A 112,475-nucleotide genomic window follows, 5' to 3' on the forward strand; every position below is an offset into this window, starting at 1 on the left:
TCTGGCTGGAGAAAGGCACTGACCTGTCCGTGCACACCGCCGAGGACCTCCAGCGGATCGCCGACACCCTGAACCAGAGGCCACGCCCTACCCTGGACCTGCAAACCCCAGCCCAACGGCTGAACCAACTGCTGACCCAGGCAGCCTGACCACCCGTTGCTTAGACCGCTGGACCTTGAGCCATTGGGGAGTGCAGGTTCGGCTGCATACCTTGGGAAACCTGCACGCCGACCATCCTCAGCGCACCGACGACGGCGATCGTCGTACGAAAGCCAGCAGCTGGAGCTACAGCGCGTGGGCCATCCCGGCGCAGGCACTGAGCCAGGCCCGCTTGTAGGCCTCGGAGAGCTGGGCGTAGGGCACGACGGAGCCGGAGACGAGGGCGTCGTCGTACGGGACGCGGTGGACGCCTCGGGTGCGCTGCTCGTAGACCGAGGTGAGGTCGGCGGCGAGGCGCTCGTCGACCTTGCTGCTCGGGTCGGAGAGCACGGTGATGGTCTTGTGCTTCAGGTCCTGGTAGCCGGCGTCCTGGAGGGCGTCGAGCATCCACAGGCCGCTGTAGCCGGTGTCCTCGCGGACCGTGCTGGTGACGACGAGCAGGTCGGCGGCCTCAGCGGCGGCGAGCCAGTTCTCGGCACGCATGTTGTTGCCGGTGTCGACCAGGATCACGCGGTAGAACCGCTGCAGCAGGTGGTGGACCTCGGTGAAGTCCGACGCGTGGATCTGGCCGGTCACGTTCGCCCGCTCGTCCGAGGCCAGCACGTCGAAGTGCGCGTCGCCCTGGCTGCGGACGAACGACCCGAGGTCGCCGATGCGCGACTGGTAGACGTCCTTGAACCGCTCGAGGTCGTCGAGCAGCTCGCGGGTGGTGTTGCGGTGGTTGCTGCGCGTGCCGCGGATGCCGAGCGTCCCGCGGGTCTCGTTGTTGTCCCACGCCACAACTCCCCCACCGCGCACGGTGCCGAAGGTGTAGCCCGCCGCCAGCACACCGGTGGTCTTGGCGGCACCGCCCTTGGGGTTGATGAACGCGATCGTGCGCGGGCCCTCGAAGTCCTTCTGGATCGCTGCGCGATCGGTGTTGTACGCCGACTCGGCCGGACCCATCTGCGGCCTGATCGCACCGCCGCTCCAGCGCGCCACCTTGCCGCGCCAGCCCCAGGTGGCCGGGCCCTGCTCGGTGGCTCCGTCGCGGCGGTCGAGGAAGTCGGTCGCCGACATGAACCGGCGCGGCTCCTCGGGCCGCGGCGTGGTCACGACCGGAGCAGCCGGAGCAGCCGGAGCAGCCGGAGCCGGTGCCGGCGCCGCGGACGGAGCGGGAGCCGCTGGCACGGCCGGCGGACCCGCGGGCGCCGGAGGAGCCATCGGCGGGGCGCTCGGCGGCGGGGAGGTGGGCGGCGGACCGAGCCGCGCCGGCGGGGTCGAGGCGATCGGGTCCGTCAGCGGATCGACGTCGGCCCCGTGGCGCGAAGCGTCGATCTGGCGCTGGGTGAACTCGTCGAGCTCACGCGGCGTGTAGAGACGGTCCGACGTGTGGTCGTGACCCATGGGGTCGACGGGGTGACTCACTGAGCGCTACCTCCGAGCAGGTTGTAAGGCCCACCCAACCTACCCGCGCGGACACAGCCGAAACCGGGTCGTCAGCCGAGATCGGCGAGCGCCGTCTCGATCGCCCGGTGGAAGGTCGGATAGGCGAAGTGCATCGCCTTCAGCGTCGCGATCGGGACCTCGGCGTGGACCGCCGTCGCCACCCAACCGAGCATCTCGCCACCCGAGGGGCCGACCGTCGTACCCCCGACCAGGACGCCCCGGGAGGCGTCGGCGACGAGCTTGACGAGGCCGGCTCCCGCGGAGCCGTGCAGCCAGCCGCGGCTGGAGGAGGCGAGGTCGGCGTGCCCGACCCGGACGTCCAGGCCGGCCTGGCGCGCCTGCGCCTCGGTCATGCCGACCGAGCCGACCTCCGGGTCGGTGAAGGTCACCCGGCCGACGGCTCGGTAGTCGGCGCGGGGTCCGGGCCGCTGCAGGATGTCGCGGATCGCGACGTCGGCCTGGTACATCGACACGTGCGTGAACGCACCCTTGCCGGTGATGTCGCCGATCGCCCAGACCCGCTCGGCGACCTGCATGCCGTCGTCGGGATCGAGCGAGCGGGCCGACGGGTCGAGACCGAGGTTCTCCAGGCCGATGTCGCGCAGGTTCGTCGTACGCCCCACGGCGACGAGCAGCCGCTCGGCCACGGCCGTGCGACCGCCGTCGAGGTGCACGCCGAACTCGGCGTCGTGGCTGACCGACCGGGCCGCCGCTCCCACCAGGACGGTGACACCGTCGGCCTCGAGGGCAGCGGTCACCGCCTCGGCGGCCTCCGGCTCCTCAGGACCGAGGATCCGCTCCCCCGCCTCCACGATCGTCACCTGTACGCCGAACCGCGCGAAGCTCTGCGCCAGCTCGCACCCGATCGCCCCTCCGCCCAGGACCACCAGGCTCCGCGGCAGCTCGGTGACCTGCACCGCATCGCGGTTCGTCCAGTACGGCGTACCGGCCAGGCCTGCGATCGACGGGACCGCCGGCTCGGTGCCGGTGTTGAGCACGATGCCGACGCGGGCACTGAGGTAGCGATCACCGCGCTCGGTCGCGACGCACACCTCGTGCGGGCCGATGAGCCGGCCCTCGCCGCGCAGGAAGGTGACGCCGGCGTCGACCAGCCGGTCGACCGCCACCTTGTCGTCCCAGTCGTCGGTGGCCTCGTCGCGGATCCGCTTGGCCAGCACCGACCAGTCCGGGCGTACGTCGGCACTGCCGGCGAGCTCGCCGACGCGACGGGCCTCGGCCAGCACGCCGGCGGCCCGGATCATCATCTTCGAGGGGATGCAGCCGTAGTACGGGCACTCGCCACCCACCAGCCGCCGGTCGACCCCGACCACGTCCAGGCCGGCCTTGGCCAGCTCGGTGGCGCAGTGCTCACCGCCGGGGCCGAGCCCGATGACAATGACATCAACCTCCGCGGAGTCGGTCATGGGACCGACCCTACGGAGGTTGATGGAACGCCGCTAGGGACCCGGGCGAATCAGGCCGAGGCGGAGCGGCTGCGCACGATCGCGCCGAGCACCCCGTTGACGAACGACGGCGACTCGTCGGTGGACAGCTCGGTCACCAGCGCCAGCGCCTCGGAGATCGCGACCGGGTCGGGCACGTCCTCGGCGAAGAGGATCTCGTAGGCGCCGATGCGCAGGACGTTGCGATCGACCGCCGGCATCCGGTCGAGGGTCCAGCCCTCGGCGTACTGCGAGAGCACCGCGTCGATGGCGGTGAGGTGCTCGCTGACGCCGCGGACGACGACCTCGGTGTAGGGGTTGCTCGGCGCCTCGCCCTCGGCGACGACGCGGGCGAACGCCTCGACGCCGGTCTCGCCGCGCATGTCGGCGGAGTAGAGGACGTCCAGCGCGCGCTTGCGGGCCTTGGAACGAGCCGACATCAGCCCTTGACTCGGCTCAGGTAGGAGCCGCCCTCACGGGTGTCGACCTTGATCTTCTCGCCGTTCTCGATGAACAGCGGGACCTGGATCTCGGCGCCGGTCTCGAGGGTGGCCGGCTTGGTGCGGCCGGTGGCGGAGTCACCCATGACACCGGGCTCGGTGTAGGTGATGGTGAACTCGGCCGAGGCGGGGAGCTCGACGAAGAGCACGCGGCCCTCGTTCATGGCGATGTTGACGTCCATGTTCTCGAGCAGGAAGTTCTTGGCGTCGCCGACGATCTCCGGGGAGACCTCGATCTGGTCGAACGTCGTGGTGTCCATGAACACGTAGTTCATGCCGTCGTTGTAGAGGTACTGCCAGCTGCGGCGGTCGACCGTTGCGGTCTCGACCTTGGTGCCGGCGTTGAAGGTCTTGTCGACGTTCTTGCCCGACTCGACGTTCTTGAGCTTGGTGCGCACGAAGGCGGGGCCCTTGCCCGGCTTCACGTGCTGGAACTCCACCACTGCCCAGAGCTGGCCCTCGAGGTTGAGAACCATGCCGTTCTTCAGGTCGTTCGTGGTTGCCATGCGCGTGTCCGCCTCACCGATTCGTTCAGGTTCATTCAGGATGTTCAAGATCGAGCGCCCGGCTGCGTAGAAGAGCATGCCGAGCGGCGGCTGAGTCTAGTCGGCGGCGGACCCAGTTCCGAAACCGGTGAGCGCCCCGTCAGACTTGTCCCCGTGACTCCCCTCCGGATCGCTCTCGGGCTCTGTGCCGGCGTGCTCGGTCTCGCGCTCGGCGTCGGTGTCGTCGCGCTGGCCACCTCGGACGACGGCGGGGCCGACACGCCCCCGGCTCCGCTGCCGACCAGCAGCGCTCCGGTGACGCCTCCGTCGACCATCGCGTCACCCACGCCGACCACGAGGTCGACGCCCGTGCCGCCGCCTGCGCCCCCGAAGCACCACGACAAGCCCGAGAAGCAGGACAAGCCGAAGCCGGGCAAGGACAAGCACCACAAGGACCACTGACGGGTCTCAGGAGCGGGCGAGGTGCTCCAGCGCCTGGCGGTAGCCGTCGATGCCCTGGCCGCTGATCGTGGCGACCGCGTGCGGCTCGACGTACGACGTGTGCCGGAACTCCTCCGGACGCTGCTTGGGCTCGGAGATGTGCACCTCGACGAGCGGCGCGGTGAGCTGGGCGCAGGCGTCGTAGAGCGCCAGCGAGTAGTGCGTCCAGGCGGCGGCGTTGAGCACGACCGGGTGGGAGTCGTCGGCGGCCTGGTTGAGCCAGTCGAGGAGCTCGCCCTCGTGGTTGGTCTGGCGCACCTCGACCTCGAGCCCGAGCTCCTCGCCCCAGGTGACACACAGGTGGGCGAGCTCGGCGTACGTCGTCGCGCCGTAGATCTCCGGCTGCCGGCGGCCGAGGCGGCCGAGGTTGGGTCCGTTGAGGACCAGCACCTTGCTCATGCGAGCACCTCGAACGCCTTGCGCAGGTCGTCCTCGCTCGGCCCGGCGAGGATCGAGGGCTTCGCCAGCCCGTCGAGCACCAGGAACCGCAGCTGGGAGCCGCGCGCCTTCTTGTCGACACGCATGGCGCCGATCAGGTCGTCGTACCCGGCTCCGGCGTACGTCGTCGGCAGGCCGACGCGTCCGAAGGCCGTGCGGTGGCGGGCCGCGGTCTCCTCGTCCAGCCGGCCGGCCAGGCGGGCCAGCTCGGCGGCGTACACACACCCGATGGCGACGGCCTCGCCGTGCCGGATGGCGTACTGCTCGTGCTTCTCGATCGCGTGCGCGAGGGTGTGGCCGTAGTTGAGGACCTCGCGGCCCGGATGCCCATCGGCACCGCCGGTCTCCTTGAGGTCGGCGACGACCACCTCGGTCTTGACCCGGATCGCGCGCTCGACAAGCTCGGCCAGGACCGGGGAGTCGTGGGTCAGCTCGGCGGGGTCGGTTGCCTCGACCAGGGTGAGGATCTCGGGGTCGGCGATGAAGCCGCACTTGACGACCTCGCCGAGGCCGGCGACGAGCTCCGCGCGCGGCAGCGTGGCCAGCAGGTCCAGGTCGACCAGGACGCCGGCCGGCTCGTGGAAGGCGCCGACCAGGTTCTTGCCCGCGCCGGTGTTGATGCCGGTCTTGCCGCCCACCGCGGCGTCGACCATGGCCAGCAGCGTCGTGGGGATGTGGACGACGCGGACGCCGCGCAGCCAGGAGGCGGCCACGAAGCCGCCGAGGTCGGTGGTCGCGCCGCCGCCGAAGGTGACCACGGCGTCGGACCGGGTGAAGCCCTTCTCCCCCAGCGCCTCCCAGCAGTCGTTGAGGACCGCGGCGGTCTTGGCGGACTCGCCGTCGGGCAGGCCCAGCGCCAGCACCTCGTAGTGGTCGACCAGCTCGTCGACGACCGACTCGGCGATCGAGCCCAGCTGGCCGGCGTACAGGAAGGCGACACGCTCGACCTTGTCGCCGAGGATCACCGGCAGCCGCGAGGCCAGACCACGGCCGATGACGACGTCGTACGGCGACGCGCCGCCGACGTGCAGGACGGTCGGATCCACCGCAGAGCTCATGGGCCGAGCCTAGTTGGCCGGTCGTGCAACCCCGGCCCGGGTCCCGCCCGTTGTAGGGGTGTGAGACGCGACCACGAGGCGGAGTACGAGACGTTCGTCCGGGACCACCGGGGCGAGCTGCTCGCCACCGCCCGGCACCTGACCGGCGATCCCCACCTGGCCGAGGACCTCGTCCAGAGCGCCCTCGTCCGGCTGTACGTGGCCTGGGGCCGCGCCCGGCGTACGAACGTCGGCGGGTACGCCCGCCGGACGCTGGTCAACTGCTTCATCGACCACCGCCGCCGGCCCTGGGTGCGCCGCGAGCGCAACACCGAGGTGCTGCCCGACCGACCTGCGGCCACTGCGTCTGACGCTGTCGATGGCGACCTGTTCGCCGCGCTGCTCGCCCTGCCACCTCGGATGCGGGCCGCCGTCGTCCTGCGGCACGTCGAGGACCGCTCCGTCGAGGAGGTCGCCGAGGCGCTCGGGTGCTCGGTCGGCAACGTCAAGAGCCAGACCTCCCGCGGCCTGGACAAGCTCCGCGCCCACCTGACCCCACAGCTCGAGAGGAACCACTCATGAACGACCTGATCGACCAGCTCGGTGCCCTGCGCACCGCTCCCGCTCCCATCGACGACTCCGTGGTCACGGCCGACCTGCGTCGCGGCCGCCGGGCCGCCGGCCGCCGCCGCGCGGTCCGCGGCGCCGGCGTCGCCGCTTGCGCCCTCGCCCTCGGCGGCGTGACGACCGCGATCGTCGACTCGTCGCCCGGCGTCCACAGCACCGGTGTCCAGCTCGTCGACTACACCGGCGACCAGCTGCCCGGCTTCACCGTGGACAAGGTGCCGGACGGGTTCGTGCTGCAGGGCGCGACGGCGTACTCGCTCGACATCGCTCGACCGGGCGTGACCAGCAGCCTGGACGACTTCGAGGGCAAGATCGTGGTGAGCGTCGAGGCGAACGCCCCGGCGACCGCGGCACCGCACCACGTCATCCGGGCGCGGCACGGCGACACGCTGGTCAAGGACGGGTCACGCACCTGGCTGGTGCATCCGGACGGCTCACGGGTGCTGCTCGCGCAAGCTCCCGCCACCACGCCGCCCAGCCCCACCGGTCCGATCGACGTGGACGGCTCCGCCGGCACGATCACGACCAACAGCGAGGGCACCAAGACGTTCCGCTACTCCGCGGACGGCAGGACCGTCACGATCCAGGTCTGGCCGACGATCAAGCTGTCCGACGGCCAGCTGCGCGAGCTCGCCGACGGGGTGAGCGTGACCGCCGCCGCGAGGAACAGCGTCGGCTGACCACTCCGGGAACGACGTAGGGACTATGGGCCAATTGGCCCATAGTCCCTACGTCTGTCGTGGTCAGTCCTCGAGCCGGGCGACGATCTCGTCGGCGACCTCGGCCGGCGAGCGCCCGTCGGTGTCGACCTCGACGGTCGCGACGGCGCGATAGATCGGGGTGCGCTCATCGAGGAGCGACTTGATCCGGGTGCGGACACCGCCGACCGCCTGGTTGAGCACGGGACGACTCTCGCCGAGGCCGATGCGGCGTACCGCATCGGCCAGGCCGACCTTGAGGAAGACGACCCGGTGGCCCGCGAGCGCCTCGCGGGTGGCCGGATCGAGGACGGCACCGCCGCCGAGGCTCAGCACGCCGGCGTGATCACCGAGCGCGAGCGCGACCGCGTCCCGCTCGAGCGACCGGAACGCCGCCTCGCCGTCGGTCACGAAGATCTCCTGGATCTCACGGCCGGTCGACGCGACGACGTCGTCGTCGGTGTCACGGACCGGCAGGTCCCAGCGCTTGCCGAGCAGCCGGGCGACCGTGGTCTTGCCCGCTCCCATCGGTCCGACCAGGACGACCCGCGGACCGGTCACCGGTAGCGGAGGTTCTCGAGGTAGCTGTCGACGTTGCGCTTGGTCTCGCCGATCGAGTCGCCGCCGAACTTCTCGGTGACGGCGTCGGCCAGGACCAGCGCGACCATCGCCTCGGCGACGATGCCGGCGGCCGGGACCGCGCACACGTCGGAGCGCTGGTGGTGCGCGACCGTGGCTTCCCCGGTCGCGACGTCGATGGTGCGCAGCGCCTTGGGCACGGTGGCGATCGGCTTCATCGCCGCACGCACCCGCAGGATCTCGCCCGTGGACATGCCGCCCTCGGTGCCGCCGGAGCGCCCGGAGGTACGCCGGATGGCGCCGTCCTCGTTGACGATCTCGTCGTGCGCCTGGGTGCCGGGGGTCGCGGCGAGTTCGAAGCCGTCACCGACCTCGACGCCCTTGATCGCCTGGATGCCCATCAGCGCGCCGGCCAGGCGCGCGTCGAGGCGACGGTCCCAGTGCACGTGCGAGCCCAGACCCGGCGGCAGGCCCTCGACGACCACCTCGACGACACCGCCCAGGGTGTCGCCCTCCTTGTGGGCCTGGTCGATGCGCTCGACCATCTGCCGCGACCCCTCAGGGTCCAGGCAGCGCACCGGGTCGGCGTCGAGAGCGGCCAGGTCGGCGTACGACGGGAGCGTGGTGCCGGGCGTGCGGATGCCGCCGAGCTCGATCACGTGGGACACGATGCGCGCGCCGGTGGCCTGCTCCAGGAAGTTCGACGCCACCCGGCCGAGCGCGACACGGGCCGCGGTCTCGCGGGCACTGGCGCGCTCGAGGAGCGGGCGGGCGTCCTCGAAGTCGTACTTCTGCATGCCGGTGAGGTCCGCGTGACCGGGGCGCGGGCGGGTCAGCGGGGCGTTGCGGGCCATCGACGCGAGCTCGTCGGGGTCGACCGGGTCGGCCGACATGACCTTCTCCCAGCGCGGCCACTCGGTGTTGCCGATCTGGATGGCGACCGGGCCGCCCTGCGTCTTGCCGTGGCGGACGCCGCCGGTGATGGTGACCTCGTCCTGCTCGAACTTCATCCGGGCACCGCGGCCGTAGCCGAGACGGCGGCGGGCGAGCGAGTCGGAGATGTCATCGGTCGTGACCTCGACGTGGGCCGGCAGGCCCTCGAGGATCGCGACCAGGGAGGGGCCGTGCGACTCCCCCGCGGTCAGCCAGCGCAACATGGCAGCAATCCTCCCATGCGGCGTGTCGGGTCAGATCAGCTGTCCGACGACCAGCGCGAGGACCGCGCCGATCAGCAGGAACGGCCCGAACGGCACCCGCCGCTTGATGCTGTTGCCCTTGCGCTTGAGCGGGATCAGGGCGAGCACGCCCACCACCGCGGCGAGCAGCACCGAGAAGAACAGCGTCGGTACGCCGAACGGCCCGATCGCGAGCCCGATCAACGCACCGAGGCGTACGTCGCCGAAGGCCATGATCCGCGGGCTGATGAACCACATCAGGCCGTAGTAGCCGCCCAGGCCGACGTACCCGACGCCGGCGAGCACGCCGATCTTGGCGTCACCGACGGCGAGCGCGCCGACGGCGACCAGCACCGCGGTCAGGATGTACGCCGGCGCGATGATCGCCGTGGGCAGGTACCAGGTCGCGTAGTCGATGATCGCGAGCGCGAGGCCGATCGAGATCAGCGGCACCAGCCACAGCAGGCCCCAGGACCAGCCGACGGCCAGGCCGATCACCGCACCGATCACGAGCCCGGCCACCACGCAGCGCATCCAGAGCTTCGGGCGGGCCGCCAGGTCGGCGTACGGGATCTTGTCGGGGAAGTCGCCCTTGACCTCGTCGGGGTCCGGCTCCGGCTCCGGAACCCACCCGATGAGGCGCGGCACGAGCAGACCCGAGAGTCCCCCGAGCGCCGCGACGACAAGTCCCGCTGCCCACTCCATGCGCGGGAACCTACCGCGCGATCAGAGACGGCGCAGGGGCCGACTCGAGATGGACGCGTGATCGGCGTACAGCGGGAGCTCCTCCATGGTCCGCTCGAGCGCCTCGGCGCCGCCGAACAGCTGCCCCGGATCGAGGTAGACGCCCTCGTCGAAGAACTCGCTGACGATGGCACGCACGGGCGGACTGCCGGCTGTCAGCGTCCGCGCGACGGCGTCGCGCAGGTAGCCCTGGCGCAGCGGGTGCAGCGCCGCGGACGACGGCGTGTGGACGACGTGCCAGCCGTGGAGGAACTCCTCGTCGGTCAGGCGCTCGGACTTGGGGAACCAGGTGAAGTCTCCACCGGCCTGCCCTTCAGCAACCCCCCCAGGCGACTAGAACGTGTTCTACTCTAGCCGCATGACCTCCCTCCCGACAGCCCGCTTCACCGATCGCCGCATCGTCGTCACCGGAGCAGCCGGCGGCCTCGGCAGGGTCGTCGCCGAGATGTTCCGTGCTGAGGGAGCGACGGTCGTCGCCACCGACGTCGCACCCGGCGACGGCATCGTCGGCTGCGACCTGGCCGACGACACCCAACGCGCCGGGTTCGTCACCCGGGCACTCGACGAGCTCGGCGGGCTCGACGTGCTGTGCAACGTGGCCGGCATCCAGAGGTTCGCGCCGCTCGGCTCGATCACGGCCACCGACCTGCGCCGTCACTTCGACATCAACGCCCTGGCTCCTCTGCTGCTGGCCCAGGACTTCGCGGAGGCGCTGATCGCCGCCCGCGGCAACGTGGTCTCGGTCGCCTCGATCTCAGGCGTGATGGCGCAGCCGTACAACGTGCAGTACTGCGCGTCGAAGGCCGCCCTCGTGGTCGGCATGCGAGCCCTGTCGCTCGAGCTCGGCAAGCAGGGCGTGCGGGTCAACTGCGTCTCCCCCGGCGGTATCGACACCCCGCTCATCACGGCGGCCGCCGAGGGCCTCCCGGAAGACGCGGACTGGAGCCTGATCGGGCGGAGCTTCCCGGTCATGCCGGGCTTCATGCCGCCCTCGGAGGTCGCCGAGAGCCTGCTGTTCCTCGCCTCCGACGCCGCGGCATCGATCACAGGAGCCAACCTGGTCGTCGACCGCGGCGTGCTGACGAGCTGAGGAGCTACCGCTGGGCGATCGCTGCCTCGCCGGCCGCACGCATCTCGGCCAGCGGCCCCGGTCGCCCGGTGAACATCTCGAACTGCAGCACCGCTTGGTGGACCAGCAGGTCCAGGCCGGACACGACCGCGGCACCCCAGCCCTCGGCCGCGGTGACCAGCGGCGTCGGCCACGTGTTGTAGGTGACCTCGAAGACGCAGCCGCTGCCCCGCATCCGCGCCACCAGCTCGGGCGACTGCGCCGCCACCGGGATGGTCGAGACGACGACGTCGGCGGCACGCGCGTCGGTCAGGTGGACCACGGTCACCTCCGGCGCGGAGGGGTGCGCGAGCAGCGAGGCGATGGTGTCGGCGGCCCGGGCCGGATCACGTACGCCGAGCCGGAGCCGCTCCACGCCGAGCTCGATCAGCGCCAGGCCGGTGGACGCGGCCGTCGCGCCCCCGCCCAGCACGACGGCCTCCTTCACCTCGCCGGTGAAGCGCTCGCGGATCGCGGCGATCGCACCCGGAAGATCGGTGTTGTCGGCGTACCAACCGCCGTCGACCGGCAGCAGCGTGTTCGCACCGCCTGCCAGCCGCGCGCGCTCCGAGGAGGTCCCGGCCAGCGAGAGCGCCTCGCGCTTGAGCGGCGCGGTGACCGAGATCCCCTGCAGCTCGGAGCCGACCACGAACGTGGCGAGCCCGCCTGCCGGCACCTGGACGGCGTCGTAGGACCACTCGCTCAACCCGAGGGCGACGTACCCGGCGTTGTGCAGGACCGGGGACAGCGAGTGGGCGACCGGGTCGCCGATGACCGCGGCGCGCATCAGCAGGCGTCGGAGGTCTGGCAGTACTTGTGGAACTCGGCGACCTGCTGGTTGTGCTGGCTCAGCGAGGTGGCGTACTTGGTCTCGCCGGTGCGCAGGTTCACCACGACCCAGTAGGTCCACGGCCCGGCGGCCGGGTTCAGCGCGGCCTTCAAGGTCTCCAGGCCGGGGTTGCCGATCGGGCCCGGCGGCAGGCCGGTGTGCTTGTAGGTGTTGTACGGCGAGTCGCTGTTGCGCTGCTCGGCGGTCGTCCAGATCTCACCGGTCGAGGCGTTGGCGTAGGAGACGGTCGCATCCGACTGGATCGCCATCCCGATCTTGAGCCGGTTGTAGATCGCCCGCGCGACCTTGGGGTAGTCCACGCTCCTGCTCGCCTCGAACTCCAGGATCGAGGCGACGGTGACGACCTGGTCGGGATCGAGGTTGACCTTCTTGGCCGCCGCCACGAGGTCGATGGAGTCGCGCTCCTGGTTGCCCTTGGCGATCATCGCCTTGATCAGCGTGGTCGGGGTGTCGCCCGGCTGGACCGGGTAGGTCGCCGGGAACAGGTAGCCCTCCGGGTTGCCGTGGGCGTACGCCGGCAGCCCGAGGCCGGCCGGGTGCGCGAGGACCTTCTCGATCGCGGCGCGCTTGAAGTGGGTGCTCCGGACGATGATCTTGACGACGTCGGCCGTGCGGGTGCCCTCGGGCACGGTCACGAGGTCCTGCACCATGTGGTGCGGGTCGACGAGGTAGGAGACGACGTCGGACGCCTTCATCTCCTTCTTCATCGTGTAGCTGCCCGGCTGGATGCCGGTGGCCTTGGAGTTGCCGTTCGCGGCGTTGAGGAACGCGTCGACGGACGCCACCACGCCGGCGTCCTTGAGCGCACGGCCCATGTCGGTGACGGTCGCGCCGGCGGGGATGGTCACCGTGACCGAGCCCGAGCCGGGGCCGGGGAAGTCCTTGGTTCCGCAGGCGGCCAGCGTCATCGCCAGCACGGCGACGACGAGGGCGGTCAGGATGCGCTTCATTCGGGGTCCTCTCCCATGGACGCGACCGGGGGCTCGACGAGCTCACCCGGTGCAGCTCCGCTGGCGCGCTCGGTGTCGAGCGCCTGCTGCAGGATGATCATGGCCGCCGCCTGGTCGATGACCTGGCGCCGGCTCGCGCCCTTGCGCTGGTCGCGCAGCTGGGCCTCGGCCGTGACGGTGGTGAGCCGCTCGTCGACCAGCCGCACCGGGACCGGTGCGATCTTGGCCGCCAGCGCCTCGGCGAGGCCACGGGCCTTCTCGGTCGAGGCGGTCTCACGCCCCGCGAGCGAGCGCGGCAGCCCGACGATCACCTCGATCGCCTCGGCGTCGCGGACCAGCCGGGCCAGGCGACGCAGGTCGCCGCCGCCGCGGCGTACGGTCTCGACGGGGGTCGCGAGCATGCCGCTCGGGTCGCTGCGCGCGACCCCGATCCGGGCCTCGCCCGGATCGATCCCCAGCCGTACGCCGAACCTCACTACGCCCCGGCCACCGTCGCGGTGATCGCCGCGAGCGCCTCGTCGATGCGGGTGACGTCGGTGCCGCCGCCCTGCGCCATGTCGGCCTTGCCGCCGCCCTTGCCGTCCAGGAACGGGGCCGCGACGCGGACCAGCTCACCGGCCGCGAGACCGCGGGCCTGGGCCGCGTCGTTGAGCGCCGCGACGATGGCGGCCTTGCCGTCGGCCGCGCCGATCAGCACGACCACGGCCGGGGCGTCGCCCTGCAGGCGAGCGCGGACGTCGGTCGCAAGGGTGCGTACGTCGCCACCGCCGGCCCCGTCGAGCCGCTGCGCGACGAGTCGTACGCCGGAGACGTCGACCGCTCCCTCGGCCAGCGCCGCTCCGCCGGAGAGCAGCTGGGCGAGACGGATCTTCTCCATCTCCTTCTCGGTCGCCTTGAGCCGCTCGAGGACGTCCTCGACGCGGCCGACGAGGTCACCGGGCTGGGTCTTGAGCAGGGTGGTGAGCTGGCCGACCACGTCGCGCTCACGCGCGAGGTAGCGGAAGCCCTCGACACCCGTGAGGGCCTCGATGCGGCGGTTGCCGGAGCCGACCGACGCCTCGCCCTGGATGACGATGGTGCCGATCTGCGAGGAGTGGTCGACGTGCGTGCCACCGCAGAGCTCGCGCGACCAGGGGCCGCCGATCTCGACGACCCGGACCTTGGAGTCGTCGTAGGTCTCGCCGAAGAGCGCGATCGCGCCCCAGTCCTTGGCCTCCGAGAGCGTCATGTAGTCCCACGAGACCGGCAGGTCGGCGCGCAGCGCGTTGTTCGAGACCTCCTCGAGCTCCTGGACCTGGCCGGGCGTGAGCGCCTGGGTCCAGCCGAAGTCGAGGCGGAGGTAGCCCGGGCGGTTGTAGGAGCCGGACTGCAGCGCGGTGGGGCCGAGCACCTGCCGCAGCGCGGCGTGCACGACGTGGGTGCCGGAGTGCGCCTGGCGGGCGCCGATGCGCCAGTCGACGTCGACCTTCGCGTGGACCTCGGAGGTCGAGACCGGGAGCTCACCCTCGACCACGCGGACCTGGTGGACGACCAGACCGCGGACCGGGCGCTGGACGTCGAGCACCTCGAGCTTGACGCCGTCGTGCTCGATGATGCCGGCGTCGGCGACCTGGCCGCCGGACTCGGCGTAGAACGGGGTGCGGTCGAGGACGATCTCGCCGACCTCGCCCTGGTGGAGCACGGAGACGGGCGCGCCCTCCTTGAGCGCGGCGAGCACCTTCGACTCGGTCTCGAGCGTGGTGTAGGCCAACCACTCGGTCGGGCCGTTGGCGTCGAGGATCCCGCGGTAGACCGAGGTGTCGGCGTGCTGGCCCTTCTTGGCCTTGGCGTCGGCCTTGGCACGGTTGCGCTGCTCGGACATCAGCTCGCGGAAACCGGTCTCGTCGACGCTCAGGCCGGCCTCGGAGGCCATCTCGAGGGTCAGGTCGATCGGGAAGCCGAAGGTGTCGTGCAGCTGGAAGGCCTTGTCGCCCGAGAGGCTCGTGCCACCCGACTGCTTCACGGAGTCGGCGGCCAGGTCGAAGATCTGGGTGCCGGCCTGGAGCGTCTTGCGGAACGCGTCCTCCTCGGCGTTGGCGACGCGCAGGATGCGGTCCCACTCCGTGTGGAGGTCGGTGTAGGTCTCGCCCATCTTGTCGCGGGAGACCGGCAGCAGCTCGCGCATCGCGGGGTCCTCGTAGCCGAGGAGGCGCACGTTGCGGATGACGCGGCGTACGAGACGACGCAGGACGTAGCCACGGCCGTCGTTGCCCGGGGTGACACCGTCGTTGATGAGCATCATCGAGGAGCGGATGTGGTCGGCGATGACGCGGAAGCGCACGTCGTCCTCGGCGGAGGCGCCGTACTTCTTGCCGGTCAGCTCCATCGCGCGCTCGATCACGGGGAAGACGGCGTCGATCTCGTACATGTTGTTCTTGCCCTGGAGCAGGTACGCGACCCGCTCGAGGCCCAGACCGGTGTCGATGCCGGTCTGCGCCAGCTTGCCGGCGATGTCGACGTCGTACTTGGAGCGAGCGGCGGAGATGTCGTCCTGCATGAAGACGAGGTTCCAGAACTCCAGGTAGCGGTCGCCGGCATCCCAGTCGCGGTCGGCGCCGTACGCCGGACCGCGGTCGATGAGGATCTCGGAGCAGGGTCCGCCGGGGCCCGGCGTACCCATCGACCAGTAGTTCTCGCTCGGGGGCAGCCGGACGATCCGGTCGTCGGGGACGCCGATCTTGCGCCAGAGCTCGACGGCCTCGTCGTCGCCGTTGAGCACGCTCGGGTAGAGGACGGACTCGTCGAAGCCGAAGCCGCCGTCCGCCTGGGACTTGGTCACCAGGTCCCAGGCGAGCTCGATCGCGCCCTCCTTGAAGTAGTCGCCGAAGGAGAAGTTGCCGCACATCTCGAAGAACGTGCCGTGGCGCGTGGTCTTGCCGACCTCTTCGATGTCGGGCGTGCGGATGCACTTCTGGACGCTGGTGGCGCGCTGGTAGGGGGCGGTCTCCTGGCCGAGGAAGTACGGCTTGAACGGCACCATGCCGGCGTTGACGAACAGCAGGTTCGGGTCGTCGAGCAGCAGGCTCGCGGAGGGTACGACGGTGTGGCCGGCCTTCTCGAAGTGCGCGAGGAAGCGGCGGCGGATCTCCGCGCTGCTCAGGTAGCCGCTCATCAGTTGTCCTTCTGCTCGATCATCGGTGGTACGTCGTCGGTGGCCGGGAGGCCGTAGCGCTCGCGGAGGCCGGCCTCGGCGTCGGCCTGGCCCTGGACCATCTCCTCGCGCATCAACCGGGCGCCCATGCCGAGGGCGCCGAGCCGGTCGCGGATGCCGTCGGGGCTGAACGCCTCGGCGATGCGCTGGACCTTGACCACGCCGTAGACGCCGGCGGCCACGCCGGCGCCGAACCAGACCCCGCGCTTCACGGGGTGACCCGCTGACGGGACTGGAGCTCGCGGCGCGCCATCCGGTCGTCGGCCTTGCGCTGCTTGCGCGAGCGCTTGACCTCACGCTTCATCTCGAACCGGATCCGGTTGCGGACCTCCGGGGCGAGCGCGTGGCGCAGGCCGGCCGCCAGCGACGCCGTACGGACCAGGCTCTCGCGCAGCACGGTGTCGATGAACACGGGCGCGGGCAGGCCGGGGACGGCCGGCAGCAGCGGCTTCTCGCGGCCCATGTCGGTGATCTTGAACTCCCGGTCGACGACGACCGGGGCGCGATTGCCCAGCCGCGTGACCTCGGACTCGACGCGCAGCTGCTCCTCGATCTGGGTCAGCTGCTGGCGCAGGAGCTCGGCGCTGCCCGCGGCGTCGGCCAGGCGCGCATCGGCCTCGTCACGCTCTGCGCGGACCTCCTCGAGCACGCTCGTCAGCCACACGACGTACGCACCGAGGCCGACGAGTGCCAGCACGGCTAGGACGGCGAGCCAGGACGGGACGGCAAGCGCGGGGATCACGGTGCGCAAGCCTATCGGCCGGTCATCGTCCGCGGATGATCGCCCGGACGCGCTCCCAGCGTGATTTCACCGACGCCTCCTCGCCGCGATCGGTGGGGCGGTAGTAGTCCGCCTCGGCGAGCACGTCGGGGAGGTACTGCTGCTGGGCGATGCCGTAGGGCTCGTCGTGGCTGTACTTGTAGTCGGCGCCGTGGCCGAGCTTCTTCGCCCCGGCGTAGTGGGCGTCGCGCAGGTGGGGCGGGACGGCCCCGATCTTGCCGGCCCGTACGTCGGCGAGCGCCTCGCCGATGCCGACGTACGCCGCGTTCGACTTGGGCGCCGCCGCCAGCGCGACCGTGGCGTGGCCGAGCGTGATCCGGGCCTCGGGCATGCCGATCAGCTGTACCGCCTGAGCAGCGGCGACCGCGGTCTGGAGCGCGGTCGGGTCGGCCAGGCCGATGTCCTCGCTGGCGCTGATGATCAGCCGGCGCGCGATGAACCGCGGGTCCTCGCCCGCCTCGAGCATCCGGGCGAGGTAGTGCAGCGAAGCATCGACGTCGCTGCCGCGGATCGACTTGATGAAGGCACTGATCACGTCGTAGTGCTGGTCGCCGTCGCGGTCGTAGCGCACGGCCGCCTGGTCGGCCGCCGCCTCGGCGATCTCGACCGTGATGACGTTGCCGTTGGTTGAGTAGCCCGAGCCGCTAGGCGAGGGCCTATCGAAACCAACCGCGCCGGCCGCGGCCTCGAGGTAGGTCAACGAGCGCCGCGCGTCTCCCCCGGCCAGCCGCACGATGTGGTCGCGGGCCTCCTCGCTGAGCGTGACCGAGCCGGCCAGCCCGCGCTCGTCGGCGACGGCACGATCCAGGACCTCGCCGACGTCGGCGTCGGTCAGGGACTCCAGGCGCAGCAGCAGGCTGCGCGACATCAGCGGCGAGATGACGGAGAACGACGGGTTCTCGGTGGTGGCGGCGACCAGGGTGACCCAGCGGTTCTCCACGCCCGGCAGCAGCGCGTCCTGCTGGGCCTTGCTGAACCGGTGGACCTCGTCGACGAACAGCACGGTCTGCCGGCCTCCGCCGACCAGCTCGGCACGGGCCGCGTCGATCGCCGCCCGGACCTCCTTCACACCCGCGGACACCGCGGAGACCTCCACGAACCGGCGCCCGGTCTGACCGCTGATGATGCTCGCGATGGTGGTCTTGCCCGTGCCCGGAGGACCCCACAGCAGGAGCGAGAGCGCCTTGTCGTCCTCGACCAGCTGGCGCAGCGGGCTGCCTGCCGCGCGCAGCTGCGGCTGGCCGACCAGCTCATCGAGGGTGCGCGGCCGCATCCGCACCGCCAGCGGCGCGGCAGCGTGGGCCGCATCGCTGAGCGAGCCGCCGGTCGGCGTACCGCCGATGTCGAAGAGCCCGTCCACCACTGCAGCCTATGCAGTGGCACCGACCACGATCGTCGCGACCAGCCCGATGAGCGGCAGGGTCAGCACCGCGATCGGGAGCGGGTCCCACGACCGGGTGACCGGCGGCACCGGCTTCCGGGGCCGGCGCTTGGCCGCGGCAGCGGCCTGCTCGACCAGCTCGCGCACCCGCTCCGCCTGGCTCTCGACCCGGGCCCGGCCGTCCTCGACCACCAGGCCGCGCAGCGGCACCCGCGGCGCCGCCGCGATCCCGCGCATCGGTGTCTGGCCCGCCCGCCCGAGCTCACGGCGCGAGTGGCCGATCGCCGCGCAGCTGTAGCGGCGATCGCCGGTGTCGATCAGGAGGTACTGACCGGCGGAGACCAGCTCGATCTGCTCGCACGGGATCTGCACGGTGCTGAGTGAGCCGACCACGTGGACGTCGCGCTCCCCGAGGCGCACGCACGGGCGCAGCAGCACCGCCCACACCACGCCGGCGAAGAGCAGCAGCCCGCAGCAGACCTCGGCGCTCGTGCCGCTCGGCGAGCCGATGACGAAGGCGACACCGAGCACCACCGCAGCGGCCGCGCCGAGCGCGCCGACGACCAGGCCCCGGGTGGGGCGATAGGTACGCACCCCTCAGTAGAGCCGAACGCGCGGGTCGAGCACCGAGTAGAGGATGTCGACGAAGAAGTTCATCACGACGACGAGCGCGCTGACCACCAGGACGGTGCCGATGATGATCGGCAGGTCCTGGTCACGGATCGCGGTGACCGCCTGCCGGCCGAGACCGTCGAGCTGGAAGACCTGCTCGGTCACGACCGTGCCGCCGGCCAGCGTGGCCAGGTCGATGCCGAACTGGGTGACGACCGGCGTCAGCGCGCTGCGCAGACCGTGCCGCAGGACCACCCTGCGCTCCGAGAGTCCCTTGGCGCGCGCCGTACGGATGTAGTCCTCACTGAGCACCTCGAGCATCGAGCCACGGGTGAACCGGGTGTACGCCGCAGCGGTGAGCAGCGCGAGGGTGATCCACGGCAGGATCAGGTGACGGAACCACTGCCAAGGCCCGTGTTGGGAGTCGGCCAGCGTGCCGTGCCCGAAGAACGGGACGTACCCGCCCGATGGCAGCCAGTTGTTGCCATGCTTGATCAGGGCGTAGACGCCGAGGAGGAACAGCGAGCCCAGCACGAACGACGGCATCGAGTAGAAGAACAGCGCCAGGACGTTGAGCACCCGGTCGAGCAGGCTGCGCGGGCGAACCGCTGAGATCACGCCGCTGCTGATGCCGAGGATGAGCCAGATGACCGCCGCACCGATCGCCACCGAGAAGCTCACCGGGGCGGCGTCACGGATCAGGGAGGTGACCGACTGGTTGTGGTAGTAGTCGTGGCCCAGGTCGCCGTGCATGGCACGCCAGACGAAGTGCCCGAACTGCCACCACAGCGGCTTGTCCAGCCCGAGGCGGTGGTTGATCGAGTCCACGACGGCCTGGGAGGCACCCTTGCCGGCGAGCGTCCGCGCGACGTTGTTCGGCGTCGCGAAGAACAGCGTGAACGTCACGAGCGTGACCAGGAAGATCACCACGAGGCTGGTGATCAGACGGTTGATCAGATAACGGATCACTTCTTCAGCAACCTGTCCGCGTTGGGGTCGAAGGCATCACGGATGCCGTCGCCGAGGAGGTTGAACGCCAGGGTCGTGATGATCAGCGCGATGCCGGGGAACACGACCATCCACCACGCGTGCTCGTAGAGGTTGCCGTTCGCGGCGGCGTTGAGGGTGTCGCCCCAGTCGGCCGTCGGCGCCGGTACGCCGAGTCCGAGGAACGCGAGCGTCGCCTCGCTGACCACGGCGATCGGGATCGTCAGGGAGGCGTAGATGATGACCGGCATCAGCAGGTTCGGCAGCACATCGACGAGCATGATCCTGATGTTCCCGGCCCCGAGGGAGCGCGCGGCTTCGACGAACTCGCGCTCGCGCAGCGAGAGCACCTGGCCGCGCACGATGCGGGCCATGCTCGCCCAGCTGAAGAACGCGATGACGAAGACCGTGATGGCGACCTTCTGGCCGAAGATCGCGACCATGCCGAGACCGACGAGCAGGAACGGCATCGAGAGGACGACGTCCATGAAGCGTGCGAGCACGATGTCGACGACGCCGCCGAGGTAGCCCGCGACCAGGCCGATCCCGACGCCGATGATCACCGCGAGCGCGGTGGACAGCAGGCCGATGCCGAGCGACACGCGGGCGCCGTACACGATCCGGATCAGCAGGTCGCGGCCTCCCTGGTCGGTGCCGAGGAGGTGGCCACCCTGACCCGGCCCGATCGGCAGGCTCTGACCGTTGAGGCCGTTCATGATGTCCTCGTAGTTGGGGTCCTGGCCGACCATGCTGCTGATCAGCGGCGCGAGGATCGCCATCAGGCACAGCAGGATCAGGACCACACCGGAGACCATCGCGACCCGGTCGCGGCGCAGCCGGCGCCAGGCCAGGGCCCACGGACCGCGTGCGACGATCGCGCGCTTCTCGACGGAGGGCGCCGCCGTGGGCGTCGTCACAGGTGTCAGGTCAGACATCGTCGCCTCCCGCGTTCTTCTCGGTCGAGGCCGAGGCCTGGGTCTCGAGGTCGACGTTCACGAAGTCGGCGTCGTCGATGCCGACGTCGGTCTCGTCGATCATCGGCGTGTACGCCGTGAGGTCCTCGCCCGGCTCCAGCGGGTGCCAGCACTCCAGCACCTGGGCCTCGAAGCCGGCACCGGCCAGCACGCGCGGCTCAGGCAGGTCGGTCACGCAGTCGGGGCGTGCCTTGAGGCAGCGGGGGTGGAACCGGCAGCCCGACGGCGGGGCGATCGGCGACGGCGGGTCGCCCGGCAGCACGATCCGCTCACGCTGCTCGGCCTCGTCGGGGTCGGCCGGCGGCAGCGCGGAGAGCAACGAGCGCGTGTAGGGGTGCCGGCTCTCGTCGAACAGCGTGCGCGCGGGCGCGGTCTCCACGATCCGACCGAGGTACATCACCGCGATCCGATCGCTGATGTGGCGCACCACGGACAGGTCGTGGGAGATGAACAGGTAGGTCAGGCCGAACTCGTCCTGCAGTCTCTTGAGCAGGTTGAGCACCTGCGCCTGCACCGACACGTCCAGGGCCGAGACCGGCTCGTCGCAGACGATCAGCTTGGGCCGCAGCGCAACGGCACGCGCTACGCCGATGCGCTGGCGCTGGCCGCCGGAGAAGTCCGCCGGGTAGCGGTTGTAGTGCTCGGGGTTGAGGCCGACCAGCTCCATCAGCTCCTGGACCTGGCGCTTGCGGTCGGCACCCTTGGCCATGCCGTGGATCGCGAACGCGTCGCCGATGATCGAGCCGACGCGGCGGCGCGGGTTCAGCGAGCCGTACGGGTCCTGGAAGATCATCTGCATCTCACGGCGGACCGGACGCATCTGACCGCGCTTGAGCTTGGTGACGTCGCGGCCGTCGAACTCGAGGGTGCCGTCGGTGACGTCGTAGAGCTTGGTGATGCACCGCGCCAGCGTCGACTTGCCACAGCCGGTCTCACCGACCAGGCCGAGGGTCTCGCCCTTGCGGATCTCCAGGCTCACGCCGTCGACGGCGTGGAGGTACTCGCGGTGGCCCAGCAGGCTGGAGGAACGTACGGCGAAGTGCTTGCGTACGTCGCTCGCGCGCAGCAGCACGTCGGAGGGCGAGCCGCCCGTCTCGGCGACGGTCGTCTCGGAGGTGGCACTCATCAGGCACCTTCTCCTTCCAGCTTGAGGGTGCGCAGCGCCTGACGCTCGTCGCGGTACGCCGGCAGCCAGCACGCGGACTCATGGTTCGGCGTGCCGAAGACCGGCATCGGCAGCGGACGCTCCGTGGAGCACCGGGAGAACGCGTAGCGGCACCGCGGCTCGAACGGACAGCCGGGCGGCAGCGAGATCAAGCTCGGTGGGGAGCCCTTGATCGGGCGCAGCTCCTCGCCGGCGGCGACCCGGCCGGGGATCGAGTCGAGCAGCCCCTCGGTGTAGGGGTGGTGGAAGTCGTAGAAGGTGTCACGTCGCGAGGCGCGCTCCATGATGGCGCCGGCGTACATGACCACGACCTCGTCGGCCATCTCGGCGATGACGCCGAGGTCGTGGGTGATCAGGATGATCGCGGTGCCGAACTCCTCCTGGACCTTCTGCATGAGGCCGAGGACCTGGGCCTGCACCGTGACGTCGAGCGCGGTGGTCGGCTCGTCGGCGATCAGCAGGTCGGGGTTGAGCGCCATCGCCATCGCGATCATCACGCGCTGGCGCATGCCGCCGGAGAACTGGTGGGGGTAGTCGTCGACCCGCTTGGTGGGGTGCGGGATGCCGACCATCCCGAGCAGGTCGACCGCGCGGGCCTTGGCCTGCTTGCGGCTGACCGACTTCTCGTGGTTGCGGATCAGCTCGGAGATCTGCCAGCCGACCTTGTACGCCGGGTGCAGCGAGGTGAGCGGGTCCTGGAAGATCATGCCGATCCGCTTGCCGCGCACGGCGCGCAGCTGAGCAGGCTTGGCATGCACCAGGTCGAGCCCGTCGAAGACGGCCGATCCGGTGATGCGGGCACCGCGGGCGAGCCCGGTCAGGGCTTGCGTCGAGACGCTCTTCCCTGAACCGGACTCACCCACGATGCCGAGGGTCCGACCGCGGTCGATCTCGAAGGAGACTCCTCTGACTGCTTGGACGACGCCGTCATCGGTGTCGAAGTTGACCTGGAGGTCGTTGACTTCGAGAAGGGCCACGGTCGGACTACCCCTGCTTTCTTACTTCTTGAAGAAGTCGGCGAGTGCCGACTCGGCCTTGGCCTGGGAGAACGGGTACAGGTCGAAGTCCTTCGACCCGTCGATCTCCTTGGGCAGGACGTGCGTCAGCGGCGGGTAGAGCATGCTCGGTCCCATCGCCTTGAGCATCTCGGCCCGGTTGATCGCGTACGACAGCGCCCGCCGGAACGCCGGGTCCTTCATGGCCCCGTCGTTGTTCGGCGAGATCGTGTTGAACACGATGTACGGGTTCGACGACGACGTCGGGGTCAGGTCGAGGTTCTTGTCGCCCTTCGCCTGCAGGCCGGGCACCTCGGTGCCGAGCGGGAAGGTGTCCCAGAAGGAGTCGTAGTCCGGGCTACCGGTCTGCAGCTTCTTCAGGATGTCGCCCTGGTCACCGGTCTCGTTCGCAACGATCTTCTTGAAGTTCTGCTTGCGGATCGGGTCGGTGCTCTGCTTCCAGACCGGGTTCTGCTCGTAGACGATCGACTTGGCCGGCTTGTACTCGGCGACCTGGTAAGGACCGTTCGAGAGGGTGTGCTGGTTGACGCCCGTGCCGGGGAGGTAGTTGTTGTACTCCTCGGGCACCGGGGTCGACAGTGCCGGCAGCGTCAGCATGTCGGTGAAGTACGGCGAGGCGTGGGTCAGGTGGTAGACCACGGTCGAGTCGTTCGGGGCGGTGACGGCCTTGAACGGCGTGGACTCCATCGCCTTGGTCAGCGACGCCGGGGTGGGCTTGTCGCCGGCCGCCTTGGCGAACGCTGCGCAGTAGTCGTTGTAGCCGTCGAGCAGGTCGGCGTAGTCCGCCGAGCCGCCGAAGGGCTGGACCGGGTTGCAGCTGCGCTCGACGTCGCGGACGACGTCACCGGCGACGACCGGGCGGGCCGGCTTGCTGTTCCACATCACGCCGCTGCGCATGTGGACGGTGACGGTCTTGCCGTCCTTGCTGATCTGCGGCATGCCGGTGGCGATGTCGGGGGCGACCGTGGTGGTCTTCCCCGCGATCGCCGGGTAGCTGTACAGCTGTCGGTTGATCATGCGGAGGTTGACGTAGTCCTGGCTGTAGTAGGACGCCGTCGGGTCCATCCACTCGATGTCGCTGATGCCCAGGAGGTTCAGCGTGTCCGAGTTGGCGCCGGTCTTGACCAGGTTCGTCGGGTCGTACTGCTGGAAGGCCGGGATGGTGATCGCGTTCGAGATGTTCTTGGAGTGGTAGTTCGGGTTGACCGGGTCGGTCAGCGGGACGAACGGGGCGTCCTCCATGACCTGGCGGTCGGCCTGGGCCCACAGCTTGAGCGCCTCAGCGTTGCTGTCGGTGCCGTTCGCCTTCGCGATCAGCGCGTTGGTCTTCGGGCTGTCGTAGAAGCCGAAGTTGCTGCCGGCCGGCGGGAAGGCCTTCTTGCCGTAGAAGAGCGGCAGGAAGAACGACGCCGCGCCGTTGCCGTACCAGTCAGGGCCCCAACCGGCCAGGGTGATGTCCCAGTCGCCGGCCTTGGCCGAGTCGCCCTGGGTCAGGTACTTGGCGTAGAAGTCGCTCTGCGAGGCGGGAAGCCCCTTGACCTTGAGCCCGACCTGCGACAGCTGCTGCTGGAGGTTCTCGAAGCCCTTCTTGCTGGCGGCGGAGTCGGGGCGATACAGGATCGTCAGAGTGACCTGTTGGCCGTTGGACAGCTTGACCGGTCCAGCCGCCTCGTGGTTGTTGTTGCTGCCACAGCCGGCAAGGCCCGCCGTGGCCGCGGTGGCAACGACTATCGCCGGCACCATCCGCTTCATGAACTTGCGCATTCGTCCTCCTCATTGGAGCAAGAGGAGGCCCGAATGAGCACCCCTCGACTGGTGGCCCCGAGCAGGGCACCGAGGGCGACGCTATGCCGTCCGGGTCGCCCGGGGAATCACCGACGAATAACGATCTGGCCACGACGCACGCCGCAGGCGCTCGTCGTGGCCAGATCAGAGGATCACGGGCGGATCAGTCCGCCTGCGGGACATCCTTCGCCGGCTTGGCGTCGACGCCTGCTTCCTTCCGCTGCCCCGGGGTGATCGGAGCCGGGGCCGCGGTGAGCGGGTCGAAGCCGCCACCGGACTTGGGGAAGGCGATGACCTCACGGATCGAGTCGGCCTTGGCCAGCATCGCGACGATGCGGTCCATGCCCACGGCGATGCCGCCGTGCGGCGGGGCGCCGTACTTGAAGGCGTCGAGGAGGAAGCCGAACTTCTCCTGAGCCTCGTCGTCGCTGATGCCCATCACGTTGAAGACGCGCTTCTGGACGTCCTCGCGGTGGATCCGGATCGATCCGCCGCCCAGCTCGCTGCCGTTGCAGACGATGTCGTAGGCGTAGGCCAGCGCGGAGCCGGGGTCGGTGTCGAAGGTGTCGGCGTACTCGGGCTTGGGGCCGGTGAAGGCGTGGTGGACCGCGGTCCACTCCCCCGCGCCGACGGCCACGTCGCCCGAGGCGACCGCGTCACCCGCGGGCTCGAACATGGGGGCGTCGACGACCCACGTGAAGGCGAAGGCGTCCTCGTCGATCAGGCCGCAGCGCTTGCCGATCTCGAGGCGGGCGGCGCCGAGGAGCGCCCGCATCGGCTTGGTCGCACCGGCACCGAAGAAGATGCAGTCACCTGGCTGCGCCCCGACGTGGGCGGCCAGTCCGGCCTTCTCGTCGTCGGAGAGGTTCTTGGCGACGGGGCCGCCGAGCTCGCCGTCCTCCTGCACCAGGACGTAGGCCAGACCGCGGGCGCCGCGCTGCTTGGCCCACTCCTGCCAGGCGTCGAGCTGCTTGCGGGGCTGGCTCGCGCCGCCCGGCATGACCACGGCGCCGACGTACTCGGCCTGGAACACACGGAAGGGGGTGTCCTTGAAGTAGTCCGTGCACTCGACGAGCTCGAGACCCATGCGCAGGTCGGGCTTGTCGGAGCCGTAGAGACGCATCGCGTCGGCGTACGTCATGCGCGGGATGGGCGTCGGGATGGTCTCGCCGATCTGCGCCCACATCGCGGTGAGGACGTCCTCCATGAGGTCGATGACGTCCTCCTGGTCGACGAAGCTCATCTCGATGTCGAGCTGGGTGAACTCCGGCTGGCGGTCGGCGCGGAAGTCCTCGTCGCGGTAGCAGCGCGCGATCTGGAAGTAGCGCTCGAGGCCGCCGACCATCAGCAGCTGCTTGAACAGCTGCGGGCTCTGCGGCAGGGCGTACCAGCTGCCGGGGTGCAGGCGGGCCGGCACCAGGAAGTCACGGGCGCCCTCGGGCGTCGAGCGGGTCAGCGTCGGGGTCTCGACCTCGACGAAGCCGTGCTGGTCGAGCACGTCGCGGGCGGCCTTGTTGACCTTCGAGCGCAGCCGGATCGCGGCGGCCGGGCCGGAGCGGCGCAGGTCGAGGTAGCGGTGCTTGAGGCGCGCCTCCTCGCCGACCTCGCCCGCGGAGCTGGCGTCGTCGATCGGGAACGGCAGCGGAGCGCTGGCGTTGAGCACCTCGAGCTCGGTGACGACGACCTCGACCTCACCGGTCGCCACGTTGGGGTTGACGTTCTCCGGCGTACGGGCGATGACCTCGCCGACGACCTTGATGCAGAACTCGCTGCGCAGGGCGTGGGCCTGGTCCTCGTCGCGGAAGACCGCCTGCACGACGCCGCTGGCGTCGCGCACGTCGATGAAGGTGACCCCGCCGTGATCGCGCCGACGGGCCACCCAGCCAGCGAGGGTGACGGTCTGGCCGACGTGCTCGGCACGCAGGGTGCCGGCGTCGTGTGTGCGGATCAAGAGAGCTGCTCCTTGGTGATCACCTGCGGGCGCAGGTCGGTGGCGGGCGGGGTCCAGGTGGCCGGGTCGACGCTGACCTGCTCCCCCGTGCGGATGTCCTTGGCCTCAAAGCTCGAAGGACCGTCCTCGGCTCCGTCTGCATTGGGGCGCTCGAAGAGGACGAACGGGATGCCGCGCTTCTCGGCGTACTTGATCTGCTTGCCGAACTTGTCGGCCTTGGCCGCGACCTCGGTGGGTACGCCGTTGCGGCGCAGCTGCTGGGCGACGGCATCGGCCGCCGGGCGCGACTCCTCGTTGGCGAGCGCGACGAGAACGGCGCTCGGGACGCTGCGGCCACCGGTCAGGTAGCCCTTCTGCAGCAGAGGGACGAGCAGCCTGCTCAGGCCCAGCGAGATGCCGACGCCGGGGTAGGTGCTGCGGCCGTCGGTCGCGAGGGCGTCGTAGCGACCGCCGGAGCAGATCGAGCCGAGGCCCTCGAAGCCGGTCAGGCGGGTCTCGAAGACCGTGCCGGTGTAGTAGTCGAGGCCGCGGGCGATCTTGAGGTCGGCGACGACCTTGACGGTCTCGGAGGTCACGGGCGCGCAGCCCTCGACGACGGCGGCGAGCTCGGCGAGACCGTCCTCGAGGAGGTCGCTGGCCACACCGAGGGTGCGGACCTGCTCGACGAAGGACGCGTCCTCGGACTCGATGGTGGCGAGCTGGAGGCAGAGGTCGGCCTGCTTCTCGTCGAGGCCGGCGTCGCTCTGCAGCAGCTCGCGGACCTTCTCGACGGGAAGCTTGTCCAGCTTGTCGATGACCTGCATGACCTTGTCGGTGTCGCTCGCGCCGACGCCCTCGTAGAAGCCTTGGATCAGCTTGCGGTTGTTGACCTGGAGCCGGAACCCCGGGAGGAACTCGAGCTGGCTGAGGGCCTCGACCATGACGCGGGCGACCTCGACGTCGTGGTGGAACGGCAGCACGTCGCGACCGACGATGTCGATGTCGGCCTGGGTGAACTCGCGGAAGCGGCCCTCCTGGGGGCGCTCGCCGCGCCACACCTTCTGGATCTGCCAACGGCGGAACGGGAACTCCAGCTTGCCGGCGTTCTCCAGGACGTAACGGGCGAAGGGCACCGTCAGGTCGAAGTGCAGGCCCATGCCGGCGTCGCCGTCGGTGTCGTGCAGGCGCTTGAGGACGTAGACCTCCTTGGAGGTCTCCCCCTTGCGCAGCAGCTGGTCCATCGGCTCGACGGCGCGGGTCTCGATGTTGCCGAACCCGTGCAGCTCGAAGGTGCGCGCCAGGGTGGCGATCACCTGCTGCTCGACCACGCGGTCGGCAGGCAGCAGCTCGGGGAACCCGCTGAGCGGCGTGGGCTTGGCCATCAGTGGCCCCGCGCGCTGTTGCTGGTCGTGTCGGTCTCGATGAGGTCGCGCAGGAACATGTTGGTCGCGCGCTCCTGGCCGATGCTGGTCTGCGCGCCGTGGCCGGGCAGGACGGCGATGTCGTCGCGCAGCGGCAGGATCTTGGTGCGCAGGCTCTCGAGCATCATGGCGTGGTCGCCGCCCGGCAGGTCGGTGCGGCCGATCGACCCCTGGAAGAGCAGGTCGCCGGAGAACATGACCTCGGAGATGTCATCGAGCGCGTACGGCGTACGGAAGATGATCGAGCCCTGGGTGTGGCCCGGCGTGTGGTCGACGTCGAAGGTCAGGCCCGCGACCTCGAACCGCGCGCCGTCGCCGATCTCCACGACGTTGTCCGGCTCGGCGTAGGAGTAGCCGGCCCCGAGCAGCATCTTGGCCGCCTCCGGGCTGTGCGCGGGCATCGGGTCGATGAGCAGGCTGCGGTCCTTGGGGTGGATGTACGCCGTCGCGTCGTACGTCCCCGCCACGGGGGTGACCGAGAACGTGTGGTCGGCGTGGCCGTGCGTCACCAGGACGGCGACGGGCTTGAGCCGGTGCTCTGCGACGATCTGCGCGATCCCCTCTGCGGCGCCCATTCCCGGGTCGATCACGACGCACTCGCTGCCCGCACCAGTGGCAGCGACGTAGCAGTTGGTCCCGAAGGGACCGGCGGGGAATCCGGCGATCAGCACCGACCCAGCCTATCGGCCGGGCAGGGGGTGATTAGCATTGCCTACCGTGACTACCTCCGACTGGGGACGCGTCGACTCCGACGGCACCGTCTACGTGAAGACGAGCGACGGCGAGCGCGCCGTCGGACAGGTGCCAGACGTCTCGGCCGAAGAGGCCCTGGCCTTCTACACCAAGCGGTACGACGCCCTCGCTCTCGAGGTCGACCTGCTGCACAAGCGCGTCTCCACGGGGCTGCTCGGTCCCGACGAGGCAGCCTCCGCGATCAAGACGGTCCGCGGTCAGCTGGCCGAGGCGAACGCCGTCGGCGACCTCGCCGCGCTCGGGGCCAAGCTCGACGAGCTCGGTCCGGTGCTCGCCTCGCAGCGCGAGGCCCGCCGCGCGGAGAAGGCCGCGCGTGGCGCCGAGTCGCGCGCCGCGAAGGAGAAGCTGGCCGAGGAGGCGGAGAAGATCGCCGCCGGCCGCGACTGGCGCGGAGGCGCCAACCGCCTGCGCGAGCTGCTCGACGAGTGGAAGGCGCTCCCCCGTCTCGACCGTGCGGCCGACGACACGCTGTGGAAGCGCTTCTCGTCGGCGCGGTCGGCGTACACCAAGGCGCGCAAGGCGCACTTCGCCGAGCAGGACTCCAAGCGCGCGGGTGCGCAGGTCGTCAAGCAGCGGCTCGCCGAGGAGGCCGAGAAGCTGGCCGACTCCACCGACTGGGGCCTGACCTCGGGCCGCTACCGCGAGCTGATGCGCCAGTGGAAGGCGGCCGGTCCGGCCCCCAAGGGCATCGACGACGAGCTGTGGGCTCGGTTCCGCGGCGCCCAGGACAAGTTCTTCGGCGCCCGCGACGCCGCCAACTCGGCGATGGACGAGGAGTTCACCGCCAACGCGGTCGTCAAGGAGCAGCTGCTGGTCGAGGCCGAGGCGCTGCTGCCCGTGACCGACCTCGCTGCCGCGAAGGCGGCCTTCCGCGACCTGGCTGACCGCTGGGATGCCGCCGGCAAGGTCCCCCGCGACCGGATGAAGGACCTCGAGGGCCGCATCCGCGCCGTCGAGCAGGCCATCCGCAAGGTCGAGGACGACCAGTGGAAGCGCACCGACCCCGAGAAGTCCGCCCGCGCCGACGACATGGTCTCCAAGCTCGAGGCCGCCATCGCCGAGGCCGAGGCCAAGCTCGAGAAGGCCCGCGCCGCCGGCGATGCCAAGAAGGTCAAGGAGCTCGAGGCCAACCTCGAGGGTCGTCGTTCGTTCCTGGAGATGGCCAAGAAGGCGTCCGCAGAGTTTTCCTAGGGCGACCGCGCACCGGTTGGAATCACCGGTTCACCGGTGATTCCTGCACTTCCACCCCGTTGCATTGGTCTGGAAGTGCAGGAACTGGTGAGAGCCAGTGACTGGTGGGGCCTGTGGGGTCAGCTCGCCGTACGCCGCCGGGCAACGGAAGCGATGAACGCGCGCAGGCGTACGGCGAGACGCGCCGGGTCGGCCAGATCGGCCCACACGATGCGGAAGCACGCCCAACCGGTCAGCTCCCGAACGCGATCCTCCCGTCGCTTCTCCGCAATGACGGCGTCAGCGACGCTCTCGCCGGGGCGGCGGTATTTTTCGTACTTCTGGCGTCCATCGAACTCGATCCAGAAGCCCCGCTCGGGATCGGCGAAGTCGAGCCGCGCGACCAGGTTCCCGTCATCGAAGATCTCCAGCTGGACCTCTGGGATCCGGAAGCCAGCTCGCCACAGGAAGTGAGCGACCCGCGACTCTCCGACCGACTCGATCTTCGGATTGGCGAGCTGGAGAACCAGCCTGGTCTGCAACGATCGGGGCCACCGGTCCATCTCGGCGTCGTACCTCGCGGCAAGCTGCTCGAGCGTGAAGTCGCCTCGATGCAGGTAGAAGTTGGTGACCGCGAGCGCAGGAGCGAGCCCGGCGACCGTTGCCAGCTCGAGGCTGGCGCGCAACGGGGAGCTCAATCGGGTGCCGTGCTCCTCCACGACATCGCCGTCGCGGAGCCGTCCGCTGTGCTGCTGGATCCCGGCCTCCTTGCGGCCGGACCGTTGGTCGTCGCGGGTGACGTGGACGTTCGCGAGCTCGAGCCCCCACATGGGCCCATCGGTCAGGGCGACCGCCGACACATGGCTCAGCCAGAGATTGGTGCGCCGTTGCACGTACAGGAATCACCGGTGAACCGGTGATTCCTGCGCGAGGAGCCGGCTAGGCCGTCACCCGGTACACGTCGAACACCCCGGGCACAGCCCGAACAGCGGCGAGGACGGTGTCGAGGTGCTTGGCGTCGGCCATCTCGAAGGTGAAGCGGAGCTTGGCGACGCGGTCGCGGGAGGTGGTCAGATTGGCCGACTGGAGCGAGAGATGCGCGTCGGAGAGGACCAGGGTGATGTCGGTGAGGAGCCGCGAGCGGTCGAGGGCCTCGACCTGGATGTTGACCAGGAACGAGGAGTTGCCGGTGGGAGCCCACTCGACCTCGAGGACCTTCTCGGGCTGGCCGAGGAGGTTGGCCGCGTTGGTGCAGTCCTTGCGGTGCACCGAGACTCCCCCGCCCTTGGTGACGAAGCCGAGGATGTCGTCGGGCGGGACCGGCGTGCAGCACTTGGCGAGCTTGATCCAGACGTCCGGGGCGCCCTTGACGATCACGCCGCTGTCGCCGCCGCCGGCGAGGCGCGACCTCGAGCGGCGACCGGTGATCGTGACGGCCTCGGCGAGGTCCTCCTGCGCTCCCTCGCCGCCGCCGTGCATCTCCACCACACGGCGTACGACGGTCTGCGCGCTGAGGTTGCTCTCGCCGACCGCGGCGTACAGGGCGGAGACGTCGGCGAGCTTGAACTGCTCGGCGACGTGCGAGAGCGAGTCGTGGGACAGCAGCCGCTTGAGGGGCAGACCCTCCTTGCGCATCAGCTTGGCGATCTCGTCCTTGCCGTGGTCGATCGCCTCCTCGCGCCGTTCCTTGGTGAACCACTGACGGATCTTGGAACGCGCCCGCTGCGACTTCACGAAGCCGAGCCAGTCCTGCGACGGGCCCGCGGTCGGCGACTTGGAGGTGAACACCTCGACGACGTCGCCGTTCTCCAGCGTCGACTCGAGCGGGACGAGCCGGCCGTTCACCCGGGCACCGATCGTCTTGTACCCGACCTCGGTGTGTACGGCGAACGCGAAGTCGACCGGCGTGGCGCCGGTCGGGAGCGCGATCACGTCACCGCGCGGGGTGAAGACGTAGGTCTCGGCCTGGTTGATCTCGAAGCGCAGCGACTCCAGGAACTCGCCCGGGTCCTCGACCTCGGACTGCCAGTCGAGCAGCTGACGCACCCAGGACATGTCGTCCATGTCGCCGCGCTTGTCGGTGTCCTGGCCGGTGCGGCCGTCCTCCTTGTACTTCCAGTGCGCCGCGACGCCGTACTCGGCCCGACGATGCATCGCGAAGGTGCGCACCTGCATCTCGACCGGCTTGCCCTGCGGCCCGATCACGGTCGTGTGCAGCGACTGGTACATGTTGAACTTCGGCATCGCGACGTAGTCCTTGAACCGCCCGAGCACCGGGTTCCAGCGCGAGTGCAGGACACCGAGGACGCCGTAGCAGTCGCGGTCCTGCTCGACCAGGATCCGGATGCCGACCAGGTCGTAGATGTCGGCGAAGTCGCGGCCGCCGACGATCATCTTCTGGTAGATTGAGTAGTAGTGCTTCGGGCGACCGGTCACGGTCGCCTTGATCTTCGCCTCGCGCAGGTCGCCCTCGACCTGGTTGATCACCTCGGCCAGGAAGTTGTCGCGCGAGGGCGCGCGCTCCGCGACCATCCGCACGATCTCGTCGTAGATCTTCGGGTGCAGCGTCGCGAACGAGAGGTCCTCGAGCTCCCACTTGATCGTGTTCATGCCGAGGCGGTGGGCCAGCGGCGCATAGATGTCGAGCGTCTCGCGCGCCTTGCGCTCCTGCGTCGACTGCTTGACGAACCGCAGGGTCCGCATGTTGTGCAGCCGGTCGGCGAGCTTGATGACCAGGACCCGGATGTCGCGCGACATCGCGACGATCATCTTGCGGATCGTCTCGGCGTTGGCGTTCTCGCCGTACACGACCTTGTCGAGCTTGGTGACGCCGTCGACGAGCTGGGCCACCTCGTCACCGAAGTCGCGCCGGCACTGCTCCAGGGTGTACTCGGTGTCCTCCACCGTGTCGTGCAGAAGCGCCGCCACCAGCGTTGCCTCGGTCATGCCGATGCCGGCGAGGATCGTCGTCACCGCGAGCGGGTGGGTGATGTACGGCTCGCCGCTCTTGCGCTTCTGGTCGCCGTGCAGGCGTTCGGCCGTCAGGTACGCGCGCTCCAGGAGCGCCAGGTCGGCCTTCGGGTGATTGGCGCGTACGGCGCGGAACAGCGACTCGAGCACCGGGTTCGGACTCGTCCGCGAGCCCATCCGCGCGAGTCGGGCGCGTACTGCCGAGGGGCGCGGTGTGGTGCGTTCCTCGGTCATTGCACCAGTCTAGTGAGGACGCGCCTGCCGGCGCAGGGACCTCAGATTGTCAGCAGCGAGGTGACTCGGCGCCCGGCGACCGCCGCGCGGCCCGGCAGGAACGACAGATCCATCAGGAACGCCAGGCCGACGACGCTCGCACCGGCCCGCTCGACGAGCTCGCAGGTGGCCTGCGCCGTACCGCCGGTGGCGAGGACGTCGTCGACGACGAGCACCCGCTCCCCCGGCGCCAAGGCATCGGCCTGGATCTCCAACGTCGCGGTGCCGTACTCGAGCGCGTAGTCGACCGAGAGCAGCTCGCCGGGCAGCTTGCCGGGCTTGCGCGCGGGGACGAACCCGACGCCGAGGGCCAACGCGACGGGCGCGCCGAGGAGGAAGCCGCGGGACTCCATCCCGACCACCTTGTCGACGACCACGTCATCGCCGGAGCGTCCGGCGGCCGCCAGCGCATCCACCACCGCCGCGAACCCGGCGGGGTCCGCGAGCAGCGGCATGATGTCCTTGAACAGCACGCCCTCCGACGGGAAGTCCGGGACGTCCCGCACCAGCCGCTGGAGTACGCCGGAAGCCGACTCTCCTGCCAGGTCCACGAGCGTGCTCAGCGCTGCGAGCGCGGCTTGCGCTTGGGCTGCGTGCGCCCCGCAGCACCGCTCTCGCCGGTCGGCCGGTGCTGATCGGGCAGCGTGCGTCCCTTGCCCATCGCCGAGCTCTTCGGCTCGGGGCGGGGCGTCGTGGGCGCCTCGTAGCCATCGACGTCGACCGGCTTGGCGCCGGACTGGTTCGAGGTCTTGCCGACCGCCTCCTCCGTGCCGAGGGGCATGTTCTCGCGGAACGTCGGGATGGCGGCGTACGGGTCGACCGCGGCAGCGGCCTTGGCCCGAGCGGCACGGCGGGCCTGCTCCTGGATCGGCGTCTCGCGGCCCTTGAGGTGCACGATGACGCGCGGGGCGAGCATGACCGAGGAGTAGACGCCGGCGCCCATGCCGACGAACTGCGCGAGCGCGAGGTCCTTCAGCGAGCTGGCGCCGAGGAGCGCCGAGCTGACGAACAGGATCGCGCCGATCGGGATGAGCGCGACGATCGAGGTGTTGATCGAGCGCACCAGGGTCTGGTTGACGGCGAGGTTGGTCGCGTCGGCGTACGACTGCGTCTTCTTGCGGAGCTTGGTGGTGTTCTCCTTGATCTTGTCGAAGACGACCACCGTGTCGTAGAGCGAGAAGCCGAGGATCGCGAGCAGGCCGGTGACCGCGGCAGGCGTCACCTCGAAGCCGGAGAGCGCGTAGATGCCGATCGTGATCGCGCAGTCGTGGATCAGCGCGATGAGCGCGCCGACCGACATCTTCCACTCGCGGAAGTAGGCCCAGATGAAGATCACGACGAGGACCAGGAAGATCGCGACACCGAGCGCTGCCCGGTTGGCGACCTCCTTGCCCCAGCTCGGACCGATGTCGGTCTTGGAGATCGCCTGGTCCTTCGCGGTCTGCGGGAAGGTCTTCTCGATGACCGCCGTGACCTGCTCACGCTCGGACTGGTTGAGGCTCTCGGTCTGCACCGTGAGCGCCTCGTTGCCGGCCGTGGTGACCTGCGGCGTGCCGGCGTTCTTGACGTGCGCGTCGGCGATCGCGGAGGCGAGCTTGTCGGCGTTGGACTGCGTGGCGTTGCCCGAGCCGACGTTCGCGCTGAACGAGGTACCGCCCGTGAACTCGACACCGAAGTTCAGGCCACGGAACACCACGCCGCTGAGCGCGAGCGCGATGATGCAGATGGAGACGGCGTACCAGAACCACGGCCGGCCGACGAAGTCGATGGACTTGCGACCCTGGTAGAGATCGTTGCCCAGACGAGACATCTTGCCCATGTCAGGCCTGCCCTCCCATGGTGCTCGGCACATCCGTGCCGAGGGTCTCCTTGCTGAGTCCGGACCACTTGCCGCCCGAGTTGAACGTCTTGAACTGAGCCAGCCACGACACCATCGGCTTGGTGAACCAGAACAGCACCGCGAGGTCGACGACCGTGGACAGGCCGAGCGCGAAGCCGAAGCCCTTCACGACGCCGCTGGCGAAGATGTACAGCACCAGCGCAGACAGGATCGAGACCGTGTTGGCGGCGAGGCGGGTGACCCGCGCGCGGTGCCAACCGGACTCGACCGCGACGCGCATCGACTTGCCGTCACGCATCTCGTCACGGATGCGTTCGAAGAAGATGACGAACGAGTCGGCGGTGATGCCGACCGCGATGATCAGACCCGCGATGCCGGGCAGCGTCAGCGTGAAGCCCGCGCTCTTGGCCAGCAGCAGCACCAGGGCATAGGTGATCGCGGCCGCGACGAACAGCGACGCGACGACGACCAGGCCGAGGCCGCGGTAGTAGAGCAGGCAGTAGAGCATGACCAGCGCGAGGCCGATGGCGCCCGCGAGCATGCCGGCGTGCAGCTGGTTGCCGGCGAGCGAGGGGCCGATGGTGACGGTGCTGGGCTTGTTGAACGCGATCGGCAGGGCGCCGTACTTGAGGCTGGTGGCCAGCGCCTGCGCGCTGTCCTCGGTGAAGCTGCCGCTGATCATCGACTTGCCGTCGGTGATCACGCCGTCCATGGTCGGAGCCGAGATGACCTTGCTGTCCAGCACGATGGCGAACTTCTTGCCGGTGCCGTGCAGCTTGCTGGTGAGGGTGGCGAAGTCGTCCTCGGCGCCGGTCGAGTTCTTCGGGTAGGCCTTGCTCTTGTCGTTGCCCATGGTCAGGTTGACCTGCCACTGGATCTGGCCGGTCTGCACGCCCGCGCTCGCGTCGGTCAGCTCGGTTCCCTCCACGATCGAGGGCGAGAGGAGGTACTTGACCGGCCGGTCCATCTTCGGGTCGCCGCAGGTGACCATCGGCTTGGCCGGGTCGTCCTCGACCTTGGCCGGCTTGTTGGTGGCCGCATCGAGGAGGACGCCCTGGGGCGAGCAGCTGTACTTCGCGAACTCGGCGATCGAGGCGGCATCGGGCGACGCCGACCAGGCCATCGCGGCCTCGACGGTGTTGGGGTCCTTCGCATCGGTGGTCCCGCTCGGCGCGGCGGTGGTCGACGCCGTGGCGGTCGGCGAGGCGGTCGCGGAGGCACTCGGCCTGGGCTTGGGCTTGGCCGCGACCCGCCCGAAGCCGGGTGCGACGCGGCCGTTGCCGGTGGTCACCGGACCGGGGGCCGGGGCCTGGGCGGACGCGCACGCGTCGGACTGGTCCTGCTCACAGGCCACCAGGCGGAACCGCAGCACGGCCTGCCGCTTGGCGATCTCCTCGAGCTGGTCGGCATGGCTGGTCGACTTGGGGATCGAGACCAGGATGTGGTTGGAACCCTGGGTGTTGACCGCGACCTCCGAGACACCCGAGGAGTTGACCCGCTGGTCGATGATCTTGCGCGCCTCGTCGAGGTTCTCCTTGGTCGGGGACCCCTTCGCCGTCAGCGTGATCTGGGTGCCGCCCTCGAGGTCGAGACCGAGCGCAGGCTTCCAGGTGCCGGTGAAGGCGGCCAGGCCGTACAGGATGGCCATCCCGAGGCAGAAGATCAGCAGGCTCCGGCCGGGCCGGTGGCGTCGCGCCGCCATGGGTCAGTCCTCTCCGTCGACGGCGCTCTCGCCATCGGTGGTGGTGTACGTCGAGTCGTCCGCGTCGGCGTCAGCGGTGTCGTCCGCCTCGGTGTCCCGGTGGATCTTGGAGGCGATCGCCCCGCGCAGCACACGGATCACGACGCCCTCGGCGACCTCGATGCCGAGGTGGTCGTCGGTGATCTCGGCGACCGTGCCGAACACGCCCGACGTGAGCACGACGTCCTCGCCGATCTCCACGCTGCGCTGCATCGTCAGAGCCTCGGCCTGGCGGCGCTGGGCCGGCCGGATCATGAACAGCCACATCAGCACGAGCGTGACGAGGAGGGGCAGGAGCACAAGCACGTGGGGGCTACTTCCAGAGAGACTGCGGACCGTCCGGCAGTGTAGCCAGGGACACGTCAGCCTCCCCGGCCCGGCCTGCACTCAGTCGGCGAAGAGCGTGCCGTCCCCACCGTCGAGAGGTACGACGGGCGGGGTCAGCCCCAGGTGCAGCCAGGCCGCCCGCGTCGCGATGCGCCCGCGAGGGGTGCGGGCGAGGAAGCCGTTGCGGACCAGGAACGGCTCGGCGACCTCCTCGACCGTCTCGCGCTCCTCGCCCACGGCGACGGCAAGCGTCGAGACGCCGACCGGTCCGCCGCCGAAGCGGCTGCAGAGCGCGTGGATGACCGCACGGTCGAGACGGTCCAGGCCGAGCCGGTCGACCTCGTAGAGGTCGAGGGCCGCCTCGGCGACGGGCCGCGTCACGATGCCGTCGGCGCGCACCTGGGCGAAGTCGCGCACCCGGCGGAGCAGACGGTTGGCGATCCGTGGGGTGCCGCGCGAGCGTGAGGCGATCTCCGCGGAGCCCTCCTCGGTGAGCTCGACGCCGAGCAGACCGGCGGAGCGGTGCACGATCAGGTCGAGCTCGTGCGGCTCGTAGAACTCCAGGTGCGCGGTGAAGCCGAACCGGTCGCGCAGCGGCCCCGGCAGCAGGCCGGCCCGCGTGGTCGCTCCGACCAGCGTGAACTGCGGGATGTCGAGCGGGATGGCCGTCGCACCGGGCCCCTTGCCGATGACGACGTCGACCCGGAAGTCCTCCATGGCGAGGTAGAGCATCTCCTCGGCGGGGCGCGACATCCGGTGGATCTCGTCGATGAAGAGGACGTCGCCCTCGTTGAGGCCGGACAGGATCGAGGCCAGGTCGCCGGCATGCGTGATGGCCGGCCCGCTGGTCACCCGGAGCGCGGCGCCCATCTCGGCCGCGATGATCATCGACAGCGTGGTCTTGCCCAGGCCCGGAGGCCCGGAGAGCAGGACGTGGTCCGGCGTACGGCCTCGTTGCTTGGCGGCCTCGAGGACCAGGCCGAGCTGGTCGCGCACGCGCACCTGGCCGACGACCTCGTCGAGGGTCTTGGGACGCAGCGCCGCCTCGACCGCGCGCTCGTCGCCCTCGGCGTCGACCGCGGTCAGCGAGCGGAGGTAGCCCTCCTCGGCCTCGGCGAGCTCGTCCTCGTGGAAAGGCATGCGGACTACCTTGCCAGCGCGCGGAGCGCGGAGCGCAGCAGCGCGCCCACGTCCGGCGTGGAGCCGGTCGAGACCTCGTCGGAGACGACCTCGATCGCCTTCTCGGCGTCCTTGGTGGCGTAGCCCAGACCCATCAGGCCCTGGAGCACCTGGTCGCGCCACGGTTCGGCCGAGCCGACGCGGGCGAGGGCGCCGCCGGCGCCGATCGGCGCACCGATGCGGTCCTTGAGCTCGAGGATGATCCGCTGCGCGCCCTTCTGGCCGATGCCGGGCACCTTGGTCAACGTCTTCACGTCGTCGCTCGCGACGGCGGCACGGAAGCCGTCCGGTGACAGCACGGCCAGGATCGCCTGGGCGAGCTTGGGCCCCACGCCCGAGGCCGTCTGGGCGAGCTCGAAGATCGACTTCTCGTCCTCGTCGACGAAGCCGAACAGGGTCATCGAGTCCTCGCGCACGATCATGCTGGTCGGCAGCGTCGCCTCCTGGCCGTGGCGCAGGGTGGCCAGGGTCGCGGGCGTGCACATGAGCTCGAGCCCGACTCCCCCGACCTCGAGGACGGCGCTGGACAGGCTGAGGTCGGCGACCCGACCCCGGACGAAGGCGATCACGATGTCTTCCTTCCGGCCGCGGCCAGCGCGGCGTCGATGCGGTCCTGGGCGCCACCGCGCCAGATGTGGGTGATAGCCAGTGCCAGCGCGTCGGCGGCGTCGGCCGGCTTGGGCGGGGCGTCCAGCCGCAGGATGCGGGTGACCATCGCGCCGACCTGCGCCTTGTCGGCGCGACCGCTGCCGGAGACGGCGGCCTTGACCTCGGACGGCGTGTGCAGCGCGACGGGCAGCCCGCGGCGGGCGGCGCAGACCATGGCGATCCCCGCGGCCTGGGCCGTGCCCATGATCGTGGAGACGTCGGACCGGGCGAAGATCCGCTCGATGGCGACCCGGTCGGGGCGGTGCTCGTCGAGCCACGCGTCGATGCCGCGCTCGATCGTCACCAGGCGCTCCGGCACCGCGAGGTGCGAGGAGGTGCGGACGACGCCCACGTCGACCATCGTCAGCGGCCGGCCGACGGTGCCCTCGACCACGCCCAGACCGCACCTGGTCAGGCCGGGATCGATCCCGAGCACCCTCATCGCACACACCCCTGTCGAACGTCTGTTCTATCGCCGCAACGTTAGCCCGAGACGGGACGAGGGGCGCCCGCGACACGCGGGCGCCCCTCGGTCTCAGCGGGCTCGGGTCGCGACCGGCGCGACCACCGAGATCGGGTCAGGCGTCGACCTGCTCCAGGACCTCGTCGGGGATGTCGGCGTTGGAGAAGACGTTCTGCACGTCGTCGAGGTCGTCGAGCACGTCGACGAGCCGCATCACCTTCTCGGCCGTGGCGACGTCGGCGACCGGGATGTCCATCGAGGCGACGAACTCCACGTCGGCGGAGTCGTAGTCGAGACCGGCCTCCTGGACCGCCGTACGGACGGCGACCAGGTCGGTGGCCTCGGACTGGACCTGCCAGGACTCACCGAGGTCGTTGACCTCCTCGGCACCGGCGTCGAGCGTCGCCTCGAGGACGTCGTCCTCGCTGACGTCCTTGCCGTCCTGCGACTTGGCGAGCACGACGATGCCCTTGCGGCCGAACAGGCGCGAGACGGAGCCGGGGTCCGCCATGGTGCCGCCGTTGCGGGTGACCGCGGTGCGGACCTCCATCGCGGCGCGGTTCTTGTTGTCGGTCAGGCACTCGACGAGCAGCGCGACACCGGACGGGCCGTAGACCTCGTACATGATCGTGTCGTAGGAGACCGCGTCCCCGGTGAGACCGGCACCGCGCTTGATGGCGCGATCGATGTTGTCGTTGGGGACCGACGACTTCTTGGCCTTCTGCACCGCGTCGACGAGCGCAGGGTTGCCCGACAGGTCGGCGCCGCCTGCCCGCGCAGCGATCTCGACGACCTTGATCAGCTTGGCGAAGCTCTTGGCCCGCTTGGCGTCGATCGCGGCCTTCTTGTGCTTCGTGGTTGCCCACTTGGAGTGGCCCGACATGAGTCCTCTACTTCCCTGCTGCGCTCTTCAAGACCGAACCCGTCGATCCTAACGGCCGCGCAGGATGCCCGTTTCGGGCCCACCCAGCGGGGGTAGGCCGGTCCTGCACGCACTTTCGGAAAGGCACCGCCGTGGCCGCACCAGTCATCGACACGCCCATCGCCGCTCTCTACAAGGCCGGCAAGATCTACGTCCCACAGGCAGCCGCGACGCTGTCGGCCGCCGCGAGCGCGATCGGGGGGCCGGTGGCGACCCTCGACCTCGGTGCCGCCGCTGCGGGCGACCCGGCGGTGATGAGGGACGCCCTCGCGGTGCTGAGCCAGGTGAGCGCGGCCGCCAGCGCCGGCACCAGGTCGCTCAACGACGCGGCGTTGGCGCTCGTCGCGACAGCCGATGACTTCGTCCGCACCGACACCTCGGTCGCACGCCAGGCCCACGACCTCCAGCGCGCGCTGGGCGATCCTCACAGCAAGCTGGGCCTCGACACGGCCGAGCGCCAGGAGCTCGCGCAGGCACGTCCCGACCAGAGCGCGGTGCCGAAGGCGACCGGTGACCGCAGCGGCGCCGGCGGCGACGGCGAGATCGACATCTTCGGGCTGCACCTGCCGATCCACCAGGACTCCACGCCCGCCCCGACGACCGATCCCGGCACGGACCGAGGCACACGGGACGACACGGAGTCGAACAGCCTGACGGAACTCGCGGACGGCATCTCATGACCGACTTCGACCTCAGCACCTTCACGTCGCAGCTGGCGGAGATCGAGACGTACCTGGGCTACGTCCGTGGCAACGAGGCCGTCGAGACCGAGGCCGCGCAGATCAATGCGCGATTCTCCGACGACAACGACTCCAAGGCCGTGATCTTCCTCAGCCACTGTCCCGACGCGTCGTGCCGACGGGGAAACGCCCTCCGGCTCGCCTACCCCGACGACCTCGAGCAACAGGTCTTCGACGCGCTCCACGCAGCCTGGGACACCGGGCCCACGTGGGCGTCCGGCATCGCCGGCTACCTGGGTTCGATCACCAACCAGATCACCGAGCCGTACATCCCCGGCATGACGTCCGCCATCAGCCAGCTACAGACCGGTGTGGTCCAGCAGCTGAAGGCCCTCAAGGACGACGACTGGGCCTACATCGACGGTCTGTACGACGCGTGGGACGGCGACGCGGGACGCAAGTTCCAGACCCTGTACGACAACTACAACGAACGGATGAACATCTGGGGCCAGTACGCCGGCAGCGCGACCCTCGGCTTCGCGCTGGCGACCGCCCTCATCGCGGGCCACCAGACCGCGGTCGGCAAGTACGTCGAGTCCATCCGCAACGGGGTCCGCACCATGGCGCAGACCTGGCCGGACTGCAAGTACGGCTCGATCGACGCGCCCGTGTGGCTGACCACTGCCGAGACCATCGGCAAGGACGTGCTGAACATCTTCAACGGCGTGAAGATCATCAAGGACGTCGGCGAGCTCATCGACAAGATCGGGTCCACGGTCGACATCATCAACACGATCGCTCCGGAGCACCAGGAGGTCGGCTTCTCGGCCAAGACCGCGGAGGATCTGTACACCCAGCTGACCGGCGAGCTGTACGACCACCACCTCTCCCCGCTTCGGCAGTCGCTCGACGACCTCGCCGCCGGCAAGGCCGACTGGTCCATCAACCTCAGCGGCGACCTCGACAGCGAGACGTTCGCCAGCTCGGGTCTGCGCAAGGCCGTGGACGCGATGACGAGGGACCAGTGGTTCCTGCCCGACCCCGGGACGGGCAACCTCAACACGCAGGGCGTGTCGTTGCCGAGCGGCCGCTGATGGCACGTCGGCGCCTCGCGGGCATCACGACCGTCGTGCTCGCGTCGTTCCTGGGTGCGTGCGGCAGCCACCCGGCCGACCCCGTCGAGACGTCGCCCGCACCGGCCACGGCCCCCGACGTGCTCTGGACGTCGCCGGCCTACCGCGACGGCAGCGGCGCGTCCGAGGCCTTCGCCGTCGACGGCGGCACGATCGTCGCCACGCCCGTCGAGACGGTACGGCTCGACGCGCATGGGTCGCCGGTCTGGTCGGTCGCGCAACCCGCACGTCTGCGGCATCGCACAGAGTCCGCTGTCGTCGCCGACCGCGTCCTGGTGATCTCGCACCACGGAGGTTGGCGCCCCCACGACACCGTCGTACGCGCCCTGGATGCTCAGGACGGCAGCCTCGCCTGGACGCGAGCACGACTGAGCCGGGTCGCCGTCGGCCGCGACGAGGTGTTCGCGACCGCATGCCGAGCCGGCTCGGCATGCCGGCCGATCACGCTCGACCCCGAGACCGGCAAGCTGCTCTGCCGAGGGTCGGTTCACCCCTGCCCGCGCTCCCCCGGCAGCCCGCACCCGACCCCGAGCGCCGTGATCGCGAGCAGTGGCGGCGTCGAGGTGACGTACGCCGACGGCGAGCTCGTCGCCCGCGACGCCGGTGGGGCACGCGTCTGGCGTACGCCGGCACCCGGCGAGGTCCATCGCCTGGGCGCGGACTCGATCGTCGTCGGCACGACGGGGCGCGACGGACGCGAGAAGACCGTCGTGCGCTCGATCGCGACGGGCAGGATCAAGCTGAGGCTCGACGGGCGCTACGTGAGCGCTGGCCCATCGTGGATCGCTGTCTTCAGGCGCACCGACGGCTCGTCGGACAGCGGCCGGCTGCTGCTGTTGTCCCGGCCGACCTGATCGCCGTCAGCCGACGAGGTCCAGGAAGAGCCGGTGGATCCGTCCGTCGCCGTCGACCTCGGGGTGGAACGAGGTCGCGAGCAGGTGCCTCTGGCGTACGGCGACGGGGTGACCCGCCGCGGTGGCCAGCACCTCGACCTCGGGGCCGGTCTCCTCGACCCAGGGCGCACGGATGAAGACGGCGTGCACCGGCTGGTCGAGCCCGGTCACGGTCAGGGTGTCCTCGAAGGAGTCGACCTGGCGGCCGAACGCGTTGCGCCGCACGGTGACGTCGAGGCCGCCGATGGTCTCCTGGTCGGCGGTACCGCCGACGATCCGGTCGGCCAGCATGATCATGCCGGCGCAGGTGCCGAACGTCGGGAGGCCGTCCTTGACCGCGGCCCGCAACGGCTCGAGCAGGTCGAAGGCGCGCGCGAGCTTCCACATCGTGGTGGACTCCCCGCCCGGCAGGACGAGTCCCTCGCACCGCGACAGCTCCTCGGGGCGGCGTACGGGGAACGCGTCAGCGCCGAGGGCGGTCAGGGCCGCGAGGTGCTCGCGGAAGTCCCCTTGCAGGGCGAATACTCCGATCGCAGGCACCTACCAAGCCTAATGACCGCCCTCGGGCGCCGGAGGTCAGGCCATCTCCGGAATGCGGAGGTGTGCCATCGCGAGCTCGAACTCACCCCCGTCGACCACGTCCACGCCCGCGTCGCGTACGCCGGCGTCGCGGATCGCCCAGGCCTGGTCGGCGGAGCGCTCCATGTTCTCGGTCGAGTCGAAGCCGACCGTGACGCAGGCACGGCTGCGGGTCCGGTCGAGCATCAGGCTGGCGCTGCAGAAGCCCTGCATCTGCTCGAGGTGGGGCATCACGCCCATGCGGAACACGTCGATGCCGCGGTCGACGTCGGCATGGTCGGTGCGCAGCCAAGTGACGCGGCAGCAGCTGCTCGTCGGCATCGAGGGTGCCCGGTGCATGGCCGCCATCTCCCACTCCTCGACCACGGGCGGGGAGCCGAGGACCTTGCCGAGCCGCTCACGCAGCGGCACCAGGTCCTGGCGGCTCTGCCTCATGTCCTCGGCGAAGCGCCAGGACGTGGTGGCGATGCACATGCCGCTGGTGCGGTCGACCATGAAGGACATCCCGAGGCACTGCGGCAGCTCCGACAGCGCGGGCATGATCCCGTCGCGGACGAAGGCGATCCCGGCATCGAGCGTCATCGGGTCGCCCTGATAGGTGGATGAGCGTGCGTACACGTGGTTCTCCGTCCGGTCGGGGCAGCGCCCCAGCGACGCCGCCGTTGCTTCCACCGTGCGCGTGACCGGCCGGTAACACAAGGGGTCCGCGGCGATTCGCCGCGGACCCCTTGGTCAATTCTCAGGCTGGTGACTACCAGCCACGCTCGGAGAGACGGTGGGGCTGCGGGATGTCGTCGACGTTGATGCCGACCATCGCCTCGCCCAGACCGCGCGAGACCTTGGCGATCACGTCGGGGTCGTCGTGGAACGTGGTGGCCTTGACGATCGCCTCGGCACGCTGGGCCGGGTTGCCCGACTTGAAGATGCCGGAGCCGACGAAGACGCCCTCGGCGCCGAGCTGCATCATCATCGCGGCGTCGGCCGGCGTGGCGATGCCACCGGCGGTGAACAGCACGACGGGCAGCTTGCCGGTCTCGGCGATCTCCTTGACGAGCTCGTACGGCGCCTGCAGCTCCTTGGCGGCGACGTACAGCTCGTCGGCGTCGAGGGTGGCGAGGCGACGGATCTGGGAACGCAGGGTCCGCATGTGGGTGACCGCGTTCGAGGCGTCGCCGGTGCCGGCCTCGCCCTTGGAGCGGATCATCGCGGCGCCCTCGGTGATCCGGCGCAGCGCCTCACCGAGGTTGGTGGCACCGCAGACGAAGGGGACCGTGAAGGCCCACTTGTCGATGTGGTTGGCGTAGTCGACCGGGGTCAGCACCTCGGACTCGTCGATGTAGTCGACGCCGAGCGACTGCAGGACCTGCGCCTCGACGAAGTGACCGATGCGGGCCTTGGCCATGACCGGGATCGAGACGGCCTCGATGATGCCGTCGATCATGTCGGGGTCGGACATGCGGGAGACGCCGCCCTGCGCGCGGATGTCGGCGGGCACGCGCTCGAGCGCCATCACGGCGACCGCGCCGGCGTCCTCGGCGATCTTGGCCTGCTCGGCGTTGACGACGTCCATGATGACGCCGCCCTTGAGCATCTCGGCCATGCCGCGCTTGACTCGGGACGTACCGGTGTTCTGCTGGTCGGTCATGCCGCCGATTCTACGGCGCGACGTACGCCGAACCCGCCTCGGGTCAGGCCTGCGGGCCCACGTCGCCGACACCGTCGGCGACCGCGGCCTCGGTGACCTGCGCGAGCCGGATCTCGGTGTCGCGGGCGACGCACTGGCGGTAGACCTTCATGCACCGGAAGAAGACCGTGTACGTCGAGGCTGCGGCCAGCGCCCACAGCGTGACGTACATCAGGATCGGCAGGTGGAAGATCGCGCCGAGACCGGTCATCACCAGGGTGGAGACCAGTCGGTCGGCACGCTCGGCCAGGCCGCCCTTGGCGTCCATGCCGAGCGACTCGGCCTTCGCCCGGGCGTAGGAGGTGACGTTGCCGGCCGCGAGCAGGTACAGGCACAGGCACAGGTAGACGTACCTGTGGTGCGGCCCGACCGCGGCGAAGTAGAGCGCCAGACCACCGAAGATGGCGGCGTCACCGATCCGGTCGAGCGTGGAGTCCCAGAACGAGCCGAACGTCGAGACCTGGCCGGTCGTCCGGGCCATGTACCCGTCGATCAGGTCGCTGAACACGAAGGCGGTGATGAACAGGACTCCCACCAGCAGGTGACCACGCGGGAAGAACACCAGCGCACCGGTGCACACCCCGAGGGTGCCGACGAAGGTGACCATGTTGGGGGTCACCCCCAGCCGGATCAGCAGATGGGCGACCGGGGCCCAGATGTTCGTCCAGAAGGCGCGGAACCGTTCAAGCACCCCGCGAGGCTACCGGCCCCAGGCGTCCGCGAGGAGATCGCGGGTGTCTCCCAGGAGCTGCGGCAGCGTCTTGGTGCCGCCGACGACCGTCATGAAGTTGGCATCACCGCTCCACCGCGGCACGACGTGCTGGTGGAGGTGGGCGGCGAGCGAGCCGCCCGCTGCTCCTCCGAGGTTGAGCCCGACGTTGAACGCGTCCGGCGCGGAGACGCCCCGGATCGTGCGAAGTGCCTCCTTGGTCAGCTCGGTCAGCTCGTCGGTCTCAGCGGCGTCGAGGTCGGTCAGGTCGGCCACGTGACGGTAGGGCAGCACCATCAGGTGGCCCGGGTTGTACGGGTAGAGGTTGAGCACGACGAAGCAGGTGGTCCCGCGATGGACGACCAGCTCGTCGTCGGTCGAGGTCGCCGGGTCGGCGGTGATCCGGCAGAACGGGCACTCGGGCCGCGGCGGGCCCGCGACCGGCTCCTCGATCCCGCGGACGTAGGCCATCCGGTGCGGCGTCCAGAGCCGCGACAGGCCGTCAGGATCCGTCATCGGCACCGCCCAGCTCGTGGCGCAGGCTCCCCAGCGGCTCATCGGGGATCTCGATCCCTCGCGACCGGGCCATCCCGTCGATCTGCACCCAGACGGCCACCGACAGCACCTTGGCCATGTCCTCCACCACGGGTTCGAGGATCGGGCGCCCGAGCCAACGGCGTACGCCGGCGAACGCACCGCCGACGATGCCGAACACCCACGGCTCCAGGCCGGCGCGGTCCACCTCGCTCAGCTCGAACCCGAGCGCATCGACCACCGCGTTCATGATCGCCTCGATGCCGACCGCGATCTGCTCCATCGCCAGGGCCAGCGGGCTGGTCCCCCAGTCGGAGACGTCCCGCTCGACGAACGCCAGCATCGCGGGGTGCTGCTGGCACCAGCGCACGAACGCGCCGACGACACCGTCGACGAGCTCCTGCGGCCGGCGGTCGACCGCGAGAGCGACGGCGAGCACGGTGCCGAGCTGGTCGCAGATCTCGCTCTGCACCGCGCGGTCGAGGTCGGCGCGGTCCTCGAAGTGGCGGTAGATGACCGTGCGGCTCAGGCCGGCGCGTTCCGCGACGGCCTGGACCGGCACCTCCTCGCCGGGCGCCTGGGACTCCAGGACCGCGACGGCGGCGTCGACGATCACCCGGCGGCGCTGCTGGTTGTGCTCGAGCCAGCGCACCTGGCGACCATCGGGCTTGGGCGTAGCCATCGCTCCCCCGTTCTCAGCTGCCTGGGCGATCAGGATTGATGGAACCACGGGTCTGTACCGGACACGCCGGGACAGATCAGATTGCGGTCGCGACGCGCCTCGATCCACTGGGCCAGAACGGCCGAGCCGCCCTGGATGCTCCACGAGGCCGAGCACCGCCGCTGCGCCTCGGCGGCCGAGGTCTGGCCGGCAGCGCGCCACTCCGGGACGTTCGAACCCAGGCGGAAGCTGCCGACGATCCCGCGCCAGATGCTGGGCGTGCCGTAGACGCCGACCTTGTAGCCCGCGTCGTGGTAGCCCCTCGCCGCGCCCTGCACGATGGCGGCGTTGCGCTGCTGGTTGCCGGACGGCCAGTCGAAGTGCGGGACGTTCTCGACGTCCAGCCACACGATCGGCGTCTGCAGGCCCACGACGCCCATCGCGCCGACGTTGAACGTCGCCTGCGCGTAGCCGACGTTCTTGAGCCGTCCGATCTCGTCGGAGGGGTCGAACGGGCCGTGCGTGGCGTACTTCTGCAGCGTCTTCGCGTCGGGATAGCTCAGCACGGAGTACGTCGCGATCTCCAGGCGGTGCACCTTCGCCCACTGTGCCTGGTCGCGCAGGCACGGGTTGCGCACGAAGCCCGGACCGTTGGTCAGGCCGATGACCACGAAGCTGGCGTCGGGCAGCGGCATGGGCTCGCCGGTCGACCTCTTCTCCGGGATGCCCATGCCGGCGGGGCAGTTGGGCCAACCGATGTCCGCGCCGTAGGTCGCCGTCGGCACCGCCGTGGTGGCGCTCTGGGACGGTACGGCGGCCGTCGACTGCTGACCCGCCAGCGACTGCGCCATCGAGGCGAGGCTGCCTGCGTCGTTGGGCAGCGGCGAGCCGGTGCCCTGGGCCGGGGCGCCCCCGTCGACGCTGACCGTGGGGACGTCCTTGGCGGGGTCCTTGGCCTTGTCGCCGGTCACGCTGTCGGGCAGCGAGCACCCGGCGAGGAGCGCCGTGGTCGCGATCGCGACGAGGACGCGCTTCATCAGACCTGCTCGCGCGACTCGACGGCGGCCACGACGCGAGCGATCGCCTCGGCGATCGGTACGCCGTTGTCCTGGCGACCGTCGCGGTAGCGGAAGCTGACGGCGCCGGCCTCGACGTCCGCGTCACCGGCGATGATCATGAACGGCACCTTCTGCAGCTGTGCGTTGCGGATCTTCTTCTGCATGCGGTCGTCGGAGTCGTCGATCTCCACCCGGATGCCGTGCTTCTTGAGCTGGGCGGCGACGTCGTACAGGTAGTCCTCGTGCCGCTCGGCGATCGGGATGCCCTCGACCTGGACCGGGGCGAGCCAGGGAGGGAACGCGCCGGCGTAGTGCTCGACGAGCACGCCCAGGAACCGCTCGATGGAGCCGAACTTCGCCGAGTGGATCATCACCGGCTGCTGCTTGGAGCCGTCGGGAGCGGTGTACTCCAGCCCGAACCGCGCCGGCTGGTTGAAGTCGTACTGGACCGTGCCCATCTGCCAGGTGCGGCCGATGGCGTCCTTGGCCTGCACGGACACCTTCGGGCCGTAGAACGCGGCACCGCCCGGGTCGGGGACGAGGTCGAGTCCGGTCTCCGCGCACACGTCGGCGAGGACCTGGGTCGCCTTCTCCCACTGGTCGTCGGTGCCGATGAACTTGTCGCTGTCACCGCGGGTCGAGAGCTCGAGGTAGAAGTCGTCGAGACCGAAGTCCTTGAGCACGCCCAGCATGAAGCTCAGCAGGTGCTTGACCTCGGCCGGCGCCTGCTCGGCGGTGCAGTAGGAGTGGCTGTCGTCCTGGGCGAAGCCACGCACGCGGGTCAGGCCGTGGATGACGCCGGACTTCTCGTAGCGGTAGACCGAGCCGAACTCGAACAGCCGCAGCGGCAGCTCGCGGTAGGAGCGCCCGCGCGAGCTGAAGATCAGGTTGTGCATCGGGCAGTTCATCGCCTTGAGCTGGTAGTTCGCGCCCTCGAACTCCATCGGCGGGAACATCGTCTCGGCGTAGTGCGGCAGGTGGCCCGAGGTGTGGAACAGCCCGTCCTTGCTGATGTGCGGGGTGCCGACGTACGAGAAGCCCTCCTCGATGTGCCGCTGGCGGACGTAGTCCTCCATCTGCCGCTTGATCACGCCACCCTTGGGGTGGAACACCGGCAGGCCCGAGCCGATCTCGTCGGGGAAGCTGAACAGGTCCAGCTCGCGGCCGAGCTTGCGGTGGTCGCGCTTCTCGGCCTCCTCGAGCCGGTGGAGGTGGGCGTCGAGCTCGTCCTTGGTCGGCCAGGCCGTGCCGTAGACGCGCTGGAGCTGCTTGTTCTTCTCGTCGCCGCGCCAGTACGCCGCCGCGCTGCGCATCAGCTTGAACGCCGGGATGCGCTTGGTGGTCGGCAGGTGCGGGCCGCGGCAGAGGTCCTTCCAGGCGACCTCGCCCTTGCGGTTGATGTTGTCGTAGATCGTCAGCTCGCCGGCGCCGACCTCGACCTCGGCGCCCTCGGCGCCACCGCCCTTGAGGCCGATCAGCTCGATCTTGTACGGCTCGTCCGCGAGCTCCGCGAGCGCGTCGGCATCGGTGGTGACCCGGCGGTCGAACCGCTGGTTCTCCTTGATGATCTTGCGCATCGCGCTCTCGAGCTTCTCAAGGTCGGCGGGGGTGAACGGGACCTCGACGTCGAAGTCGTAGTAGAAGCCGTCGGTGATCGGCGGGCCGATGCCGAGCTTGGCCTCCGGGAAGACCTGCTGCACGGCCTGCGCCAGCACGTGCGCGGTCGAGTGGCGCAGGATGTTCAGGCCGTCAGGGCTCGCGATGTCGACGCCCTCGACCTCGTCCCCGTCGACCAGCTCGTACGACAGGTCCTTGAGGGCCGCGTCGGCGGTCGCGTCGGTCCAGACCCGTGCGGCGATCACGTCGGGCTCGTCGGCGTACAGCTGCCAGGCCTTGGTGCCGGCCTCGACGGTCCGCTTCTCCTCTCCGGTGCTCGAGCGAAGAAGGATCTGGAGGTCGGCCACAGCGGTCACCTTTGCTGATCTGGGTACGGCGACCCCTACGAATGGGCCGCGCTCGTGGCCCCGACTCTACCGAGAAGCCGTTTGCCCGCATCCGGGTATCGGCCCATGCTGGCCGACGTGGACGACCTGTTGGCGCGCGTGCAGGCTGCCTTCACCGTGACCGGCATCGATCACCCCGGGTGGCCGGACCCGCATCCCGACCTCGCGGCGCCTGCGGACGAGGAGTACTCGCGCTGCCTCGACGCGACCAAGTACCGCATCCTCCGGGCGCGGGTGGACGCCTGGGCGCAGGCGTGCACGGGCCTCGGCATCACGGTGGCGGACCGGCCGCTGGCCGAGGGAAGGCTGAGGCTGGAAGGCCACGGAGAGGTACGCCGGGTCCGTCGCTTCTCCGCGGGCGGAAGTCCGTCGCTGCTGGTGACGGAGTACGTCGTCGGCGACCTTCCGGTCGTCAACGTCCACCGGACCCTTGATGGCGGGGTGGGCGATCTGCTCGCGAGCGTGCCGTACTGCGGCTGCGACGCCTGCGACGACGGCTCGGACGCCCTGCTCGACGACCTGGACCAGGCGATGCTGACGCTGGCCGGAGACGGCTGAGGTTCAGGCGCAGGCGCGGCCGGCGCCGACCGCCTTGAGACCCGCGAGGTCGCCCGCGCTGTAGCGGTGGGCCTGCCGGGTCGTCTGCTTGAACATGATCGCGCTGCGGTCGGTGGTGTGAGCCAGACCCATCACGTGGCCGAGCTCGTGCAGGATGACCTGGCCCCAGTCGATCGCGCCGGAGGCGTGGAAGCCGTGGCGCAGGTGGTGGGTGCGGTCCAGCACGACCGAGCCGTGCTTGTAGTAGCCGTCCCAGCCGGTCTCGGTCGAGGCGTTGCCGACGACGGTGCCGGCGAGGACCGGGACCTGGCGCGGGGTCGCCCAGGAGATCAGCAGCTTCGCGCCGGTGCTGGAGGGAGAGTCGACGAAGGCCACATTGCTGGTGCGGCCGACGTACTTGAACCTGATGCCGGTCGCCGACGAGACGGTCGCGATCGCACGCTTCATCGTGCGCAGCGAGCCGGTGTAGCCGCCCTTGGGGTTGTAGACCCAGCTGATCGTGCGGCAGGGGTTCCAGTAGCGCTCGTCGGCGAACTTCGAGAACGAGCGCGCGCTGCCGGCCGGCGTGTACGACTCATGGACGTCGTAGGAGACGAGCGCGGTGCTGGCGTCGCTGGTCGCGATCCGCAGGCTGCGCTGACCGATCCACCACGTGGGGGCGGTGACGGTGTAGTCACCGGCCGTGTCGGCGTCGACCGCGCCGAGCGGCTGCCACTGGCCGTCACGCATCCAGGAGACCTGGACGTGCGAGCTGGGGGCGGCGGTCCCACTGACCACCATCGCCTTGTCGACGGCGACGGTCGTCGCCGAGACGCGGGCCGACAGTCGCGTCGTTGCCGACGCCTCACCGGTCGTCAGCAGAGCCAACGGGGCCGCGAGGGCGAGGACGACGAGGAGTCGCAGGTAGTTGGTGAACACAAGCGGCGACGCTAACTACGGCTAGCAAAAGAACGCCAATCGCCACGCCTGGAAACACCGCCAATGTGACCTGTTCCACTCCGACGGCGCCATTTCAGGCGTGAATTCCGATGGATCACTCATGTCTCGCAATATCAAGGTATTGCTAACACTTGATAGCAAGCAGACGCTTGGTAGCCGGACGGCTTGCACAGCTTGGTCAGGGCAAGCGGCTTCGTCGTTCCCGCCCGCGCCACCAGATGGCGGTCGTACGCTCCTCGGATGCAGCGACGTGCGCTCGCCGGCATCGCCCTCGCGCTGTTCCCCATCACGGCCGCCAACGCCGACGACACCGAGCCGTCCGGCGACACCCGGACCAGCCACATCGCAGACCTGCTGCGCGCCCGCGAGCGGATCGGCCTCGCCGTCTCCTGGTACGCCCACGCGGAGAAGATACGTATCCCCGCTGGCCACGGTCGATGCTGTGTCGCGATCTTCCATGCGGACCCCGGCCAAGCGTGGCGGGTGGCCCGCGACCTCCGGGGAACTTGGTATGCGAAGAACGGCCGCAGCTTTGTGCAGCCCTATCGCAGCTGGGACTGGACCGCCGGCGGCACGGGCGACACGTATCGACAGACCGCGCAGTGGGCCCGCAAGCGCCTCGGCGTCGGCTGGACCGTGGTCGCTCCCGTGTGAGCGATGGCACTTCCGCGGCATGCCGCAGGAACCAAACAGCCCCTGACTCGCGTTTCCGCAGGTCAGGGGCTGTTTTCTTCTGGTGGACGATACTGGGTTTGAACCAGTGACCTCTTCCGTGTCAAGGAAGCGCGCTACCGCTGCGCCAATCGTCCTAGCTTGTTGAGTTGTTTCGAGGTGGGTACGGGATTTGAACCCGTGTACACGGATTTGCAGTCCGTTGCCTCGCCTCTCGGCCAACCCACCGCGGTGATCACCACCGACTGGGGTCAGCCAGTGGTCTGACCACTCAGAGCGGACGACGAGACTCGAACTCGCGACCCCGACCTTGGCAAGGTCGTGCTCTACCAACTGAGCTACGTCCGCATCGCAGCGATTCGCGGACCGTTTCCGGGCCGTTCCTTGCTGCGTCGAGAACATTAGCCGATCCCCCAGAGCGCGCCAAAACCGGGTCCACTTCGGTGCGTCGTACGCGCTGCTCCGCCCTAGAGTGAGGCCCATGCGCGCGTGGATCAACGGCACCCTGCTCCCCGATCCGGCAGCGGCCGCCGTACCCGTCACGGACCACGGGCTGACCGTCGGCGACGCGGTCTTCGAAGCCGTCAAGGTCGTCGACGGGATGCCGTTCGCGCTCGATCGTCACCTCGCGCGGCTGGAGCGCTCGGCCGCGGGCCTGGGCCTGGTCGGGCTCGACGTCGAGCAGGTACGCCGCGGCATCGCCGAGGTCCTCGAGGGCGACCTGCTGCGCCTCGGCCGCCTGCGGATCACCGTCACCGGTGGCAACGCTCCCCTGGGCTCGGGCAGGGGCGACTCGCCGCTCACCCACGTCGTCGTGGCGGCGTCGATGCCGCCCGCTGCCGAGAGCGTCGCCGTCGTCACCGTCCCGTGGCCGCGCAACGAGCGCTCGCCGCTGGTCGGCCTGAAGACCACGTCGTACGCCGAGAACGTCGTCGCGCTCGCCCACGCAGCCGAGCGTGACGCCAGCGAGGCGATCTTCGCCAACCTGGCCGGCGACCTCTGCGAGGGCACCGGCTCCAACGTCTTCTACGTCGTCGACGGCGAGCTGCGCACGCCCACGTTGGCCAGCGGCTGCCTCGCCGGCGTCACCCGCGACCTCGTCCTGGAGTGGTACGGCGCCCGCGAGGTCGACGAGCCGATCGCGGTCTGCGCGCAGGCCGACGAGATCTTCCTGGTCTCCACGACCCGCGACGTGCAGCCGGTCCACCGCTGGGACGACCGCGAGCTCGCCGTGCCCGGCCCGGTCACCCGCGCCGCTGCCGCGGCCTGGCGGGAGAACGAGCCGTCCCTGTTGCACCCGACCACGATGTGATCCCCGAGGAACCCTGCGTTAGAGTCTTCCCGCACGGGTGATTGGCGCAGCGGTAGCGCACTTCGTTCACACCGAAGGGGTCACTGGTTCGAACCCAGTATCACCCACCGTCACGCGAGGGCCCCGACCGAAGAGGTCGGGGCCTTCGACGTTCCAGCAGTTCGTGGATCCGTTCCCAGCCGCCCGGATCGGTGCCAGAATCACGCGGCACCCCCGAGGAGGTTTCATGACCGAGCGCCGTTCCGTCTTCGACCCGCGTCGTCCGCTCGAGGCACGTCGGCAGTCGGTGGTGAACCTGTGGGACCTCCTCGTACGCCGCGGCATCGCCGACACGTCGCGCACGCCCTCGACGATCATCGACACCGGCCGCACCCGCGAGGTGCACCGCTACGACGCGACCGGGCCGACCTCCGGGCGTCCAGTGCTGCTGGTCCCCCCGCTGGGCGCCCAGGCGTCGTGCTTCGACCTGCGGCAGGGGCTGTCACTCGCGGCCGACCTCGTCGAGCGGGGCAGGCCGACGTACCTCGTCGACTACGGGCCGCTGGCGGGAGCCGACCGCAAGGTCGGCATCGAGCACTTCCTCAACGACGTGCTGCCCGACGCGATCCGGACCGTCTCCGAGGACGCCGGTGGACAGGACGTGCACCTCGTCGGTTGGTGCATGGGCGGGCTGCTCTCGCTGGGCACGACCGCGCTCCACCCGGACCTGCCCGTGCGGACCGTGGCGATGGTGGCCAGCCCGTTCGACCTGTCGAAGAACCCGCTGCTGACGCCGTTCCGCCTCGCCTCGAAGGTCACCGGCGGACGGATCGTCAGCGGCGCGGTCCGGGTCGCCGGCTCGGTGCCCGCGCCGATCGTGGGGCTGGGGTTCAAGGCGACGGCGCTGCCGACGTACCTCAAGAAGCCCAAGACCCTGTGGACCCGCCGCGAGGACCGCGACTTCCTGGGTCAGATCCAGGCCGTCGACGAGATCATGAACAACATGCTCGCCTACCCCGGCAAGGCGACGATGCAGATCTACCTGCAGCTCGCGATCCGCAACGAGCTCGCCAGCGGCAAGGTGCAGGGACCCAACCGCGTGGTCGACCTGGCCGAGGTGACGGTTCCGGTGATGAACGTGGCCGGCATGACCGACGTGCTCGTGCCGCAGGCCGTGGCGCACCACGTGGGCGACCTGCTGCCCGGCTCCCCCGACGTACGCCTGCCGCTCGCGCCGGGTGGCCACCTGGGCGTCCTCACCGGCACCAAGGCGCCGGAGACGACGTGGGCCTACCTCAACGAGTTCATCGACGACCACGACGACTGACGCCGCGCGCGGTCAGAGGTGCGCGAGCACCTCGCGCGCGGCCCGCTCACCGGAGCGGACGGCACCGTCCATGTAGCCGCTCCAGTACGTCGAGGTCTCGGTGCCGGCGAAGTGCACCCGGCCGTGCGGCGTACGGATGGCGGAGCCCCACGTCGTGAGCGCACCGACGGCCGGCAGGGCGGTCGGTGCGCCGGTGGTCCACTCCTCGCGCACCCAGTCGTGCTCGACGTACTCGATCGGGTGCAGCGCCTGGTCGCCGAACATCTGGGCGAAGCCCTCGAGGATCCGCTGGCGGCGCTGCGGGAGGGAGAGGTTCGCGACGGCGGCACGCGTCGAGCCCCCGACGAACGCCAGCAGGACCCCGACGTGGCCGTCGGCCGGGCTGTTGTCGAAGACCGCGCGGGTGTCGCCCATGGCCGCGACGCCGGAGCCGGAGTAGCCGGCGGCGCGCCAGAACGGCGTGGCGTAGACCGCGTCGCACTTCATCAGCCGGCCCATCGGCATGTGCGCCATCAGAGCGTGCCGCCGATCGGAGAGCCGTGGACGCCAGTCGATGTCCAGCACCAGTGGCGGAGGTACCGCGACGATCACCCGCCGCGCGCGGACGCGGCCACGGTCGGTGTGCACGTCCATCCGTCCGTCCGGGGCCCGGGTGATGGCCCGGACCGCCGCATCGAGCGCCACCCGGTCGCCGAGGTGCTTGGCCATCGCCAGCGGCACCGCCTGCGAGCCCAGCACGAAGCGTGAGTCCTGGGCGCCGCCGGACGTGCCCGAGGAGCGCTCGAACGTGCCGACGTGCGACTCGTCGCCCGCGGTGGCGACGTACCAGAGCAGGAAGAGCAGCGAGAAGTTCTTGCCATCGGACCCGAAGGCCGGCTGCAGGTAGCTGAGGATGACCTTGTCGATCGCCGGGACCAGCGACTGCTTGGCGATCCAGTCGCTGGCGCTGATCGCGTCCCACTCGGCAGCCTTGGGATGCTTCCACGGCGCGTTGACGTCGATCTGCTTGGCCATGCCGTCGATGCTCATCTGCAGCAGCGCCGCGTCGGCGAGGATCGCCGGGTCCGTCGGCACGGTCCCGGTGTACGTCGACCGCGCGCCGGACGGGCTGATGTAGACGTTCTTGCCGGAGATGTACTCCTTGAAGGTCTTCACGCCCAGCTCGTCGGCCAGGCGCAGGATGTGGTCCTGGGTCGGCCCGACGAAGGCACCGCCCGACTCGATGACGCCGCCGGCGCGCAGGTGGTGGTTGAGGACGCGACCGCCGACGCGGTCCCGGGCCTCGACGACCAGCACGTCCTTGCCGTGCTTGCGCAGCTGCCGCGCGGCCGTCAGCCCGGCGATGCCGGCACCGACGACGACCACGTCGTGGTGCCCGCGGATGCTGCCCGACCGGGTGGCCGCCTGGGTCGGGTCGGCGAGGGGGCCGAGGCCCGCCAGGCCGACCCCGGCCGCCGTACCTGCCAGCAGGCCGCGCCTGCCGATGCCGTCGACGAGAACACGTTCCATAACTGGTCAACGTACGCCAGCGAGCGGCGTTCCGGCCGGAGACTTATCCACAGGTCGCAGATCGGTCATCGCCATCCGCGCCCACTGAGCGCACGATCGCGTCCATGAAGACGCCGTCTCGGAAGTTCGAAGCCACTCTCGCCAACGATGCAGACCTCAGCCGGATGTGGCGAAGGCTGATCCGCCCACTCGGCTGGCGCGTGCACCAGATGTACCTGATGTTTGTCGACGAGGACCGCCACGTCCTGCCGCACGTCGTCGAGGTCCACGACATGCCGGCGGGCGTCAGTCGGCGCGACGCTCGACAGTTCACCCGGTCCTTCGCCCACCTCGTGGGCGCCGAGGGCCTCGCCAGCCTGGCGATCCTCCTGGCGCGTCCCGGGACGGGCGGGCTGACCGACCTCGACCGCGCCACCTGTCGGCACCTCTACGAGGCCGCCCGGCACGACGGGCTGCAGCTGGAGCTGATCCACGTCGCCACCGGCACGGCGATCACGCCCGCACCGAGGGACGAGGTCCACCCGTTGCGAGCGTCATGAACCATGAGCGAGCGGATGGACGTACCAAACCCGCGAAACGGCGTCTCGCAGGCAGCCCAGAGGGCGAATCCTTCGACTTTGGTACGTCGATCGAACCGGCCTACGACGCACTGACGCATCTCGGCGGCGTAGCCACCCGCCAGCAGCTGCTGTCCCACGTCTCGGCCCGCAAGCTCGGCCATGCCCTTGCGGCTCGCGCGGTCGTGCGGATCGGCCACGGCCGCTATGCCTTGGCGAACGTGGACACCGACACCGCGAACGCACACGCGCTCAGCGCGGTCCTGTGCCTGGCCAGCGCCGCGCTCCACCACGGCTGGGCGGTCAAGACCGTGCCTGATCGGACGCAGGTCAGCGTTCGGCGCAACCGGCGTCTGGCGTCCCGCCAGCTCTCCCGCGCGGAGGTCCATCGACACGACCTGCGCCCCGACGAGATCACCGACGGCGTCGTGACGAACAAGGAGGTCACGCTCATGCAGTGCCTCCGCACGCTTCCCGACGACGAGGCGCTCGCCATCGCGGATTCCGCCGCCCGCACCGAAGGCCCGGCGCTCCTGTTGCGGGTGCGCAACCTGGCGCAGGGTCGCGGCGCGGCCCGCATCCGACGGCTCATCGACGCAGCAGATGCCCGCGCGGCGAACCCGTTCGAGTCGGTGCTGAGGTACATCGCATCCCGCGTGGAGGGAGCCGTGTTCGAGCCGCAACGGGTGATCACCGACGTCGACCCGGTAGCGCGGCCCGACCTGGTCGAGGTCGACCTCCGCATCGTGCTGGAAGCCGACTCGTTCGAGTGGCACGGCGACCGCGCGGCGCTACGGCGCGACGCTCGCCGCTACGACCAGCTCGTCGCCGCCGGCTGGATCGTGCTCAGGTTCGCGTGGGAGGACGTGATGTTCGACCAGGATTTCGTCGAGCGAGTGATCCGTGCGGTCGTCACGCGCGCGAACCGACGTACCAATGTCGCCTGAACGCGCTGTGGCGCCGCCTGAGCAGGCGGCGCCACGGCGGGTGGGGTACGTCGGGCCGATCAGGCCAGGTCGAGACCCGGGTAGAGCGGGTGCTTGTCGAGCATCTCGGCGGACGCGGCGCGGGTCTTGTCCGCGACACCGTCGGCCAGCGTGTACGACGCCTTGGAGGCGCCGCCGTCCTTGGTGACGCCCGGCTTGGTGTTGTTGAGGACGTTGACGACGAGGTCGGCGACGTTGTCGAACTCGTCGTGGCCGAAGCCACGGGTGGTCAGCGCCGGGGTGCCGAAGCGGATGCCGGAGGTGTACCAGGCGCCGTTGGGGTCGGCCGGGACCGAGTTGCGGTTGGTGACGACGCCGGCGTCGAGCAGGGCCTGCTCGGCCTGGCGGCCCGTCAGGCCGAAGCTGGTGACGTCGAGAAGGACGAGGTGGTTGTCGGTGCCGCCGGTGACCAGCTTGGCGCCACGCTTGAGGAAGCCGTCGGCCAGCGACTTGGCGTTGTCGGCCACGTTCTGGGCGTAGGTCTGGAACTCGGCCGTCTTGGCCTCGGCCAGGGCGACGGCCTTGGCAGCCATGACGTGCGACAGCGGGCCACCGAGCACCATCGGGCACCCACGGTCGACGTTGGCGGCGTACTCCTTGGTCGCGAGGATCAGGCCACCGCGCGGGCCGCGCAGCGACTTGTGGGTCGTGGTGGTGACCACGTCGGCGTACGGGACGGGGTTCTCCTCACCGGTGAAGACCTTGCCCGCGACGAGACCGGCGAAGTGCGCCATGTCGACCATGAGGGTCGCGCCGACCTCGTCGGCGATCTCGCGCATCTTGGCGAAGTTCACGCGGCGGGGGTACGCCGAGTAGCCGGCGACCAGGATGAGCGGCTTGAACTCCTTGGCCTTGGCACGCAGGGCGTCGTAGTCGATCAGGCCCGTCTCGGGGTCGGTGCCGTACTGGTTCTGGTGGAACATCTTGCCGGAGATGTTCGGGCGGAAGCCGTGGGTCAGGTGACCGCCGGCGTCCAGGCTCATGCCGAGCAGACGCTGGTTGCCGAGCTCCCCACGGAGCTTCTCCCAGTCGGCCTCGGAGAGGTCGTTCATGTTCTTCACGCCGGCGTTCTCGAGCCACGGGCCCTCGACGCGCTGCGCGAGGATCGCCCAGTAGGCGGTCAGGTTGGCGTCGATGCCGGAGTGGGGCTGTGCGTAGGCGTACTCGGCGCCGAAGAGCTCCTTGGCGTGGTCGGCGGCGAGCGTCTCGACGGTGTCGACGTTCTGGCAGCCGGCGTAGAAGCGGTGACCGACGGTGCCCTCGGCGTACTTGTCGGAGAACCAGGTACCCATCGTCAGCAGGACGGCGGGGCTCGCGTAGTTCTCGGAGGCGATCAGCTTGAGCGAGGCACGCTGGTCGGCCAGCTCCTGGCGGGTGGCCTCGGCGATCCGGGGCTCGACCGAGGCGATGACCTCGAGGGCCTGGCTGTAGGCGCTGCTGACCAGGTTCGCGGAGTTGATGGACGGCGTCTCGCTCATGGGGCACACCCTAATGGCGTACGCCGGCGGGAACATCTTCGGCCCGGACGCTGTTGTGACCTGCATCGCAACGCCACTGGCCGAGCGCCTGCACCACCCGAACTGCGTCTCACATCTTGGATCCGGTGTCCACATCACGAGATCAAGAGTTGTGGGAACCACGTCCGAAACCTGAGACTTCTTGACATGGTCACCGCCGCAACCCACGCCTACCTCGTGGTACGTCGCCACGTGGACCTCGGGCGCACGCGCAGCGCGATCTGTTGGCCTCGCTGACCCGACCGGCCCACCACTTCCTCTTCGCGCCCTTCTGTCCGGGCGCACCCCTGTCAGCGAAGGAACCTCTTCACCATGCCCGATCTGCGCTACAAGCCCTCGAAGGCTCAGTTCACCGAGATCCCCCGGCCGCGTCGTGCCGAGGGCCAGTGGGCGCTGGGCTACACCGAGCCGCTGAACAAGAACGAGCAGTCCAAGAAGGACGACGACCCGCTGAACGTGCGGGACCGCATCCTCTACATCTACTCCCAGCGCGGCTTCGACTCGATCGACCCCGCCGACCTCGGCGGCCGCTTCCGCTGGATGGGCCTCTACACCCAGCGCAAGCCCGGGATCGACGGCGGCAAGACCGGCGCGCTGGAGGAGCACGAGCTCGACGACCGCTACTTCATGATGCGGGTCCGCACCGACGGCGCGCTGCTCTCCCCCACCGCCGTCCGGACCCTCGGCGAGGTGTCGACGGCGTACGCCCGCGACACCGCCGACATCTCCGACCGCCAGAACATCCAGTACCACTGGATCGACATCAAGGACGTCCCCACCATCTGGGAGCGCCTGGGCGCGGTCGGCCTGCAGTCCCTGGAGGCCTGCGGCGACGGCCCGCGCCCGTTCCTCGGCTCGCCGCTCGCCGGCATCGCCAAGGACGAGATCATCGACGGCACCCCGGCGCTGGAGGAGATCAAGCAGCGGTTCCTGAACAACAAGGAGTTCTCGAACCTGCCGCGCAAGTTCAAGACCTCCGTCAGCGGTCACCCCAGCCTGGACGGTGCCCCCGAGATCAACGACGTCTCCTTCGTCGGCGCGGTCCACCCCGAGCACGGCCCCGGCTTCGACCTGTGGGTCGGCGGCGGTCTCTCCACCAACCCGATGTTCGCGCAGAAGCTCGGCGTCTGGATCCCGCTCGAGGAGGTGGCCGACGCGTGGTCCGGCGTCGCCGGCATCTTCCGCGACTACGGCTACCGCCGCCTGCGCTCGCGTGCCCGCCTGAAGTTCCTGGTCGCCGACTGGGGCAAGGACAAGTTCCTCGAGGTGCTCGAGAAGGAGTACCTCGGCCGCGAGCTGATCCGCAACGAGTCCCCGGCCGCCGCCACGCGTCCCGGTGACCACATCGGTGTGCACGAGCAGAAGGACGGCAAGTTCTACATCGGCGCCGCGCCGTACGTCGGCCGCATCAGCGGGACGATGCTGACCCAGCTCGGCGACGTGCTGGAGCAGTACGGCGCCGCCGGCGTACGCCTGACGTCGTACCAGAAGCTCGTCGTCATCGGTGTCGACGGCGACAAGGTCGACGCACTCGTCGACGAGCTGAAGATCATCGGCTTCGACGCCAAGCCCTCGAACTGGCGCCGCAACACGATGTCGTGCACCGGCATCGAGTTCTGCAAGCTCGCCATCGTCGAGACCAAGGCCCGCGCGACCGCGCTGATCAACGAGCTCGAGCGCCGGATCCCCGACCTCGACGTGCCGATCACGGTCAACATGAACGGCTGCCCCAACTCCTGCGCCCGGTCGCAGGTCGCGGACATCGGTCTCAAGGGCCAGCTGGTCCTCGACGACGACGGCAACCAGGTCGAGGGCTTCCAGGTCCACCTGGGCGGCGGCATCGGCGAGATCACCGTGCTCGGCCGCAAGCTGCGCGCCCACAAGGTGACCAGCGCGGGTCTGGACGACTACGTCGAGACGATCGTGCGCAACTACCTGGCCGACCGCAACGACGCCGAGCCGTTCGCGGCGTGGATCGAGCGCGCCGACGAGGCGCTGCTGCGCGGCGACCAGAAGCTGGAGCCGGTGGCATGACCACGTCCGCGACCGAGTCCGCGCGCAACAACCGGGGCACCCTCACCGAGGGGCGCACCCCGGAGGAGCTGCGTGAGCTGGTGTCGCACATGGGCGCGGAGCTCGAGCTCGCGCCGGCCGAGCACATCATCGAGTGGGCCGCCGCGACCTTCGGCGAGCGCTTCTGCGTGACCTCCTCGATGGGCGACGCTGTGCTCTCGCACCTTGCCTCCAAGGTCGTGCCCGGCATCGACGTGGTCTTCCTCGACACCGGCTACCACTTCGCCGAGACGATCGGAACGGCCGACGCGGTCAAGCACACCCTGCCGGTCAACCTGATCACCATCACCCCCGCCCAGACGGTGGCCGAGCAGGATGCCGAGTACGGCCCGGAGCTGTTCAAGCGTGACCCCGACAAGTGCTGCGCGCTGCGCAAGGTCGCGCCGCTGGCGACATCGCTGGACGGGTACGACGCCTGGGCGACCGGCCTGCGCCGCGCCGAGACCCACAACCGGGTGATCGCCCCGGTCATCGGCTGGGACGCGAAGAAGGGCAAGGTCAAGGTCTCCCCCATCGCCCGATGGTCCGACGAGGACGTCGAGCGCTACATCTCGGACAACGGTGTCCTGGTCAACCCGCTCGTCTACGACGGCTACCCGTCGATCGGCTGCTGGCCGTGCACCTCCCGGGTGGCTCCCGGCGAGGACCCGCGCAGCGGCCGCTGGGCAGGCATGAACAAGACCGAGTGCGGCATCCACACCTGATCCGCACCACCACCCACCGATCCACTCCCCGGTTAGGAGGCACTCCCGATGACCGCACCTGCACTGGTTGCCCTGGCTCACGGCAGCCGTGACCCCCGCTCCGCCGCGACCGTGACCGCCCTCGTCGACGAGGTCAAGGCGCTCCGTCCCGATCTGCGCATCGAGAAGGCGTTCCTCGAGCTGTCCCGTCCCGCGTTCCCGGCCGTCATCGACCGCCTGGTCAAGGCCGGCTACGACGAGATCGTCGTCGTACCCCTGCTGCTCACCGAGGCGTTCCACGCCCGGGTCGACGTCCCCGGCCTGATCGCCGAGGCGACCACGCGCCACCCCGGTCTGAAGATCCGCACCACCGAGGTGCTCGGTCTCGAGGCTCGCTTCCTGGAGGTCCTCGACGAGCGTCTGCGCGAGGCACTCAAGGAGGCCCGGGTCCGCGAGCTCGACGCGCTCGTCCTCGCCGCCGCCGGGTCCTCGGACCCGCTGGCCAACCAGGCCGTGGCCCGCCTGGCGCGCGTGTGGGGCGCGCACCACAAGCTGCCCGTGACCGCGGCGTACGCCTCGGCGGCCCCGCCTGCCACGGGTGAGGCCGTCCGCGCCTTCCGCGCCGAGGGCCGGCGCCACGTCGCCGTCGCCTCGCTGTTCCTGGCGCCGGGCGCGCTGGTCGACCGCGCGACCGAGCTCGCCTACGAAGCCGGTGCCGTGGCCGTCTCCGAGCCGCTCGGCGCGCACCCGGAGATCGCCCGGATCGTCCTCGCCCGGTACGCCGTCGGCGCGGTCGAGCTCGTGCCCGTCTGACCCTCGCTTAACTCAGCGGACGAGACGCTCCAGCAGCTGCTGGAGCGTCTCGTCGGCGTTTGCGGTCAGTCCGCCGTGGACCGGGCCGGGCTGGATCACCGTGCTCCGCGGCGCCTTGAGCATGCCGAAGCGCGTGCCCTGGTCGTCCTTGGCCTCCCGGGTGCCGTACGCCGTGGCGCGGACCGCCGCGGCCGCGTCGGAGTGCGCCTCGCCGCTGGCGAGCAGGTCCAGCGCATCGAGGGCGTCCGCGATCGCATCCAGGTCGATGTCGTCGGCGAGCGCCTGCACCTTGGCGACCGGCACCTCCCAGGCGACGTCGAGGAACCGCTCCTCGGGGCAATAGAGGACGACGCCGACATTGACGAACTCCTCGCGCTCGACGCGGGGCACGCAGCGCAGGACGACGTACTGGTAGGGGCTCATCGACCGGCCTCGACGGGCTGGGGCAGCCACCGGCGATCGCCGGCGACGCGCGCCGAGAGGAAGTCGACGTACCTCTGCCGGAGGGCCTCGGGAGTCTCCGCACCGGGCGCCGGCTCGAGCCACTCGTCAGGGACATCGGCGACGATCTCGCCGAGTCGCGCCGGAGTGAGGCGGGCGGCCAGGTCGGCGTCCTGGGCGAGCGCGCGGTCGGCGTACGAGCGCAGGACGTGCTCGCCGGCGTCGTACTGCTGCGCCGCGAACCGTGCGGGGTCACCACCGCCGCCCGGCCAGGAGTGGTGGAAGTAGAGCGCGGCGCCGTGGTCGATGGCGTAGAGCGCGCCGCGCCACAGCAGCATGTTCGGGTTGCGCCAGCTGCGGTCGACGTTGGCCGAGAACGCGTCCAGCCAGAGGATGCGGCCGGCGAGGTCGGGATCGGGCTCGGTGGCGGCGTCGTACCCGAAGGATCCGGGCAGGAAGTCGATGCCGAGGTTGGTGCCGGCGCTGGCGTTGAGCAGGTCCTGGACCTCCTCGTCGGCTTCGTAGCGCGCGAGCTGCGGGTCCAGGTCGAGCACCAGCTGGTCGGGTGTGGCGATGTCGAGCGCGCGGGCGAGGCCCGCGACGATCACCTCGGCGACCAGGACGCGGAGGCCCTGACCGGCGCCCCGGAACTTCAGGACGTAGGTGCCGAGGTCATCGGCCTCGACGATCCCGGGCAGGCTGCCGCCCTCGCGCAGGGGCGTGACGTAGCGGATCACCTTCGCGGTCGGCAGGCTCACGAGATCGTGTCCTCCGCGAGGCGCTGCAGCTCGGCGTCGACGTCGAAGTCCGCGGCGGGCCAGTCGAGGTCCAGGTCCTTGAGCGCGCGGCGCAGGAGGTGCCCGATCGCCAGGTTGCGGTACCACTTCTTGTCGCTGGGGACGACGTGCCAGGGCGCCTGCTCGGTGTTCGTGCGGTCCAGGACGGCCTGGTAGGCCGCGGCGTACTCGCTCCAGAGCTGGCGCTCGTCGACGTCGCCGGGGTTGTACTTCCAGTGCTTGGTCGGGTCCTCGAGGCGCGCCTCGAGGCGCTTCTTCTGCTCGGCCGGCAAGATGTGCAGGAGGCACTTGACCACGACGATCCCGCGCTCCACGAGCCCGTTCTCGAAGTCGTTGATGGCGGCGTAACGGCGCTCGATCTCGGCGTCGTCGGCGAGCTTGCGCACCTTGCCGATCAGCACGTCCTCGTAGTGGGAGCGGTCGAAGACGCCGAGGATCCCGAGGTCGGGCACGGCCTTCTCGATGCGCCAGAGGAAGTCGTGGGACCGCTCTTCCGGGGTCGGCGCCTTGAAGGAGGTGATCTTCAGGCCGACAGGATCGACCAGGCCGACGGTGTGCTTGAGGACGCCCCCCTTGCCGGAGGTGTCCATCCCCTGCAGGACCAGCAGCACGCCGCGCGCCGTGTCGCGGCCGCGGTGGGCGAACATCCGGGTCTGCAGGTCGAGCAGCTCGGGACCGAGCTCGACGAGAGCCTGCTCGCCCTGGTTCTTGTCGCCGTCGTAGCCCGGTTTGGCGTCGGTCGGGAGATCACTGAGCGGCGTGGATCCGTCGTAGCGCAGCGTGTCGGTGAGGCTCACGCGCCGATCATGTCAGGTCGCCGGGCTCCAGGTCGGCGTCCACCTCGGCCCCGATCTTCGCGAGCTCGGACCGGACGATCGCGAAGGCCATGCCGGGGCCGTAGCCCTTGCGGGCGAGCATCCCGACCAGGCGCCTCGTGGCGACCTGAGGGTCCAGACCTGCCATCCTTCGGGCCTTCTTGCGGACCAACGACCGAGCCGTCTCCTCCTCGTCGTCGCGGTCGACCTCGGCGAGGACCGTCTTGGCCGTGTCGTCGGCGATGCCCTTGCGGCGCAGCTCCTGGGCGAGCGCCGTACGGGCAAGGCCGCGGGTGCGCTGACGGCTGTCGACCCACAGGCGCGCGAACGCCTCGTCGTCGATCAGGCCGACCTCCTCGAACCGATCGAGCAGCCGGTTCGCGATCTCCTCGGGAACGTTCTTCTTCGCCAGCCGCTGAGCGAGCTCGTGGCGGCTGCGGGCCTGCCCGGTCAGCTGGTCGAGGAGGATCTTGCGGGCGATCTCCTCGTGGTCGGGCTCGGCGTCGGGGTTCTGCTCGGGCGTCGGCGCGGTGGGCGACTTCCAGGGAAGCGGGGTCACCATCGGGCTTCTCCTTTCGGAATGGGTCGGTTTCGATGCGCCCCGCCTAGCGGCTCGGGCTACTCAACCAACGACTGCCACCGCAGGCCGCCAGACGGTCTTGCACCGAGCGGACCTCGACCGCGCGCGGCAGCGCGGCGCCGAAGGCGCGGGGTCGTCGGGCGCGGTCGGTGAGGCGACGTAGGGAGCGAGGAACGAGCGACCGGAGGAACCGAGACGGCCAAGTCCGGCGAGCGCGCCGCGAGGCGACGCGCTCGCGCCATGATCAGAACGAGTCGACGCCGATCGGCTCGTCGGAGAGGTCGTCCTCGAGCGTGGGGGTGACGCCGAGCTTCTCGAGGATCCGCTTCTCCAGCTCGTTGGCCAGGTCGGGGTTGTCCTTGAGGAAGGTCCGGGCGTTCTCCTTGCCCTGGCCGAGCTGGTCGCCCTCGTAGGTGTACCAAGCACCGGCCTTGCGGACCAGGCCCGCCTCGACGCCGACGTCGATCAGACCGCCCTCGCGGGAGATGCCCTTGCCGTACATGATGTCGAACTCGGCCTGCTTGAACGGCGGCGCGACCTTGTTCTTGACGACCTTGACCCGGGTGCGGTTGCCGACCATGTCGGTGCCGTCCTTGAGGGTCTCGATGCGGCGTACATCCAGACGGACCGAGGAGTAGAACTTCAGCGCCCGACCACCGGTGGTGGTCTCGGGCGAGCCGAACATGACGCCGATCTTCTCGCGCAGCTGGTTGATGAAGATCGCGGTCGTCTTGGACTGGTTGAGGGCACCGGTCATCTTGCGCAGCGCCTGGCTCATCAGGCGGGCCTGGAGGCCGACGTGGCTGTCGCCCATCTCGCCCTCGATCTCGGCGCGGGGAACGAGCGCGGCGACGGAGTCGATGACGATCAGGTCGAGCGCGCCGGAGCGGATGAGCATGTCGGCGATCTCGAGGGCCTGCTCACCGGAGTCGGGCTGGCTGACCAGGAGCGCGTCGGTGTCGACGCCGAGTGCCTTGGCGTAGTCGGGGTCGAGCGCGTGCTCGGCGTCGATGAACGCCACGATGCCGCCGGCGCGCTGGGCGCTGGCCACGGCGTGCAGGGCGACGGTGGTCTTTCCGGAGGACTCCGGACCGTAGATCTCGACCACGCGACCGCGCGGGAGACCTCCGATGCCGAGGGCCACGTCGAGCGCGATCGCACCCGTGGGGATCACGTCCAGCGGGGCGCGGGTCTCGTCACCCAGGCGCATCACCGAACCCTTGCCGTAGTTCTTCTCGATGTTCATCAGCGCTGCATCAAGCGCCTTCATGCGGTCGTCGCCGGCCATGGGGTTCTCCTCAGTCATCGGTGTGTGCCAGGTACATCGGCGACGCTAGAACGAGGCCCCGACACAGCCTGGTCAGCCGGGTCGTGCTTGTGGACAAGCTCGCTTCGCGTCGTACCTGTGGACAGGAACTGGTCCCTGTCGTGACTCGAACGCTAGCCGAACACCTGTTCGACGTGCGGCATGACCCCGGCGTGTCGGGAGATTTCGGGGTTCCCCTCCGATCCGTCGGCACCGGTGGCCATGATGGGCCGCGATGACCCGCCCGACGTACGCCGCTCTTGCCGGCCTCCTCAGCCTCTGCCTCACCGCCTGCGGGGTCGTCGCGAGCGAGTCGCGGCGCCCACCCGGCCAGCCACCGACGCCGACCACGCCATCCGCGACCGCCGCCGCACGCCTGCTCTCCCAGCTGGAGGTCACCCCGCGGCCACGGGAGGACGGGACCTACCTGCGCGCGGCCTACGGCGAGTCATGGCGCGACGTCGACGGCAACGGCTGCAACCAGCGCGACGACGTGCTGCAGCGGGACGCCGTGCCGGGAAGCCTGGAGGTCGGGCAGCAGGGAGGGTGCGACCACGACGTGCTCGCGGGGACCTGGCACGACCCCTACACCGGGCACACGCTGGTCTTCACCGACCTCAAGGACCTGCACCAGGCGATCGCGATCCAGATCGACCACGTGGTGCCGCTCGCGGAGGCCTGGTACTCCGGCGCCCGGGACTGGTCGCCCGACCGGCGCAGCCGCTTCGCCAACTGGCTGCCCGAGCTGCTCGCGGTCGACGGGCCGACCAACGAGAGCAAGGGCGACGGCGACCCGGCGGCCTGGCGGCCGCGCAAGGGCTACCAATGCACGTACGCCGAGCGCTGGATCACCGTGAAGAGCACGTGGGGCCTCACGGTGGACCCGAGCGAGGTCGCCGCGCTCCGGCAGATGCTGGGCTACTGCTGACCCGCCGGCCGAGCGCGGGTGGTCAGCGCTCCGACTCGGGCAGCTCGAGCTGGGCCCAGACCGCGCGCCAGACGTCCTTCGGGCTCTCCCCCGCGGCCAGCGCGGCGGAGGCCGTCCGGCCGCCGAGGGCGCTCATCACCACCGAGTCGGCCCAGACGCGGGAGTAGGCGGAGCCCAGGTGGTGGTCCATCCGCTCCCAGAACTCCGTGTGCCGCACACGGTCATCCTTCCAGGGTCTCGATACGTCGCTCGCCGGCGCTCGCGACTACCCGACCACCGAGCCAACGTCCCACCGGTGGTGGATGACGTCGTGGAGGTGGTACCTGCCGAGTGTCTCGACGGTGAAGACGCTGCCGTTGCTGCGGCGGCCCCGCCGCCCCCACTGGTCCCCACGCACCTCGTCGTACGCCGCGGCGACCGATCGTGCCGCCTCCGCCAGCTCGACCGCGACGACCTCGGCACGCTGGAGGTCGTAGCGCTCGGCGGCGGCGGTCTCGTCCTGGTCCCAGTTGGCGAACTGCGGGTCGTCCTGGTCGAGCATCAGCGCGAGACGCGAGCCGAAGATCCGGTGCACGTCGCGCACGTGGCAGGCGTACTCGGTCGGCGACCACGTGGCCGGGGCCGGCCGCTCCTCGACACCCGCGAGCGTCAGCGCATGCTGCCAGAACGCGGCGTTGTCGCGGATCGCCTGCGCGATGGCGTCGCGGCCGACCGGCGCCGGGTCGAACCCGCACTCGCCGCACGGGCGGTCGAGGACCCAGGTCCAGTCCTTGGTGTCGGGGGTGATCGTCATGGGGCAACCCTTGCGCTGGCAGCATGCGGGCGACAGCAGGAATCCTGCCAACCACGCAGGAGATCAGGTCAGCAGCAGGCGCTCCAGGCGCCGGCGTACGACGCCCAGGCTGATCGCGCCGATGACCAGCAGGTAGACCACCGAGACCAGCGACTCCCAGCCGGGCGTGCCGAGGCAGAGCTCGCGACAGAGCACGACGCCGCGGTAGAGCGGCGTGCACTCCACGACCCAGCGCAGCGCTCCGTGGTAGGTCGTGACGGGGTAGAACGTCGCCGAGAACAGGAACATCGGCAGCTGGACCAGCGTGATCTTGTCGAAGTCCTGGAAGTTGCGCATGTACGTCGTGGCCGCCATCGCGACCGAGCTGCACGCGAACCCGATCAGCAGCACCGCAGGCAGCGCCAGCAGCGCCCACCACGACTCGATCATCCCCATCGCCAGCATCACCAGGAGGAACACCGCGGCGTACACGCCTCCGCGGAGCTGGCCCCAGACGATCTCGCCGCGCGCGACGTCGGCGGGCGTGAGCGGCGTGGCGAGCATCTGGTCGTAGAGCTTGAGGTACTTCAGCTTGAAGAAGACGTTGAACGTCGAGTCGAGCAGGGCGCCGTTGAAGGCCGAGGTCGCCAGCATCGCCGGCGCGACGAACGCGCTGTAGGCCACGTGGTGGCCCTGGAAGGTGAACCCGCCGATCAGTGCGCCGACGCCGACGCCGATCGAGAGGAGGTAGAAGAACGGCTCGAGGAAGCCGGTGATGAACAGCTTCCACGCGCGGCGGTAGGTGAGGTAGTTGCGGTAGACGAGCAGCCTCAGCGCGGCGACCGGGCTGAGGATCCTGGGCTGCTCGGAGGGTACGGCGGTCACGCGATCATCCGCCGGTGCAGTCCGGACACGGCCCACCGCCAGCCCGCCGCGACGAGCACCACGAGGACGAGGGCGTTGACGCCCGCGACCCACCAGATGACGTGGTCGAGGGTCAGCATCCGGGAGAGGTTGACGCCCTGCCACAGCGGCGTGCAGCGCGCGATCGCCGAGCCGACGTGACCGAGGTTGGCGACCGGGAAGAATGCGCCCGAGAACAGGAACATCGGGAAGATGCCGAGCCGGAAGATCAGCCCGAAGCCCTCCTCGTTCTGCAGCCGCGCGGCGAAGCCGTAGACCCAGGTCGCGAACGCCATGCCGACCAGGACCTGCACCAGCCAGGCGAGGAGCGCGCCCCACCACGTGGCGAAGACGCCGAACGGCGCCATCACCAGCGCATAGATCCCGGTCGCCGCGGTGAGGTGCAGCGCGACGGTGGCGAGGTGGGCGCCGACGACATGGCGGGCCTCGAGCGGCGTCGCCAGCATGGCGCGGTAGGTGGGGCGCCACTTGATCATCCCCATGACCGGGTACGTCGTCTCCCCGACCGCGAGCTGCATCGCATGAGCGGCGATCAGGCCGGGCACGACGAACGCGAGGTAGGAGTGGGCGCCCTCCAGCCGAGCCGGTTCGGCGTGGACGAACCCGCCCAGCAGCACGCCCATCGCCAGGACGTAGAGGAACGGGCTGAGGAACGAGGTCGCCAGCACGCCCTTCCAGGTCCGCTTCCACAGCGTGGCCCAGTAGTCGACCTGGCGCAGGACGCCATCGGCGAGGGGCAGGGTCTCGGCAGGCTCGGCCGTCATCAGTCGACCAACGTCCGGCCGGTCAGCCGGAGGAACACGTCCTCGAGGCTGGAGCGACGTACGAGTGAGGCGACCGGCTGGAGGCCGCGGTCGAGGGCGGCGGCGAGCACGGCCTCGCCGTCCTCGGCGTAGACCAGGACACGGTCGGGCAGCACCTCGATCCGCTCGCCGAGGTCGGCGACCTTGTCGGCGACGACCTGGTCGTCCTCGGTGCCCTCGTCGACCGCGAAGCGCAGCTCGGCGACCTCGCGGGTGGAGTACTGGCGGATCAGGTCGAGCGGAGCACCCTCGGCGACGATCAGGCCCTTGTCCATCACGACGAGGCGGTCGCAGAGCTGCTCGGCCTCGTCCATGTAGTGGGTGGTGATCACCAGCGTCACGCCGGCCTGCTTGAGCCGGAACAGCTGGTCCCAGAGCAGGTGGCGGGCCTGTGGGTCCAGGCCCGTGGTCGGCTCGTCGAGCAGCAGCAGGTCGGGGTTGTTGATCAGCGAGCGGGCGATGGTGAGCCGGCGCTTCATGCCGCCGGAGAGCTCCTCGACACGCACCTTCGCCTTGTCGGTGAGCTTGGCGAACTCGAGCAGCTCCTCGGCCCGCTGCTTGACGACCGCCTTGGACAGCCCGAAGTAACGGCCGTAGATGAAGAGGTTCTCGTAGACGTTGAGGTCGACGTCGAGGGTGTCCTCCTGCGGGCAGACACCGATCCGCGCACGGATCCGCGGACCGTCGACCGCCGGGTCCATGCCGAGGATGCGCAGCTCTCCGCCACTGATCGGCGACACCGACGCGACCATCCGCATCGTCGAGGACTTGCCGGCGCCGTTGGGCCCGAGGAAGCCGAACGCCTCACCCTTGGCGACCGTGATGTCGATGCCGCTGACCGCCTCGAACGCGCGCTCGCCCGTTCCGAACGTCTTGCGCAGGTCCCGTGCCTCGATCATCGGCTCCACGCTCGCGACCCTAGCCCGGGGCACGGACAGCGCGTTCCAGCCACCAGGTCGTCAGGGCCGGGTCGTCGATGCCGTACGCCGCGGTCATCACCTCCGCGCTTGCTTGCATGCATGCAAGGAGACCGGGGCCGCTCCTTGCATGCATGCAAGCAACCAGCCGGGCCCCCTCGTCCCAGGCGGCCCGGTCGAGGGGCAACGGAAGCGCGGCGAGCTGCTTGGCACTGACCTTCACCGAGCCGGCGCTGAGGCCGGTGCCGAGGTAGCGCGCGGCGGCGTACGCGACGACAGGGGGCGCGCACAGGACGGCGGCCAGCCGCCAGACGTCGGCGGGATCATGGGGTACGACGGAGACGACCGGCACCGACGGCAACAGCTCGCCCGCGGGGTCGACCAGCGCCTCGATCACCCGCCCCTGACCGGCGACCAGCAGCTTGGGCACCAGCCGCTGCTGCGCCCAGGCCGCGAGCTTCGGCGGGAGGTCGGCAGGGCGGACGGCTGGGGCGGCGTACGTCCGGCGCGCGAAGCGCGTGGGAGCCACACCCCACCGCGACTCCAGCGGCTCGATCAGGCCCGAGGTGACCAGCCGGACCTCGCCGTCGCGCAGGCCGGACACAGCATCGCGGACATGGGGCACCAGGCCGTAGTACTGGTCGCGGAAGTCGGCCGTGCACGCCGCGAGGTCGCCGACGACGCCGCCCGCGCGCGACAACCGGGCGAGCGGCACTCCGAAGGCCGGCGCCGCGAGCGAGCCCCACTCGTCCGGGTCGAGCGCCGAGACAGCTCCGACGCGGACCACGGGCACGCAGGTCAGCACCGTCGTGTCGGCGAACACCGGTTCCGCCGAGCACCAGAAGGACTCCACGTCACCCGCCCTCGCCACCGCCGCCCGCACCGGCCCCGCGTCACGCGCGGCCAGCACCGACAGCGGCTGCACCAGCGCCACCACTCCCCCGTCACGGGCCAGGGAGAGCGAGGCGTGCAGGAAGGCAGCGCTCGTGTCGGTATACGCCGCGATGCCACCGCTCGCGCCCGCGGTCGCGCGCCGCAGCTGGCCGAGGAACGGCGGGTTGCCGACCACCGCGTCGAACGTCTCGCCGGCCCAGGCGGTCAGCCCGTCGGCGTACCGGACCCGGTTGCGGAGCTCAGCCTCGGTCAGCGTCGGGTCGAGCGCCCGCAGCCGCTGCCGCGCGATGGCGACCGCCGACTCGTCGAGGTCGCTCCCCCACACCGCTCGCGCGCCGAGCCGCTCGGCCGCCGCGACGAGGAAGTGCCCGGTCCCGCACGCGGGATCCAGCACTCGGCCGCCGCCCGCGGGGAGCGCGTGGTCGAGGACCCACCCGACCAGGTCGGGAGGCGTGTAGAAGGCACCCTTGCGGCGGCGCTCCGGGTCGGCCCCCAGGCCGCTCTCGTACGCCGCGGCGCGCGCCTCTGCCTTCTCCCGCGCCTCCATGACGGCTGAGGCTAGCGGCCCGCCGTCAGATCACCAGGTTGAGCGCGAGCACCAGCACCAGGCCGCAGACCGACAGCGTCGTCTCCATCAGCGACCAGGACTTGAGGGTCTGGCCGACGGTCATGCCGAAGTACTCCTTGACCAGCCAGAAGCCGGCGTCGTTCACGTGCGAGAAGAACACCGAGCCGGCACCGACCGCGAGGACCATCAACGAGGTCTCGCCGGTGGACAGCGTGGCGGCGAGCGGCGCGAGCAGGCCGGACGCGGTGACCGTGGCGACGGTCGCCGAGCCCGTGGCGAGCCGGATGAGCACGGCCACGAACCAGGCCAGGAGCAGCACCGAGATGTTGCTCGACGACACCCACTCGGCGACGCGGGTGCCGATGCCGGTGTCGACCAGCGACTGCTTGAAGCCACCGCCGGCGGAGACGATGAGCAGGATGCCGGCGACCGCGGGCAGCGAGGACTCGAGCGACTTGGCGACCTCCGCGCGGCCCATGCCGGCACCGCCCCCGAGGGTGAACATGCCGACGACGACGGCGATGAGCAGGGCCACGAGCGGCGTACCGAGGTTGTCCAGCACGACGCGGAGGTGGGACGTCTCGTCGGAGATGGTGATGTCGGCGAGCGCCTTGCCCATCATCAGCACGACGGGCAGCAGCACGGACGCCATGGTGATCGCGAACGACGGACGGCGTACGGCGAGGACGCCGTCCCGGTCCGCCTCGCCGACGATCGCCTCGGCCCGGGCCGGGACGGGTACGTCGACCCAGCGACCGACGAGCCGCGCGAGGACCGGACCGGCGAGGATCACGGTCGGGACCGCCACGGCGACACCGAGGGCGAGGGTCACGCCGAGGTCGGCGTGGAGGTAGTCGATGGCGGTGAGCGGACCCGGGTGCGGCGGCACCAGGCCGTGCATGGCGGAGAGGCCCGCGAGTGCCGGGAGGCCGATGGCGATCAGGGACTGCTGCGAGCGCCGGGCCACGAGGTAGATGACCGGCATCAGCAGGACCAGGCCGATCTCGAAGAACATCGGCAGACCGATGACGGCACCGACGCCGGCCATCGCCCACGGGAGCGCCCGCGGCGAGGCATGGCCGACGATGGTGTCGACGATCTGGTCCGCGCCGCCGCTGTCCGCCAGGAGCTTGCCGAACATCGCGCCCAGCGCGATGAGGATGCCGACGCCGGCGGCGGTCGACCCGAAGCCCGTGGTGAAGCTGGCGATCGCGGTCGCGGTGTCGACACCGGCGACGATGCCGACCGTCAGGCCACCGACCATCAGGGCCAGGAACGGGTGCAGGCGCGCGGCGACGATGAGCACGACGATCGCTGCGATGCCGAGCAGGGCGGCGGTGATCAGCGGCCCGTCGGACGCGACCGGCGCGATCAGGTCGGTGCTCGCGTCGAGCGGCAGGACGGACAGGGACATGCGTATCTCCTCGGGGTGGCGGGGACGACGGTCGGACGGACGACGCGTCAGGTGTGGCAGCGGTCGAGGTACTCCTCGACGATCGCGTCGACGGACTGGTCGACGTCGATGACGATCCCGGGCTCGTCGGGCCCGAGCGGCTCGAGCGTCGCGAACTGCGAGTCGAGCAGTGCCGCGGGCATGAAGTGCCCAGGACGGCCGGCCTGGCGGCGGGCGATGACGTCGCGCGGGCCGTCGAGGTGGACGAACCGGGTGCGCGGCGCGTGGTCGAGCAGGCGGGTGCGGTAGTCGACCTTGAGCGCCGAGCAGCTCATCACGCCGCCCTGCGCGTCGTGCGCGGCCAGCCACTCGCCGAGGGCGTCCAGCCACGGCCGGCGGTCCTCGTCGTCGAGGGGGTGGCCGGCGGACATCTTCGCGATGTTGGCGGGCGGGTGGAAGTCGTCGGCGTCCGCGAACGGCACCCGGAGGCGCTGCGCGAGCGCGGCACCGACGGTCGACTTGCCCGAACCCGACACACCCATCACCACGACGAGGTCAGGCACTGCTGGCTGGTTCATCTGCTCCTCCGGATCCACACACCGCTCCTGGGTGTGTCCGCCGTCACAGTGTGCGACTATTGGTCTGATCTTTGCAAGACCCTCGGCCTGATTAATCTGATTTATTCGAGAAGGGTGACCAGGATGGCCATCGAACGGCACGGCGACGTGCTCGACGCCCTCGGGCGGCGCATCGTGCAGGGCGAGCTCGCCGCCGGCACGGTGCTCACCCTCGACGCGATCGACGGCGCGTACGCCGTGAGCCGGTCGGTCTCCCGCGAGGCGATCCGGGTCCTGTCCTCGATGGGCCTAGTAGCCTCCCGCCGACGCGTCGGCGTGACGGTGCTCCCCCGCACCGACTGGAACGTCTTCGACCCGCGGGTCATCCGCTGGCGCCTGGACTCCGACGACCGCGCGAGCCAGCTGCGCTCGCTCAGCGAGCTGCGCAGCGGGTTCGAGCCCGTCGCCGCCGGCCTCGCCGCCGAGCGCGCGAGCGAGGCCCAGCGCCGCGAGCTGTCCGACGCGGCGGCCGACATGGCCGCGCACGCGCGCACGGGCGACCTCGTGGCGTTCCTCGCCGCCGACGTCCGGTTCCACCGCGTGCTGCTCGAGGCGACCGGGAACGAGATGCTGCGGGCGATGGGCGACGTCGTCGAGGAGGTCCTGTCCGGCCGCACCGAGCACGACCTGATGCCCGCCCACCCGAAGGACGAGGCCGTCGCGGCGCACGAGGCGGTCGCGCGCGGCGTACGTTCGAAGGACCCGGCCGCCGCTCGCGCCGCGATGCAGGCGATCATCGACGAGGTCACCGAGGCGATGGACGAGGAGAGCCGCTGATGTACACCAGCAAGTACCCGATCATCAACGTCACCGTCGACGTCGCCCTCCTCTGCCCGTGCCCGGAGGGGTTGTCGGTGCTGCTCATCCAGCGCAAGCACGACCCGTACGCCGGAGCGTGGGCCCTCCCCGGCGGCTTCGTCGACGCGGACGAGGACGCCGAGACCGCGGCGCGCCGCGAGCTGCGGGAGGAGACCGGCCTCGAGCTGTCCGTGCCGCTCACGCAGCTGCACACCTACACCGCGCCCGACCGCGACCCGCGTGGCCGGACGATCTCGATCGTCCACCTCGCCTCCGTCCCGGAGACGGTCGCGGCGACCGCCGGCGACGACGCGGCCGACGTCCGCTGGTTCCCGGTGTCGGACCTCCCCGAGCTCGCCTTCGACCACGCCGAGGTGCTCGCCGACGCCCTCGCGGCTCACGCGCGCGGCTGACGTCGGCGGGTCGCCGTACGCTCGGCGCCATGGCGTACGACGAGGTGCTGGCCGACCGCATCCGCGACCAGGTCGAGGGTGAGCCCGGGCTCAGCGAGAGGAAGATGTTCGGCGGCCTGGCGTTCCTGGTCGGCGGCAACATGGCGGTGGCCGCGAGCGGCAACGGCGGCCTGATGGTGCGCGTCGACCCCGCGCAGGGCGACCGGCTGATCGGGATGACCCCGGCCGAGCCGATCGAGATGCGCGGGCGGCTGATGTCCGGCTGGCTGCGGGTGCCGGACGCGGCGATCGCCGCCGACGACGCGCTGGAGGAGTGGGTGCGCCGCGGGGTGGCCTACGCGGCGTCCTTGCCACCGAAGTAGGGCCGCGCGAACCACAACGTCCGGTGGGTCCAGCTCCCCGGGCCCAGCCGGGTGCCGGAGCAGACCACGATCACGGCCTCCGGGCGACCGTCGGTGCGGTCCCACCCGGGATAGCCGTTGCTGGCCAGCACCTCCTGGCGGGCGACGACGCGGTAGCACTGGGTCAGCCCGTGCCCGCTGACCACGAGCCTGCCGCCGACCTGGAGCCGCGCGAGCAGGCGGTTGCCCATCGCCGAGCCGTCCGGCCAGGTGTGGGTGTTGAACAGGACGTGACCCGTGGCGGAGCCCACGAGCACGCCGCCCAAGTCGGCCGCGAACTCGGTCTTGATGCCCTCGGGCAGGACGCCCATGATCCCGCCGGAGTCGCGCGGTACCGGGACCACGCGGGACACGACGCCGGTCACCTCGAGCCGCTGCGGGACGAACGACCGCGCGGGCCGGCGGGCGCACGGACCCGGCACGCTCGGCGTCGCGCTGGCGGTGGGGACCGCCTTCGGCTGCACAGCCGGACCGTCGTCGCGCGCCGTCCAGCGCCAGAACCAGATCAGCGCGCAGGCGAGCAGCAGGACGACGCCGACCACCAGCGTCGTCGTACGCCGGCGCGTGCTCCCGCGCTCCCAGGGGTCCCCCACGCCGCACAGTGTCCCCGATGTCGGCGGCGTACGGAAGGATGCGGAGGGTGAGCGGGACCCCGACCGATGCGGCGCTGAGCGGCTTCAGCGAGCCGACGCGCGCGTGGTTCCGCGCGGCGTTCGCCGAGCCGACCGCCGCGCAGGTCGGGGCGTGGGAGTCGATCGCCCAGCGCCGCAACACCCTCGTCGTGGCTCCGACGGGCTCGGGCAAGACGCTCAGCGCGTTCCTGGCCAGCATCGACCGGCTGCTCACCTCCGAGCCGCCGCCGGATCGCAAGCACCGCACGCGCGTGCTCTACATCAGCCCGCTGAAGGCGCTGGCCGTCGACGTCGAGCGCAACCTGCGCGCGCCGCTGACCGGCATCCGCCAGACCGCCGCGCGGCTCGGCCTCCCGGAGCTGCCCGAGCTCCAGGTCGGCGTACGTTCCGGTGACACGCCTGCCGACGAGCGCCGCCGGTTGGGCACCAAGCCGCCGGACATCCTGATCACCACCCCCGAGTCGCTGTTCCTGATCCTCACCAGCCAGGCGCGCGAGACGCTGCGCGCGGTCGAGGCGGTGATCGTCGACGAGGTGCACGCGGTCGCCGGCACCAAGCGCGGTGCGCACCTCGCGCTCAGCCTGGCCCGGCTCGATGCGCTGCTGCCCATCAACGCCCAGCGGATCGGGCTGTCCGCCACGGTGCGGCCCACCGAGGAGGTCGCCCGGTTCCTCGGTGGTCCCGAGCCGGTCGACATCGTCATGCCGCCGGCCCACAAGGAGTGGGACCTGCGCGTGGAGGTGCCGGTCGAGGACATGACCGCCCTCGGCTCCCGACCGGTCGACGCGTACGACGACCCGACGGCCCCTGCGCCCACCGAGCGCGCCAGCATCTGGCCGCACGTCGAGCAGCGGGTGGCCGAGCTGATCGGCGAGAGCCGGTCCACGATCGTGTTCACCAACGGCCGGCGTACGGCCGAACGGCTGACCGCCCGCCTCAACGAGATCGCGGCCGGCGAGAGCGCCGACGGGGTCGTCCCTCCCGCGCAGGTGATGGCGCAGTCCGGTGCGAGCGCCGGCTCCGCGCCGCTGATGGCCAAGACCCACCACGGCTCGGTCTCCAAGGAGCAGCGCGCGATCGTTGAGGACGACCTCAAGTCCGGCCGCCTGCCCGCCGTCGTCGCGACCAGCAGCCTCGAGCTCGGCATCGACATGGGTGCCGTCGACCAGGTCCTCCAGATCGCGTCGCCACCGAGCGTCGCCAGCGCCCTCCAACGGGTCGGGCGGGCCGGCCACCAGGTCGGCGAGGTCTCCCGAGGCGTCTTCTTCCCCCAGCACCGCGGCGACCTCGCGCCGGCTGCGGTCTCGGTCTCCCGCATGCGCAGCGGCGACATCGAGTCGCTGCGCATCCCGGCCAACCCGCTCGACGTGCTGGCCCAGCAGATCGTCGCCGCCACGGCCGTCGAGGAGTGGGACGTCGAGGAGCTGTTCGCCGTCGTACGCCGCGCCGCGCCGTACGCCGCCCTGCCGCGCTCGGCCTTCGAGGCGACCCTCGACCTGCTGGCCGGCCGCTACCCCAGCGACGAGTTCGCCGAGCTGCGGCCGCGCATCACCTGGGACCGCGTCACCGGCCGGCTCGTCGGGCGCCCGGGCGCGCAACGGCTGGCGGTCACCAGCGGCGGCACCATCCCCGACCGTGGGCTGTTCGGTGTCTTCATCGCCGGTGAGGGGGTCGGGCGCCGGGTCGGCGAGCTCGACGAGGAGATGGTCTACGAGAGCCGGGTCGGCGACGTGTTCGCGCTCGGCGCGACCAGCTGGCGGATCGAGGACATCACCCACGACCGCGTCATCGTGACGCCGGCGCCCGGCGTCCCTGCCCGGCTGCCGTTCTGGAAGGGCGACAACCCCGGCCGGCCGGCCGAGCTGGGCGAGGCGATCGGCGCGTTCACCCGCGAGCTCGGTGCGATGCCGGACGACGAGGCGCTCGCGCGGGTGCGGGCCGAAGGTCTGGACGAGAACGCGGCGACCAACCTGTTGACCTACCTGCGCGAGCAGGCCGAGGCGACCCGCCAGCTGCCGTCGGACGCGACGCTCGTCGTCGAGCGGTTCCGCGACGAGCTCGGCGACTGGCGGCTCGTGCTGCACTCGCCCTACGGCCAGGCCGTGCACGGCCCGTGGGCGTTGGCGATCAACGCGCGGCTGCACGAGCGCTACGGCGTCGACGGCCAGGCGCTCGCCGCCGACGACGGGATCGTGATCCGGATCCCCGACACCGACGCGGCCCCGCCCGGCGCCGACCTGGTCGTCTTCGAGCCCGACGAGATCGAGGAGATCGTCGCCCGCGAGGTCGGCGCGTCGGCGCTGTTCGCCTCACGGTTCCGCGAGAGCGCGGCGCGGGCCCTCCTGCTCCCCCGGCGCGACCCGGGCAAGCGCTCGCCCCTGTGGCAGCAGCGGCAGCGCGCGGCCGCGCTGCTGCAGGTCGCCGCGCGCTACCCCACGTTCCCGATCCTGCTCGAGACGGTGCGCGAGTGCCTCAACGACGTCTACGACCTGCCCGGGCTGACCGCTCTCCTCTCCCGGGTCCAGCGGCGCGAGGTGACGGTCAGCGAGGTCGAGACGGTCCAACCGTCGCCGTACGCCCGCACGCTGCTGTTCGGGTACGTCGCCCAGTACCTCTATGAGGGCGACTCTCCCATCGCCGAGCGCCGGGCCGCCGCGCTGACCCTCGACCAGGGCCTGCTCGCCGAGCTGCTCGGCCGTGCCGAGCTGCGCGAGCTGCTCGATCCGGTGGTGCTCGACGAGGTCGAGGCCGAGCTGCAGCGGACCGCTCCGGATCGTCGTGCGCGCGATGCCGAGGGCGTGGTCGACCTGCTCCGCCTGCTCGGCCCGCTCACGACCGAGGAGATCGGCGCACGCCTGGTGCCCGACGTCGACCTGGCCGCTGCGCTGACCTCGCTCCACGACGCGCGACGCGTGGTCCAGGTCCGCATGCCCTTCGATACGGCTCGTTCCTCGCCTACTCAGGAACCACCGCTCGCCGACGCGTGGGCCGTGATCGAGGACGTGGCCCGACTGCGCGACGGCCTGGGCATCCCGGTGCCGGCCGGCGTCCCGACCGCGTTCACCGAGCCGGTCGAGGACCCGCTGGCCGACCTGGTCGGGCGCTACGCCCGCACCCACGGGCCGTTCCTGGTGGCCGAGGTCGCCGCGCGGCTCGGGCTCGGTGCGGCCGTCGTACGCCACACGCTGCAGCGGCTCGAGGGCCAGGGCCGCGTCGTGTCGGGCGAGTTCCGGCCGACGGCGGCGAGCGACAGCACGGAGTGGTGCGATGCCGAGGTGCTGCGGCGACTCCGGCGGCGCTCCCTCGCCCGTCTGCGGCACGAGATCGAGCCGGTCCCGCCCGCCGCGCTGGCCCGCTTCGGGCTCGCCTGGCAGCAGGTGACCACGTCCAAGCGTGCGCTGCGTGGCGTCGACGGCGTGCTCGCTGCGGTCGAGCAGCTCGCCGGGGTGCCGGTGCCGGCCAGTGCGCTCGAGTCGCTGGTGCTCAGCGCGCGAGTCCGCGACTTCGAGCCGGCGTACCTCGACGAGCTCACCGCCACCGGCGAGATCGTGTGGGCCGGCCACGGCTCGCTGGCCGGTGCCGACGGCTGGGTGAGCCTGCACCTCGCCGACCAGGCGCCGCTGACCCTGCCCGAGCCGCAGCCCGTCAGCGACCCGCTCCAGCAGCGGGTCCTCGACGCGCTGTCGCCGGGTGGGGCGTGGTTCTTCCGGCAGCTCTCGGACCAGGTGTCCACCGCCTGTCGTGCGGCCGACGAGGTCCCACCGCTCGACGGCGTGCTGAGCGAGGCGCTCTGGTCGTTGGTGTGGGCCGGCCACCTGACCAACGACACGCTCACTCCCCTGCGCGCGCTCACCCGCAACGGGTCGGCCGCCCACCGATCCCGCTCAACGGCCGGGCGCCCCGGGCGGGTCAGCCGCACCGGCCCACCCGAGACGGCCGGCCGCTGGTCGCTGCTCCCCGAGCTCGACACCGACCCGACCCGCCGCGCCCATGCCACGGCCGAGCGGCTGATGGAGCGCCACGGCGTCGTCACCCGCGGCGCGGTGACCAGCGAGGGCGTGCCCGGTGGCTTCGCCGGCGTCTACCGCGTGCTCAGCGCGTTCGAGGAGACCGGTCGCTGCCGTCGCGGGTACTTCGTCGAGGGTCTCGGCGCCGCCCAGTTCTCCACCCCTGGCGCGGTCGACCGACTCCGCACGCACACCGGCGTGGGCGACAAGCCGGTCGCGGTCGCGCTGGCCGCCACCGACCCCGCCAACCCCTACGGCGCCGCCCTTCCCTGGCCGGTCTCGACAGGCTCCACCACCGAGTCGGGCCACCGGCCCGGCCGCAAGGCCGGTGCGATCGTGGTCCTGGTCGACGGCGAGCTCGTCGTGTACGTCGAACGCGGCGGCCGCACGCTGCTCACCTGGAGCGAGGAGCCGGCTCAGCTGGAGCCCGCGGCCGAAGCACTCTCCGCCGCCGTACGCCGTGGCAACCTCGGCCGCCTCACCGTCGAGAAGGTCGACGGTGCGCCCCTCCTCGGCACCTCCACCCCGCTGCGCGACGCCCTCGCCTCCGCCGGCTTCGTCGCCACTCCGCGCGGTCTGCGGCTGCGCTCCTAGCCGAGCGGTCCGTGGGGACGACTCGCGGACTAGCGGCGGGCCATGGCCTCCAGCCGGGCGATCCGGTCGGCGGTGGCCGGGTGCGTGGAGAACATCCGGGACACGTCGGCGGCGCGGAACGGGTTGGCGATCAACATGTGTGCCGCGTTCTGGAGCTGCGGGGTCGGGGCCAGCGGCGCGCGAGCGGTCCCAGCCTCGAGCTTGTGCAAGGCGGAGGCCAGCGCCAGCGGGTCGCCGGTGAGACGGGAGCCGTCCTCGTCGGCGTCGAACTCACGGGTCCGCGAGATCGCCATCTGGATGACCGAGGCGGCCAGGGGCGCGAGCAGCGACATCAGGATCAGGACCAGCGGGTTGGGGCGGTCCTCCTCGTCGGAGCCGCCGCCGAACATGGAGGCGAACATCGTCATCTGGGCGATCGAGGTGATCACACCGGCGAGCGCCGCGGCGACCGAGCTGGTCAGGATGTCGCGGTTGTAGACGTGCATCAGCTCGTGGCCGAGCACCCCACGCAGCTCGCGCTCGTCGAGCAGGCCGAGAATGCCCTCGGTGCAGCAGACGGCGGCGTGCGCCGGGTTGCGGCCGGTCGCGAACGCGTTCGGCGCCTGCGTCGGCGAGACGAACAGTGCCGGCATCGGCTTGCCGGCGGCGGTGGAGAGCTCACGGACGATGCGGTACATCGCGGGCTGCTGCTGCTCGGTGACCGGGTAGGCCCGCATCGCCCTGATCGCGAGCTTGTCGGAGTTCCAGTAGCCGTAGGCGGTCGTGCCGACGCCGAGCAGGCCGAAGATCCAGAGGAAGGCCATGTTGCCGGTGGAGCCGGCGATCAGGCCGCCGATGGCCAGCAGCAGCGCGACGATCCCCGCGAGCAGGCCGGCGGTCTTCAGTCCGTTGAAGTGGTGGTGCATGTCAGGAGAACGAGCCGACGGCATCGGATCGTTCCGAGGGATCGGTCACGCCGCGGAGGCGACGACCTCCGACGGACGACGGGCGCTGATCGGCGTAGGTGCCAGCGCGGCCTCCTCGACGGCGACGGCCCGTGCGACATCGCTGAGCACTGCGGAGAGCGGGACCTCGAGGGCCTCGCACAGCGAGGCGAGGAGCTCGGAGCTCGCCTCCTTCTGACCACGCTCGATCTCGGAGATGTAGCCGAGGCTGACCCGCGCGACGCCGGACACGTCACGCAGCGTCATGCCGAGCTCGTTGCGGCGGCCCTTGAGCACGTCGCCGAGACGCTGGCGGAACAGCACCATGGTCGTCTCCCTCTTGGATCGGTCGGATCGCCGGTCGGACCGGCTCGTTGGTGCAACGCTACCGGAGGCCGGTAGCTTCCCGTCGCCGACTCACTATGTCGTACGCCGCCGACACAGCCGCCTCGACGACCTGCTGCTGGATGCTGACGCGGTGGCCCTCCAGGTCGAGGCTGACGACCGAGGTGCCCTCGGCATCGGCCACACCGACGTACGCCGTCCCGACGGGCTTGTCCTCCTGCCGCTCGGGCCCGGCGACCCCGGTAGTGCTGACCCCGACGTCCGCACCGAGGAGGCGGCGTACGCCCTCCGCCATCGCCATCGCGCACTCGGCCGAGACCACGCCGTGCTCCGCGACGACGTCCTCGGGAACCCCGAGCACCGACATCTTCACCTCGCTGGCGTAGGCGACCACCCCGCCGAGGAAGTACGCCGACGAGCCGGGGACCGCGGTGATGGCGGCCGCGAGCAGGCCCCCGGTGAGCGACTCCGCGACGGCGAGCGACGTGTCCTCGTCACCGAAGAGGTCCTGCAGCTGGTCGACCGTGTGCACCACGTCGGCGAGGCTACCCAACAGGTCCCACCGGGACGCTCAGGTCACCAGGCAGGTCGTCAGGCAGGTCGTCAGGCAGCAGGCTGAGCGCGCCGCTGCCGGAGGGCGTCGCGGAAGAACTCGTAGCCGGAGGACACCGTCAGCACGACGGCGAGGGCGAGCATCGCCAGGGAGGCGACGTACACGACCTTGCCGGGGACGTCCCAGCTGCCGGAGACCTCCAGGCACGGCAGGGTCAGGCCGCCGAGCGCCAGGGCCTGGGCCATCGTCTTGACCTTGCCGCTCCACGCGGCGGCCATGACGACCGACTTCATGATCGAGAGGCGCAGCAGCGTCACCGACCACTCGCGGACCAGCACGACCACCGTGATCGCCCACATCCACCAGGTGTCCATGATGATCGAGAGACCGATGAAGGCCATGCCGGTGATCGCCTTGTCGGCGATCGGGTCGGCGATCTTGCCGAAGTCGGTGATCAGGTTGTGCTTGCGCGCGAGGTCGCCGTCGATCTTGTCGGTGGCCATGGCGACGAAGAAGATGAGGTACGCCGCGATGCGCCAGCCGATGTGCGTGCCGTCGTGGATGAGCAGGGCCCAGCCGTAGACCGGCACCAGCAGGATCCGCAGCGTGGTCAACGCGTTCGGGACGTTCCAGTTGGAAGGCTTCGCGGCCGTCTCCACCGACGTGGTCTGCTCGGTCATGCCTGCTCCTCGATCAGTTCGGCGAACAGGTCGACCCCGTCGCTGGCCACCACGCGTGCGCGCAGGAAGTCGCCGACGCGCGCCGACCCAGAGCCCGAGACGTAGGTGATGCCGTCGACCTCGGGGCCCTGGTGGGCGGCCCGTCCCTCGACAGTGTTGTCGGAGTCCTCGCCCACATCATCAGGCTCGAGGTTCTCGACGAGCACCACGACCTCCTCGCCGATGCGCTCCTCGGCGCGGTCGGCGTTGACGGCGGTGACGATGTCGGTGACGTGCTCGACGCGGGCGCGGATCTCGTCCTCGTCCAGCTTGCCGTCGAAGCCCTCGGCCTCGGTGCCGTCCTCGTCGGAGTAGCCGAACACGCCGGTGACGTCCATGCGCGAGGCGATGAGGAACTCGGTCAGGACCCGCACGTCCTCCTCGGTCTCACCCGGGAATCCGACGATGACGTTGGAGCGCACACCGGCGTACGGCGAGTGCCGGCGCACCTGCTCGAGCAGGCCGAGGAAGCTCTCGGCGTCGCCGAAGCGCTTCATCCGGCGCAGGACCGGGCCGCTGGCGTGCTGGAAGGAGAGGTCGAAGTACGGCGCGACGCCGGGAGTGTTCGCGATCGCCTCGATCAGGCCGGGGCGGGTCTCGGCGGGCTGGAGGTAGGAGACCCGGACGCGCTCGATGCCTTCGATGGCGGTGACCTCGGGCAGCAGCGTCTCGAGCAGCCGGATGTCGCCGAGGTCCTTGCCGTAGGAGGTGTTGTTCTCGGAGACCAGGAACAGCTCCTTGACGCCCTGCGTGGCCAGCCAGCGGGCCTCGTCGAGCACCTCGGACGGACGCCGGCTGACGAACGAGCCGCGGAACATCGGGATCGCGCAGAAGGTGCAGCGCCGGTCGCAGCCGTTGGCCAGCTTGAGGGCGGCCATCGGGCCGTCGTCGAGCCGGGCGCGTACGCCGGACGAGCCGGCGACCGGGGCGTCGCTGGCCTGGCGCTCGGCGGGGCTGATCGGCAGCAGGAGCCGGCGGTCCTTGGGGGTGTGCGGGTGCTGCACCTCGCCCGCCAGGATCGAGCGCAGCCGGGCGCCGATGTCGTTGTAGTCGTCGAAGCCGAGGACCGCGTCGGCCTCGGGCAGCTCGCTGGCCAGGTCCTTGCCGTAGCGCTCGGCCATGCAGCCGACCGCGACGACCGCCTGCGTCTTGCCGGTCGCCTTGAGGTCGGAGGCCGCGAGGAGGGTGTCGATCGAGTCCTTCTTGGCGGCCTCGACGAAGCCGCACGTGTTGACCACGACCGTGTCGGCGTCCTCCGGGTCGTCGACGAGCTGGAACCCGTCGGCGGCCAGGCGGCCGGCGAGCTCCTCGGAGTCGACGTCGTTGCGGGCGCACCCGAGGGTGAGCAGGGAGACGGAGATCGGCGATGTAGTGGTCATGTCTGTCACCGAGTATGACGGAGCGGGGCCCTTCGGGGTGAACCGAAGAGCCCCGCCCGTCGTACGGTCAGCGTGCGATCAGCGTCGCGGAGGCCTGCTCGCCGGTGCTGCCGAGCGCCTTGGCCGGCCGTCCGTCGATCGAGGCGGTCACCGAGCCGTCGGAGGACCAGATGCGGACCGGGGCGATCGCCTTGAGGTTCGCGCTCTGGCCGAAGGCCAGCGGGCCGTCGAGGACGACGTGGCCGTTGGCGTCGCGCACGACGAGGCGGGCGCCGCCGTGGGCCGCGTTCAGGACGACCTTGACCGGCTTGCCGTGGGCGTCCATCGCGTGGGTGATGCCGCCGCTCTGGTTCAGCACCGGGGTGTTGCCGACCGGAGCCGGGCCGCCGAGCACCAGGCGGGCGACCGACCAGACCAGCACCGCACCCATGACAGCGGAGATCAGGACCGACCAGTTGCGGCCACCGCGCGTGCTGCGGATCGAACCGCCGTGGCCGGTGGCCAGCTCGGACTCGAAGACGCGGCGCGGGTCGACCGGCGCGTCGGCGTACGTGTTGTCGTAGGTCGCGACCAGCGGCGCCGCGTCGATGCCGAGGACCCGCGACAGCGTGCGCAGGTGACCGCGGGCGTAGAAGTCGCCGCCGCACGGCGCGAAGTCGTCGACCTCGATGGCCTCGATGACGTGGGGGCGGATCCGGGTGCGCTCGGAGAGCTGGTCGATGGTCAGCCCGAGCTCCTGACGCGCACGCGCCAGCTCGGGGCCCACGACCGGACGGGCGGCCGGACGGACCGCCAGCTCCTCGAGGACCACGGTGGCGTTCTCGTCGTACGCCGGCGCGGCCGGCGCCGCAGGAGCGGGAGCGGGGTCTCCGAGCAGGTCGGACAGGCGGCGCGGCTCAGCCGTGCCGGGCATGTCGACGCGCGCGGCCAGGATGGTGGTGCGGCCGGGGGTCGGGGGCTCCTCCACCTCGGCGACCTCCTCGACCTCCTCGACCTCGGTGGCGTCCTCCGCGACGTCCTCGGTCACGGCCGGGATCTCGCCGGTGGACACCAGGTCCTCGTCGTCCGCGGCGTCCGCGGCGATCGGTGCGGTGTCCTCGGTGAGCGGAGCGACGTCCTCGGTGGGGGTGACGTGCTCGGCGGGGGCAGGCGGCTCGACCGGGGCGACCGCGTCGAGCGGAGCGTCGGGCGCGGCGCCGTCCTCGATGCCGGGGACGACCTCGACCACGTCGGCACGACCGCCGGAGAGGTCCGCCAGGGTGTCGCTGAGGCCGGACAGGTCCGCGCCGACCACGACGGTGGCCATGGTCAGCGGGACGATCAGCTGGTGGTCGTCGTGGCTGACCACGAGCAGGTGACCGTCACGCAGCGGCAGCCTGCGCGGCAGGTGCTCGAAGCAGTCGATCTCGTCCCAGCCCAGGCCCTGCCACTTGGCGCCCTCGCGCAGGCGGACGCCGCGCTCGTCGACGACCATCAGCGGGGCACGCGCGTCGACCAGCGTGACGACGTACGCGATGGTGATCAGCGCCAGCACGCCCAGCGCCAGCCAGTCGAGCGCGGAGCCGCCCCCGAAGGCGCGGACCGCGAACGCGATCGCGAGCAGGCCCGCGATCGTGCCGACGGCCGCGGCGAGCGGGACGTTGCGACGTACCTCGACGGAAGCAGTGGTGTCGGTCATCGGGCTCACGCCTCTCCCTGGATGGTCATGATCACGGCGTCGATCTCATCGGGCTTGACGAGGACGTCGCGTGCCTTGGAGCCCTCGGAGGGACCCACCACGCCACGGCTCTCGAGGATGTCCATCAGCCGGCCCGCCTTGGCGAAGCCGACGCGGAGCTTGCGCTGCAGCATCGAGGTCGAGCCGAACTGCGTGGAGACCACGAGCTCGATCGCCTGGATGACGAGGTCCATGTCGTCACCGATGTCGTCGTCGAGCACCTTGTTGCTGGCGGCGGCGACCGTGACGTCCTCGCGGTACCTGACCTCGAGCTGACCCTTGCAGTGCTTGACGACCTGCTGGATCTCGTTCTCGGTGACCCACGAGCCCTGCACACGGATCGGCTTGCTCGCACCCATCGGGAGGAACAGGCCGTCACCCTGGCCGACCAGCTTCTCGGCACCCGGCGTGTCGAGGATGACGCGGGAGTCGGCGAGGCTGGACGTCGCGAACGCCAGGCGGGACGGGACGTTGGCCTTGATCAGACCGGTCACGACGTCGACCGACGGACGCTGCGTGGCGAGCACCAGGTGGATGCCGGCCGCACGCGCGAGCTGGGTGATGCGGACGATCGAGCCCTCGACGTCACGCGGGGCGACCATCATCAGGTCGGCGAGCTCGTCGACGATGACCAGGAGGTACGGGTAGGGCTGCAGGACCCGCTCGCTGCCGGCCGGCAGCTCGATCTTGCCCTCGCGGACCGCCTTGTTGAAGTCGTTGATGTGCTTGAAGCCGAAGTTCGCCAGGTCGTCGTACCGCATGTCCATCTCGCGGCAGACCCACTCGAGGGCCTCGGCGGCCTTCTTCGGGTTGGTGATGATCGGCGTGATCAGGTGCGGGACGCCTTCGTAGGCGTTCAGCTCGACGCGCTTGGGGTCGACCATGATCATCCGGACCTCGTCGGGCGTGGACCGCATGAGGATCGAGGTGATCATCGAGTTGATGAACGACGACTTTCCGGAGCCGGTGGCACCCGCGACCAGGAGGTGCGGCATCTTCGCCAGGTTCGCTACGACGAACCCGCCCTCGACGTCCTTGCCGAGCCCGGCGACCAGCGGGTGGTGGTCGGTGCGGGCCGCGTTGGAGCGCAGGACGTCGCCGAGGGAGACGACCTCCTTGTCGGTGTTCGGGATCTCGACGCCGACCGCGGACTTGCCGGGGATCGGGCTGAGGATCATCACGTCGGACGTGCCGACGGTGTAGGCGATGTTCCGCGTGATGTTGGTGATCTTCTCGACCTTCACACCGACGCCGAGCTCGATCACGTAGCGCGTGACGGTCGGGCCGCGGGTGTAGCCGGTGACCTGGGCATCGACGTTGAACTCGTCGAGGACCGCCTGGAGGCGGCGTACGACGTCGTCGCTGGCGGCACTGCGGGTCTTGTGCACGTCACCGGGCTTGAGGGCCGCGGAGTCGGGCAGCGTGTAGACGATGTCGCCCGACAGCGCCAGCTGCTCGGCACGGACCGGGAGGTCGGTGTGCGGCGGCGCGACCTCGACCTCGGTCTCCTTCGGCGGCACGAACGCCGACGGCAGGCCGCCGGTCGAGCCGGGACCGGACGGGCGCTTCTTGCCGAGGGCACGACGCTCGAGCGGAGCCATGTCGGCCTGCGTCGGGGCGTCGTCCTCCTCGTCGGTGAGGGGGATGTCGATCGGCTCGAGCAGCGCCATCGAGTCCTCGACGGCGGGCTCGACCTTGCGACGGCCACGCTTGGGCTTGTCCTCGGCGAGCAGCGGCGTGTCGTACGCCGGGTCGCCGGAGCGCTGGAAGGTGTCGTCCAGGCCGAGCTTGTAGGCCTGGGTCGCGTCGCGGTCGTAGTCCTCGTGGCCGAACAGGTGGGCGGAGAGGTCGCGGAGGCGGTCGGGGACGCGGTAGAGCGGCGTCGCGGTGATGACCAGGACGCCGAAGAAGGCGAGCAGGGCGAGGATCGGGACGACGACGTACGCCGAGCGCATCAGGTCGAGCAGCAGCGCGGAGACGACGTACCCGACCGCTCCCCCGCCGTCGCGCAGCGGAGTGGTGTCACCCTGGACCGGCTGCGGGTTGCCCGCCGCGATCTGGACGATGCCGAGGATGCCGAAGGCGAGCGCGGACCAGCCGATCACCTGGCGGCCGGCCGGGCCGTTGGTGATCGGGTCGCGCATCAGCCGCCAGCCGGCGAGCAGCAGGAACAGCGGGACCAGCCAGCCGATCTTGCCGACCGTGCCGGAGGTGATGGTGCGGACGAACTCCATGAAGCCGCCGGCGACGTCGAACCAGACGGCCCCCGCGGCGATCAGGGCGACCGCGAACAGCAGCAGGCCGCCGCCGTCGCGACGCTGCTCGGGCTCGATGTCGCGCGCGCCGCCGATGACGGAGCGGACGACCGTCCCGACACCGTGCGCGATGCCCAGCCAGATCGCGGCCAGGCCACGGACCAGCGCGGTCAGTGCGGTCGCGATCGGGCCCGGCCCGCTGCGCACGGCACGCGGAGCCGGCCGCTTCGCGGTCGAGCGCGAGCGGCTGTTGCTGGTCGTACTACGGGATCGCGAGCTGCTGGTGCTGCTCCGGCCCTTCGCCGTGCCTGCCCGAGAGGATCCGGACTTGCTCGCCGTGCGGGATGAAGCAGTGGTGCGGCTACGCGAACCCGTCGGGGAAGACGTACGGGTCGCCATGCTCACAACCTACCCATTTGCCCCTTGAGTCACAGGAACAACACGCGGAACGGTCAAGCGTGGGTTGAGGGTTCGCGCGAGAGGTCTCAGGCCTCGACGACGACCGGCACGATCATCGGCCGGCGCTTGTGCTTCGTGCCGACCCACCGGCCGATGGTCCGGCGTACGGTCTGCTGGAGCAGGTGGGTGTCGGTGTTGCCCTCGGAGAGCTGGAAGTTCACCGCGTCGATGATCGGCTGCTTGATCTCGTCGAACATCGAGTCCTCCCACGCGTGACCGCGGGCGTGGATCTCGGGACCGGCGCTGACCTTCGCGGCGACCGCGTCGACCACGACGATGACCGAGATGAAGCCCTCCTCGCCGAGGATCCGGCGGTCCTTGAGCTCGGTCTCGGTGACGTCGCCGACGGTCTGGCCGTCGACGAAGACGTAGCCGACCTCGACCTTGCCGACCCGGCTGGCGACACCGTCGACGAGGTCGACGACCACGCCGTTCTCGGCGTACACGACGTTCTCGACGCCGGTCTGCTTGGCCAGGTCGCCGTTGGCGAGCATGTGCCGGACCTCGCCGTGGACCGGCAGCACGTTGCGCGGCTTGACGATGTTGTAGCAGTAGAGGAGCTCGCCGGCCGACGCGTGACCGGAGACGTGCACGAGCGCGTTGCCCTTGTGCACGACGTGGGCGCCGAGGCGGGCCAGGCCGTTGATCACGCGGTAGACCGAGTTCTCGTTGCCCGGGATCAGCGAGGAGGCCAGGACGACGGTGTCGCCCGGCTCGAGGTGCACGAAGTTGTGCGACCGGTTGGCGATGCGGGAGAGCGCCGACATCGGCTCGCCCTGGGAGCCCGTGGAGATCAGGACCTGCTTCTCCGGGGGCAGCGCGGCCAGCTCCTTGGCCTCGACCATCACGCCCGGCGGGACCGTGAGGTAGCCCAGGTCGCGCGCGATCTGCATGTTGCGGACCATGGAGCGGCCGACGTACGCCACCTTGCGGTTGTGCAGCACGGCGGCGTCGAGCACCTGCTGGACGCGGTGCACGTGGGAGGCGAAGCAGGCCACGATGATGCGCTGCTTGGAGTCGGCGAAGGCCTGGTTGAGGACCGGGGTGATCTTGCGCTCCGCCGTGGTGAAGCCGGGGACCTCGGCGTTGGTCGAGTCGGTCAGGAAGAGGTCGACGCCCTCCTCCCCCAGCCGCGCGAACGCGCGCAGGTCGGTGATCCGGCCGTCGAGCGGCAGCTGGTCCATCTTGAAGTCGCCGGTGTGCAGGACCAGGCCGGCGCCGGTGCGGATCGCGACCGCGAGCGCGTCCGGGATGGAGTGGTTGACCGCGATGAACTCGAGCTCGAACGGACCGAAGGCGATCCGGTCGCCCTCCTTGACCGTGGTGAAGCTGGTCTGGCGCAGCCGGTGCTCGCGGATCTTCGCGTTGAGCAGCGCGAGGGTCAGCTCGGAGCCGACCAGCGGGATGTCCTGGCGCTCACGCAGGAGGTACGGCGTCGCGCCGATGTGGTCCTCGTGCCCGTGGGTCAGGACCAGCGCCTCGATGTCGTCGAGGCGGTCCCGGATCGCCCCGAAGTCGGGAAGGATCAGGTCGACGCCCGGCTGGTGGTCCTCCGGGAACAGCACGCCGCAGTCGACGATGAGCAGCTTGCCGGCGTACTCGAAGACGGTCATGTTGCGACCGACCTCGCCGAGGCCGCCCAGCGGGATGACGCGCAGGCCGTTCTCGGGGAGCTCGGGAGGCGTGCCGAGGTCGGGGTGCGTGTAGATCACGAGAGCACTCCAGCCGTGCGCAGACCGGCGGCGAGGGCCGCGACTTCCGTCTCGTCCAGCTCGACCAGCGGTGAGCGCACCGCCCGGTTGTCGAGGACGCCGAGCAGCTGCAGGGCCGCCTTGGCGGTGGTCGCGCCGTAGTTGGGGACACCCATGACGGCGTCGTACGCCGGCACCAGGCCGGTGTGGATCCGGAGGGCCTCGGCGTGGTCGCCCTGGGCGAACGCGGCGATCATCGCGGCCAGCTCGTTGCCGGCGACGTGGGCGACGACCGAGACCAGGCCGCACGCGCCGTACGCGAGGTAGCCGAGGGTGTTGACGTCGTCACCGGAGTAGACGGAGTAGCCCAGGTCGACCAGCTGCGCGGCACGGGAGAGGTCACCGGTCGCATCCTTGGTCGCGACCACGGTGTCCCACTTCTTGGCCTCGGCGTAGACCGGGAGCTCGATGCGGGTGCCGGCACGCGAGGGGACGTCGTACAGCATCACCGGGACGTCGCTGGCCGAGACGACCTGCTGGAAGTGGTTGAGGAGCCCGGCCTGGCTGGGCTTGTTGTAGTAGGGGGTGACCAGGAGGAGCCCGTCGGCGCCGACCTTCTCGGCCTGGCGCGCGAGCTCGACGGAGTGCCGGGTGTCGTTGGTGCCGACGCCGGCGACGACCTTGGCGCGGTCACCGACGGCGTCCTTGACGGCCGCCAGCGTCTCGCCGTCCTCGGCGCCCGTGGTCGTCGGCGACTCGCCGGTCGTGCCGGAGACGACGATGCCGTCGTTGCCGTTGTCCACCAGGTGCTTGGCGACCTTCTGCACCGCGTCCAGGTCGACGGAGCCATCGGGGCGGAACGGCGTGACCATCGCGGTCAGGAGCGTTCCGAAGGGTGCCGAAGTCATGGGCTCAGCCTAGTCGCGCGTACGCCGGCGCAGCGACCCGGCGCACGGCGTCGAGATGGAGGTTGTGGCTGGGTTCCGGCGGAGATGACGACCACAACCTGCATCTCGGCGGCCTCATCCCGCCTGCCAGCGCAGGAAGCGGTCGCGCTCCCACGCATCCAGGCCGCGCCGGCGCTCGACGGTGTGCGTCTCGACCCATCCCGGCGGCGGCTCGATGGTCCAGCGGCGCTCGAGGGTCCTCGACCGCTCGACCGCATCCCGGGTGCGCCGGAGGAAGTCACGCGGGTCGGGCAGGTCGGCGGTCACCATCTCGACGTATTCCATGCCGAGGCGGCGGAACGCGCCCTCGCGCCGGACGTCCTTGCCACGCTGTGAGCTGACCAGGTGGAGAGCGCCGTCGTACTCCCCCACCGTCCCGGTCGGCAGGTGCAGCAGGTCGGGCGTCCCGACGAAGCGACCGTCCTCGTCGAACACCGGACGGTTGCACACGACGTCGGTCAACCCGATCGAGCGCCACCAGCCCCGCATCTCGGTCTCCATCGGCGACCAGCAGTTCTCGTCCGCCAGCGCGATCGCCCGGCCCAGGCGGCGGACCTGACGTACGCCGGCGAGGCGGGCGGTCAACGACGCCAGCTCGTCGAGGGAGACGAGGTCCGCCGCCGCAGCGCGGTCGATCATGGCCACCGCGTCTGTCATCGACCGGGCGTGGCAGACCTCGAACGCGACGGAAGCGGCGGCGGAGGACAGCATCAGCCCGTCGACCTCCTGGAGTCCCTCACGCAGGTAGGTGTCACGCGCGACCAGGATCCCCGGTCGTGGCGTCACCCGGTCGGGCGGCACGGCGAGCGGCACCGGCAGCGCGACGCCGTTGCTCGAGCCGCCGAGGTGGCGGACGCCCTGCCACCGCAGGGCGGCCCATCCGGTCACCGCCCCGCCTTCCGGCAGCAGGGCCGCCGCGCTCACGATGGCCTGGGCGACCGCCAGCGCGGGGTCGAGCCCGGTCGGGAGGAAGAACCCGCGGTACGGGCTGGTCCAGGCCTGCCCGCGGGTCTCGCCGCGGGTCGGGCCGGTCAGCCCACGGGGGTCCTGGCGCACGGGCCAGACCAGGCCCGGCCGGCGCAGGTCGACGGCCGGACAGGAGACGCGTGGGGCCCGATCCGCCATGCCGGCAGCCTGCCCCGGATCCCGGAGATCTGCAGGCGTCCTCCACAGGCCCGTCGAGATGCAGGTTGTGGCTGGGTCTCAACCGGGAAAATCGACCGGAACCTGCATCTCGGCGGACTCAGCCGCAGGCGAAGACGCGCTCCCAGGTGACGATCGTGAAGCCGTCACGAGGATCGCGGGAGGCCGCACGCCACTTCTCTCGGTCGAACGCCGGGTAGACGACGTCGCCCTCGGGCGAGAGCGGGATCTCGGAGATGACCTGCCGGTCGGCGTACGGGAGGGCGGAGGTGTAGACCGCGGCGCCGCCACCGATGGTCACCGGCGTCTCGAGGGGCTGATCGGCGAGCAGCTCGTCGGCGAGCTCGAGCGCGGCGGGCAGCGACGAGGCGACGTGCACGCCCTCGCTCGACCACGACGGGTCGCGGCTGAGCACGATGGTGGTGCGCCCGGGCAGCGGGCGGCCGATCGACTCGTGGGTGGTGCGACCGAGCACCAGCACCGTGCCGATGGTGTGCTCCTTGAAGACCTTCTGCTCACCGGGCACGTGCCACGGGATGTCGGGCCCGTTGCCGATGACGCCGTTCTCGGCGACGGCGGCGACCATCGTCACCGTCCGCCCTGCGGGGGTGGTCATACGGCGATCGGCGCCTTGATGCCCGGGTGCGGGTCGTAGCCCTCGACCGAGATGTCGTCGAGGTCGAACCCGTCGATCTCCTTGATCTCGGGGTTGAGCACCAGCCTCGGCAGCGGCCGCGACTCGCGGGTGAGCTGCAGGCGCGCCTGGTCGAGGTGGTTGGAGTAGAGGTGCGCGTCGCCGAGGGTGTGCACGAAGTCGCCCACCTCCAGGCCGGTCACCTGGGCGACCATGTGGGTGAGCAGGGCGTACGACGCGATGTTGAAAGGTACGCCGAGGAACACGTCGGCCGAACGCTGGTAGAGCTGGCAGGACAGCCGCCCGTCGGCGACGTAGAACTGGAACAGCGAGTGGCACGGCGGCAGCGCCATCTCGTCGACGAGCGCCGGGTTCCACGCCGAGACGATGTGGCGCCGGGAGTCGGGCGAGGTGCGGATCTGGTCGATGACCTGGGCGAGCTGGTCGATGTGACGGCCGTCGGGCGCGGGCCACGAGCGCCACTGGGCGCCGTACACCGGACCGAGGTCGCCGTTCTCGTCGGCCCACTCGTCCCAGATCGAGATGCCGCGCTCCTGCAGCCAGCGGACGTTGGTGTCACCGCGCAGGAACCACAGGAGCTCGCCGAACACCGAGCGGGTGTGGATCTTCTTGGTGGTGACCAGCGGGAAGCCGTCGGAGAGGTCGAAGCGCATCTGGTGGCCGAACACGCTCAGCGTGCCCGTGCCGGTGCGGTCGCCCTTCTCGGTCCCCTCGTCGAGGATTCGCTGCACCAGATCCAGGTAAGCCCGCACGGGTCCGATCCTAGGCCGAGAGCGACATGGGTCCGTAGACCAGCCGGTCGACCTCGAACAGGGTCACCTGCTCGACGCCGAGATCGGCCAGCTCGGCGTACGTCTCGCCGACCCAGGACTCGGCGTCGCCCTGGCTGGGGAACCGCATCTCGGCGTACGACGCAGCGTCCCCCGTCAGCTCGACGGTCTCGCCCGACGCGGACTCCAGGCGCCACCACCAGGGGCGCTCGGCGGGGGTCGGCTGCCGGAAGGTCGGCGGCTCCTCGGGCAGCATCAGGCCTCCCTGACGGACGGGTCGACGAACGGCGGCTTCACGATCTGGAACACCTCGGACCTTCCTCGGACGTCGACCGACACCTCGGCCTCGTCGTTGACGTTGGAGCGGACGAGCGCGAGCGCGATGCCGGTCTTGAGGGTCGGCGAGAACGTGCCGGAGGTGACCTCGCCGACGCGGAGGTCGGGGCCGATCGCGACGCCCATGTGCGGGCGCGGGATCGCGCGACCCGTCGCCTTGAGGCCGACCAGCTTGCGCCGCGCGCCGGCCTCCTTCTCGGCCACGACCTTGTCGCGGCCCCAGAAGGCCTCCTTCTTCCAGCCGACCGCCCAGCCGAGGCGCGCCTCGTTGGGGGTGACCTCGAGGGAGATGTCCTGGCCGTGCAGCGGGTAGCCCATCTCGGTGCGCAGCGTGTCGCGAGCGCCCAGGCCGCAGGCGGCGATGTCGTACGCCGCCCCCGCCTCCATGAGTGCGTCCCACAGCTGGCCCGCGACGGCGTTGGGCGCGATCAGCTCGTAGCCGCGCTCGCCGGTGTAGCCGGTGCGACACACGATGACCGGCTCGCCGGCGTACTCGGTCTCGATGAAGGTGAGGTACTCGTGGCCGACCGGCAGCCCGGCGGCCTCGAGCGTCTCGTCGGACCGGGTGCCCTGGACCGCCAGCACGACGTAGTCGCGGTGGTGGTTGAGCACCTCGACGCCCTCGGGCGCCTCGGCCGCGAGGCGGCGGTGGACCTCGGTGTTGTTGGAGGCGTTGGGGACCAGGAAGACGTGGTCCTCGTCCTTGAAGTAGCTGAAGATGTCGTCGACGATGCCGCCGGTCTCGGGGTCCAGGCACAGCGTGTACTGCGCCTTGCCGGGGCCGATCCGGCCGAGGTCGTTGGACAGCGTGGCGTTGACGTACGCCGCCGCGCCCGGCCCGCGCACGACGACCTTGCCCAGGTGGCTGACGTCGAAGATCCCGACGCTGGTGCGGACGGCGGTGTGCTCGGGCACCACGCCGGCGTACTGCAGCGGCATCGACCAACCACCGAACTCGGCGAACTTGGCGCCGAGCGCGACGTGGCGGTCGTGCAGCGGGGACTGGAGGAGGTCTTCGGCCATGGTGCGGAAGATATCCTGCGCCGGTGACGACCTACGCCCTGCGCACCGCGAGTCCCGCCAAGACCAAGGCCGAGGCGGTCGTCGTCGGGGTCCTGCCCGGCCCCGTCCTTGCTCCGGGCGGCGAGGACGTCGCCTCGGCGTACGGCCGCAAGCTGGAGGGCCTGCTCGCCACGCTCTCGCTCACCGGCCGCGCCGGCGAGGTCGCGAAGGTGCCCACGAGCGGCGCCATCGGCTCCCCGCTGCTGGTGCTGGTCGGCCTCGGTTCCACCGACGCGCAGGCCGTACGCCGGGCCGCGGGCAATGCCGCTCGCGCCTGCTCGAACGCCGCGACCGTCGCGCTCGCGCTGCCGGCCGACAGCCCCGAGCTGGCCCGCGCCGTGGTCGAGGGCTTCCGGCTCGGCAGCTACACGTTCACGACGTACAAGAGCGCGGCCGCGCCGAGCGCGCCCGCCGAGGTCGTCCTGCTCTCCCCCGCCTCGCGCCGCAAGGACGTGGTAGCCGCCGTCGCGGACGCGCAGGTGGCGGCGGACGCGACGTACGCCATGCGTGACTGGGTGAACACGCCGCCGGTGGACCTGACGCCGCCGGCCTTCGCCGACGCGATCACCGCCGCGGTCAAGGCCATCAACAAGGGCTTGGACAAGGGCGCCACCCGGCTCAGCATCACCGTGCACGACGAGGAGCGCCTGGCCGAGCTCGGCTGTGGCGCCACCCTCGCGGTCGGTGCCGGGTCGTCCGCGGCTCCGCGGATCGTCGAGCTGCGCTACCGACCCAAGCACGCCGTCGCGCACGTCGCGCTGGTCGGCAAGGGCATCACCTTCGACTCCGGCGGCCTGTGGATCAAGCCCGGCGCGAGCATGGGCACGATGAAGGAGGACATGGCCGGCGCGGCCGCCGTCGTCCAGGCCACGCTGGCCATCGCACGCCTCGGCCTGCCGATCGAGGTCACCACCGTCGCCGGCCTGGCCGAGAACATGGTGAGCGGCTCCGCGACGCGACCCGGCGACGTCGTCACGGCGTACGGCGGCACGACCGTCGAGGTCTCCAACACCGACGCCGAGGGCCGGCTCGTGCTCGCCGACTGCCTCGGCCTGGCCGCCGAGCGCAAGCCCGACCTGCTCGTCGACATCGCCACCCTGACCGGCCACATGGTGCAGGCGCTGGGCGAGAAGATGGCCGGCGTGATGGGCGACGACGACGCCGTCGCCAGCGTGCTCGCGGCGGCCGCCGCGGCCGGCGAGGACGCCTGGCCGATGCCGATCCCGGACTTCATGGACGAGCGGATCCGGTCGAGCCGGATCGCCGACATCGCGCAGTACGACTTCGTCCGCTGGGGTGGCGGGCTGTACGCCGCCGCGTTCCTGCGGGCCTTCACCCGCGGCCTGCCATGGGCACACCTCGACATCGCGGGCCCGACGTTCAACAAGGGCGGCGCGGTCGGCCACCTGGTGCCCGGGGCGACCGGGTACGGCGTCGCGACGCTGATCGAGCTCGCCCGCGGGCTCAGCTCTCCTGCGGCCGCTGCGCCTGCTGTGCCTGCTTCTGTGCCTGCCTGACCCGGCTGTTGTACTCCCGCATCCGCTGCGGGACACCGACCAGCGCGGCGTCGTACGACGGGATCCGCTTGTCGTTGCAGAACCGGTGGGCCCAGTCGACCGAGGGGACCCGGCGGCGCGTCCACTCGCCGTCGTGGGCGACCAGCAGCAGCGTCACCTCGCTGACGGCGGTGCGTGGCTCGACGAAGCCCTCAACGCCGCGGTGCTGCCCGATCCACGCGTCGAGGTGGGCGACATCGGTGCCGTCGGCAGCGCGGACCCGCGTCGAGCCGGTGCGGGCGCCGCCGGTCGGCCCGCTCATCTTCGGCGTACGCCGGAATCGGTCCCAGAACGACATGGCGCAATTGTGCCCGACCGACACGCCCACCGGAGTCGCTTCATCAGTGCGAGTGTGAGGTACGGGCATAGGGTCGGGTCGTTGCCTGTTGCATCACCTGTGGTGCAAGGATGGGCCCGCACCCACGTGCGCGCGGAGCAGACGCAGAACGACCCACGAAGTCGAGGAACCAATGGCCACTGAAGTCCCCCTTCCGGCACTCGGAGAGTCCGTCACCGAAGGCACCGTGACCCGGTGGCTCAAGCAGGTCGGAGACAGCGTCTCGGTCGACGAGCCGCTGCTCGAGGTCTCGACCGACAAGGTCGACACCGAGATCCCCTCGCCCGTCGCCGGCACGCTGCTGGAGATCAAGGCCGCCGAGGACGAGACCGTCGAGGTCGGCGCGGTCCTCGCCGTGATCGGTGCGGCCGACGAGTCCGCCGCTCCGGCCGACGCTCCGGCGCCCGAGGCACCCGCCGCGGCCGACACCGCGGAGGAGCCGGCGCAGGCCGAGCAGCCCGCGACGCCCGACGAGCCGGCCTCCCCCAACACCGCCACCACCGAGGACACCTCGGCCCCGCCCGCCGCGGAGACCGAGGCGCCCGACGCCGCGGCCGCCGGCGCGACCGGCACCGCCGTGACCCTGCCCGCGCTGGGCGAGTCCGTCACCGAGGGCACCGTCACCAAGTGGCTCAAGCAGGTCGGCGACTCGGTCGCCGTCGATGAGCCGCTGCTCGAGGTCTCCACCGACAAGGTCGACACCGAGATCCCCTCCCCTGTCGCCGGCACGCTGCTGGAGATCAAGGCCGCCGAGGACGAGACCGTCGAGGTCGGCGCCGAGCTGGCCATCATCGGCTCCGGTCAGGCCGCCGCTGCGCCGGCGAAGGCCGAGGCGCCCGCCGCTCCCGAGGCCCCCGCCGAGCCGGCTCCGGCCGCTCCCGAGGCTCCCGCCGCCGAGGCTCCCGCGCAGACGCTCTCCCCCGAGCCGCCCGCGAAGGCCGAGCCGCCGGCTCCCGAGCGCACCGCTGACGACGCCGACGAGAAGCTCTCCCCGGTCGCCGCGCACGCCGCCGCCCAGGCCGAGTCCGGCAGCAGCTACGTCACCCCGCTGGTGCGCAAGCTGGCCAACCAGCACGGCGTCGACCTGAGCACGGTCGAGGGCTCCGGCGTCGGTGGCCGCATCCGCAAGCAGGACGTCCTGGCCGCCGCTGAGGCCGCCAAGTCCGCCGCGGCCGCCCCGGCCGCTGAGGCCGCGCCCGCCGCAGCGAGCTCGGCGCCCGCCGCAGCCGCCGCGTCCGGCGTACCTGCTGCGAGCCCGTCGCCGCTGCGCGGCAAGACGGTCCCGATGAGCCGCCTGCGCACGATCATCGCCAAGCGCATGACCGAGTCGCTGCAGATCTCGGCCCAGCTCACCCAGGTCGTCGAGATCGACGTGACCAACGTGGCCCGCCTGCGTGAGAGCATCAAGGACGAGTTCCTGGCTCGCGAGGGCGTCAAGCTCAGCTACCTGCCGTTCTTCGCCAAGGCCGCGATCGACTCGCTCAAGTCGCACCCGATGCTCAACGCGGCGATCGACACCAACGCCGGCACGGTGACCTACTACGACCGGGAGAACCTCTCGATCGCGGTCGACACCGAGAAGGGCCTGATCACGCCGGTCATCAAGGAGGCGGGTGACCTGTCCGTCTCCGGCCTGGCCAAGAAGATCGCCGACGTCGCCGAGCGCACCCGCACCAACAAGATCGGTCCGGACGAGCTCTCGGGCGGCACCTTCACGATCACCAACCTCGGCTCGGTCGGCGCCCTGTGGGACACCCCGGTCATCAACCAGCCGCAGGTCGCGATCCTCGGCCCCGGTGCCGTCGTCAAGCGCCCCGTCGTCATCGACGACGACGCCCTCGGCGAGACCATCGCGATCCGTCACATGTGCTACTTCGCGCTGACCTACGACCACCGCCTGGTCGACGGCGCCGACGCCGGTCGCTTCCTGTCCGAGGTCAAGAAGCGCCTCGAGGCCGGTCAGTTCGAGGTCTGAGCCTGATGTTGTACGACGACCTCGGCCTGGTCGACTACGAGGCAGCCTGGGAGCTGCAGCGGAGCGTCCACGCCGAGGTCGCCGGCGGCAGCCGGGACGACACGGTGCTGCTGCTCGAGCACCCGCCGGTCTACACCGCCGGCAAGCGCACCGACCCGTGGGAGCGGCCCGCCGATCCCGGCGGCGCGAAGGTCATCGACGTCGACCGCGGCGGCAAGATCACCTTCCACGGCCCCGGCCAGCTGGTGGGCTACCCGATCGTCACGCTCCCCCAGCACGTCCTGGTCGTCGACTACGTCCGTCGGGTCGAGGAGGCGCTGATCCTCGCCTGCCGCGACCTCGGCGTGACGACCGCGCGCGTCCCCGGCCGCAGCGGCGTGTGGCTCCGGGCCGACCCCGAGACCGGCCGCCCCGAGCGCAAGGTCGCCGCCCTCGGCATCCGCGTGAGCCGCGGCGTGACGATGCACGGATTCGCGATCAACTGCGACGTCGACATGGGCTGGTACGACCGGTTCGTCCCCTGCGGCATCGCCGACGCCGGCGTCACCTCGCTGAGCCTCGAGCTCGGCCGCGCGGTCACGGTCGCCGAGGTCGCCCCCGTCGTACGCCGCCACCTCGACGAGCTCCTCGCCTGGGGCGACTACACCCCGACACCTGACTACGAGCCGCGACCCGACCCGGCCAAGGCCCGCAAGATCCCGCTGGTGGTCCCCGCCACTGCGTAGCCTCGCTGCATGAGTGAGCTCGTCATCGATGCCGTCGGGCTGCGCAAGCAGTACCGCCCGCTGCTCGGCACTCCCCGCTGGGCGGTGGACGGCGCGGACCTCAAGGTGGCCCGCGGCGAGGTCCACGGGTTCCTCGGGCCGAACGGGTCGGGCAAGACCAGCACCATCCGGATGCTGCTCGGCCTGACCCGCGCCACCTCCGGCTCGATGAGCCTCTTCGGCCAGCAGGTGCCGCAGCACCAACCCGACGTGATGAGCCGCATCGGCGCGGTCGTCGAGTCGCCGAAGTTCTCCCCCGGCCTGACCGGCCGGCACAGCCTGCTGCTGCTCAGCCGCTCGGTCGGCGTGGCCGACACCCGCGTCGACGACGCGCTGGAGACCGTGGGCCTGACCGCGCGGAGCAACCAGAGGTACAAGGGCTACTCCCTCGGCATGAAGCAGCGCCTGGCCGTCGCGGCGACGCTGCTGCGCGACCCCGAGCTGCTCATCCTCGACGAGCCGTCCAACGGCCTGGACCCCGCCGGCATCCGCGAGAACCGCGAGATGATCACCGGCCTCGCCGAGCGGGGCGTGACCGTCCTGCTCTCCTCGCACGTCCTGGCCGAGGTGCAGCACGTCTGCACCTCGGTGACCATCCTCGGTCGCGGACGCACCCTGGCCACCGGCTCGGTGAACGAGCTCCTCGCCAGCGGCAGCGGTGTCCGGGTGGTCCCGACCGACCCCGACCGCGCCGCGAGCGTGCTCGCAGCCGCCGGCGTCGTCGTACGCCGCGACGGTGCGGCGCTGGTCGCCGACGACGCCGTTCCCGAGGACATCAGCAGGATCCTCGCCGGCTCCGGGATCTGGATCCGCGAGCTCACCCCGGTCCGCAAGGACCTCGAATCGGTCTTCCTGGAGCTCACCGCCGGCCAGGACCTCGCCTCGGAAGGACGTTCATGATGCTGAGGCTGGTCCGCGTCGAGCTCAACCGCCTGTGGTGGCGTCGTGCCATCCGGGTCCTGGTGCCGATCGGCGTGCTGCTGCCGCTGGTGATGCTGTGCCTCTGGACCGCCAACACCAAGCCGCACGACAGCCGCGCGTGGGACAAGGCCGTCGCACGCGCCGCCGCCCAGGCTCGATCGCCGGAGTTCCAGCAGCAGATCGACGACTGCGTCCAGCACCAGTGGCAGGGTCCCGACACGACCCGCGAGACCTGCCTGCGCGACCAGGCGCCGCGGCCCGAGTGGTTCATCCAGTACGACGAGATGCACCCCCGCGACGCCACCAACGGCTTCGGTGGTGCGGCCGCGATCATGATCGCGGCCGTGCTCGGCCTGGCGGCCATGACGTACGCCGGCGCCGACTGGTCCAGCGGCTCGATCAGCAACCAGCTGCTGTTCAACCCGCGCCGCGTGGAGCTGTTCTTCGCCAAGCTGCTCGCGATCGGCGGCCTGGCCGCCGCGGTGACTGCGATCGTTCAGGCGGTCTGGTGGGGAGCCTTCGCGGTCGTCGCCACCGCACGCGACCTGCCGTGGACGGGTTCCCTCACCGCCGACGCCCTGGCCGTGGTCGCCAAGTCGGTGGCGTTCTCGGTCGTGGCAGCGGTGGCGGCGTACTCCTTGACCATGCTGCTGCGCCACACCGTCGCCGCCCTGGGCGCCGCCATCGCGATCCTGGCGGTCAGCTCGGCCTTCATCCTGGGCGTCTACACCGGCGGCCTGCAGGCATGGAGCCCGCCGCTGGCGACGGCCGGGATCTTCTTCGACGACGTCACCTACACCACCCACGACTGGAACGCCGCGGGCGAGGAGCGCTTCTACTCCGAGCACCACGTGCGGCCCGCCCACGGCTTCGGCCTGTGGGGCGGTGCGGCGGTGCTGCTCACCCTCGCCGGAGCGGTCGCCTTCCGCCGCCGAGACGTGCCGTAGGCGGTCGCCGGCCCACCGGTAGGCTGACGGGGTGAGTGCTACCGCCGACGGCAGGAAACTTCTGCGTCTTGAGGTGCGCAACGCGGAGACCCCGATCGAGCGCAAACCCTCATGGATCAAGACCAAGGCCACGATGGGCCCCGAGTACACCTCCCTGCAGAAGCTGGTGAAGTCCGAAGGACTGCACACCGTCTGCCAGGAGGCGGGCTGTCCCAACATCTTCGAGTGCTGGGAGGACCGGGAGGCGACGTTCCTCATCGGTGGTGACCAGTGCACCCGCCGCTGCGACTTCTGCCAGATCGACACCGGCAAGCCCGAGCCGCTCGACCGCGACGAGCCCCGTCGCGTCGCGGAGTCGGTTCAGAAGATGGGCCTCAAGTACGCCACCATCACCGGCGTCGCCCGCGACGACCTCCCCGACGGCGGTGCCTGGCTGTACGCCGAGACGGTGCGTGCCATCCACGAGCTCAACCCCGAGACCGGGGTCGAGAACCTCGTCCCCGACTTCAACGGCGACCCGGACCTCCTGCGTGAGGTCTTCGAGTCGCGTCCCGAGGTCCTGGCCCACAACCTGGAGACCGTGCCGCGGATCTTCAAGCGGATCCGCCCCGCGTTCCGCTACGAGCGCTCTCTCGGCGTGCTCACGGCGGCGCGCGAGCTCGGCCTGGTCACCAAGTCCAACCTGATCCTGGGCATGGGCGAGACCCGCGAGGAGATCTCCCAGGCGCTGCAGGACCTGCACGACGCGGGCTGCGACCTGATCACCATCACCCAGTACCTCCGCCCGAGCCTGCGCCACCACCCCGTGGAGCGCTGGGTCCGGCCGGAGGAGTTCGTCGAGCTCACCGAGGAGGCCGAGGAGATCGGCTTCGCCGGCGTCCTGTCCGGCCCGCTCGTCCGTTCGTCCTACCGCGCCGGCCGCCTGTACCGTCAGGCAGCCGAAGCACGCCAGAAGGCCTAAGGAGCACCACCGCCGATGTCGACCGTCGACCCCACCAAGATGAGCCGCCGCAAGCAGGTCGCGGAGACCTATCGGATGACCAAGCAGGTCGACCCTGCCGTCACCTGGTGGATGCTCGGTGCCTTCGTCGTGGGTGCCGCGATCGGCTTCGGGCTGTTCTGGCTGCTGCCCGGCAGCGGCACGTTCTCCCTGATCATGTGCATCATCGCCGCGCTGGGCTTCGGCTTCCTCGGCCTGATGATCGCGTTCAGCCGCCGTGCCCAGAAGGCGGTCTACCTCCAGCTCGAGGGTCAGGCCGGCGCTGCCGCTCGCGCGCTGACCATGCTCCGCAAGGGCTGGAACGTCGAGCAGGTCGTCGGCTTCACCAAGCAGCAGGACATGGTCCACCGGGTGGTCGGCCCTCCCGGGATCGTGCTGGTCGCCGAGGGCAACGCCAACCGGATCAAGCCGATCCTGATCGCCGAGCACAAGAAGCACGAGCGCGTCGCCGGCGAGTACCCCGTCCACGACATCATCGTCGGCAACGAGCCCGGCCAGGTCCCCCTGCCCAAGCTGGTCAAGCACGTCCAGAAGCTCGGCCGCAAGGTCCAGCCCGCCCAGATCACCGACATCCTCAACCGCCTGCGCGCGCTCGACGCCGCCCGCGGCAAGATGCCGATCCCGAAGGGCCCGATGGCCACCTCGATGAAGGGCAACCGCAGCAACCTGCGCGGTCGCTGACGCACGTACGACGAAGCCCCCGGACCGTGAGGGTCCGGGGGCTTCGTCGTACGTGCTGGGGTCGGGCCGCTCAGCCGCCGAGGCCGCTGCCGCTCGGCATCTCCTGGACCTGGCTGGCGGGCGGGGCGACGATGTGGACCGACTTGCCGAAGTCGCTCATCGTGGTGGTCATGTTGCCCATCGCACCCATGTCGGCGGAGGTCTTGACCGGACGGCCCTGGTCGTCGAGCCAGACGTCCTCGGTGATGGTCGACGGGATGCTGCCGCTGGCGCTGCTCGGCAGGTTCGGCGCCAGCTTGTGCATGGCACCGGCCATGTCGACGGTCATCTGGTAGTGCTTGGCGGAGCCACCGCCGACCGAGTCGTCGCCGACGAACTTCGCGGCGGTGATGTAGTCCGACAGCGTGTCCATCATGCCGAGCGGGTTGCTGAACGCGTCGGACATGCCGCCGCCCATCATCGAACCCAGCTTGCTCAGGTCGACCTTCATCCACTTGCCGGCCGCGGTGGCGCCGGGCAGCTGCATGTACATGGTTCCGTCGGTCATGATCTCCTTGATGTTCATGCCCTGCATGGACATCGTCATCGAGACGGCCATCGGCGACATCTGCACGTCGCCACTGGCGTTCAGGTGCATCTGCTGACCGGACGCGCTCATGTCCATGACCATCGTCATGTGCGCCGTGCTGACCTTCGAGGTGCCGTCCTTGAGCAGGCCGGCGAAGTCGTCGGCGGCGATCGTCGCGCCGGGAGCGACCGCGGGAGCGGTCGTTCCGTCGGCCGACGGGGCTGCCGCCGAGTTGCCGTCGCTCGACGGTCCACCCGACTGGGAGCCGCCGAACGGCGAGGAGGAATCGCTCCCGCCGCCACCGCAGGCAGAGAGTCCGGTGATCAGTAGTGCAGAGACCGCAGCGGCCGCAGCCCGCTTGCGCAGAGGAGTCATCACTTGCCCATCAACTCATGAAGGGTTCGGAAAGTCACGGTGGAGGTGCCTGCGGCGAGATCGTGGAGCCCTCGGCCGTCCTGGCGGAACACCAGCGGCGGGATCACCAGCAGGACCAGGAGCTGGCGCAGCATGATCCGGGCCGGGTGCAGGCGGCGCAGGGGCGGGTGGGCCGGTACGACGCACAGGCCGGTCAGCAGCTTGCCGATCGAACCGCCTCCCAGCCAGGTGAGGACCGTCGACTCGCAGATGAACGCGAAGGTCACCCACCAGCTCGAGTTCGGGTCGGGGTCCTTGTGCGCGAGCAGCGAGAAGAACGGCAGCGCGTCGAAGCCGACGAAGGCCGCCACGACCAGCGTGCAGATCAGCCAGTCGACCAGCAGCGCCAGGATCCGGCGGGCGAACGGAGCGTCGGGTACGGCGGCGTCGGCAGGCGTCACAGGCACGGCCTCAGACTAGGGCGCGGGTCGGCGTACGACCGCGGCGGTGGGACCCCGTGAGTTGTTTACATTCCCGAAACATTCGGGCGATCAGGCGAAATCTGCGCTCAGGTAGCGTCCCGCTCGAACCCATATCGATTCGACGCGCACGCTGCGTCACGCGAGGAGATGTACATGACCGCGAACCCGACCCGTCTGGGTGCGATCCGCGAGATCGAGGCCAACGAGGCCCCGGCCGCCTTCTTCGACGGCAAGGGCGACTCGCCCGAGATCTTCGGCGAGAACGTCTTCTCGCTGCCGGTGATGGCCAAGCGCCTCCCGAAGTCGGTCTACAAGTCGGTCGCCGCGACCATCGAGAAGGGCGACAAGCTCGACCCGGCCATCGCCGATGTCGTCGCCGCCGCGATGAAGGACTGGGCGATGGAGAAGGGCGCGACGCACTACGCGCACGTCTTCTACCCGCTGACCGGCCTGACCGCTGAGAAGCACGACTCGTTCATGGAGCCCGTCGGTGACGGCACCGCCATCTGGGAGTTCCAGGGCAAGATCCTGGTCCAGGGCGAGCCCGACGCCTCCTCGTTCCCCAACGGCGGCATCCGCGCGACCTTCGAGGCCCGCGGCTACACCGGCTGGGACGTCCAGTCGCCGGCGTACATCCTCGAGAACGACAACGGCTCGACCCTCTGCATCCCGACGATCTTCGTCTCGATGACCGGTGAGGCCCTCGACTACAAGACCCCGCTGCTGCGCTCGCAGAACGCGATGTCGGACCAGGCCAAGCGCGTCCTGTCCCTCTTCGGCCACAAGGACATCGACAACGTCGTGTCCTACTGCGGCCCCGAGCAGGAGTACTTCCTGGTCGACACCTCCTTCGTCAACAGCCGCCCCGACCTGCTCAACGCCGGTCGCACGCTGTTCGGCGCCAAGCCGCCGAAGGGCCAGGAGTTCGACGACCACTACTTCGGCGCCATCCCCGAGCGCGTCCAGAACTTCATGTTCGACACCGAGCGCGCGCTGTTCAAGCTGGGCGTCCCGGCCAAGACCCGCCACAACGAGGTCGCCCCCGGCCAGTTCGAGATCGCCCCGGTCTTCGAGAAGGCCAACCTGGCCGCTGACCACCAGCAGCTGATCATGTCGACGTTCAAGGCGATCGCGAAGAAGCACGGCTTCGAGGCGCTCTTCCACGAGAAGCCGTTCGCTGGCGTCAACGGCTCCGGCAAGCACGTCAACTTCTCCTTCGGCAACGGCAACCAGGGCAACTTCCTCAACCCGGGCGACAACCCGCACGACAACGCCCAGTTCCTGGTCTTCTGCGCCGCGGTCATCCGCGCGGTCCACCTGTACGGCGGTCTGCTCCGTGTCGCGATCGCGTCGGCCGGCAACGACCACCGCCTCGGCGCCAACGAGGCCCCGCCGGCGATCATCTCGATCTTCCTCGGCGACCAGCTGCAGGACGTCTTCGACCAGATCGCCAAGGGTGGTGCGACCTCCTCGAAGCAGAAGGGCGCGCTCGCCGTCGGTGTCGACAGCCTCCCCGTCCTCACGCAGGACGCCGGCGACCGCAACCGCACGTCCCCGATGGCCTTCACCGGCAACCGCTTCGAGTTCCGCGCCGTCGGCTCGGACCAGACCGTCGCGGCCCCGCTCATCGTGATCAACACGATCATGGCCGAGGCGCTCGACTACCTCGCCACCGAGATCGAGGCCCTCGTCGCGTCCGGCACGGAGTTCAACGCCGCCGTCCAGCAGATCCTGGCCAAGGTCATCGAGCAGCACGGTGCCGCGGTCTTCAACGGCAACGGCTACTCCTCGGAGTGGCACGAGGAGGCCGTGGCGCGTGGCCTGAAGAAGCTCGACACCACCGTCGACGCCCTTCCGGAGTACCAGACCCCGGAGGCCAAGGAGCTGTTCAGCAAGTACGGCGTCTTCAACGAGGCCGAGCTCGAGGCCCGCTACGAGGTCGCCCTCGAGCAGTACCTGATGGCGGTCAACGTCGAGGCGAACCTGACCGAGGAGATCGCCAAGACGATCATCCTTCCGTCGGCCGTCCGCTACCAGACCGAGCTCGCCGGCAACATCGCGGCGCTCAAGGCCGCCGGTGTCGAGGGTGACCTCGACGACCTCAACCAGGTCTCCGAGCTCGTCGCCGCCCTGCGCGCCGGCCTCAAGGGCCTGCAGGCCGCTGTGGCTGGTCAGCACGACCACGAGGGTCTCGCCGAGGCGCAGTACGTCAAGGACGTCGTCCTCCCGGCGATGCTCAAGGTCCGCGAGGCCGCCGACTCCCTCGAGGGTGTCGTCGCCGATGACCTTTGGAACCTCCCGACGTACCAGGAGATGCTCTTCATCCGCTGATGAGCTGATCCGTCGTACGACGACGCAGGGGCCGGGGTACTCCCCCGGCCCCTGTGGGTTTTTTTCCCCGCCGCGCCGCGCCCCAGCCGGCCTTCCGCGTGCCGCTCTCCGTGTCTTGGTCGTCACGGCGCGGGCCCGATGCCGTGCGTTTCTCGCACTCCGGAACGCGTCAGGTGGCGGGTGTAGGTTGCCTCGCATGTTCACCTCTCAGGACGAATTGCTGAAGTTCATCAAGGACGAAGGCGTCGAGATGGTCGACGTCCGGTTCTGCGACCTGCCCGGAGTCATGCAGCACTTCACGGTGCCGGTGTCCTCGTTCGACGAGTCGGTCTTCTCCGACGGCCTCGGCTTCGACGGATCCTCGATCCGTGGCTTCCAGGCGATCAACGAGTCCGACATGGCGCTGTTCCCGGACGTGTCGACGGCGTACGTCGACCCCTTCCGCCGGCGCAAGACGCTCAACGTCAACTTCTTCATCCACGACCCGATCACGGGTGAGGCGTACTCGCGCGACCCGCGCAACATCGCCAAGAAGGCGCTGGCGTACCTCGCCTCCACCGGTATCGCGGACACCGCGTTCTTCGCGCCCGAGGCCGAGTTCTACATCTTCGACAAGGTGCGCTACTCGACCGGCCCGAACGAGGGCTACTTCCACATCGACTCGGTCGAGGGCTGGTGGAACTCCGGCGCCGAGGGCGACAACCTGGGCTACAAGACGCGCTACAAGGGCGGCTACTTCCCCGTCGAGCCCTACGACCACTACTCCGACCTGCGCGCCGACATGAGCGCCAACCTGGAGCAGGTCGGGCTGCAGGTCGAGCGGGCCCACCACGAGGTCGGCACGGCCGGTCAGGCGGAGATCAACTACCGCTTCGACACCCTGCTCAAGGCCGCCGACGATGTCATGAAGTTCAAGTACATCATCAAGAACACCGCTTGGGAGCAGGGCAAGTCGGTCACCTTCATGCCCAAGCCGATCTTCGGCGACAACGGCTCCGGCATGCACGTGCACCAGTCGCTGTGGAAGGACGGCTCACCGCTGTTCTACGACGAGACCGGGTACGCCGGCCTCTCCGACATGGCCCGCTGGTACATCGGCGGCATCCTCAAGCACGCCCCCGCCGTCCTGGCGTTCACCAACCCGACGGTGAACTCCTTCCACCGCCTGGTGCCCGGCTACGAGGCCCCGATCTCGCTGGTCTACTCCTCGCGCAACCGGTCCGCCTCGGTCCGGATCCCGATCACGGGCACCAACCCGAAGGCCAAGCGCATCGAGACCCGCTTCCCCGACCCGTCGGCCAACCCGTACCTCGCGTTCTCCGCGCTGATGCTGGCCGGCCTGGACGGCGTACAGAACAAGATCGAGCCCGCCGCCCCGATCGACAAGGACATCTACGAGCTCCCGCCGGACGAGATGGCCGAGATCGCCCAGGTCCCGACGTCGCTCAACGCCGTCCTCGACGCCCTCGAGGCCGACCACGACTTCCTCACCGCCGGCGGTGTCTTCACCCCCGACGTGATCGAGACCTGGATCGCCTACAAGCGCGAGCACGAGATCGCTCCCGTCCAGCTCCGCCCCCACCCCCACGAGTTCGAGCTCTACTACGACATCTAAGAACATTGTAACACCGAACCGGCCCCTGACCTGTGGAAACGCAGGATCAGGGGCCGGTTTCATCGTGCCTGAAGGGCCAGATTCCGCAGAAATTCCGCAGGAGATTCGGTCTACGCGCTGTTCGAGCCAGGCGCGACGACTGCCGCGCTCCCTCCGCACAGTCCTCTAGAGTTCGGAAGGCCGGCGCAGCTGCCATGGAGAGAACTGCCGGTTCGCTTAAAGACACCCATTCCCGGATGGCGGAGTGGGAGCGAGCGCCACCCTTGGCGACTCCGCACCTTCTAGGCTCGCTTCTGCCAAGGTGAGTCCCACCACATCTGCGGGTCACGTACCTAACGCCACCGAGAGGTATCGAATTGTCCGGTCACGACCCGTACGACCTCATCGGGAGACTCCGCGACCACCTGTCCGCGCACGATGCCCCGCTTTCTTTCCTGATGGGTGCCGGCACCTCGAGTGCGGTAAATGTCGAGCCGGTGCCTGCTGGTGGTGGACCGCGCCCCTATAAGCCGCTCATCCCTGCGATCGTCGGGTTGACCGACCAGGTGCGGATGGCATGCATCGATGCGGACCCCCGGTTCGAGGCTGCCTGGGAGGAGTTGGTCGCGGCCTGTGTCGCGCGGAAGCGTGACCCGAACATCGAGTCCTTGCTCGGTCTGCTGCGGCTGACGACGGCGGCGATGACGCCTACCGCGACTGTTTTCGGCTTGGGTGCGTCGGATCTGGACACTTTGGAGACGACCATTCAGGTATCGATCGCCAAGATCGCGTCGCCGGCCGAGGCAGACATTCCGGTGGATGTGCCCCACCGCGAGTTCGCTGAGTGGGTCAGAAACGCGTCACGCGCTCATCCGGTCGAGGTATTCACAACGAACTACGACGTGCTCATTGAACGGTCACTGGAGCTCGCTCGGGTTCCGGTGTTCGACGGGTTTGTGGGCAGCCATCGGCCGTTCTTCCTGCCGGCTGCGGTGGGGACGAGTGAGACGGCGAGTTGGACCAGAGTCTGGAAGATTCACGGCTCGGTGAACTGGGCGGCGGAGGTGTCGGGCACAGTCCGCCGTGACGGTGCGCCGAACGGGTCCATGATTCTGCCGTCGCACCTGAAATACGACGAGTCCCGGAAGATGCCGTACTTGGCGCTGATGGACCGCCTCGGGATATGTGTGTCGCGCGTAAGTTCGGTACTGGTCACGTGCGGCTACAGCTGGGGCGACCAGCACATCAATGAGACCCTGATGTCAGGGCTGGATGCAACGCCGAGCAGCGCCATCTTCGCGCTGATGTATGACGACATTGCCGACGGTGACCCTGTCGTGAAGTACGCGGAGGAGCGCTGGAACCTCACCGTCGTCGGTCCGAACGCGGGGGTCATCCGCGGCCGCCTGGCCGACTGGGAGGTAGCCACCGGTCCTGGTGGCGCCGCCGGCGGGCTACACAAGTACTTCACGCCGGACCCGCCCGTTTCCGGGTCCCCGCCAAGCACCGGACGGGTGGACCTTGGCGACTTCAACGTGTTCGCCGAATTCTTGGCCTCGATGACCACCTATCGGCCGGGTAGCGCCTGATGTCGGCCCCCGCGACTCTCATTGGGCGTGTCCAGTCCGTCACCGGGAAGATCGTGACCGTGCGCCTGCAGCCCGGGCAGACGTCCCTGGTGATGGTCGAAGGCGAGTCGCACCGCATTGGCCAGGTCGGGTCGATGGTCCGCATCCCCCTCGGCTACACGCACCTGTACGGCATCTGCTCCCAGGTCGGAGCGGCCGCAATTCCGAACTCGGTGCTCTCCGAGCCTGGCAAGGAGATCGATAGCCGATGGATGACCGTCACGTTGTTCGGGGAGGCCATTGGAGATGAGTTCGAGCGTGGGGTGAGCCAGTACCCGACCATCGACGACGAGGTCCACATCGCGACCACCGCCGAGCTCGCTGTCATTTATAGCGAGACCTCGGCTGCGGCACTGGACATTGGTCACCTGGCCGCGGCCAGGTCCATCCCTGCAAGACTCGATCTCGCCAGCTTGGTTTCACGCCACTCGGTCGTCGTCGGTTCCACCGGTGCGGGCAAGTCGAACCTGGTCGCCGTCTTGTTGGAGTCGATCGCGGAACAGGGCTACTCGTCTGCGCGTGTCCTGGTCATTGACCCGCACGGCGAGTACGCCGACGCAGTCGGCGAAAACGGTGTCGTGTTCTCGGCTTCGCCAGCGGCTGCGCACCACAAGCAGCTCTGCGTCCCTTACTGGGCTCTTCCGTTCGAGGAGTTCGTCGCCGCGACAATGGGCG

General features: G+C 70.4%; 111 protein-coding genes, 4 tRNA genes and 1 pseudogene (1 of these 116 running past the window's edge). 35 read left to right on the forward strand and 81 right to left on the reverse strand.

All coding sequences use genetic code 11. The features are described from left to right. A pseudogene (locus ACYVJ3_RS09550) lies at positions 1–149 on the forward strand (IS30 family transposase); the annotation flags it as partial. 136 nt (positions 150–285) lie between these two features. Here the strand turns inward: ACYVJ3_RS09550 and ACYVJ3_RS09555 are convergent. The 4 genes from ACYVJ3_RS09555 to efp all read right to left on the reverse strand — a co-directional run bounded on the left by ACYVJ3_RS09555 (position 286) and on the right by efp (position 4,035). Next, positions 286–1,566: a MinD/ParA family ATP-binding protein gene (locus tag ACYVJ3_RS09555; protein WP_460852729.1), complete on the reverse strand. Its 1,281-nt coding sequence runs from the start codon at positions 1,564–1,566 to the stop codon at positions 286–288. A gap of 71 nt (positions 1,567–1,637) precedes the next feature. Further along, positions 1,638–3,011, reverse strand: a complete 1,374-nt coding sequence (locus ACYVJ3_RS09560) for a dihydrolipoyl dehydrogenase family protein (RefSeq protein WP_460852730.1) — start codon at positions 3,009–3,011, stop codon at positions 1,638–1,640. Between the two features lie 50 nt (positions 3,012–3,061). After that, positions 3,062–3,469, reverse strand: a complete 408-nt coding sequence (gene nusB, locus ACYVJ3_RS09565; protein WP_460852731.1) for a transcription antitermination factor NusB — start codon at positions 3,467–3,469, stop codon at positions 3,062–3,064. After that, positions 3,469–4,035, reverse strand: coding sequence for an elongation factor P (gene efp / locus ACYVJ3_RS09570; RefSeq protein WP_460852732.1), 567 nt, complete (start codon positions 4,033–4,035; stop codon positions 3,469–3,471). The genes nusB and efp overlap by 1 nt, the downstream gene beginning before the upstream one ends. A gap of 153 nt (positions 4,036–4,188) precedes the next feature. Here efp and ACYVJ3_RS09575 point away from each other — a divergent pair, with 153 nt between their 5' ends. Continuing rightward, entirely contained in the window at positions 4,189–4,476 is a 288-nt protein-coding gene (locus ACYVJ3_RS09575) for a hypothetical protein (protein WP_460852733.1), read from the forward strand. A 6-nt stretch (positions 4,477–4,482) separates the two neighbouring features. Here the strand turns inward: ACYVJ3_RS09575 and ACYVJ3_RS09580 are convergent, their stop codons facing one another. Beyond that, the gene (locus ACYVJ3_RS09580) at positions 4,483–4,914 is read right to left on the reverse strand and encodes a type II 3-dehydroquinate dehydratase (protein WP_460852734.1); all 432 of its coding nucleotides are present in this window, start codon (positions 4,912–4,914) and stop codon (positions 4,483–4,485) included. Further along, complete coding sequence (gene aroB / locus ACYVJ3_RS09585) at positions 4,911–6,011, reverse strand: 3-dehydroquinate synthase (protein ID WP_460852735.1); 1,101 nt, start codon at positions 6,009–6,011, stop codon at positions 4,911–4,913. The genes ACYVJ3_RS09580 and aroB overlap by 4 nt, the downstream gene beginning before the upstream one ends. A 60-nt stretch (positions 6,012–6,071) precedes the next feature. On the opposite strand from aroB, the gene ACYVJ3_RS09590 reads away from it, so the two are divergent. After that, on the forward strand, positions 6,072–6,572 hold the full coding sequence (locus ACYVJ3_RS09590; RefSeq protein WP_460852736.1) for a SigE family RNA polymerase sigma factor: 501 nt from the start codon (positions 6,072–6,074) through the stop codon (positions 6,570–6,572). Continuing rightward, the gene (locus ACYVJ3_RS09595; RefSeq protein WP_460852737.1) at positions 6,569–7,297 is read left to right on the forward strand and encodes a hypothetical protein; all 729 of its coding nucleotides are present in this window, start codon (positions 6,569–6,571) and stop codon (positions 7,295–7,297) included. Before ACYVJ3_RS09590 ends, ACYVJ3_RS09595 begins: the two co-directional genes overlap by 4 nt. A 63-nt stretch (positions 7,298–7,360) precedes the next feature. On the opposite strand, the gene ACYVJ3_RS09600 is transcribed toward ACYVJ3_RS09595, so the two are convergent. Genes ACYVJ3_RS09600 through ACYVJ3_RS09615 form a run of 4 tightly spaced genes read right to left on the reverse strand, consistent with a single transcriptional unit; the run spans position 7,361 to position 9,951 of the window. After that, complete coding sequence (locus tag ACYVJ3_RS09600) at positions 7,361–7,876, reverse strand: shikimate kinase (protein ID WP_460852738.1); 516 nt, start codon at positions 7,874–7,876, stop codon at positions 7,361–7,363. Next, on the reverse strand, positions 7,873–9,051 hold the full coding sequence (gene aroC / locus ACYVJ3_RS09605; RefSeq protein ID WP_460852739.1) for a chorismate synthase: 1,179 nt from the start codon (positions 9,049–9,051) through the stop codon (positions 7,873–7,875). Before aroC ends, ACYVJ3_RS09600 begins: the two co-directional genes overlap by 4 nt. A 30-nt stretch (positions 9,052–9,081) precedes the next feature. Then, on the reverse strand, positions 9,082–9,774 hold the full coding sequence (locus tag ACYVJ3_RS09610) for an A24 family peptidase (RefSeq protein WP_460852740.1): 693 nt from the start codon (positions 9,772–9,774) through the stop codon (positions 9,082–9,084). A gap of 21 nt (positions 9,775–9,795) precedes the next feature. Further along, a complete protein-coding gene (locus ACYVJ3_RS09615) occupies positions 9,796–9,951 on the reverse strand; it encodes a hypothetical protein (RefSeq protein WP_460852741.1) in 156 nt (51 codons plus the stop codon). A 220-nt stretch (positions 9,952–10,171) separates the two neighbouring features. Here ACYVJ3_RS09615 and ACYVJ3_RS09620 point away from each other — a divergent pair, with 220 nt between their 5' ends. Beyond that, complete coding sequence (locus ACYVJ3_RS09620) at positions 10,172–10,903, forward strand: SDR family NAD(P)-dependent oxidoreductase (protein ID WP_460852742.1); 732 nt, start codon at positions 10,172–10,174, stop codon at positions 10,901–10,903. 4 nt (positions 10,904–10,907) lie between these two features. Here the strand turns inward: ACYVJ3_RS09620 and ACYVJ3_RS09625 are convergent, their stop codons facing one another. The 16 genes from ACYVJ3_RS09625 to ACYVJ3_RS09700 all read right to left on the reverse strand — a co-directional run bounded on the left by ACYVJ3_RS09625 (position 10,908) and on the right by ACYVJ3_RS09700 (position 28,634). Further along, positions 10,908–11,708: a shikimate dehydrogenase gene (locus tag ACYVJ3_RS09625; RefSeq protein WP_460852743.1), complete on the reverse strand. Its 801-nt coding sequence runs from the start codon at positions 11,706–11,708 to the stop codon at positions 10,908–10,910. Beyond that, entirely contained in the window at positions 11,708–12,721 is a 1,014-nt protein-coding gene (mltG, locus tag ACYVJ3_RS09630; RefSeq protein WP_460852744.1) for an endolytic transglycosylase MltG, read from the reverse strand. The genes ACYVJ3_RS09625 and mltG overlap by 1 nt, the downstream gene beginning before the upstream one ends. Then, the gene (gene ruvX / locus ACYVJ3_RS09635; RefSeq protein ID WP_460852745.1) at positions 12,718–13,197 is read right to left on the reverse strand and encodes a Holliday junction resolvase RuvX; all 480 of its coding nucleotides are present in this window, start codon (positions 13,195–13,197) and stop codon (positions 12,718–12,720) included. The genes mltG and ruvX overlap by 4 nt, the downstream gene beginning before the upstream one ends. Further along, positions 13,197–15,872: an alanine--tRNA ligase gene (alaS, locus tag ACYVJ3_RS09640; protein ID WP_460852746.1), complete on the reverse strand. Its 2,676-nt coding sequence runs from the start codon at positions 15,870–15,872 to the stop codon at positions 13,197–13,199. Before alaS ends, ruvX begins: the two co-directional genes overlap by 1 nt. Beyond that, positions 15,872–16,123, reverse strand: coding sequence for a DUF6167 family protein (locus tag ACYVJ3_RS09645; RefSeq protein ID WP_460852747.1), 252 nt, complete (start codon positions 16,121–16,123; stop codon positions 15,872–15,874). The genes alaS and ACYVJ3_RS09645 overlap by 1 nt, the downstream gene beginning before the upstream one ends. Continuing rightward, positions 16,120–16,653, reverse strand: a complete 534-nt coding sequence (locus ACYVJ3_RS09650) for a hypothetical protein (protein WP_460852748.1) — start codon at positions 16,651–16,653, stop codon at positions 16,120–16,122. Before ACYVJ3_RS09650 ends, ACYVJ3_RS09645 begins: the two co-directional genes overlap by 4 nt. Positions 16,654–16,675: 22 nt before the next feature. Continuing rightward, positions 16,676–18,055, reverse strand: a complete 1,380-nt coding sequence (locus ACYVJ3_RS09655; RefSeq protein WP_460852749.1) for a replication-associated recombination protein A — start codon at positions 18,053–18,055, stop codon at positions 16,676–16,678. A gap of 6 nt (positions 18,056–18,061) precedes the next feature. Next, positions 18,062–18,667 carry a hypothetical protein gene (locus tag ACYVJ3_RS09660; RefSeq protein ID WP_460852750.1) on the reverse strand — a complete coding sequence of 202 codons (606 nt, stop codon included), beginning with the start codon at positions 18,665–18,667 and terminating at the stop codon, positions 18,062–18,064. A gap of 3 nt (positions 18,668–18,670) precedes the next feature. Further along, positions 18,671–19,654 carry an ABC transporter permease gene (locus ACYVJ3_RS09665; RefSeq protein ID WP_460852751.1) on the reverse strand — a complete coding sequence of 328 codons (984 nt, stop codon included), beginning with the start codon at positions 19,652–19,654 and terminating at the stop codon, positions 18,671–18,673. Next, complete coding sequence (locus ACYVJ3_RS09670; protein WP_460852752.1) at positions 19,651–20,589, reverse strand: ABC transporter permease; 939 nt, start codon at positions 20,587–20,589, stop codon at positions 19,651–19,653. The genes ACYVJ3_RS09665 and ACYVJ3_RS09670 overlap by 4 nt, the downstream gene beginning before the upstream one ends. A 10-nt stretch (positions 20,590–20,599) precedes the next feature. Further along, a complete protein-coding gene (locus tag ACYVJ3_RS09675; protein ID WP_460852753.1) occupies positions 20,600–21,772 on the reverse strand; it encodes an ABC transporter ATP-binding protein in 1,173 nt (390 codons plus the stop codon). Next, positions 21,772–22,788 carry an ABC transporter ATP-binding protein gene (locus ACYVJ3_RS09680; protein WP_460852754.1) on the reverse strand — a complete coding sequence of 339 codons (1,017 nt, stop codon included), beginning with the start codon at positions 22,786–22,788 and terminating at the stop codon, positions 21,772–21,774. The genes ACYVJ3_RS09675 and ACYVJ3_RS09680 overlap by 1 nt, the downstream gene beginning before the upstream one ends. 21 nt (positions 22,789–22,809) lie before the next feature. Further along, positions 22,810–24,591 carry an ABC transporter substrate-binding protein gene (locus tag ACYVJ3_RS09685; RefSeq protein ID WP_460852755.1) on the reverse strand — a complete coding sequence of 594 codons (1,782 nt, stop codon included), beginning with the start codon at positions 24,589–24,591 and terminating at the stop codon, positions 22,810–22,812. A gap of 184 nt (positions 24,592–24,775) precedes the next feature. After that, a complete protein-coding gene (gene aspS / locus ACYVJ3_RS09690; protein WP_460852756.1) occupies positions 24,776–26,563 on the reverse strand; it encodes an aspartate--tRNA ligase in 1,788 nt (595 codons plus the stop codon). Beyond that, on the reverse strand, positions 26,560–27,924 hold the full coding sequence (hisS, locus tag ACYVJ3_RS09695) for a histidine--tRNA ligase (RefSeq protein WP_460852757.1): 1,365 nt from the start codon (positions 27,922–27,924) through the stop codon (positions 26,560–26,562). The genes aspS and hisS overlap by 4 nt, the downstream gene beginning before the upstream one ends. After that, a complete protein-coding gene (locus ACYVJ3_RS09700; protein ID WP_460852758.1) occupies positions 27,924–28,634 on the reverse strand; it encodes an MBL fold metallo-hydrolase in 711 nt (236 codons plus the stop codon). The genes hisS and ACYVJ3_RS09700 overlap by 1 nt, the downstream gene beginning before the upstream one ends. Positions 28,635–28,680: 46 nt before the next feature. Between ACYVJ3_RS09700 and ACYVJ3_RS09705 the strand changes: the two genes are divergently transcribed. Next, positions 28,681–29,907 (forward strand): DUF349 domain-containing protein, encoded by a 1,227-nt coding sequence (locus ACYVJ3_RS09705; RefSeq protein WP_460852759.1) that lies wholly within the window; start codon positions 28,681–28,683, stop codon positions 29,905–29,907. Positions 29,908–30,026: 119 nt separating this feature from the next. On the opposite strand, the gene ACYVJ3_RS09710 is transcribed toward ACYVJ3_RS09705, so the two are convergent. The 10 genes from ACYVJ3_RS09710 to ACYVJ3_RS09755 all read right to left on the reverse strand — a co-directional run bounded on the left by ACYVJ3_RS09710 (position 30,027) and on the right by ACYVJ3_RS09755 (position 40,210). Beyond that, complete coding sequence (locus ACYVJ3_RS09710; protein WP_460852760.1) at positions 30,027–30,716, reverse strand: hypothetical protein; 690 nt, start codon at positions 30,714–30,716, stop codon at positions 30,027–30,029. A gap of 109 nt (positions 30,717–30,825) precedes the next feature. Then, positions 30,826–33,090 (reverse strand): RelA/SpoT family protein, encoded by a 2,265-nt coding sequence (locus tag ACYVJ3_RS09715; protein ID WP_460852761.1) that lies wholly within the window; start codon positions 33,088–33,090, stop codon positions 30,826–30,828. Between the two features lie 41 nt (positions 33,091–33,131). Beyond that, complete coding sequence (locus tag ACYVJ3_RS09720; protein WP_460852762.1) at positions 33,132–33,680, reverse strand: adenine phosphoribosyltransferase; 549 nt, start codon at positions 33,678–33,680, stop codon at positions 33,132–33,134. A gap of 8 nt (positions 33,681–33,688) precedes the next feature. Beyond that, the gene (gene secF / locus ACYVJ3_RS09725; RefSeq protein ID WP_460852763.1) at positions 33,689–34,948 is read right to left on the reverse strand and encodes a protein translocase subunit SecF; all 1,260 of its coding nucleotides are present in this window, start codon (positions 34,946–34,948) and stop codon (positions 33,689–33,691) included. Between the two features lies 1 nt (position 34,949). After that, positions 34,950–36,671: a protein translocase subunit SecD gene (secD, locus tag ACYVJ3_RS09730; protein WP_460852764.1), complete on the reverse strand. Its 1,722-nt coding sequence runs from the start codon at positions 36,669–36,671 to the stop codon at positions 34,950–34,952. Between the two features lie 3 nt (positions 36,672–36,674). Continuing rightward, complete coding sequence (yajC, locus tag ACYVJ3_RS09735) at positions 36,675–37,016, reverse strand: preprotein translocase subunit YajC (RefSeq protein WP_460852765.1); 342 nt, start codon at positions 37,014–37,016, stop codon at positions 36,675–36,677. Positions 37,017–37,097: 81 nt separating this feature from the next. Beyond that, the gene (ruvB, locus tag ACYVJ3_RS09740; protein ID WP_460852766.1) at positions 37,098–38,177 is read right to left on the reverse strand and encodes a Holliday junction branch migration DNA helicase RuvB; all 1,080 of its coding nucleotides are present in this window, start codon (positions 38,175–38,177) and stop codon (positions 37,098–37,100) included. A gap of 5 nt (positions 38,178–38,182) precedes the next feature. After that, entirely contained in the window at positions 38,183–38,785 is a 603-nt protein-coding gene (gene ruvA / locus ACYVJ3_RS09745; RefSeq protein ID WP_460852767.1) for a Holliday junction branch migration protein RuvA, read from the reverse strand. Continuing rightward, a complete protein-coding gene (ruvC, locus tag ACYVJ3_RS09750) occupies positions 38,782–39,306 on the reverse strand; it encodes a crossover junction endodeoxyribonuclease RuvC (protein ID WP_460852768.1) in 525 nt (174 codons plus the stop codon). The genes ruvA and ruvC overlap by 4 nt, the downstream gene beginning before the upstream one ends. 136 nt (positions 39,307–39,442) lie before the next feature. Then, positions 39,443–40,210, reverse strand: a complete 768-nt coding sequence (locus ACYVJ3_RS09755) for a YebC/PmpR family DNA-binding transcriptional regulator (protein ID WP_460852769.1) — start codon at positions 40,208–40,210, stop codon at positions 39,443–39,445. A 131-nt stretch (positions 40,211–40,341) separates the two neighbouring features. On the opposite strand from ACYVJ3_RS09755, the gene ACYVJ3_RS09760 reads away from it, so the two are divergent. From ACYVJ3_RS09760 to ACYVJ3_RS09770, 3 genes are read left to right on the forward strand one after another with little or no spacing between them, the layout of a single operon-like run. Then, the gene (locus tag ACYVJ3_RS09760; RefSeq protein WP_460852770.1) at positions 40,342–40,929 is read left to right on the forward strand and encodes a hypothetical protein; all 588 of its coding nucleotides are present in this window, start codon (positions 40,342–40,344) and stop codon (positions 40,927–40,929) included. After that, entirely contained in the window at positions 40,926–42,023 is a 1,098-nt protein-coding gene (locus ACYVJ3_RS09765; protein ID WP_460852771.1) for a hypothetical protein, read from the forward strand. Before ACYVJ3_RS09760 ends, ACYVJ3_RS09765 begins: the two co-directional genes overlap by 4 nt. Continuing rightward, positions 42,023–42,916, forward strand: a complete 894-nt coding sequence (locus ACYVJ3_RS09770) for an outer membrane protein assembly factor BamB family protein (protein WP_460852772.1) — start codon at positions 42,023–42,025, stop codon at positions 42,914–42,916. Before ACYVJ3_RS09765 ends, ACYVJ3_RS09770 begins: the two co-directional genes overlap by 1 nt. 6 nt (positions 42,917–42,922) lie before the next feature. Here ACYVJ3_RS09770 and pdxT read toward each other — a convergent pair whose 3' ends face one another. From pdxT to thrS, 8 genes are all read right to left on the reverse strand, one after another. Further along, on the reverse strand, positions 42,923–43,495 hold the full coding sequence (gene pdxT, locus ACYVJ3_RS09775; RefSeq protein WP_460852773.1) for a pyridoxal 5'-phosphate synthase glutaminase subunit PdxT: 573 nt from the start codon (positions 43,493–43,495) through the stop codon (positions 42,923–42,925). A 36-nt stretch (positions 43,496–43,531) separates the two neighbouring features. Beyond that, positions 43,532–44,152, reverse strand: a complete 621-nt coding sequence (locus ACYVJ3_RS09780; protein ID WP_460852774.1) for a hypothetical protein — start codon at positions 44,150–44,152, stop codon at positions 43,532–43,534. 133 nt (positions 44,153–44,285) lie between these two features. Beyond that, positions 44,286–45,179, reverse strand: a complete 894-nt coding sequence (gene pdxS / locus ACYVJ3_RS09785; protein ID WP_460852775.1) for a pyridoxal 5'-phosphate synthase lyase subunit PdxS — start codon at positions 45,177–45,179, stop codon at positions 44,286–44,288. Positions 45,180–45,222: 43 nt separating this feature from the next. After that, positions 45,223–45,909: a phosphatidylinositol phosphate synthase gene (gene pgsA, locus ACYVJ3_RS09790; RefSeq protein WP_460852776.1), complete on the reverse strand. Its 687-nt coding sequence runs from the start codon at positions 45,907–45,909 to the stop codon at positions 45,223–45,225. Between the two features lie 9 nt (positions 45,910–45,918). Next, on the reverse strand, positions 45,919–46,443 hold the full coding sequence (locus tag ACYVJ3_RS09795) for an HIT family protein (protein ID WP_460852777.1): 525 nt from the start codon (positions 46,441–46,443) through the stop codon (positions 45,919–45,921). Next, positions 46,430–47,143: a TetR/AcrR family transcriptional regulator gene (locus ACYVJ3_RS09800; RefSeq protein ID WP_460852778.1), complete on the reverse strand. Its 714-nt coding sequence runs from the start codon at positions 47,141–47,143 to the stop codon at positions 46,430–46,432. Before ACYVJ3_RS09800 ends, ACYVJ3_RS09795 begins: the two co-directional genes overlap by 14 nt. 29 nt (positions 47,144–47,172) lie before the next feature. Further along, positions 47,173–48,159, reverse strand: coding sequence for a hypothetical protein (locus tag ACYVJ3_RS09805; RefSeq protein WP_460852779.1), 987 nt, complete (start codon positions 48,157–48,159; stop codon positions 47,173–47,175). Continuing rightward, the gene (thrS, locus tag ACYVJ3_RS09810) at positions 48,159–50,144 is read right to left on the reverse strand and encodes a threonine--tRNA ligase (protein ID WP_460852780.1); all 1,986 of its coding nucleotides are present in this window, start codon (positions 50,142–50,144) and stop codon (positions 48,159–48,161) included. Before thrS ends, ACYVJ3_RS09805 begins: the two co-directional genes overlap by 1 nt. A gap of 117 nt (positions 50,145–50,261) precedes the next feature. Here thrS and ACYVJ3_RS09815 point away from each other — a divergent pair, with 117 nt between their 5' ends. Further along, positions 50,262–50,741, forward strand: a complete 480-nt coding sequence (locus tag ACYVJ3_RS09815) for a DUF6226 family protein (protein ID WP_460852781.1) — start codon at positions 50,262–50,264, stop codon at positions 50,739–50,741. A 3-nt stretch (positions 50,742–50,744) separates the two neighbouring features. Here ACYVJ3_RS09815 and ACYVJ3_RS09820 read toward each other — a convergent pair whose 3' ends face one another. Further along, positions 50,745–51,659, reverse strand: coding sequence for a matrixin family metalloprotease (locus ACYVJ3_RS09820; protein ID WP_460852782.1), 915 nt, complete (start codon positions 51,657–51,659; stop codon positions 50,745–50,747). Positions 51,660–51,920: 261 nt separating this feature from the next. Between ACYVJ3_RS09820 and ACYVJ3_RS09825 the strand changes: the two genes are divergently transcribed. After that, complete coding sequence (locus ACYVJ3_RS09825; RefSeq protein ID WP_460852783.1) at positions 51,921–52,334, forward strand: hypothetical protein; 414 nt, start codon at positions 51,921–51,923, stop codon at positions 52,332–52,334. Positions 52,335–52,414: 80 nt separating this feature from the next. Here the strand turns inward: ACYVJ3_RS09825 and ACYVJ3_RS09830 are convergent. The 3 genes from ACYVJ3_RS09830 to ACYVJ3_RS09840 form a co-directional block, all read right to left on the reverse strand. Then, positions 52,415–52,489 (reverse strand) — tRNA-Val (locus ACYVJ3_RS09830). Positions 52,490–52,509: 20 nt separating this feature from the next. Continuing rightward, positions 52,510–52,580 (reverse strand) — tRNA-Cys (locus tag ACYVJ3_RS09835). A 47-nt stretch (positions 52,581–52,627) separates the two neighbouring features. Next, positions 52,628–52,700: transfer RNA gene (locus ACYVJ3_RS09840), tRNA-Gly, on the reverse strand. A 133-nt stretch (positions 52,701–52,833) separates the two neighbouring features. On the opposite strand from ACYVJ3_RS09840, the gene ACYVJ3_RS09845 reads away from it, so the two are divergent. From ACYVJ3_RS09845 to ACYVJ3_RS09855, 3 genes are all read left to right on the forward strand, one after another. After that, entirely contained in the window at positions 52,834–53,664 is an 831-nt protein-coding gene (locus tag ACYVJ3_RS09845; RefSeq protein WP_460852784.1) for an aminotransferase class IV, read from the forward strand. A gap of 35 nt (positions 53,665–53,699) precedes the next feature. Next, positions 53,700–53,771: transfer RNA gene (locus tag ACYVJ3_RS09850), tRNA-Val, on the forward strand. Between the two features lie 119 nt (positions 53,772–53,890). Then, on the forward strand, positions 53,891–54,970 hold the full coding sequence (locus tag ACYVJ3_RS09855; protein WP_460852785.1) for an alpha/beta fold hydrolase: 1,080 nt from the start codon (positions 53,891–53,893) through the stop codon (positions 54,968–54,970). A gap of 12 nt (positions 54,971–54,982) precedes the next feature. Here the strand turns inward: ACYVJ3_RS09855 and ACYVJ3_RS09860 are convergent, their stop codons facing one another. After that, positions 54,983–56,479, reverse strand: coding sequence for a flavin monoamine oxidase family protein (locus ACYVJ3_RS09860; RefSeq protein ID WP_460852786.1), 1,497 nt, complete (start codon positions 56,477–56,479; stop codon positions 54,983–54,985). Between the two features lie 104 nt (positions 56,480–56,583). Between ACYVJ3_RS09860 and ACYVJ3_RS09865 the strand changes: the two genes are divergently transcribed. Continuing rightward, positions 56,584–57,018 carry a hypothetical protein gene (locus ACYVJ3_RS09865; protein WP_460852787.1) on the forward strand — a complete coding sequence of 145 codons (435 nt, stop codon included), beginning with the start codon at positions 56,584–56,586 and terminating at the stop codon, positions 57,016–57,018. Next, positions 57,015–57,983 carry a DUF559 domain-containing protein gene (locus ACYVJ3_RS09870; RefSeq protein WP_460852788.1) on the forward strand — a complete coding sequence of 323 codons (969 nt, stop codon included), beginning with the start codon at positions 57,015–57,017 and terminating at the stop codon, positions 57,981–57,983. Before ACYVJ3_RS09865 ends, ACYVJ3_RS09870 begins: the two co-directional genes overlap by 4 nt. Positions 57,984–58,042: 59 nt before the next feature. Here ACYVJ3_RS09870 and ACYVJ3_RS09875 read toward each other — a convergent pair whose 3' ends face one another. After that, on the reverse strand, positions 58,043–59,500 hold the full coding sequence (locus tag ACYVJ3_RS09875; protein ID WP_460852789.1) for a glycine hydroxymethyltransferase: 1,458 nt from the start codon (positions 59,498–59,500) through the stop codon (positions 58,043–58,045). Positions 59,501–59,851: 351 nt separating this feature from the next. On the opposite strand from ACYVJ3_RS09875, the gene ACYVJ3_RS09880 reads away from it, so the two are divergent. From ACYVJ3_RS09880 to ACYVJ3_RS09890, 3 genes are read left to right on the forward strand one after another with little or no spacing between them, the layout of a single operon-like run. Next, the gene (locus ACYVJ3_RS09880; RefSeq protein WP_460852790.1) at positions 59,852–61,573 is read left to right on the forward strand and encodes a nitrite/sulfite reductase; all 1,722 of its coding nucleotides are present in this window, start codon (positions 59,852–59,854) and stop codon (positions 61,571–61,573) included. Beyond that, the gene (locus tag ACYVJ3_RS09885; protein ID WP_460852791.1) at positions 61,570–62,316 is read left to right on the forward strand and encodes a phosphoadenylyl-sulfate reductase; all 747 of its coding nucleotides are present in this window, start codon (positions 61,570–61,572) and stop codon (positions 62,314–62,316) included. Before ACYVJ3_RS09880 ends, ACYVJ3_RS09885 begins: the two co-directional genes overlap by 4 nt. A gap of 48 nt (positions 62,317–62,364) precedes the next feature. Beyond that, on the forward strand, positions 62,365–63,108 hold the full coding sequence (locus ACYVJ3_RS09890; protein ID WP_460852792.1) for a sirohydrochlorin chelatase: 744 nt from the start codon (positions 62,365–62,367) through the stop codon (positions 63,106–63,108). Between the two features lie 12 nt (positions 63,109–63,120). On the opposite strand, the gene ACYVJ3_RS09895 is transcribed toward ACYVJ3_RS09890, so the two are convergent. The 5 genes from ACYVJ3_RS09895 to recA all read right to left on the reverse strand — a co-directional run bounded on the left by ACYVJ3_RS09895 (position 63,121) and on the right by recA (position 67,029). Next, on the reverse strand, positions 63,121–63,531 hold the full coding sequence (locus ACYVJ3_RS09895) for a DUF3037 domain-containing protein (RefSeq protein WP_460852793.1): 411 nt from the start codon (positions 63,529–63,531) through the stop codon (positions 63,121–63,123). Then, a complete protein-coding gene (locus ACYVJ3_RS09900) occupies positions 63,528–64,307 on the reverse strand; it encodes a HipA family kinase (protein ID WP_460852794.1) in 780 nt (259 codons plus the stop codon). Before ACYVJ3_RS09900 ends, ACYVJ3_RS09895 begins: the two co-directional genes overlap by 4 nt. Further along, positions 64,304–65,143, reverse strand: a complete 840-nt coding sequence (locus ACYVJ3_RS09905; protein ID WP_460852795.1) for a PPK2 family polyphosphate kinase — start codon at positions 65,141–65,143, stop codon at positions 64,304–64,306. Before ACYVJ3_RS09905 ends, ACYVJ3_RS09900 begins: the two co-directional genes overlap by 4 nt. Before the next feature lie 7 nt (positions 65,144–65,150). Further along, a complete protein-coding gene (locus ACYVJ3_RS09910) occupies positions 65,151–65,723 on the reverse strand; it encodes a regulatory protein RecX (RefSeq protein WP_460852796.1) in 573 nt (190 codons plus the stop codon). 262 nt (positions 65,724–65,985) lie between these two features. After that, a complete protein-coding gene (recA, locus tag ACYVJ3_RS09915) occupies positions 65,986–67,029 on the reverse strand; it encodes a recombinase RecA (RefSeq protein WP_460852797.1) in 1,044 nt (347 codons plus the stop codon). A gap of 253 nt (positions 67,030–67,282) precedes the next feature. Here recA and ACYVJ3_RS09920 point away from each other — a divergent pair, with 253 nt between their 5' ends. After that, positions 67,283–67,975 (forward strand): HNH endonuclease family protein, encoded by a 693-nt coding sequence (locus ACYVJ3_RS09920; protein ID WP_460852798.1) that lies wholly within the window; start codon positions 67,283–67,285, stop codon positions 67,973–67,975. 22 nt (positions 67,976–67,997) lie between these two features. Here ACYVJ3_RS09920 and ACYVJ3_RS09925 read toward each other — a convergent pair whose 3' ends face one another. The 8 genes from ACYVJ3_RS09925 to ACYVJ3_RS09960 form a co-directional block, all read right to left on the reverse strand. Next, on the reverse strand, positions 67,998–68,192 hold the full coding sequence (locus tag ACYVJ3_RS09925) for a DUF3046 domain-containing protein (protein WP_460852799.1): 195 nt from the start codon (positions 68,190–68,192) through the stop codon (positions 67,998–68,000). Between the two features lie 48 nt (positions 68,193–68,240). Further along, positions 68,241–68,768: a DinB family protein gene (locus tag ACYVJ3_RS09930; RefSeq protein ID WP_460852800.1), complete on the reverse strand. Its 528-nt coding sequence runs from the start codon at positions 68,766–68,768 to the stop codon at positions 68,241–68,243. A 63-nt stretch (positions 68,769–68,831) separates the two neighbouring features. Continuing rightward, positions 68,832–69,632: an ABC transporter permease gene (locus ACYVJ3_RS09935; RefSeq protein WP_460852801.1), complete on the reverse strand. Its 801-nt coding sequence runs from the start codon at positions 69,630–69,632 to the stop codon at positions 68,832–68,834. Continuing rightward, positions 69,629–70,435, reverse strand: coding sequence for an ABC transporter permease (locus tag ACYVJ3_RS09940; protein WP_460852802.1), 807 nt, complete (start codon positions 70,433–70,435; stop codon positions 69,629–69,631). Before ACYVJ3_RS09940 ends, ACYVJ3_RS09935 begins: the two co-directional genes overlap by 4 nt. Next, positions 70,435–71,373, reverse strand: coding sequence for an ABC transporter ATP-binding protein (locus ACYVJ3_RS09945; protein ID WP_460852955.1), 939 nt, complete (start codon positions 71,371–71,373; stop codon positions 70,435–70,437). Before ACYVJ3_RS09945 ends, ACYVJ3_RS09940 begins: the two co-directional genes overlap by 1 nt. Positions 71,374–71,392: 19 nt before the next feature. Then, positions 71,393–72,832 carry an HsdM family class I SAM-dependent methyltransferase gene (locus ACYVJ3_RS09950; RefSeq protein ID WP_460852803.1) on the reverse strand — a complete coding sequence of 480 codons (1,440 nt, stop codon included), beginning with the start codon at positions 72,830–72,832 and terminating at the stop codon, positions 71,393–71,395. 25 nt (positions 72,833–72,857) lie between these two features. Beyond that, the gene (locus ACYVJ3_RS09955; RefSeq protein WP_460852804.1) at positions 72,858–74,267 is read right to left on the reverse strand and encodes a GntP family permease; all 1,410 of its coding nucleotides are present in this window, start codon (positions 74,265–74,267) and stop codon (positions 72,858–72,860) included. A 47-nt stretch (positions 74,268–74,314) separates the two neighbouring features. Next, the gene (locus ACYVJ3_RS09960) at positions 74,315–74,809 is read right to left on the reverse strand and encodes a gluconokinase (protein WP_460852805.1); all 495 of its coding nucleotides are present in this window, start codon (positions 74,807–74,809) and stop codon (positions 74,315–74,317) included. A 138-nt stretch (positions 74,810–74,947) separates the two neighbouring features. On the opposite strand from ACYVJ3_RS09960, the gene ACYVJ3_RS09965 reads away from it, so the two are divergent. Genes ACYVJ3_RS09965 through ACYVJ3_RS09975 form a run of 3 tightly spaced genes read left to right on the forward strand, consistent with a single transcriptional unit; the run spans position 74,948 to position 76,436 of the window. After that, a complete protein-coding gene (locus ACYVJ3_RS09965; protein WP_460852806.1) occupies positions 74,948–75,640 on the forward strand; it encodes a FadR/GntR family transcriptional regulator in 693 nt (230 codons plus the stop codon). Beyond that, on the forward strand, positions 75,640–76,074 hold the full coding sequence (locus ACYVJ3_RS09970; protein ID WP_460852807.1) for an NUDIX domain-containing protein: 435 nt from the start codon (positions 75,640–75,642) through the stop codon (positions 76,072–76,074). Before ACYVJ3_RS09965 ends, ACYVJ3_RS09970 begins: the two co-directional genes overlap by 1 nt. Positions 76,075–76,103: 29 nt before the next feature. Continuing rightward, a complete protein-coding gene (locus ACYVJ3_RS09975) occupies positions 76,104–76,436 on the forward strand; it encodes a TfoX/Sxy family protein (protein WP_460852808.1) in 333 nt (110 codons plus the stop codon). On the opposite strand, the gene ACYVJ3_RS09980 is transcribed toward ACYVJ3_RS09975, so the two are convergent. Then, positions 76,409–77,068, reverse strand: coding sequence for a sortase family protein (locus ACYVJ3_RS09980; RefSeq protein ID WP_460852809.1), 660 nt, complete (start codon positions 77,066–77,068; stop codon positions 76,409–76,411). The two genes, ACYVJ3_RS09975 and ACYVJ3_RS09980, sit on opposite strands and share 28 nt — an antisense overlap. A 47-nt stretch (positions 77,069–77,115) precedes the next feature. On the opposite strand from ACYVJ3_RS09980, the gene ACYVJ3_RS09985 reads away from it, so the two are divergent. After that, positions 77,116–81,708: an ATP-dependent helicase gene (locus ACYVJ3_RS09985; protein ID WP_460852810.1), complete on the forward strand. Its 4,593-nt coding sequence runs from the start codon at positions 77,116–77,118 to the stop codon at positions 81,706–81,708. A gap of 29 nt (positions 81,709–81,737) precedes the next feature. Here the strand turns inward: ACYVJ3_RS09985 and htpX are convergent, their stop codons facing one another. From htpX to gcvT, 14 genes are all read right to left on the reverse strand, one after another. Then, complete coding sequence (gene htpX, locus ACYVJ3_RS09990) at positions 81,738–82,637, reverse strand: zinc metalloprotease HtpX (RefSeq protein ID WP_460852811.1); 900 nt, start codon at positions 82,635–82,637, stop codon at positions 81,738–81,740. A gap of 21 nt (positions 82,638–82,658) precedes the next feature. Beyond that, complete coding sequence (locus ACYVJ3_RS09995) at positions 82,659–82,958, reverse strand: helix-turn-helix domain-containing protein (RefSeq protein WP_460852812.1); 300 nt, start codon at positions 82,956–82,958, stop codon at positions 82,659–82,661. 58 nt (positions 82,959–83,016) lie between these two features. Beyond that, positions 83,017–83,511: a CinA family protein gene (locus ACYVJ3_RS10000; RefSeq protein ID WP_460852813.1), complete on the reverse strand. Its 495-nt coding sequence runs from the start codon at positions 83,509–83,511 to the stop codon at positions 83,017–83,019. A 68-nt stretch (positions 83,512–83,579) separates the two neighbouring features. Then, on the reverse strand, positions 83,580–84,209 hold the full coding sequence (gene pgsA, locus ACYVJ3_RS10005) for a CDP-diacylglycerol--glycerol-3-phosphate 3-phosphatidyltransferase (RefSeq protein WP_460852814.1): 630 nt from the start codon (positions 84,207–84,209) through the stop codon (positions 83,580–83,582). After that, positions 84,206–85,609: a 30S ribosomal protein S12 methylthiotransferase RimO gene (gene rimO, locus ACYVJ3_RS10010; RefSeq protein ID WP_460852956.1), complete on the reverse strand. Its 1,404-nt coding sequence runs from the start codon at positions 85,607–85,609 to the stop codon at positions 84,206–84,208. The genes pgsA (ACYVJ3_RS10005) and rimO overlap by 4 nt, the downstream gene beginning before the upstream one ends. Before the next feature lie 85 nt (positions 85,610–85,694). After that, positions 85,695–87,305 carry a helix-turn-helix domain-containing protein gene (locus ACYVJ3_RS10015; protein WP_460852815.1) on the reverse strand — a complete coding sequence of 537 codons (1,611 nt, stop codon included), beginning with the start codon at positions 87,303–87,305 and terminating at the stop codon, positions 85,695–85,697. Positions 87,306–87,310: 5 nt separating this feature from the next. After that, the gene (locus ACYVJ3_RS10020; RefSeq protein ID WP_460852816.1) at positions 87,311–89,998 is read right to left on the reverse strand and encodes a DNA translocase FtsK; all 2,688 of its coding nucleotides are present in this window, start codon (positions 89,996–89,998) and stop codon (positions 87,311–87,313) included. Between the two features lie 86 nt (positions 89,999–90,084). Next, positions 90,085–91,770 carry a ribonuclease J gene (locus ACYVJ3_RS10025; protein ID WP_460852817.1) on the reverse strand — a complete coding sequence of 562 codons (1,686 nt, stop codon included), beginning with the start codon at positions 91,768–91,770 and terminating at the stop codon, positions 90,085–90,087. Next, a complete protein-coding gene (gene dapA, locus ACYVJ3_RS10030) occupies positions 91,767–92,657 on the reverse strand; it encodes a 4-hydroxy-tetrahydrodipicolinate synthase (protein ID WP_460852818.1) in 891 nt (296 codons plus the stop codon). Before dapA ends, ACYVJ3_RS10025 begins: the two co-directional genes overlap by 4 nt. Positions 92,658–92,771: 114 nt before the next feature. After that, positions 92,772–93,821, reverse strand: coding sequence for a hypothetical protein (locus ACYVJ3_RS10035; protein WP_460852819.1), 1,050 nt, complete (start codon positions 93,819–93,821; stop codon positions 92,772–92,774). Between the two features lie 118 nt (positions 93,822–93,939). Next, on the reverse strand, positions 93,940–94,455 hold the full coding sequence (locus ACYVJ3_RS10040) for a dihydrofolate reductase (RefSeq protein WP_460852820.1): 516 nt from the start codon (positions 94,453–94,455) through the stop codon (positions 93,940–93,942). Next, a complete protein-coding gene (locus ACYVJ3_RS10045) occupies positions 94,452–95,246 on the reverse strand; it encodes a thymidylate synthase (protein ID WP_460852821.1) in 795 nt (264 codons plus the stop codon). Before ACYVJ3_RS10045 ends, ACYVJ3_RS10040 begins: the two co-directional genes overlap by 4 nt. Before the next feature lie 10 nt (positions 95,247–95,256). Next, complete coding sequence (locus ACYVJ3_RS10050) at positions 95,257–95,520, reverse strand: hypothetical protein (protein ID WP_460852822.1); 264 nt, start codon at positions 95,518–95,520, stop codon at positions 95,257–95,259. Continuing rightward, the gene (gene gcvT / locus ACYVJ3_RS10055; protein WP_460852823.1) at positions 95,520–96,623 is read right to left on the reverse strand and encodes a glycine cleavage system aminomethyltransferase GcvT; all 1,104 of its coding nucleotides are present in this window, start codon (positions 96,621–96,623) and stop codon (positions 95,520–95,522) included. Before gcvT ends, ACYVJ3_RS10050 begins: the two co-directional genes overlap by 1 nt. Positions 96,624–96,646: 23 nt before the next feature. Here gcvT and ACYVJ3_RS10060 point away from each other — a divergent pair, with 23 nt between their 5' ends. Next, positions 96,647–98,179, forward strand: a complete 1,533-nt coding sequence (locus ACYVJ3_RS10060; RefSeq protein ID WP_460852824.1) for a leucyl aminopeptidase — start codon at positions 96,647–96,649, stop codon at positions 98,177–98,179. Here the strand turns inward: ACYVJ3_RS10060 and ACYVJ3_RS10065 are convergent. After that, positions 98,127–98,516 carry a hypothetical protein gene (locus ACYVJ3_RS10065; RefSeq protein WP_460852825.1) on the reverse strand — a complete coding sequence of 130 codons (390 nt, stop codon included), beginning with the start codon at positions 98,514–98,516 and terminating at the stop codon, positions 98,127–98,129. The genes ACYVJ3_RS10060 and ACYVJ3_RS10065 overlap by 53 nt on opposite strands. Positions 98,517–98,688: 172 nt before the next feature. On the opposite strand from ACYVJ3_RS10065, the gene sucB reads away from it, so the two are divergent. The 6 genes from sucB to ACYVJ3_RS10095 are packed head-to-tail and all read left to right on the forward strand — an operon-like array spanning position 98,689 to position 104,843. Next, positions 98,689–100,530, forward strand: coding sequence for a 2-oxoglutarate dehydrogenase, E2 component, dihydrolipoamide succinyltransferase (gene sucB / locus ACYVJ3_RS10070; protein ID WP_460852826.1), 1,842 nt, complete (start codon positions 98,689–98,691; stop codon positions 100,528–100,530). 5 nt (positions 100,531–100,535) lie between these two features. Beyond that, positions 100,536–101,255: a lipoyl(octanoyl) transferase LipB gene (lipB, locus tag ACYVJ3_RS10075; RefSeq protein WP_460852827.1), complete on the forward strand. Its 720-nt coding sequence runs from the start codon at positions 100,536–100,538 to the stop codon at positions 101,253–101,255. Between the two features lie 9 nt (positions 101,256–101,264). Further along, positions 101,265–102,194: an ABC transporter ATP-binding protein gene (locus ACYVJ3_RS10080; RefSeq protein ID WP_460852828.1), complete on the forward strand. Its 930-nt coding sequence runs from the start codon at positions 101,265–101,267 to the stop codon at positions 102,192–102,194. After that, positions 102,191–103,162: a hypothetical protein gene (locus tag ACYVJ3_RS10085; protein ID WP_460852829.1), complete on the forward strand. Its 972-nt coding sequence runs from the start codon at positions 102,191–102,193 to the stop codon at positions 103,160–103,162. The genes ACYVJ3_RS10080 and ACYVJ3_RS10085 overlap by 4 nt, the downstream gene beginning before the upstream one ends. 31 nt (positions 103,163–103,193) lie before the next feature. After that, positions 103,194–104,123 (forward strand): lipoyl synthase, encoded by a 930-nt coding sequence (gene lipA / locus ACYVJ3_RS10090; protein WP_460852830.1) that lies wholly within the window; start codon positions 103,194–103,196, stop codon positions 104,121–104,123. A 15-nt stretch (positions 104,124–104,138) separates the two neighbouring features. Further along, positions 104,139–104,843, forward strand: coding sequence for a DUF4191 domain-containing protein (locus tag ACYVJ3_RS10095; RefSeq protein WP_460852831.1), 705 nt, complete (start codon positions 104,139–104,141; stop codon positions 104,841–104,843). A gap of 70 nt (positions 104,844–104,913) precedes the next feature. On the opposite strand, the gene ACYVJ3_RS10100 is transcribed toward ACYVJ3_RS10095, so the two are convergent. Together ACYVJ3_RS10100 and ACYVJ3_RS10105 are read right to left on the reverse strand one after the other, a co-directional pair. Beyond that, positions 104,914–105,786 (reverse strand): DUF6612 family protein, encoded by an 873-nt coding sequence (locus ACYVJ3_RS10100; RefSeq protein ID WP_460852832.1) that lies wholly within the window; start codon positions 105,784–105,786, stop codon positions 104,914–104,916. Then, positions 105,786–106,232, reverse strand: coding sequence for an RDD family protein (locus ACYVJ3_RS10105; protein ID WP_460852833.1), 447 nt, complete (start codon positions 106,230–106,232; stop codon positions 105,786–105,788). The genes ACYVJ3_RS10100 and ACYVJ3_RS10105 overlap by 1 nt, the downstream gene beginning before the upstream one ends. A 168-nt stretch (positions 106,233–106,400) precedes the next feature. Between ACYVJ3_RS10105 and ACYVJ3_RS10110 the strand changes: the two genes are divergently transcribed. The 4 genes from ACYVJ3_RS10110 to ACYVJ3_RS10125 all read left to right on the forward strand — a co-directional run. Continuing rightward, a complete protein-coding gene (locus ACYVJ3_RS10110) occupies positions 106,401–108,578 on the forward strand; it encodes a glutamine synthetase III family protein (RefSeq protein ID WP_460852834.1) in 2,178 nt (725 codons plus the stop codon). Positions 108,579–108,774: 196 nt separating this feature from the next. Further along, positions 108,775–110,193 carry a type I glutamate--ammonia ligase gene (glnA, locus tag ACYVJ3_RS10115; protein ID WP_460852835.1) on the forward strand — a complete coding sequence of 473 codons (1,419 nt, stop codon included), beginning with the start codon at positions 108,775–108,777 and terminating at the stop codon, positions 110,191–110,193. 356 nt (positions 110,194–110,549) lie between these two features. Next, on the forward strand, positions 110,550–111,761 hold the full coding sequence (locus tag ACYVJ3_RS10120) for an SIR2 family protein (protein WP_460852836.1): 1,212 nt from the start codon (positions 110,550–110,552) through the stop codon (positions 111,759–111,761). 59 nt (positions 111,762–111,820) lie between these two features. Further along, on the forward strand, positions 111,821–112,475 hold the 5' portion of the coding sequence (locus tag ACYVJ3_RS10125) for an ATP-binding protein (RefSeq protein ID WP_460852837.1). The gene runs 1,082 nt beyond the window's last position; 655 of the gene's 1,737 nt are visible here — the first part of the coding sequence; its start codon is at positions 111,821–111,823; its stop codon lies beyond the right edge, outside the window.

The organism is Nocardioides montaniterrae (genome assembly GCF_054782655.1).

Bases quoted from the DNA above. Each gene is read 5' to 3' on its own strand.
- ACYVJ3_RS09560 (WP_460852730.1), bottom strand. From the start codon at position 3,011: ATGACCGACTCCGCGGAGGTTGATGTCATTGTCATCGGGCTCGGCCCC.
- nusB (WP_460852731.1), bottom strand. From the start codon at position 3,469: ATGTCGGCTCGTTCCAAGGCCCGCAAGCGCGCGCTGGACGTCCTCTAC.
- efp (WP_460852732.1), bottom strand. From the start codon at position 4,035: ATGGCAACCACGAACGACCTGAAGAACGGCATGGTTCTCAACCTCGAG.
- ACYVJ3_RS09580 (WP_460852734.1), bottom strand. From the start codon at position 4,914: ATGAGCAAGGTGCTGGTCCTCAACGGACCCAACCTCGGCCGCCTCGGC.
- aroB (WP_460852735.1), bottom strand. From the start codon at position 6,011: ATGAGCTCTGCGGTGGATCCGACCGTCCTGCACGTCGGCGGCGCGTCG.
- ACYVJ3_RS09595 (WP_460852737.1), top strand. From the start codon at position 6,569: ATGAACGACCTGATCGACCAGCTCGGTGCCCTGCGCACCGCTCCCGCT.
- aroC (WP_460852739.1), bottom strand. From the start codon at position 9,051: ATGTTGCGCTGGCTGACCGCGGGGGAGTCGCACGGCCCCTCCCTGGTC.
- ACYVJ3_RS09610 (WP_460852740.1), bottom strand. From the start codon at position 9,774: ATGGAGTGGGCAGCGGGACTTGTCGTCGCGGCGCTCGGGGGACTCTCG.
- ACYVJ3_RS09620 (WP_460852742.1), top strand. From the start codon at position 10,172: ATGACCTCCCTCCCGACAGCCCGCTTCACCGATCGCCGCATCGTCGTC.
- ACYVJ3_RS09625 (WP_460852743.1), bottom strand. From the start codon at position 11,708: ATGCGCGCCGCGGTCATCGGCGACCCGGTCGCCCACTCGCTGTCCCCG.
- mltG (WP_460852744.1), bottom strand. From the start codon at position 12,721: ATGAAGCGCATCCTGACCGCCCTCGTCGTCGCCGTGCTGGCGATGACG.
- alaS (WP_460852746.1), bottom strand. From the start codon at position 15,872: ATGAGCGGCTACCTGAGCAGCGCGGAGATCCGCCGCCGCTTCCTCGCG.
- ACYVJ3_RS09675 (WP_460852753.1), bottom strand. From the start codon at position 21,772: ATGAGTGCCACCTCCGAGACGACCGTCGCCGAGACGGGCGGCTCGCCC.
- ACYVJ3_RS09685 (WP_460852755.1), bottom strand. From the start codon at position 24,591: ATGCGCAAGTTCATGAAGCGGATGGTGCCGGCGATAGTCGTTGCCACC.
- hisS (WP_460852757.1), bottom strand. From the start codon at position 27,924: ATGGCCAAGCCCACGCCGCTCAGCGGGTTCCCCGAGCTGCTGCCTGCC.
- ACYVJ3_RS09710 (WP_460852760.1), bottom strand. From the start codon at position 30,716: ATGTGGGGGCTCGAGCTCGCGAACGTCCACGTCACCCGCGACGACCAA.
- ACYVJ3_RS09715 (WP_460852761.1), bottom strand. From the start codon at position 33,090: ATGACCGAGGAACGCACCACACCGCGCCCCTCGGCAGTACGCGCCCGA.
- secF (WP_460852763.1), bottom strand. From the start codon at position 34,948: ATGGGCAAGATGTCTCGTCTGGGCAACGATCTCTACCAGGGTCGCAAG.
- secD (WP_460852764.1), bottom strand. From the start codon at position 36,671: ATGGCGGCGCGACGCCACCGGCCCGGCCGGAGCCTGCTGATCTTCTGC.
- ruvB (WP_460852766.1), bottom strand. From the start codon at position 38,177: ATGCCTTTCCACGAGGACGAGCTCGCCGAGGCCGAGGAGGGCTACCTC.
- ruvC (WP_460852768.1), bottom strand. From the start codon at position 39,306: ATGAGGGTGCTCGGGATCGATCCCGGCCTGACCAGGTGCGGTCTGGGC.
- ACYVJ3_RS09755 (WP_460852769.1), bottom strand. From the start codon at position 40,210: ATGTCGGGCCACTCCAAGTGGGCAACCACGAAGCACAAGAAGGCCGCG.
- ACYVJ3_RS09765 (WP_460852771.1), top strand. From the start codon at position 40,926: ATGACCGACTTCGACCTCAGCACCTTCACGTCGCAGCTGGCGGAGATC.
- ACYVJ3_RS09770 (WP_460852772.1), top strand. From the start codon at position 42,023: ATGGCACGTCGGCGCCTCGCGGGCATCACGACCGTCGTGCTCGCGTCG.
- pdxS (WP_460852775.1), bottom strand. From the start codon at position 45,179: ATGACCGACCAGCAGAACACCGGTACGTCCCGAGTCAAGCGCGGCATG.
- ACYVJ3_RS09795 (WP_460852777.1), bottom strand. From the start codon at position 46,443: ATGACGGATCCTGACGGCCTGTCGCGGCTCTGGACGCCGCACCGGATG.
- ACYVJ3_RS09800 (WP_460852778.1), bottom strand. From the start codon at position 47,143: ATGGCTACGCCCAAGCCCGATGGTCGCCAGGTGCGCTGGCTCGAGCAC.
- ACYVJ3_RS09805 (WP_460852779.1), bottom strand. From the start codon at position 48,159: ATGAAGCGCGTCCTCGTCGCGATCGCGACCACGGCGCTCCTCGCCGGG.
- ACYVJ3_RS09825 (WP_460852783.1), top strand. From the start codon at position 51,921: ATGCAGCGACGTGCGCTCGCCGGCATCGCCCTCGCGCTGTTCCCCATC.
- ACYVJ3_RS09845 (WP_460852784.1), top strand. From the start codon at position 52,834: ATGCGCGCGTGGATCAACGGCACCCTGCTCCCCGATCCGGCAGCGGCC.
- ACYVJ3_RS09855 (WP_460852785.1), top strand. From the start codon at position 53,891: ATGACCGAGCGCCGTTCCGTCTTCGACCCGCGTCGTCCGCTCGAGGCA.
- ACYVJ3_RS09860 (WP_460852786.1), bottom strand. From the start codon at position 56,479: ATGGAACGTGTTCTCGTCGACGGCATCGGCAGGCGCGGCCTGCTGGCA.
- ACYVJ3_RS09865 (WP_460852787.1), top strand. From the start codon at position 56,584: ATGAAGACGCCGTCTCGGAAGTTCGAAGCCACTCTCGCCAACGATGCA.
- ACYVJ3_RS09870 (WP_460852788.1), top strand. From the start codon at position 57,015: ATGAACCATGAGCGAGCGGATGGACGTACCAAACCCGCGAAACGGCGT.
- ACYVJ3_RS09875 (WP_460852789.1), bottom strand. From the start codon at position 59,500: ATGAGCGAGACGCCGTCCATCAACTCCGCGAACCTGGTCAGCAGCGCC.
- ACYVJ3_RS09880 (WP_460852790.1), top strand. From the start codon at position 59,852: ATGCCCGATCTGCGCTACAAGCCCTCGAAGGCTCAGTTCACCGAGATC.
- ACYVJ3_RS09885 (WP_460852791.1), top strand. From the start codon at position 61,570: ATGACCACGTCCGCGACCGAGTCCGCGCGCAACAACCGGGGCACCCTC.
- ACYVJ3_RS09890 (WP_460852792.1), top strand. From the start codon at position 62,365: ATGACCGCACCTGCACTGGTTGCCCTGGCTCACGGCAGCCGTGACCCC.
- ACYVJ3_RS09895 (WP_460852793.1), bottom strand. From the start codon at position 63,531: ATGAGCCCCTACCAGTACGTCGTCCTGCGCTGCGTGCCCCGCGTCGAG.
- ACYVJ3_RS09910 (WP_460852796.1), bottom strand. From the start codon at position 65,723: ATGGTGACCCCGCTTCCCTGGAAGTCGCCCACCGCGCCGACGCCCGAG.
- recA (WP_460852797.1), bottom strand. From the start codon at position 67,029: ATGGCCGGCGACGACCGCATGAAGGCGCTTGATGCAGCGCTGATGAAC.
- ACYVJ3_RS09920 (WP_460852798.1), top strand. From the start codon at position 67,283: ATGACCCGCCCGACGTACGCCGCTCTTGCCGGCCTCCTCAGCCTCTGC.
- ACYVJ3_RS09930 (WP_460852800.1), bottom strand. From the start codon at position 68,768: ATGACGATCACCCCCGACACCAAGGACTGGACCTGGGTCCTCGACCGC.
- ACYVJ3_RS09940 (WP_460852802.1), bottom strand. From the start codon at position 70,435: ATGACGGCCGAGCCTGCCGAGACCCTGCCCCTCGCCGATGGCGTCCTG.
- ACYVJ3_RS09945 (WP_460852955.1), bottom strand. From the start codon at position 71,373: ATGATCGAGGCACGGGACCTGCGCAAGACGTTCGGAACGGGCGAGCGC.
- ACYVJ3_RS09950 (WP_460852803.1), bottom strand. From the start codon at position 72,832: ATGGAGGCGCGGGAGAAGGCAGAGGCGCGCGCCGCGGCGTACGAGAGC.
- ACYVJ3_RS09955 (WP_460852804.1), bottom strand. From the start codon at position 74,267: ATGTCCCTGTCCGTCCTGCCGCTCGACGCGAGCACCGACCTGATCGCG.
- ACYVJ3_RS09965 (WP_460852806.1), top strand. From the start codon at position 74,948: ATGGCCATCGAACGGCACGGCGACGTGCTCGACGCCCTCGGGCGGCGC.
- ACYVJ3_RS09970 (WP_460852807.1), top strand. From the start codon at position 75,640: ATGTACACCAGCAAGTACCCGATCATCAACGTCACCGTCGACGTCGCC.
- ACYVJ3_RS09975 (WP_460852808.1), top strand. From the start codon at position 76,104: ATGGCGTACGACGAGGTGCTGGCCGACCGCATCCGCGACCAGGTCGAG.
- htpX (WP_460852811.1), bottom strand. From the start codon at position 82,637: ATGCCGTCGGCTCGTTCTCCTGACATGCACCACCACTTCAACGGACTG.
- ACYVJ3_RS09995 (WP_460852812.1), bottom strand. From the start codon at position 82,958: ATGGTGCTGTTCCGCCAGCGTCTCGGCGACGTGCTCAAGGGCCGCCGC.
- pgsA (WP_460852814.1), bottom strand. From the start codon at position 84,209: ATGACCGAGCAGACCACGTCGGTGGAGACGGCCGCGAAGCCTTCCAAC.
- ACYVJ3_RS10015 (WP_460852815.1), bottom strand. From the start codon at position 87,305: ATGACCGACACCACTGCTTCCGTCGAGGTACGTCGCAACGTCCCGCTC.
- ACYVJ3_RS10020 (WP_460852816.1), bottom strand. From the start codon at position 89,998: ATGGCGACCCGTACGTCTTCCCCGACGGGTTCGCGTAGCCGCACCACT.
- dapA (WP_460852818.1), bottom strand. From the start codon at position 92,657: ATGACTTCGGCACCCTTCGGAACGCTCCTGACCGCGATGGTCACGCCG.
- ACYVJ3_RS10035 (WP_460852819.1), bottom strand. From the start codon at position 93,821: ATGGCGGATCGGGCCCCACGCGTCTCCTGTCCGGCCGTCGACCTGCGC.
- ACYVJ3_RS10040 (WP_460852820.1), bottom strand. From the start codon at position 94,455: ATGACCACCCCCGCAGGGCGGACGGTGACGATGGTCGCCGCCGTCGCC.
- ACYVJ3_RS10050 (WP_460852822.1), bottom strand. From the start codon at position 95,520: ATGCTGCCCGAGGAGCCGCCGACCTTCCGGCAGCCGACCCCCGCCGAG.
- gcvT (WP_460852823.1), bottom strand. From the start codon at position 96,623: ATGGCCGAAGACCTCCTCCAGTCCCCGCTGCACGACCGCCACGTCGCG.
- ACYVJ3_RS10065 (WP_460852825.1), bottom strand. From the start codon at position 98,516: ATGTCGTTCTGGGACCGATTCCGGCGTACGCCGAAGATGAGCGGGCCG.
- sucB (WP_460852826.1), top strand. From the start codon at position 98,689: ATGGCCACTGAAGTCCCCCTTCCGGCACTCGGAGAGTCCGTCACCGAA.
- lipB (WP_460852827.1), top strand. From the start codon at position 100,536: ATGTTGTACGACGACCTCGGCCTGGTCGACTACGAGGCAGCCTGGGAG.
- ACYVJ3_RS10080 (WP_460852828.1), top strand. From the start codon at position 101,265: ATGAGTGAGCTCGTCATCGATGCCGTCGGGCTGCGCAAGCAGTACCGC.
- ACYVJ3_RS10085 (WP_460852829.1), top strand. From the start codon at position 102,191: ATGATGCTGAGGCTGGTCCGCGTCGAGCTCAACCGCCTGTGGTGGCGT.
- ACYVJ3_RS10095 (WP_460852831.1), top strand. From the start codon at position 104,139: ATGTCGACCGTCGACCCCACCAAGATGAGCCGCCGCAAGCAGGTCGCG.
- ACYVJ3_RS10100 (WP_460852832.1), bottom strand. From the start codon at position 105,786: ATGACTCCTCTGCGCAAGCGGGCTGCGGCCGCTGCGGTCTCTGCACTA.
- ACYVJ3_RS10110 (WP_460852834.1), top strand. From the start codon at position 106,401: ATGACCGCGAACCCGACCCGTCTGGGTGCGATCCGCGAGATCGAGGCC.
- glnA (WP_460852835.1), top strand. From the start codon at position 108,775: ATGTTCACCTCTCAGGACGAATTGCTGAAGTTCATCAAGGACGAAGGC.